This is a genomic window from uncultured Mesonia sp., assembly GCA_947499595.1.
In the GTDB taxonomy this organism is placed as follows: Bacteria; Bacteroidota; Bacteroidia; order Flavobacteriales; family Flavobacteriaceae; genus Mesonia; species Mesonia sediminis.
The window spans coordinates 288,357-403,699 of sequence record CANMOY010000001.1 but is presented as its reverse complement, the minus strand read 5'-3'; the positions used below and the strand labels follow the sequence as shown (position 1 = coordinate 403,699).

100 protein-coding genes (2 of these 100 cut by a window edge) are annotated in these 115,343 nt (G+C 34.8%); 54 read left to right on the top strand and 46 right to left on the bottom strand.

What is annotated here, in order from left to right; all coding sequences use genetic code 11:
* Window positions 1-160, bottom strand: the 5' end (the start) of a protein-coding gene (locus ACH2AZ_RS01740) for a hypothetical protein (RefSeq protein WP_394906364.1). It extends 326 nt beyond the left edge of the window; only the first 160 of its 486 coding nucleotides appear in the window; the start codon lies at window positions 158-160; its stop codon lies beyond the left edge, outside the window.
* A 127-nt stretch (window positions 161-287) separates the two neighbouring features.
* Between ACH2AZ_RS01740 and ychF the strand changes: the two genes are divergently transcribed.
* The 6 genes from ychF (at window position 288) to mscL (ending at window position 9,250) form a co-directional block, all read left to right on the top strand.
* The gene (gene ychF / locus ACH2AZ_RS01735; protein ID WP_394906363.1) at window positions 288-1,382 is read left to right on the top strand and encodes a redox-regulated ATPase YchF; all 1,095 of its coding nucleotides are present in this window, start codon (window positions 288-290) and stop codon (window positions 1,380-1,382) included.
* A 143-nt stretch (window positions 1,383-1,525) separates the two neighbouring features.
* On the top strand, window positions 1,526-3,712 hold the full coding sequence (locus ACH2AZ_RS01730) for an ATP-binding protein (protein WP_394906362.1): 2,187 nt from the start codon (window positions 1,526-1,528) through the stop codon (window positions 3,710-3,712).
* Window positions 3,713-3,797: 85 nt separating this feature from the next.
* On the top strand, window positions 3,798-5,657 hold the full coding sequence (locus tag ACH2AZ_RS01725) for a DNA topoisomerase IV subunit B (protein WP_394906443.1): 1,860 nt from the start codon (window positions 3,798-3,800) through the stop codon (window positions 5,655-5,657).
* 4 nt (window positions 5,658-5,661) lie between these two features.
* Window positions 5,662-6,141, top strand: coding sequence for a hypothetical protein (locus ACH2AZ_RS01720; protein ID WP_394906361.1), 480 nt, complete (start codon window positions 5,662-5,664; stop codon window positions 6,139-6,141).
* Window position 6,142: 1 nt separating this feature from the next.
* Window positions 6,143-8,779 (top strand): DNA gyrase/topoisomerase IV subunit A, encoded by a 2,637-nt coding sequence (locus ACH2AZ_RS01715; RefSeq protein WP_394906360.1) that lies wholly within the window; start codon window positions 6,143-6,145, stop codon window positions 8,777-8,779.
* A 3-nt stretch (window positions 8,780-8,782) separates the two neighbouring features.
* Window positions 8,783-9,250: a large conductance mechanosensitive channel protein MscL gene (mscL, locus tag ACH2AZ_RS01710; RefSeq protein WP_394906359.1), complete on the top strand. Its 468-nt coding sequence runs from the start codon at window positions 8,783-8,785 to the stop codon at window positions 9,248-9,250.
* Between the two features lie 29 nt (window positions 9,251-9,279).
* Here mscL and ACH2AZ_RS01705 read toward each other — a convergent pair whose 3' ends face one another.
* Both ACH2AZ_RS01705 and ACH2AZ_RS01700 read right to left on the bottom strand, forming a co-directional pair.
* On the bottom strand, window positions 9,280-9,651 hold the full coding sequence (locus ACH2AZ_RS01705) for a DNA topoisomerase IV (protein ID WP_394906358.1): 372 nt from the start codon (window positions 9,649-9,651) through the stop codon (window positions 9,280-9,282).
* Window positions 9,652-9,691: 40 nt separating this feature from the next.
* On the bottom strand, window positions 9,692-10,111 hold the full coding sequence (locus ACH2AZ_RS01700; RefSeq protein WP_394906357.1) for a helix-turn-helix domain-containing protein: 420 nt from the start codon (window positions 10,109-10,111) through the stop codon (window positions 9,692-9,694).
* A 297-nt stretch (window positions 10,112-10,408) separates the two neighbouring features.
* Here ACH2AZ_RS01700 and ACH2AZ_RS01695 point away from each other — a divergent pair, with 297 nt between their 5' ends.
* Both ACH2AZ_RS01695 and ACH2AZ_RS01690 read left to right on the top strand, forming a co-directional pair.
* A complete protein-coding gene (locus ACH2AZ_RS01695; protein ID WP_394906356.1) occupies window positions 10,409-11,521 on the top strand; it encodes a M14 family zinc carboxypeptidase in 1,113 nt (370 codons plus the stop codon).
* A gap of 94 nt (window positions 11,522-11,615) precedes the next feature.
* Window positions 11,616-12,098 (top strand): Lrp/AsnC family transcriptional regulator, encoded by a 483-nt coding sequence (locus ACH2AZ_RS01690; RefSeq protein WP_147862443.1) that lies wholly within the window; start codon window positions 11,616-11,618, stop codon window positions 12,096-12,098.
* Window positions 12,099-12,160: 62 nt separating this feature from the next.
* Here the strand turns inward: ACH2AZ_RS01690 and ACH2AZ_RS01685 are convergent, their stop codons facing one another.
* From ACH2AZ_RS01685 to gcvT, 4 genes are all read right to left on the bottom strand, one after another.
* The gene (locus ACH2AZ_RS01685) at window positions 12,161-12,883 is read right to left on the bottom strand and encodes a YebC/PmpR family DNA-binding transcriptional regulator (protein WP_394906355.1); all 723 of its coding nucleotides are present in this window, start codon (window positions 12,881-12,883) and stop codon (window positions 12,161-12,163) included.
* Window positions 12,884-12,953: 70 nt separating this feature from the next.
* Window positions 12,954-13,241 carry a 4a-hydroxytetrahydrobiopterin dehydratase gene (locus ACH2AZ_RS01680; protein ID WP_394906354.1) on the bottom strand — a complete coding sequence of 96 codons (288 nt, stop codon included), beginning with the start codon at window positions 13,239-13,241 and terminating at the stop codon, window positions 12,954-12,956.
* A gap of 147 nt (window positions 13,242-13,388) precedes the next feature.
* Complete coding sequence (locus ACH2AZ_RS01675; RefSeq protein WP_394906442.1) at window positions 13,389-14,195, bottom strand: sugar nucleotide-binding protein; 807 nt, start codon at window positions 14,193-14,195, stop codon at window positions 13,389-13,391.
* Between the two features lie 136 nt (window positions 14,196-14,331).
* The gene (gcvT, locus tag ACH2AZ_RS01670) at window positions 14,332-15,414 is read right to left on the bottom strand and encodes a glycine cleavage system aminomethyltransferase GcvT (RefSeq protein WP_394906353.1); all 1,083 of its coding nucleotides are present in this window, start codon (window positions 15,412-15,414) and stop codon (window positions 14,332-14,334) included.
* A gap of 146 nt (window positions 15,415-15,560) precedes the next feature.
* On the opposite strand from gcvT, the gene ACH2AZ_RS01665 reads away from it, so the two are divergent.
* From ACH2AZ_RS01665 to ACH2AZ_RS01655, 3 genes are read left to right on the top strand one after another with little or no spacing between them, the layout of a single operon-like run.
* A complete protein-coding gene (locus ACH2AZ_RS01665) occupies window positions 15,561-17,096 on the top strand; it encodes an NAD(P)H-hydrate dehydratase (RefSeq protein WP_394906352.1) in 1,536 nt (511 codons plus the stop codon).
* A gap of 42 nt (window positions 17,097-17,138) precedes the next feature.
* On the top strand, window positions 17,139-18,653 hold the full coding sequence (hutH, locus tag ACH2AZ_RS01660) for a histidine ammonia-lyase (protein ID WP_394906351.1): 1,515 nt from the start codon (window positions 17,139-17,141) through the stop codon (window positions 18,651-18,653).
* Between the two features lie 42 nt (window positions 18,654-18,695).
* Window positions 18,696-19,067 (top strand): hypothetical protein, encoded by a 372-nt coding sequence (locus ACH2AZ_RS01655; RefSeq protein ID WP_394906350.1) that lies wholly within the window; start codon window positions 18,696-18,698, stop codon window positions 19,065-19,067.
* Between the two features lie 78 nt (window positions 19,068-19,145).
* Here the strand turns inward: ACH2AZ_RS01655 and ACH2AZ_RS01650 are convergent, their stop codons facing one another.
* Complete coding sequence (locus ACH2AZ_RS01650; RefSeq protein WP_394906349.1) at window positions 19,146-21,716, bottom strand: ATP-dependent Clp protease ATP-binding subunit; 2,571 nt, start codon at window positions 21,714-21,716, stop codon at window positions 19,146-19,148.
* Between the two features lie 237 nt (window positions 21,717-21,953).
* Here ACH2AZ_RS01650 and gyrA point away from each other — a divergent pair, with 237 nt between their 5' ends.
* Together gyrA and ACH2AZ_RS01640 are read left to right on the top strand one after the other, a co-directional pair.
* A complete protein-coding gene (gyrA, locus tag ACH2AZ_RS01645; RefSeq protein ID WP_394906348.1) occupies window positions 21,954-24,527 on the top strand; it encodes a DNA gyrase subunit A in 2,574 nt (857 codons plus the stop codon).
* Window positions 24,528-24,548: 21 nt separating this feature from the next.
* A complete protein-coding gene (locus ACH2AZ_RS01640) occupies window positions 24,549-25,796 on the top strand; it encodes a tetratricopeptide repeat protein (RefSeq protein ID WP_394906347.1) in 1,248 nt (415 codons plus the stop codon).
* A gap of 52 nt (window positions 25,797-25,848) precedes the next feature.
* Here ACH2AZ_RS01640 and ACH2AZ_RS01635 read toward each other — a convergent pair whose 3' ends face one another.
* Both ACH2AZ_RS01635 and ACH2AZ_RS01630 read right to left on the bottom strand, forming a co-directional pair.
* Window positions 25,849-26,598, bottom strand: coding sequence for an NlpC/P60 family protein (locus ACH2AZ_RS01635; RefSeq protein WP_394906346.1), 750 nt, complete (start codon window positions 26,596-26,598; stop codon window positions 25,849-25,851).
* Window positions 26,599-26,608: 10 nt separating this feature from the next.
* A complete protein-coding gene (locus tag ACH2AZ_RS01630) occupies window positions 26,609-27,790 on the bottom strand; it encodes an acetyl-CoA C-acyltransferase (protein ID WP_394906345.1) in 1,182 nt (393 codons plus the stop codon).
* A gap of 112 nt (window positions 27,791-27,902) precedes the next feature.
* On the opposite strand from ACH2AZ_RS01630, the gene ACH2AZ_RS01625 reads away from it, so the two are divergent.
* Genes ACH2AZ_RS01625 through ACH2AZ_RS01610 form a run of 4 tightly spaced genes read left to right on the top strand, consistent with a single transcriptional unit; the run spans window position 27,903 to window position 31,645 of the window.
* Window positions 27,903-29,960, top strand: coding sequence for an HD family phosphohydrolase (locus tag ACH2AZ_RS01625; protein ID WP_394906344.1), 2,058 nt, complete (start codon window positions 27,903-27,905; stop codon window positions 29,958-29,960).
* Between the two features lie 5 nt (window positions 29,961-29,965).
* Complete coding sequence (locus ACH2AZ_RS01620; RefSeq protein ID WP_394906343.1) at window positions 29,966-30,829, top strand: DUF72 domain-containing protein; 864 nt, start codon at window positions 29,966-29,968, stop codon at window positions 30,827-30,829.
* A complete protein-coding gene (locus ACH2AZ_RS01615; protein WP_394906342.1) occupies window positions 30,826-31,269 on the top strand; it encodes an NUDIX domain-containing protein in 444 nt (147 codons plus the stop codon). Before ACH2AZ_RS01620 ends, ACH2AZ_RS01615 begins: the two co-directional genes overlap by 4 nt.
* Window positions 31,250-31,645: an acyl-CoA thioesterase gene (locus ACH2AZ_RS01610; protein ID WP_394906341.1), complete on the top strand. Its 396-nt coding sequence runs from the start codon at window positions 31,250-31,252 to the stop codon at window positions 31,643-31,645. Before ACH2AZ_RS01615 ends, ACH2AZ_RS01610 begins: the two co-directional genes overlap by 20 nt.
* Here the strand turns inward: ACH2AZ_RS01610 and ACH2AZ_RS01605 are convergent, their stop codons facing one another.
* Complete coding sequence (locus tag ACH2AZ_RS01605; protein ID WP_394906340.1) at window positions 31,646-31,936, bottom strand: DUF3817 domain-containing protein; 291 nt, start codon at window positions 31,934-31,936, stop codon at window positions 31,646-31,648.
* Between the two features lie 101 nt (window positions 31,937-32,037).
* On the opposite strand from ACH2AZ_RS01605, the gene galE reads away from it, so the two are divergent.
* Entirely contained in the window at window positions 32,038-33,072 is a 1,035-nt protein-coding gene (galE, locus tag ACH2AZ_RS01600) for a UDP-glucose 4-epimerase GalE (RefSeq protein WP_394906339.1), read from the top strand.
* 56 nt (window positions 33,073-33,128) lie between these two features.
* On the opposite strand, the gene ACH2AZ_RS01595 is transcribed toward galE, so the two are convergent.
* Window positions 33,129-33,527, bottom strand: coding sequence for a hypothetical protein (locus ACH2AZ_RS01595; protein ID WP_394906338.1), 399 nt, complete (start codon window positions 33,525-33,527; stop codon window positions 33,129-33,131).
* A 247-nt stretch (window positions 33,528-33,774) separates the two neighbouring features.
* On the opposite strand from ACH2AZ_RS01595, the gene ACH2AZ_RS01590 reads away from it, so the two are divergent.
* Complete coding sequence (locus tag ACH2AZ_RS01590) at window positions 33,775-35,298, top strand: DEAD/DEAH box helicase (RefSeq protein WP_394906441.1); 1,524 nt, start codon at window positions 33,775-33,777, stop codon at window positions 35,296-35,298.
* A 91-nt stretch (window positions 35,299-35,389) separates the two neighbouring features.
* Here ACH2AZ_RS01590 and ACH2AZ_RS01585 read toward each other — a convergent pair whose 3' ends face one another.
* Entirely contained in the window at window positions 35,390-36,010 is a 621-nt protein-coding gene (locus tag ACH2AZ_RS01585) for a YqaA family protein (RefSeq protein ID WP_394906337.1), read from the bottom strand.
* A 72-nt stretch (window positions 36,011-36,082) separates the two neighbouring features.
* Complete coding sequence (locus ACH2AZ_RS01580) at window positions 36,083-37,372, bottom strand: mechanosensitive ion channel family protein (protein ID WP_394906336.1); 1,290 nt, start codon at window positions 37,370-37,372, stop codon at window positions 36,083-36,085.
* A gap of 126 nt (window positions 37,373-37,498) precedes the next feature.
* Here ACH2AZ_RS01580 and ACH2AZ_RS01575 point away from each other — a divergent pair, with 126 nt between their 5' ends.
* Together ACH2AZ_RS01575 and ACH2AZ_RS01570 are read left to right on the top strand one after the other, a co-directional pair.
* Complete coding sequence (locus ACH2AZ_RS01575; RefSeq protein WP_394906335.1) at window positions 37,499-39,670, top strand: FUSC family protein; 2,172 nt, start codon at window positions 37,499-37,501, stop codon at window positions 39,668-39,670.
* 3 nt (window positions 39,671-39,673) lie between these two features.
* Window positions 39,674-40,561 (top strand): SdiA-regulated domain-containing protein, encoded by an 888-nt coding sequence (locus ACH2AZ_RS01570; RefSeq protein WP_394906334.1) that lies wholly within the window; start codon window positions 39,674-39,676, stop codon window positions 40,559-40,561.
* Between the two features lie 5 nt (window positions 40,562-40,566).
* Here the strand turns inward: ACH2AZ_RS01570 and ACH2AZ_RS01565 are convergent, their stop codons facing one another.
* On the bottom strand, window positions 40,567-42,858 hold the full coding sequence (locus tag ACH2AZ_RS01565; protein WP_394906333.1) for a transglycosylase domain-containing protein: 2,292 nt from the start codon (window positions 42,856-42,858) through the stop codon (window positions 40,567-40,569).
* 205 nt (window positions 42,859-43,063) lie between these two features.
* On the opposite strand from ACH2AZ_RS01565, the gene ACH2AZ_RS01560 reads away from it, so the two are divergent.
* The gene (locus ACH2AZ_RS01560; protein ID WP_394906332.1) at window positions 43,064-43,792 is read left to right on the top strand and encodes an SDR family oxidoreductase; all 729 of its coding nucleotides are present in this window, start codon (window positions 43,064-43,066) and stop codon (window positions 43,790-43,792) included.
* Between the two features lie 8 nt (window positions 43,793-43,800).
* Window positions 43,801-44,754 (top strand): aldo/keto reductase, encoded by a 954-nt coding sequence (locus tag ACH2AZ_RS01555; protein ID WP_394906331.1) that lies wholly within the window; start codon window positions 43,801-43,803, stop codon window positions 44,752-44,754.
* A 35-nt stretch (window positions 44,755-44,789) separates the two neighbouring features.
* Here ACH2AZ_RS01555 and ACH2AZ_RS01550 read toward each other — a convergent pair whose 3' ends face one another.
* The 3 genes from ACH2AZ_RS01550 to ACH2AZ_RS01540 all read right to left on the bottom strand — a co-directional run bounded on the left by ACH2AZ_RS01550 (window position 44,790) and on the right by ACH2AZ_RS01540 (window position 47,258).
* On the bottom strand, window positions 44,790-45,656 hold the full coding sequence (locus ACH2AZ_RS01550; RefSeq protein WP_147862469.1) for an RNA polymerase sigma factor RpoD/SigA: 867 nt from the start codon (window positions 45,654-45,656) through the stop codon (window positions 44,790-44,792).
* 152 nt (window positions 45,657-45,808) lie between these two features.
* Window positions 45,809-46,237, bottom strand: a complete 429-nt coding sequence (locus ACH2AZ_RS01545; RefSeq protein WP_147862470.1) for a peptidylprolyl isomerase — start codon at window positions 46,235-46,237, stop codon at window positions 45,809-45,811.
* Window positions 46,238-46,433: 196 nt separating this feature from the next.
* A complete protein-coding gene (locus tag ACH2AZ_RS01540; RefSeq protein WP_394906330.1) occupies window positions 46,434-47,258 on the bottom strand; it encodes a flagellar motor protein MotB in 825 nt (274 codons plus the stop codon).
* A gap of 154 nt (window positions 47,259-47,412) precedes the next feature.
* Here ACH2AZ_RS01540 and ACH2AZ_RS01535 point away from each other — a divergent pair, with 154 nt between their 5' ends.
* The 3 genes from ACH2AZ_RS01535 to ACH2AZ_RS01525 all read left to right on the top strand — a co-directional run bounded on the left by ACH2AZ_RS01535 (window position 47,413) and on the right by ACH2AZ_RS01525 (window position 48,916).
* The gene (locus tag ACH2AZ_RS01535; protein WP_394906329.1) at window positions 47,413-48,072 is read left to right on the top strand and encodes a hypothetical protein; all 660 of its coding nucleotides are present in this window, start codon (window positions 47,413-47,415) and stop codon (window positions 48,070-48,072) included.
* A gap of 28 nt (window positions 48,073-48,100) precedes the next feature.
* Complete coding sequence (locus ACH2AZ_RS01530; protein WP_394906328.1) at window positions 48,101-48,607, top strand: DUF4251 domain-containing protein; 507 nt, start codon at window positions 48,101-48,103, stop codon at window positions 48,605-48,607.
* Window positions 48,608-48,748: 141 nt separating this feature from the next.
* Complete coding sequence (locus ACH2AZ_RS01525; RefSeq protein WP_394906327.1) at window positions 48,749-48,916, top strand: Lacal_2735 family protein; 168 nt, start codon at window positions 48,749-48,751, stop codon at window positions 48,914-48,916.
* An 8-nt stretch (window positions 48,917-48,924) separates the two neighbouring features.
* Here the strand turns inward: ACH2AZ_RS01525 and ACH2AZ_RS01520 are convergent, their stop codons facing one another.
* From ACH2AZ_RS01520 to ACH2AZ_RS01500, 5 genes are all read right to left on the bottom strand, one after another.
* Window positions 48,925-49,743 carry a phospholipase A gene (locus ACH2AZ_RS01520; protein WP_394906326.1) on the bottom strand — a complete coding sequence of 273 codons (819 nt, stop codon included), beginning with the start codon at window positions 49,741-49,743 and terminating at the stop codon, window positions 48,925-48,927.
* Between the two features lie 17 nt (window positions 49,744-49,760).
* Entirely contained in the window at window positions 49,761-50,417 is a 657-nt protein-coding gene (gene upp, locus ACH2AZ_RS01515) for a uracil phosphoribosyltransferase (RefSeq protein WP_379044406.1), read from the bottom strand.
* A gap of 73 nt (window positions 50,418-50,490) precedes the next feature.
* A complete protein-coding gene (locus ACH2AZ_RS01510; RefSeq protein WP_394906325.1) occupies window positions 50,491-51,540 on the bottom strand; it encodes an NAD(P)-dependent alcohol dehydrogenase in 1,050 nt (349 codons plus the stop codon).
* Between the two features lie 3 nt (window positions 51,541-51,543).
* Window positions 51,544-52,791 (bottom strand): NAD(P)/FAD-dependent oxidoreductase, encoded by a 1,248-nt coding sequence (locus tag ACH2AZ_RS01505; RefSeq protein WP_394906324.1) that lies wholly within the window; start codon window positions 52,789-52,791, stop codon window positions 51,544-51,546.
* A gap of 5 nt (window positions 52,792-52,796) precedes the next feature.
* A complete protein-coding gene (locus ACH2AZ_RS01500; RefSeq protein WP_394906323.1) occupies window positions 52,797-53,912 on the bottom strand; it encodes an alkene reductase in 1,116 nt (371 codons plus the stop codon).
* Window positions 53,913-54,087: 175 nt separating this feature from the next.
* On the opposite strand from ACH2AZ_RS01500, the gene recQ reads away from it, so the two are divergent.
* Complete coding sequence (gene recQ, locus ACH2AZ_RS01495) at window positions 54,088-56,196, top strand: DNA helicase RecQ (RefSeq protein ID WP_394906322.1); 2,109 nt, start codon at window positions 54,088-54,090, stop codon at window positions 56,194-56,196.
* 5 nt (window positions 56,197-56,201) lie between these two features.
* Window positions 56,202-56,636: a thioredoxin family protein gene (locus ACH2AZ_RS01490; protein WP_394906321.1), complete on the top strand. Its 435-nt coding sequence runs from the start codon at window positions 56,202-56,204 to the stop codon at window positions 56,634-56,636.
* Window positions 56,637-56,645: 9 nt separating this feature from the next.
* Here ACH2AZ_RS01490 and ACH2AZ_RS01485 read toward each other — a convergent pair whose 3' ends face one another.
* Window positions 56,646-57,761, bottom strand: coding sequence for a DEAD/DEAH box helicase (locus tag ACH2AZ_RS01485; protein ID WP_394906320.1), 1,116 nt, complete (start codon window positions 57,759-57,761; stop codon window positions 56,646-56,648).
* 177 nt (window positions 57,762-57,938) lie between these two features.
* Between ACH2AZ_RS01485 and ACH2AZ_RS01480 the strand changes: the two genes are divergently transcribed.
* Window positions 57,939-58,367 carry an arsenate reductase family protein gene (locus ACH2AZ_RS01480; protein ID WP_394906319.1) on the top strand — a complete coding sequence of 143 codons (429 nt, stop codon included), beginning with the start codon at window positions 57,939-57,941 and terminating at the stop codon, window positions 58,365-58,367.
* A 95-nt stretch (window positions 58,368-58,462) separates the two neighbouring features.
* Window positions 58,463-58,768 carry a ribosome hibernation-promoting factor, HPF/YfiA family gene (hpf, locus tag ACH2AZ_RS01475; RefSeq protein WP_394906318.1) on the top strand — a complete coding sequence of 102 codons (306 nt, stop codon included), beginning with the start codon at window positions 58,463-58,465 and terminating at the stop codon, window positions 58,766-58,768.
* 66 nt (window positions 58,769-58,834) lie between these two features.
* Here the strand turns inward: hpf and ACH2AZ_RS01470 are convergent, their stop codons facing one another.
* From ACH2AZ_RS01470 to ACH2AZ_RS01460, 3 genes are all read right to left on the bottom strand, one after another.
* Window positions 58,835-59,530 (bottom strand): OmpA family protein, encoded by a 696-nt coding sequence (locus tag ACH2AZ_RS01470; protein WP_394906317.1) that lies wholly within the window; start codon window positions 59,528-59,530, stop codon window positions 58,835-58,837.
* 11 nt (window positions 59,531-59,541) lie between these two features.
* Window positions 59,542-60,027, bottom strand: a complete 486-nt coding sequence (locus ACH2AZ_RS01465; protein WP_394906316.1) for a lipocalin — start codon at window positions 60,025-60,027, stop codon at window positions 59,542-59,544.
* A gap of 94 nt (window positions 60,028-60,121) precedes the next feature.
* Entirely contained in the window at window positions 60,122-62,101 is a 1,980-nt protein-coding gene (locus ACH2AZ_RS01460) for a thiamine pyrophosphate-dependent enzyme (protein ID WP_394906315.1), read from the bottom strand.
* A 149-nt stretch (window positions 62,102-62,250) separates the two neighbouring features.
* Here ACH2AZ_RS01460 and ACH2AZ_RS01455 point away from each other — a divergent pair, with 149 nt between their 5' ends.
* The 5 genes from ACH2AZ_RS01455 (at window position 62,251) to ACH2AZ_RS01435 (ending at window position 67,400) form a co-directional block, all read left to right on the top strand.
* A complete protein-coding gene (locus ACH2AZ_RS01455; protein WP_394906314.1) occupies window positions 62,251-63,210 on the top strand; it encodes an isopenicillin N synthase family dioxygenase in 960 nt (319 codons plus the stop codon).
* A 2-nt stretch (window positions 63,211-63,212) separates the two neighbouring features.
* Window positions 63,213-63,545 (top strand): translation initiation factor, encoded by a 333-nt coding sequence (locus ACH2AZ_RS01450; RefSeq protein WP_394906313.1) that lies wholly within the window; start codon window positions 63,213-63,215, stop codon window positions 63,543-63,545.
* A 12-nt stretch (window positions 63,546-63,557) separates the two neighbouring features.
* Window positions 63,558-64,439 carry a nucleoside phosphorylase gene (locus ACH2AZ_RS01445; protein WP_394906312.1) on the top strand — a complete coding sequence of 294 codons (882 nt, stop codon included), beginning with the start codon at window positions 63,558-63,560 and terminating at the stop codon, window positions 64,437-64,439.
* Window positions 64,440-64,500: 61 nt separating this feature from the next.
* Window positions 64,501-66,555, top strand: a complete 2,055-nt coding sequence (gene ppk1 / locus ACH2AZ_RS01440; RefSeq protein ID WP_394906311.1) for a polyphosphate kinase 1 — start codon at window positions 64,501-64,503, stop codon at window positions 66,553-66,555.
* A complete protein-coding gene (locus ACH2AZ_RS01435; protein ID WP_379044452.1) occupies window positions 66,552-67,400 on the top strand; it encodes a substrate-binding domain-containing protein in 849 nt (282 codons plus the stop codon). Before ppk1 ends, ACH2AZ_RS01435 begins: the two co-directional genes overlap by 4 nt.
* Window positions 67,401-67,573: 173 nt before the next feature.
* On the opposite strand, the gene ACH2AZ_RS01430 is transcribed toward ACH2AZ_RS01435, so the two are convergent.
* The gene (locus ACH2AZ_RS01430) at window positions 67,574-68,239 is read right to left on the bottom strand and encodes a uracil-DNA glycosylase (RefSeq protein ID WP_394906310.1); all 666 of its coding nucleotides are present in this window, start codon (window positions 68,237-68,239) and stop codon (window positions 67,574-67,576) included.
* A gap of 45 nt (window positions 68,240-68,284) precedes the next feature.
* Here ACH2AZ_RS01430 and ACH2AZ_RS01425 point away from each other — a divergent pair, with 45 nt between their 5' ends.
* Both ACH2AZ_RS01425 and ACH2AZ_RS01420 read left to right on the top strand, forming a co-directional pair.
* On the top strand, window positions 68,285-70,468 hold the full coding sequence (locus ACH2AZ_RS01425) for a DNA mismatch repair protein MutS (protein ID WP_394906309.1): 2,184 nt from the start codon (window positions 68,285-68,287) through the stop codon (window positions 70,466-70,468).
* Entirely contained in the window at window positions 70,465-70,881 is a 417-nt protein-coding gene (locus ACH2AZ_RS01420) for a thiol-disulfide oxidoreductase DCC family protein (protein WP_394906308.1), read from the top strand. The genes ACH2AZ_RS01425 and ACH2AZ_RS01420 overlap by 4 nt, the downstream gene beginning before the upstream one ends.
* Window positions 70,882-70,944: 63 nt before the next feature.
* Here the strand turns inward: ACH2AZ_RS01420 and ACH2AZ_RS01415 are convergent, their stop codons facing one another.
* The 4 genes from ACH2AZ_RS01415 to aroC all read right to left on the bottom strand — a co-directional run bounded on the left by ACH2AZ_RS01415 (window position 70,945) and on the right by aroC (window position 75,432).
* The gene (locus ACH2AZ_RS01415; protein WP_394906307.1) at window positions 70,945-71,865 is read right to left on the bottom strand and encodes a hypothetical protein; all 921 of its coding nucleotides are present in this window, start codon (window positions 71,863-71,865) and stop codon (window positions 70,945-70,947) included.
* 1 nt (window position 71,866) lies between these two features.
* Window positions 71,867-72,982: a lamin tail domain-containing protein gene (locus tag ACH2AZ_RS01410; RefSeq protein WP_394906306.1), complete on the bottom strand. Its 1,116-nt coding sequence runs from the start codon at window positions 72,980-72,982 to the stop codon at window positions 71,867-71,869.
* A 70-nt stretch (window positions 72,983-73,052) separates the two neighbouring features.
* Window positions 73,053-74,357, bottom strand: coding sequence for a dicarboxylate/amino acid:cation symporter (locus tag ACH2AZ_RS01405; RefSeq protein WP_394906305.1), 1,305 nt, complete (start codon window positions 74,355-74,357; stop codon window positions 73,053-73,055).
* 13 nt (window positions 74,358-74,370) lie between these two features.
* Complete coding sequence (gene aroC, locus ACH2AZ_RS01400; protein WP_394906304.1) at window positions 74,371-75,432, bottom strand: chorismate synthase; 1,062 nt, start codon at window positions 75,430-75,432, stop codon at window positions 74,371-74,373.
* A 134-nt stretch (window positions 75,433-75,566) separates the two neighbouring features.
* On the opposite strand from aroC, the gene ACH2AZ_RS01395 reads away from it, so the two are divergent.
* Window positions 75,567-76,382 (top strand): hypothetical protein, encoded by an 816-nt coding sequence (locus tag ACH2AZ_RS01395; protein WP_394906303.1) that lies wholly within the window; start codon window positions 75,567-75,569, stop codon window positions 76,380-76,382.
* Between the two features lie 14 nt (window positions 76,383-76,396).
* Here the strand turns inward: ACH2AZ_RS01395 and ACH2AZ_RS01390 are convergent, their stop codons facing one another.
* Window positions 76,397-79,309: an FAD-binding and (Fe-S)-binding domain-containing protein gene (locus ACH2AZ_RS01390; protein WP_394906302.1), complete on the bottom strand. Its 2,913-nt coding sequence runs from the start codon at window positions 79,307-79,309 to the stop codon at window positions 76,397-76,399.
* A gap of 46 nt (window positions 79,310-79,355) precedes the next feature.
* On the opposite strand from ACH2AZ_RS01390, the gene ACH2AZ_RS01385 reads away from it, so the two are divergent.
* A complete protein-coding gene (locus ACH2AZ_RS01385; protein WP_379044481.1) occupies window positions 79,356-79,868 on the top strand; it encodes a hypothetical protein in 513 nt (170 codons plus the stop codon).
* Here ACH2AZ_RS01385 and bshA read toward each other — a convergent pair.
* The 7 genes from bshA to ACH2AZ_RS01350 are packed head-to-tail and all read right to left on the bottom strand — an operon-like array spanning window position 79,865 to window position 88,702.
* Window positions 79,865-80,995 carry an N-acetyl-alpha-D-glucosaminyl L-malate synthase BshA gene (gene bshA / locus ACH2AZ_RS01380; RefSeq protein WP_379044484.1) on the bottom strand — a complete coding sequence of 377 codons (1,131 nt, stop codon included), beginning with the start codon at window positions 80,993-80,995 and terminating at the stop codon, window positions 79,865-79,867. The genes ACH2AZ_RS01385 and bshA overlap by 4 nt on opposite strands.
* Window positions 80,996-81,006: 11 nt before the next feature.
* Window positions 81,007-83,925 (bottom strand): glycoside hydrolase family 3 N-terminal domain-containing protein, encoded by a 2,919-nt coding sequence (locus ACH2AZ_RS01375; protein WP_394906301.1) that lies wholly within the window; start codon window positions 83,923-83,925, stop codon window positions 81,007-81,009.
* Between the two features lie 21 nt (window positions 83,926-83,946).
* On the bottom strand, window positions 83,947-84,429 hold the full coding sequence (locus tag ACH2AZ_RS01370) for an ABC transporter ATPase (RefSeq protein ID WP_394906300.1): 483 nt from the start codon (window positions 84,427-84,429) through the stop codon (window positions 83,947-83,949).
* Window positions 84,430-84,438: 9 nt separating this feature from the next.
* Complete coding sequence (locus ACH2AZ_RS01365) at window positions 84,439-85,248, bottom strand: (Fe-S)-binding protein (RefSeq protein WP_394906299.1); 810 nt, start codon at window positions 85,246-85,248, stop codon at window positions 84,439-84,441.
* A 14-nt stretch (window positions 85,249-85,262) separates the two neighbouring features.
* A complete protein-coding gene (locus ACH2AZ_RS01360) occupies window positions 85,263-86,606 on the bottom strand; it encodes a 4Fe-4S dicluster domain-containing protein (protein ID WP_394906298.1) in 1,344 nt (447 codons plus the stop codon).
* Between the two features lie 9 nt (window positions 86,607-86,615).
* The gene (locus tag ACH2AZ_RS01355; protein WP_394906297.1) at window positions 86,616-87,563 is read right to left on the bottom strand and encodes an MlaD family protein; all 948 of its coding nucleotides are present in this window, start codon (window positions 87,561-87,563) and stop codon (window positions 86,616-86,618) included.
* Between the two features lie 53 nt (window positions 87,564-87,616).
* Window positions 87,617-88,702, bottom strand: a complete 1,086-nt coding sequence (locus ACH2AZ_RS01350; RefSeq protein ID WP_394906296.1) for an N-acetylmuramoyl-L-alanine amidase — start codon at window positions 88,700-88,702, stop codon at window positions 87,617-87,619.
* A gap of 134 nt (window positions 88,703-88,836) precedes the next feature.
* Here ACH2AZ_RS01350 and ACH2AZ_RS01345 point away from each other — a divergent pair, with 134 nt between their 5' ends.
* The 3 genes from ACH2AZ_RS01345 to ACH2AZ_RS01335 are packed head-to-tail and all read left to right on the top strand — an operon-like array spanning window position 88,837 to window position 93,663.
* Complete coding sequence (locus tag ACH2AZ_RS01345; protein ID WP_394906295.1) at window positions 88,837-91,533, top strand: putative LPS assembly protein LptD; 2,697 nt, start codon at window positions 88,837-88,839, stop codon at window positions 91,531-91,533.
* A 13-nt stretch (window positions 91,534-91,546) separates the two neighbouring features.
* A complete protein-coding gene (locus tag ACH2AZ_RS01340) occupies window positions 91,547-91,927 on the top strand; it encodes a Rid family detoxifying hydrolase (RefSeq protein ID WP_394906294.1) in 381 nt (126 codons plus the stop codon).
* A gap of 8 nt (window positions 91,928-91,935) precedes the next feature.
* A complete protein-coding gene (locus ACH2AZ_RS01335; protein ID WP_394906293.1) occupies window positions 91,936-93,663 on the top strand; it encodes a sodium:solute symporter family protein in 1,728 nt (575 codons plus the stop codon).
* A gap of 27 nt (window positions 93,664-93,690) precedes the next feature.
* Here the strand turns inward: ACH2AZ_RS01335 and ACH2AZ_RS01330 are convergent, their stop codons facing one another.
* Window positions 93,691-98,070: a translocation/assembly module TamB domain-containing protein gene (locus ACH2AZ_RS01330; RefSeq protein WP_394906292.1), complete on the bottom strand. Its 4,380-nt coding sequence runs from the start codon at window positions 98,068-98,070 to the stop codon at window positions 93,691-93,693.
* Between the two features lie 203 nt (window positions 98,071-98,273).
* Between ACH2AZ_RS01330 and tsaD the strand changes: the two genes are divergently transcribed.
* From tsaD to ACH2AZ_RS01290, 8 genes are all read left to right on the top strand, one after another.
* Window positions 98,274-99,296, top strand: coding sequence for a tRNA (adenosine(37)-N6)-threonylcarbamoyltransferase complex transferase subunit TsaD (tsaD, locus tag ACH2AZ_RS01325; protein WP_394906291.1), 1,023 nt, complete (start codon window positions 98,274-98,276; stop codon window positions 99,294-99,296).
* 1 nt (window position 99,297) lies between these two features.
* Window positions 99,298-100,002 (top strand): 16S rRNA (uracil(1498)-N(3))-methyltransferase, encoded by a 705-nt coding sequence (locus ACH2AZ_RS01320; RefSeq protein ID WP_394906290.1) that lies wholly within the window; start codon window positions 99,298-99,300, stop codon window positions 100,000-100,002.
* Between the two features lie 8 nt (window positions 100,003-100,010).
* Window positions 100,011-100,655, top strand: coding sequence for a DUF4159 domain-containing protein (locus ACH2AZ_RS01315; protein ID WP_394906289.1), 645 nt, complete (start codon window positions 100,011-100,013; stop codon window positions 100,653-100,655).
* Between the two features lie 2 nt (window positions 100,656-100,657).
* A complete protein-coding gene (locus tag ACH2AZ_RS01310) occupies window positions 100,658-101,173 on the top strand; it encodes a TrmH family RNA methyltransferase (protein ID WP_394906288.1) in 516 nt (171 codons plus the stop codon).
* Complete coding sequence (locus ACH2AZ_RS01305; protein WP_394906287.1) at window positions 101,170-102,258, top strand: AI-2E family transporter; 1,089 nt, start codon at window positions 101,170-101,172, stop codon at window positions 102,256-102,258. Before ACH2AZ_RS01310 ends, ACH2AZ_RS01305 begins: the two co-directional genes overlap by 4 nt.
* Window positions 102,258-103,445, top strand: a complete 1,188-nt coding sequence (locus ACH2AZ_RS01300; RefSeq protein ID WP_394906286.1) for a class I SAM-dependent methyltransferase — start codon at window positions 102,258-102,260, stop codon at window positions 103,443-103,445. The genes ACH2AZ_RS01305 and ACH2AZ_RS01300 overlap by 1 nt, the downstream gene beginning before the upstream one ends.
* A 536-nt stretch (window positions 103,446-103,981) precedes the next feature.
* Window positions 103,982-104,431, top strand: a complete 450-nt coding sequence (locus ACH2AZ_RS01295; protein ID WP_394906285.1) for a VOC family protein — start codon at window positions 103,982-103,984, stop codon at window positions 104,429-104,431.
* A gap of 125 nt (window positions 104,432-104,556) precedes the next feature.
* On the top strand, window positions 104,557-105,030 hold the full coding sequence (locus ACH2AZ_RS01290; RefSeq protein WP_394906284.1) for a hypothetical protein: 474 nt from the start codon (window positions 104,557-104,559) through the stop codon (window positions 105,028-105,030).
* A gap of 75 nt (window positions 105,031-105,105) precedes the next feature.
* Here ACH2AZ_RS01290 and ACH2AZ_RS01285 read toward each other — a convergent pair whose 3' ends face one another.
* Window positions 105,106-106,278, bottom strand: a complete 1,173-nt coding sequence (locus tag ACH2AZ_RS01285; protein WP_394906283.1) for a GlmU family protein — start codon at window positions 106,276-106,278, stop codon at window positions 105,106-105,108.
* Between the two features lie 146 nt (window positions 106,279-106,424).
* On the opposite strand from ACH2AZ_RS01285, the gene panB reads away from it, so the two are divergent.
* From panB to ACH2AZ_RS01265, 4 genes are all read left to right on the top strand, one after another.
* Complete coding sequence (panB, locus tag ACH2AZ_RS01280; protein WP_379044547.1) at window positions 106,425-107,243, top strand: 3-methyl-2-oxobutanoate hydroxymethyltransferase; 819 nt, start codon at window positions 106,425-106,427, stop codon at window positions 107,241-107,243.
* Between the two features lie 2 nt (window positions 107,244-107,245).
* Window positions 107,246-107,596 (top strand): SdpI family protein, encoded by a 351-nt coding sequence (locus ACH2AZ_RS01275; RefSeq protein ID WP_394906282.1) that lies wholly within the window; start codon window positions 107,246-107,248, stop codon window positions 107,594-107,596.
* On the top strand, window positions 107,593-108,294 hold the full coding sequence (locus ACH2AZ_RS01270; RefSeq protein WP_394906281.1) for an RluA family pseudouridine synthase: 702 nt from the start codon (window positions 107,593-107,595) through the stop codon (window positions 108,292-108,294). Before ACH2AZ_RS01275 ends, ACH2AZ_RS01270 begins: the two co-directional genes overlap by 4 nt.
* Before the next feature lie 65 nt (window positions 108,295-108,359).
* A complete protein-coding gene (locus ACH2AZ_RS01265) occupies window positions 108,360-109,745 on the top strand; it encodes an aldehyde dehydrogenase family protein (protein ID WP_394906280.1) in 1,386 nt (461 codons plus the stop codon).
* 626 nt (window positions 109,746-110,371) lie between these two features.
* Here the strand turns inward: ACH2AZ_RS01265 and ACH2AZ_RS01260 are convergent.
* From ACH2AZ_RS01260 to ACH2AZ_RS01245, 4 genes are all read right to left on the bottom strand, one after another.
* Window positions 110,372-111,526, bottom strand: a complete 1,155-nt coding sequence (locus ACH2AZ_RS01260; RefSeq protein ID WP_379044559.1) for a DUF2891 domain-containing protein — start codon at window positions 111,524-111,526, stop codon at window positions 110,372-110,374.
* Window positions 111,527-111,626: 100 nt separating this feature from the next.
* Window positions 111,627-113,165 carry a YifB family Mg chelatase-like AAA ATPase gene (locus tag ACH2AZ_RS01255; RefSeq protein WP_394906279.1) on the bottom strand — a complete coding sequence of 513 codons (1,539 nt, stop codon included), beginning with the start codon at window positions 113,163-113,165 and terminating at the stop codon, window positions 111,627-111,629.
* Window positions 113,166-113,464: 299 nt separating this feature from the next.
* The gene (locus ACH2AZ_RS01250; RefSeq protein ID WP_394906278.1) at window positions 113,465-114,337 is read right to left on the bottom strand and encodes a phosphatase PAP2 family protein; all 873 of its coding nucleotides are present in this window, start codon (window positions 114,335-114,337) and stop codon (window positions 113,465-113,467) included.
* 2 nt (window positions 114,338-114,339) lie between these two features.
* On the bottom strand, window positions 114,340-115,343 hold the end of the coding sequence (locus ACH2AZ_RS01245) for a BamA/TamA family outer membrane protein (RefSeq protein ID WP_394906277.1). Its footprint extends 1,279 nt past the window's final position; only the last 1,004 of its 2,283 coding nucleotides appear in the window; its start codon lies beyond the right edge, outside the window — the gene reads right to left on this strand; the stop codon is at window positions 114,340-114,342.

Sequence of the window (115,343 nt, the reverse complement as noted above, 5' to 3'; positions counted from 1 at the left end):
CTCTATTTTCACTTACCTTTTGCTTTTTAATAGCTACTTCTTCGCCTTTATTAGTTTTAACTTTTGTTTTAGTGGTAACCGTTTTTTCTAATCGGTCTTGTTGGGCCATCATTCCCAAAGAAAAACATAAACATAAAGCTGTAATTAAAATCTTTTTCATAACATTTTTATTTTGTTTAGTCAAAAATACAACTTAGAAATGTTAATAATTAATAAGTAAAGCCTAAGGTTATTTTAAAGCTTATGTTTAAATCATTTAATATATTTGCAACTCAAAATTTTAAAAGATGAAAGCAGGTATAGTAGGTTTACCCAATGTAGGTAAGTCGACATTGTTTAATTGTTTATCCAATGCCAAAGCCCAGAGTGCGAATTTTCCTTTTTGTACTATCGAGCCAAATATAGGAGTGGTAAATGTTCCCGACCACCGTTTAGAGAAATTAGAATCATTGGTTAATCCAGAACGTGTTTTGCCCGCTACAGTAGAAATAGTTGATATTGCGGGGTTAGTGAAAGGGGCTAGTAAAGGTGAAGGACTAGGAAATCAATTTTTGGGTAATATTAGAGAAACCGATGCTATTTTGCACGTACTACGTTGCTTTGATGATGAAAACGTAGTGCATGTAGACGGAAATGTAAATCCTATTAGAGATAAGGAAACCATTGATATCGAGTTGCAATTAAAAGATTTAGAAACGGTTGAGAAAAAATTAGAAAAAGTTAAGCGCGCCGCAAAAACAGGGAATAAAGAAGCCATAAAAGAACAAGATGCCTTATTGCAGCTTAAAAGTGGATTAGAGGAGGGCAAATCGGTAAGAGGCATACAAATAAATGAAGATGATCGTCAGGATTTTGTGACGCCTTTACAGTTGATTACTGATAAACCTGTTTTGTATGTATGTAATGTTGATGAATCTTCGGCTGTATCGGGTAATAAGTATGTAGATCAAGTAAAGGAGGCTGTGAAAGACGAAAATGCCGAAGTTTTGATCTTAGCTGTGGGAATTGAAGCAGATATTACCGAGTTGGATGATTATGAAGAGAGGCAAATGTTTTTAAGCGATATTGGTCTAGATGAAGCGGGTTCTGCCAAATTAATTCGAGCAGCCTATAAACTGTTAAATCAACAAACCTATTTTACTGCTGGAGTTAAAGAAGTCAGAGCCTGGACTATACCAGTAGGAGCTACAGCACCTCAAGCTGCAGGAGTTATACATACAGATTTTGAAAAAGGCTTTATTAGAGCAGAAGTTATTGCTTATGATGATTATGTAACCTATGGTAGCGAGGCTAAAATAAAAGAAGCCGGTAAATTAAAAGTAGAAGGCAAGGAGTATATTGTACAAGATGGTGACGTAATGCACTTCAGGTTTAATGTTTAAAGAGCGAAATAAATCTGTAAAAAAAGCTCAATTTTATTCTAATTTGAGCTTTTTTTGTACAATTTCTAAAAAGAACTGCGATTAAAGGTTTAAAACTACTATATTTACCAGGCTAAATTAAGGTTTCTGATTAAATTTTTTTGATGTTAAAAAAAATAACATTCACTCTTTTTACTACTCTTTTTTTGATATGTGCCGCAGTAGCTCAAAATGAAGTTGGTAATGCAGCATTACGGAAACAATTAGAGACTTGTTATGAGCACCTTGAAGAAAACCGTTATTTAGATGGGGTTAAGCAAGCAAATTTGCTTTTAGAGCGAGCGCGTGAAAAAGAATCTGAAGAATATATTGCGGAGGCTTATTATTTTCTAGGACTAATCGATGAGACCTCCCGTGACTATCAAGGTGCCGAAACAAAATACCTAAAAGCTCTTGAAATTACTACCCAAAATAAGGACACGCTTTTTATTATTGACCTATACAATGGTTTGGGTTCTATAGCGGCATTAAAAGATGGCAATTACCAAAAAGCTGAAAACTATTATACAGAGGCTTTAAGTTTTGCAGAACAGATTAACTCACCTTTCATAACAACTTTAACGATTAATCTTTGTTGGAATTTTCTAGATCAACAAAAAACAAATCAGGTAAAACCTTATCTTTCAAAACTAAATAACTATTTAAAGTCGCCTCCTCAAGATGGTGAAGAAACTTTAACTCAAGCCACTAGTGGTTATATATTGGGTCGATACTATTTAGAAACAAATAACTTTGAACGAGCCGAAATTTATTTTAATAAAAGTATTGGGTATGCCAAAAAGATTAAAAATTTAGAACATTTAAGAGATATTTACTGGCAAACTACTAAATTATACGAAGTTCAAGAAAATTACGAAAAGGCCCACGAACAGCTTAAAAAATATATCGCTTATAATAATTTATTCTTAGATAATAAAGCCATTCAAAGTTTACGGGCCGAAAAAGTGAAACTTCAAATAGGAGAATACGAACGCGCCTTAAACAATTCAGAAAGAGAACATTTACTGGTTAGCTCTTTGGCGGATAGTAGAAGAAAATTAATTGTGATTTATGCAGTTGCGTTTAGTGTATTATTGGTCTTTTCAGTAATTATTTACAGGCAAAATATAGCTAAAAAGAAATTGATTTCTGGTTTAGCTAAAAATAACCGGGCATTAAAAGAAGCTCGCGAAGCAGCCTTACAAGCAGCAAAGATAAAGACCCAGTTCATAAACAGTATAAGCCATGAAATAAGGACTCCTTTACACGGGGTAATAGGAATAACTTCATTGTTATTGGAAGATGAAAATACCTCAAACAGTAATAAAAAGCTTTTAAAATCCTTAAAATTTTCGGGTAACTACTTATTGGGTCTTATAAGTAATGTTTTGCTAATTAGTAAAATTGACAATAATAAAGTTGTGGTACGACCACGAGAAACCAAAATAAAAGGATTTTTAGAAAATGTAATTCAGTCGGTATCCTTTATAGGAGATAAAAAAGGTGTTGATGTAAAATGGAAATTAGAAAAAGGTGTTCCTAATTTGTTAAAATTAGATCAAGTTGTTCTATTTGAAATTTTAGTCAATCTTATAGAAAATGCAATTAAATTTAGTCAGCAAAAGCAAGAAGTTAGACTAGAAGTTTCTCTGCAAGAAAAGACAAGTGATAAGGCCAAAATACGTTTTAAAGTTATTGATCAAGGCCCAGGTATTCCAGAGGAAAAGCATCAAGAGATTTTTACAGAATTTACACAGGTATCTGCAGAGAAGAAAAACCTAGAGGGGATAGGCTTAGGCTTGTCTATTGTTAAAAATTTAGTGGAGCTTTTGGGCTCTAAGATAAATATCGATAGTGAAATAGGTAAGGGTGCTACTTTTTACTTCGATTTAGAAACGCCAATTGTTGTACAACCCGATTTGAGTGAGAATAAAGCTGAAAAAGTTTCGAGATTGGCTCAAAAACGAATTTTATTAATAGAAGATAACGAGATTAATAAAATGGTTGTTTCTAAATTTTTATCCAGTCAAGAAGTTAAACTAGATATCGCATCAGAAGGTAATCAAGGTCTAGCGCTTTATCATAAAAATAAATATGATTTACTCTTGGTAGATATTAACATTCCGGGAATGAACGGTTTTGATATCACCGGAGAAATAAGAAAAACTAATCAAGAAATACCAATTATTGCGGTAACTGCCTCAGAATTAAAAGAAATTCAAAGTCTAGCTGATACAGTTGGCATCACAGATATTCTAATCAAACCTTTTAACAAAGAAACCTTAATCGATTTACTACAGAAATACCTGTAAAAAAACTTCTATTTTAAGGCTTTAAAACTTCAATAAACGGTTTCATTTTTAGGGAAAGCTTACTATATTAGCATCAAGCAAGTAAATTATGGAGGAAACAAAGTATACCGAAGACAATATTAGATCTTTAGACTGGAAAGAACACATTCGTATGCGTCCTGGTATGTATATCGGTAAGCTTGGTGATGGCTCTAGCGCCGATGATGGGATTTATATTCTTTTAAAAGAAGTATTAGACAACTCTATTGATGAATATGTCATGGGTGCGGGTAAAACTATAGAAATTTCTATACAAGGAACCCGAGTAATTGTACGAGATTACGGTAGAGGTATACCTTTAGGAAAGGTGGTAGATGTAGTTTCTAAAATGAACACTGGAGGTAAATACGATACCAAAGCTTTTAAAAAGTCTGTAGGACTTAATGGTGTTGGTACTAAAGCAGTAAATGCGCTCTCCAGCTATTTTCGAGTAGAATCGACTCGAGAAGGGAAGTCTGCTTCTGCCGAATTTGAGAAAGGAGAATTACTTGAACAAGAATTTTTAGAAGAGACCTCAAGAAGAAAAGGTACGAAAGTTAGTTTTATACCTGATGAGCAAATCTTTAAAAATTATAAGTATCGACACGAATATGTGTCGAAAATGCTAAAAAACTATGTTTACTTAAATCCGGGTTTAACCATTGTTTTCAATGGTGAAAAGTACTTTTCTGAAAATGGATTAAAAGATTTATTAGCAGAGAATATAAATGAAGAAAATCGTTTGTTTCCTATTGCACACCTCAAAGGCAACGATATTGAGGTAGCGATTACTTACAACAAGACGCAGTATAGCGAAGAGTATCATTCTTTTGTTAACGGACAACATACCACGCAAGGAGGTACACATTTAGCGGCTTTTAGAGAAGCTATAGTCAAAACCATTCGTGAGTTTTATAATAAAAATTTTGACGCTAGTGATATTAGAAAAAGTATCGTTTCTGCCGTAAGCATTAAGGTGATGGAGCCTGTTTTTGAGAGCCAGACCAAGACTAAATTGGGTAGTACAGAAATGGGTGGTGACCTGCCAACGGTGAGAACCTACATTGTAGATTTCGTAAAACGAAAATTTGATAATTATCTGCATAAAAATCCGGAAACGGCAGAGAAATTACACAAGAAAATCTTGCAAGCCGAAAAGGAACGAAAGGATTTATCGGGTATTCGAAAATTAGCTCGTGAAAGAGCAAAAAAAGCTAGTTTGCATAATAAAAAATTGCGTGACTGTAGAATACACCTAGGCGATGTGAAAAAAGAACGTAACTTAGAAACAACTTTATTTATTACCGAGGGAGACTCAGCAAGTGGTAGTATTACCAAGTCTAGAGATGTAAATACACAAGCCGTTTTTAGTCTAAAAGGTAAACCTTTAAACAGTTACGGTTTAACTAAAAAAATTGTTTACGAAAATGAGGAATTTAATCTGCTTCAAGCCGCTTTGAACATAGAAGACTCTATGGAAGATTTGCGTTACAATAATATTGTAATTGCTACAGATGCCGATGTAGACGGTATGCATATTAGATTACTGTTAATTACCTTCTTTTTACAATTCTTTCCAGAATTGATTAAAGAAGGTCACTTGTATATTCTACAAACTCCTTTGTTTAGAGTACGCAATAAAAAAGAAACTATTTACTGCTATTCTGAAGAAGAGAAACAAGCTGCCATTGCTAAATTAAAAGGGAATCCAGAAATAACTAGGTTTAAAGGTTTAGGTGAAATTTCTCCCGATGAATTTAAAAATTTCATAGGAGAAGATATCCGTTTAGACCCCGTGATGCTTGATAAAGATATGGGTATAGAAGAAATGTTAAGTTTTTATATGGGTAAAAACACAGCCGATAGGCAAAACTTTATAATTGAAAATTTAAAAGTAGAGTTAGATCCCATTGAAGAATCCGCCTAAAAATATGCGCTTTAACAATCTAAAGCTAACCCAATACGTGCCAGTGATTTACTTTTTAATACTGGTGTCGTACATTGCGGTTTGCATACTCTATTTTAGTTTACATAATTTTCTCTTTACGGATTGGTTTACCAGTATAAATTTATTTTTCTTGTTGCTCTTTATGTATTGCTATTTTAATTTAAAATATTTTGAATATGATGGATTAGGAGCAACCTTAAGTTTTACCAATAGAGGGGGATTTTTGTCGGAGTATTGGAATTATAAAAACAAAAAAGCCGAATTCCCTAAACAGAAACTAGATAATTTTAAAATAAAGAACTATTTTTTTATTAAAATATTAGAATTACAAATTTGTTCAAAAACAACTAAACGCAGGCGAGCTATTCAATTTAATATTAGCTTTTTAAGCAAAAAGAAAATTGGATACTTGCAGAATGAGCTGCATAGAATTTTAGAGAACAAAACATTTGAAGCCAATTAATATGAGCGAAAAAGAGTCACCAGAAAATAATTTTGAGACCAATAATAATCAAGAAATAACCCGGGTTACGGGTATGTATAAAGACTGGTTTCTTGATTACGCCTCTTACGTAATTCTAGAAAGAGCAGTACCAGCGCTTGAAGATGGATTCAAACCTGTTCATAGACGTATTATGCAATCTATGAAAGACTTAGATGATGGCAGGTACAATAAAGTGGCTAATATTGTGGGACACACGATGCAATACCACCCTCACGGCGACGCTAGTATCGCAGATGCTTTAGTTCAAATAGGGCAAAAAGATTTGCTCATTGATACACAAGGTAACTGGGGTAACATTTTAACTGGCGATCGGGCGGCAGCACCAAGATATATTGAAGCCAGACTCTCAAAATTTGCATTAGAAGTAATTTATAATCCTAAAATTACCAACTGGCAAGCCTCTTATGACGGTAGAAGAAAAGAACCTATTGCTTTGCCAGTAATGTTTCCTTTGCTGTTGGCTCAAGGAGCAGAAGGAATTGCAGTTGGTTTAAGTACCAGAATATTGCCTCATAATTTTAATGAGTTGATAGATGCTAGCATTCAACACCTTAGAGGTAAACGCTTTAAATTATATCCTGATTTTCCTACGGCGGGAATTATGGATGTTAGCAATTACAACGACGGTCTAAGAGGAGGCAAGGTGCGTATACGCGCTAAAATAAATCAATTAGACAAGCATACTTTAGTAATAAATGAGATTCCTTATGGAACCACAACTGGCACGTTAATAGAATCTATCATTAAAGCCAATGAGAAAGGTAAAATTAAAGTAAAGCATATTGAAGACAATACTGCCGAGCAGGTTGAAATTTTAATTCACTTGCCTAACAGTATCTCTCCAGATAAAACCATCGATGCGCTTTATGCTTTTACCAATTGCGAAATTTCAATATCACCATTATCTTGTATTATCATTGACCATAAACCTCATTTTTTAGGTGTTTCTGAAATTCTAAGATTAAGTACTAACCATACGCTTGAGTTACTTAAAAAAGATTTAGAAATAAAACTTGATGAGCACGAAGAACAATGGCATTTTGCTTCGCTTGAGCGGATTTTTATCGAGAAAAGAATTTATCGCGATATAGAAAATCAAGACACCTGGGAAGGGGTTCTTCAGGCTATAGATGATGGTTTGAAGCCACATATACAACATTTAAAAAGAGCGGTGACTCGAGAGGATTTAATACGATTAACCGAAATAAAAATTAAACGTATATCTAAGTTTGATCTAGATAAAGCTCAACAAAAGATAGAAGCATTAGAAGATGAAATAGCAAAAATAAAACATAATTTAGCGAACCTTATAGATTATGCTGTTGATTATTTTAATCGTCTAAAAAAGAACTTTGGAAAAGACAAAGAGCGTAAAACAGAATTACGCCTCTTTGAAGATATTGAAGCTACAAAAGTTGTTATCAGAAACACAAAACTTTACGTCAATCGAAAAGAAGGATTTATAGGTACCTCACTAAAAAAGGATGAGTATGTAGGTGATTGCAGTGATATAGATGATATCATTTGCTTTACACAAGATGGAATTATGAAGGTTACAAGGGTAGATAGCAAAACCTTCATCGGTAAAAATATTATTCATGTAGCTGTTTTTAAGAAAAAAGACAAACGAACAATTTACAATTTAATTTACCGTAATGGTACAGGTGGCAACGCTTATGTAAAAAGATTTGCGGTAACATCTATAACTAGAGATAAAGAGTACAGTGTTGGTAAGGGTAAACCCGGAACAAAAATTCTTTACTTTTCGGCTAATCCTAATGGGGAGGCTGAAAAGGTAGCCATTTATCTTCGACAAATAGGGGCACTTAAAAAATTACGATTCGAATTAGATTTTGCCGACCAATTAATTAAAGGAAGAACGGCAAAAGGTAATTTAGTCAGTAAACACCCAATTAAAAAAGTTGAACTTAAAGAAGAGGGCGTATCTACTTTAAAACCACGAAAAATTTGGTTTGATGAAACTATTAAACGATTAAATGTTGAAGAAAGAGGTGAATTGTTAGGAGAATTTAAAGGAGAAGATCGTATTCTTTTAGTTACTCAAAAGGGAGTTGTTTCTACCATTAAACCCGAATTGATTACACGCTTTGATGATAATTATGTAGTTCTAGAAAAATGGAATCCAGAAATTCCATTGACTGCAGTTTATTGGGAAGGAGAAAAAGAAAGGTACTATGTTAAACGATTTTTTATTGAGAATGAAGAGAAAGAAGAATTAATAATTACAGACCATCCCAAATCACAATTAGAGTTAATATCTACCGATCTAATTCCTGTATTGGAAATTAAGTATAGGAAACAAAGGGGTAAAGAACAGAGACCCAATGATACCGTAAACCTAGAAGAATTCATTGCGGTTAAAGGTATAAAAGCCCAAGGAAACCAGTTAACCACAGAAAAAGTTACTCAATTGCAATTAATAGAACCTATTGTTCCTTCATCAAAAGCAGATCCTTCTTTAGAGGATGATCTACAAGAAGAAGAGTTAGATATTGGCACGTTAGAGAAACAAACTAAAGCACAAAAAGAGAAACAAGCCAGTTTGTTTGATGAGGAAGAAAATAGTAAAGAATAAAACATGCTCTTTAAAGGAAAAAATATTTTAGAGGAGTTTAAAGAGTTTGCCATAAAAGGCAATATGATTGACATTGCTGTTGGTGTGATAATAGGAAGCGCTTTTAATCAAGTAATTGATGTAATGGTAAAAAAGGTTATTATGCCACCCTTGTCATTACTTATCGACGGCATAAATTTTATAGACAAAAAAATAATATTACGTCATGCCCTTAAAAAGGGAGACAAAATAATTAAAGAAGAAGTCTATATTGGGTATGGTGAGCTGCTTACGGTTCTACTTAATTTCTTAATAATTTCATTTACGGTTTTTATAGTGATTAGAGTTTTTAATAAACTTCGTAAGAATGCAGAGGATACACGAAATAAGCAAGTATCAACCCCAAAGAATATAGAGCTGTTAAGTGATTTAAAATTACTTTTGCAAGAACAGAATGCTTTATTAAAAGATAAAAGTAACGATAATCGCTAGCGTTTTGTATAAAAAGAAAATAATCCCCTTTAATCTACTTTAATAACAGTTCCTTTTTGCTTTTTGGTTTCTCCTACAATCGAATATTCAAAGGTATAGGTATTGCCTTTGGTGGTAAGTATTTTCATATGTAATGGCTTTTCTTCAGCCATATTTTTCGGATTCAAATTTTTAAGTATGTACTCACAATCATTGATCCATCTTATACTACTACTATCTATTTCATTTTTAAAATAATCAATTTCAATACTGTCATTGCGCACAAATCGGGTTTTAACCAACTCTCCATTAAGATAGGTTTCAAACTCAAAACTACCCGTTTTAAAATCGGTGCAATTACGACTAGGGCTGTAGCAAGAAACCATAGCTAAAAATATCAGTAAAAGAAGTGTATTTTTCATTGAACTTTTTTAACCGCTAATTTAAGTAATATAACGCCAATTAATTAGTAAAACTTTCGAAAGTTCCATCTTTATAAAAGATAACAATCCGACTGATGGATTTGTTTTTTAGAAAGCTTTCAGAGGTATTCAATTCTGACCCTTTTGCTGCTTCTGAATTTTGTTTCGTTTGGAATAATTCAGGAATATTTTTTTGTTCTAAAGTTGGGGGAGTGGAAGGATCTGATTCTTTACTACTTGGAAAATTTCCTTTTCCGTTAAGCAGCCAATACAGATTCACTTCGGGAAACCGATTGATTACTTTTAATACAAATTCTAAACTAGGTTTGTTACGGCCAGATAAAATATGAGATATGGAAGAACGACCTACTTGAATTTCTTCGGCAAAGGCAGCGGCCGATAAGTCGTAATATTCTAAAATTTTATCGAGTCGTTTTGTAAACTTTTCCGCGTTCACCATTGTAAACAATATACTTAAAATTGATTGTTTACAAATGTAATAAATAAATACAATACTATCAAACCCTAAACGTAATAACTCAATATAAATTAAACTAAAACTTTAACCTAACACAATTAAAAAACTCAAAACCAAACAATTAATAAATAAAAAATATTCATTAGGATACTTTCCAATCAACTAAGAAACCAATAGCAGAATAGATTTACATTTGTAACATTTTTAAAATTTATCCCCGTTCACAAATGTAAATAAAAGAATGTTTACTTTTGTAAACAATAAAAAAGCAATTTCAAAATGAGCCTAAAACATTACAATAAAATAAAAGGGCGTTATTTATCCTATACCAATTTAAGTAGATACCTTCAAAACTTACCTACAGATTTTAAGGTATCGGTTATAGGGCATTCTGAAAAAAATGAGAAAATCTACCAAGTTGAACTTGGAAATGGTCCAACCAAGGTATTGATGTGGTCGCAAATGCATGGAAATGAAAGTACGACCACAAAAGCTGTTTTTGATCTATTTGAAAAATTAAGAAAAGTAACATTTTCAGCATCTTTTGAGAACTTGAATATTTTGATTATTCCTGTGTTAAATCCCGATGGTTTGAAAGCCTATACCCGGCAAAATGCAAATCAGGTAGATCTTAATAGAGATGCCCAGAACTTAACTCAAGTAGAAAGTCAAATTCTAAAGAATGTATACATCAATTATGCACCTGACTTTTGTTTTAATTTACATGACCAAAGAACTATTTTTGGTACAAAAGGATTTAATAAACCAGCTACTTTATCTTTTTTGGCACCTGCATTCAATGAAGCTAGAGAGATGAATTCTCAGCGTTTAAAGGCTATGCAAATTATAGCAGGCATATACAAAGAATTAAGTGAAGATTTACCTGGTGGTATTGGTCGCTACGATGACACCTTTAACCTAAATTGTATAGGAGATACTTTAATGAATAGGGGAATTTCTACTATATTATTTGAAGCAGGACATTTTCCTGATGATTATGAACGTGAACAAACGCGCCAATTTGTCTTTAAAGCTTTATGGAGAGGCTTAGATTTAATAAATAGCCATGCTTACAAGAAATTTACAGAGAAAAACTACCTTACTATTCCTGAAAATGAAAAACAATTTTATGATTTGATTATTGAAAACATAGAACAAGAATCAAAAATTTGTCAAATAGGTATTCAGTACGAGGAACGTTTAACGGAGGGGGAGATTCATTTTATACCTATTATAGCCGAAATAGGATCAAAATTAAGCAGAAAAGGTCTAAGGTATATTTGCGCTAAACAGCTCGACTTAAGTGTTTTGAATGGAAAGTTACTTAAAGTAGGTGATGAATTGAAATACTTAAGCGGTACAAGTGGTTTATTCTCACTCAATTTAACATAAACTTAATTTTTCTTTATGATTTATCAAAAATAAAGTATTATTTTTGCATATTCTTTAATGGAAGAAATTTAAGATATTACGTAAAAGAAAAATTATGGCAAAGTTTAAGTTAGACGATATTGATCACCAAATATTAGATATTTTGATCGATAATTCTAGAACAGCATTTACAGATATTGCAAAACGTTTAGATATATCTGCAGGTACGGTTCATGTACGAGTTAAAAAGATGGAAGAGGCAGGTATAATTACGGGTTCGTCCTTATCGCTAGATTATAAAAAATTAGGTTATTCTTTTATTGCTTATGTGGGGGTGTTTTTACAAAAAACATCACAAACAAAGTTTGTATTAGAACGCATAAACGAAATACCATTTGTAACGGTGGCACACGTTACCACAGGAAAATTTAACATTTTCTGTAAAATTAGAGCTAAAAATACAGAACATGCCAAAAAGATCATTTTTATGATTGATGATATTGAAGGGGTTTATCGCACAGAAACAATGATTTCAATGGAGGAGAGTCTAAATGATAAGAAGCGTTTAATGCACTCTATATTTAAAGAATTACAATAGTTTTAAATAGATTTAGTTATAAAAAAGGAGTCAATTTTTGACTCCTTTTTTATAATAACCAATTAATTTTCGGTGCTTTCTTCCATAGTGTGATATACATTTTGTACATCATCATCTTCTTCTATTTTTTCTATTAATTTCTCTACATCCGCTTGTTCATCTGAACTAAGGCTTTTGGTTGTAGTGGGAATTCGCTCAAAACCAGAAGACAAAATTTCAATACTGCGATCTTCTAATTCTTTTTGAATAGCACCAAAACTTTCAAAGGGAGCGTAGATCAAAATCCCGTCTTCATCTTCAAAAACTTCCTCAGCACCAAAGTCAATAAATTCAAGCTCCAATTCTTCGGGATCTAACCCGTCTCCTTTAATTCTAAAATTGCAAGTGTGATCAAACATGAACTCTACAGAACCAGAGGTGCCTAAATTCCCGTTACATTTGTTAAAGTATGATCGAATATTAGCTACCGTTCTTGTATTATTATCAGTTGCGGTTTCAACCAAAATGGCGATACCATGCGGTGCATAACCTTCAAACAATACTTCTTTATAATCATCTTGATTTTTATCACTGGCCCTTTTAATTGCTCGCTCAATATTATCTTTGGGCATATTAACAGATTTTGCATTCTGTATAACAGCCCGCAAGCGGGCATTTGAATCGGGGTCGGGTCCACCTTCTTTTACAGCCATAACAATATCTTTGCCTATACGTGTAAAGGCTTTAGACATTGCTGCCCATCTTTTCATTTTACGTGCTTTACGAAATTCAAATGCTCTTCCCATAATTTGTTTCCATTGTTCTAGTCGGCAAATTTAACAAAATCTAAAAATTCTAGGTAAATTTTATTTAAAATTACTCGGTGTCTATTATAGCTTCTATAATTTGTGCTAAATGAATATCCTTTTCTGTCACTCCGCCAGCATCGTGTGTAGAGAGCGAAATACTTAATTCGTTATAAACGTTGCTCCAATCAGGATGATGATTTAAAGCTTCGGCTTCAAAAGCTATTCGAGTCATTATAGAAAATGTTTCTTTGAAATTTTCAAATTCAAACTTGGTTTGTATCGCATTTTCTTGATGTTGCCAACCCTCTAAATCTTTTAATTTATCTTTTATTTCTTGCTCATTCAGTTTTCTCATCGCTTCAGGTTTTTTATTTGCCTTAAAATTAAGAAAGGCTGAGCATTATAAATAGGTAAATTGATTTTAATTTGTGTAAAAATAGTTTTACATAAATTTTATTTCTATCGCTTAAAGCGGAAATAATTAGCGTAGGTTAAATTTGTACTAAAACTTTATGCTATTGGTAGAATCTGTTATAACCTTATCTAAGTCATATCGAAATTGTTGCGGTAATTTGTTTTTAGTTAATAAGGCTAAAAACCTATCTTGATTTGAATTGTAGATTCTTCTTAGTAACGGATTGTCTAAATTTAATTTTTCGCATATTTCTAAAATTAAATCTTCATGGTGAACTAAATTTTTACTACCCAAATGGTAAACTCCACCATAATGCTGGTTTATCATAAAATGGATTTGAAGACTAAGCCTATTCACGCTGGCCGCATTTATTATAACCTTTGGGAAAACTTCAATGGCTTCCTTGTTTTTATAATTATTCCGTATTTCTTGAATTCTAGGCGAATTTAATCCGTAAAGCATAGGTACTCTGGCAATTATATACTTATAGGTAGGCAGTCTTAAAAGGGCATTTTCTATTTGTATTTGAAACTTGCCGTATATGCTGGTAGAAAAGGTTTTATCGTATTCGTAATTAGGATAATTTGTAAATGCATCAAATACATTTGCTGTAGAAAACTGAATGAATTTTGCCTCGTTTTTTCGGAGATAAAACAACAAAGTTTGATAGTTTTCGTGCAAAGCCTTAAAGTCACCTTTTAAACAATGTATTATTATTTTAGGTTGAATTTGCTTGAGCAAATCTTGTAGGTCATCATAATGAAAATTCCAATGTATGTATTGCTGATTTTCATTATAGATTCGTAGAGGAGTTCGATATGTACCGTAAACGTTAAAATAAGGGGATAGTTCTTTGTAAAGCGTTCTACCAATAAAGCCGCTAGCTCCTAAAATTAATATGTTCTTGTTGTTTTTAATACTAAAAAGTCTATTTAATGTAAAAGCTGTTTATCTCTGCTTTGCGTAATCTTTGAAGACTCAAAGGCATAAACAAAAAATAAACAGCTTTGATTGTAATATGAAATACCTACTATTTTTTGTGAAAAGGAGGTTTGGTTATTTCAGCAGCCACACTTTTCTTTCTTATTTGAATTTTTATGGGTGTACCTTCTTTGGCGTGTTCAAGTTTTACATATCCCATCCCTATTGCTTTACCTGTTGAAGGAGACATGGTACCACTAGTTACCACTCCAATTTCTTCACCTTGGTCATTAACTATACTATATCCCTTACGTGGTATACCTTTTTCAGATAATACAAAACCAATTAATTTACGACTTGGTTTTTCTTCTTTTTGCTTTTTAAGCACTTCATCTCCTTTAAACGATTTATTGAATTTTGTAATCCAACCTAAGCCAGCTTCAATAGGGGTTGTTTCTTCATCTATATCATTGCCGTATAAACAGAAGCCCATTTCTAATCTTAAAGTGTCTCGGGCAGCCAGACCTATTGGCTGAATGCCAAAATCTTTCCCTGCCTCTAAAACACGTTTCCATATTTCGGGAGCTTCTTCGTTTTTAAAATAAATTTCAAACCCACCGCTTCCGGTGTATCCAGTTGCCGAAATAATAACATTTTCTGCGCCGGCAAATTCACCTACTTCAAAATTATAAAACTTAATAGCGCTTAAATCAATAGGGGTAAGTGCTTGCATAGCTTCGATAGACTTAGGTCCCTGAATAGCCAATAAAGAATACTCATCAGAGATATCTTTAATATCTGCATCTACGGTGTTGTTCTCTGCTATCCAGCTCCAGTCTTTTTCGATATTAGAAGCGTTTACTACCAATAGATATTTTTCACTATTAAACCTATAAATAATCAAATCATCTATGATACCGCCCTCGTGGTTGGTCAGGCAAGAGTACTGAGCTTTACCATCTACCAGCTTAGAAGCATCATTGGTGGTAAGATTTTGTATTAAGGCTAAAGCGTTTGGTCCACTAATTAAAAATTCCCCCATATGGGATACATCAAAAACACCTAAGTTTTCGCGTACGTTTTGATGTTCTTCATTAACTCCAGCATAAGATACAGGCATCTCAAAACCAGCATAAGGAACCATTTTTGCTCCCAAACCTTTATGTATTGAATTTAAAGCTGTTTTTTTCATTGGTTTAAAAATTTTAGCAAAGGTAGTTGTTTGTAGCAGTATGACCAAGTATTTAGCTTTAAGAAAATCGGCATTTGCCCCTCCTATTAGCTTAGTATTAAATATGAATTCCTATAAAGAATAGTATATTTGTACAAAACCAGATTATGAAAATTTTTAGTGCAAAACAATTATATCAAGCCGAAGAAATCACCCAGAAAAACCAGAAAATTGATGGGATACAGTTAATGGAAAGAGCTGGCACTAGTGCTTTTGAGCAAATCCATGCCCGATTGGGGAAAGCAGCTGTACAAATCAAGGTTTTTTGTGGTGTTGGAAATAATGGCGGAGATGGCTTAGTCATAGCCAGAAAATTGATTGAAAAGGGTTATGCCGTACAGGTGTTTATCATAAATTATTCTGAACAAAGAACAGCAGGATTCTTATCTAATTATAATGCCATTAAAGAGTTATTGAATAAATGGCCTGTAATGGTGAACGAAGAATCTGAACTTCCCACAGTTCAAGCCAATGATGTGGTTATTGATGCTATTTTTGGAATTGGCTTAAACCGACCCTTAGCTTCTTGGGTAAATAAAGTTATAACTCATATAAATGATGCTGGTGCATACACCTTTGCTATAGATGTGCCATCGGGTATGCAGTTGGATAGTTATAACTCAAAACAACCTATTTTAAGAGCTAATTATACCCTTACATTTCAAGCAGCTAAATTACCTTTCTTTCTACCCGAAACTGCACCCTATGCCGGAAATATTCAAATTATAGATATTGGTTTAGATCAACAATTTTTACACAATCAAAAAGCGGTAGCAACCTTGATTACTAAAGAACAGGCGGCTGCTTTATATCAGCCTAGGTCTCGTTTTTCGCATAAAGGAGATTATGGACACGCTTATGTTATAGGTGGTAAATACGGCATGATTGGAAGCGTGATTTTAGCCACAAAAGCAGCCTTAAGAATGGGGGCTGGAAAAGTTTCTGCGGTAGTACCTACTTGTGCTTACATACCCTTGCAAACCGTTAATCCAGAGGTAATGGTGAAAACCGTAGCGCACGATGAATATCTTGTAGAGGATAATTTTGAGTTTTCAAGTAAGGATAGGATTTGTTTTGGTGTAGGAGCAGGGCAAGAAGAGAAATCTATCGAAATGTTTACAACCTTGCTGCATCAAGTAAAAACCCCTATAGTAATAGATGCAGATGGTATCAATATGCTCGGTAAAGCCCCTGAATTATTAAAATTGATTCCAGAAAAATCTATATTAACCCCGCACCCTAAGGAGCTGTTAAATTTAATTGGAGACTGGGATGATGACTTTGATAAAATCCGTAAAGTAAAAACTTTTTCAAAAAAATACAGAGTAAGTGTGATTGTTAAAGGAACTTATACTTTAACGGTAAGTGGTGACCACGTTTATATTAATACGAACGGTAACCCTGGCATGGCAACGGCAGGAAGTGGCGATGTGTTGTCGGGTATTTTAATCGGTTTATTAGCCCAAGGTTATGACCCCGCCATTAGTTGTGTTTTTGGTGTCTATATCCATGCTTTAGCAGGAGATTTAGCCATACAAAATACCATACCCGATGCGCTTTTGGCCTCAGACATAATTGCTCATCAAGGTAAAGCCCTACGTTATCTGTTTGAAAAACCCCAAGAAGCAAAGAATTCAAAATAATTTATCTTACAACCCAATAATGGGTTAATTTTAAAATTTATAATGAAACAAATACATTACATTAGTAAAGATATTTTAGACCTACCTAAAATACAACAAATTATAACCCAGTCTTATAAATTAGATCTTAGTGAAGAAGCGAAAAGTGCTATAAATAAGGCTAGAAAATACTTAGATGATAAACTAGCTGAGAGCGAAAGACCGTTTTACGGAATTAATACCGGATTTGGTTCTCTTTGCAACGTGAAAATTTCAAAAGAAAAATTGGCTCAGTTGCAGGAGAATTTAGTGGTTTCTCATGCGTGTGGGACCGGTGCTGTTATTGATTCTGAAATAGTGAAAATTATGCTTTTGCTGAAGATTCAATCTTTAAGCTATGGGCATTCAGGTGTGTCTATGTCTACCGTAGAGCGATTGATGTTTTTCTTTAATAATGATATCTTACCCGTTGTATATGAACAAGGATCTTTAGGGGCATCTGGAGATTTATCACCTTTAGCGCATTTATGCCTACCTCTTTTAGGTAAAGGAGAAGCTTGGTATAAGGGCGAACGATTAACAGGTGAAGAAATTTTAAAAAAACATAATCTTGAACCACTGGTTTTACAGTCAAAAGAAGGACTAGCATTGCTAAACGGAACTCAGTTTATGAGTGCACATGCTGTGTATGCTTTAATAAAAACCTATAAGTTAAGTTATATGGCAGATGCCATAAGTGCTGCCTCTCTAGACGGCTTTGATTGTAATTTATCACCATTTAATGAATTGGTTCATTATGTGAGACCGCATCGAGGGCAGATTAAAACAGCCGAACGTATGCTTGATTTCCTTAGCGGAAGTGAAATTGCACAACAAGCCAAAGAAAGTGTACAAGATCCTTACTCTTTTCGATGTATCCCACAAGTTCACGGAGCTAGTAAAGATACCTTGCGTTTTGTATACAAAACGGTAAAAACAGAGATAAATAGCGTTACCGATAATCCGAATATTTTTGTTGAAGAAGATGAAATTATTTCAGGAGGTAACTTTCACGGCCAGCCATTAGCATTAGGAATGGATTATTTAGCGATTGCTTGCGCGGAATTAGCCAATATTTCTGAAAGAAGAATTTATCAATTGGTATCAGGTTTAAGACAGCTTCCTATGTTTTTGGTGAATGACCCAGGATTGAATAACGGTTTTATGATTCCGCAGTATACTGCAGCTAGTATTGTGAGTCAAAATAAACAACTTTGTACACCTGCAAGTATAGATTCTATTGTTTCTTCAAATGGTCAAGAAGATCACGTAAGTATGGGGGCTAACTCAGCTACAAAGTTAATTAAAGTGGTTGATAATCTAGCTACAGTGCTGGCAATTGAGCTATTTAACGCCTCTCAGGCCTTGTATTTTAGAGAGCCTTTAAAATCTTCACCGTTTGTTGAGCAATTAATCACGGCGTTTAGAACTGAGGTTCCCGTGGTTAAACAAGATAAGGTAATGGCAAATGAGATCCATAAAGCGGTAGACTTTATAAATCAGTTTACAATCGATGAAGAATTGTTGTTTTGCAGTTAAAAATATTCATTAACTTAGAGCTTAGTTGTAAAATTATATATTTTGAAAAATAAAATTATTTTAATGTTAGGTTTTTCGTTTGTGAGTTACAATTTATTCTCTCAAATAGACTCAACCAAGACATCTTTTCTATTGGATAAATCGGTAGAAAATGCGGTTTTAATAGATAACTCTAGTTTAGGAAATATGATATTCGTAGAGAAGAACAGAAAAAATGTTAATTCTAAAATCCTAATTTATCATAATAATAAATTTTATCAATTTGATAATTATATAGACAGTTTAAGGTTAAAAGAAAATATTAAATTTAAGATTTTACGAGGTGAGGAGCTGAAGGAATTTTTATATAATAAAATTAATACAGTTATTCTTACAGAATCCGATTATACAACCCATAAAAAACAAACCAATTAAGTTTGGTTATGTAAGGTTTAAATTTAAAAAGCCTCAACTTTAAAAGTTGAGGCTTTTTAAATTTAATTATACCTTAAACTAAGAGTCTTCTTGTTGTTCTGGTGTTTCTTTTTTAGTGATTTGTACAACAAGTTGTTTGTTGTCTTCATTTAGATCCATAACAACAAGGTCTCCCTCTTCTAATTTGGTATTTATAATTTCTTCCGCTAAGGCATCTTCAACGTATTTTTGAATTGCCCTTTTCAACGGTCTGGCACCATATTGCTGATCAAAACCTTTATCGGCAATATAATCTTTGGCTTTCTCTGTGAGCTCTAAATTGTAACCTAAATCTTTAACGCGAGTAAATAGTTTAGCAAGCTCAATATCTATAATCTTATGAATATCTTTTCGCTCTAGCGCATTAAAAATAACTACATCATCAATTCTATTTAAAAATTCTGGAGCAAAGGCTTTCTTTAGTGCGTTTTCTATTACACTTTTTGTGTTGGCATCGGCTTGCTCTTTTCTAGCTTTAGTACCAAACCCAACTCCTTGACCAAAATCTTTTAATTTACGTGCTCCGATATTTGACGTCATGATGATAATGGTATTTCTAAAATCTATTTTTCGTCCAAGACTATCGGTTAAATAGCCATCATCCAAAACTTGAAGCAACATATTAAATACATCTGGATGTGCTTTTTCAACTTCATCTAATAAGATAACGGCATAAGGTTTTCTACGTACTTTTTCGGTCAGTTGGCCGCCTTCTTCGTAGCCAACATATCCTGGAGGAGCACCAACTAGCCGTGATATAGCAAATTTCTCCATATATTCACTCATATCAATTCGAATAAGGGTGTCCTCATTATCAAAAAGTTCTTTTGCTAAGACTTTCGCTAACTGCGTTTTTCCTACGCCTGTTTGTCCTAAAAAGATAAATGATCCAATAGGTTTGTTAGGGTCTTTTAAGCCTGCACGGTTACGTTGTATGGCTTTAACTACTTTAGATACTGCTTGATCTTGGCCAATAACCTTTCCTTTGATTCGGTCTGGTAATTTGGCTAATTTATTGCTTTCAGTTTGAGCTATACGATTTACAGGTATTCCCGTCATCATTGAGACTACATCAGCTACATTTTCTTCATTTACAAGCTCTCTGTGTTTTTTACTTTCTTCTTCCCATTTTTCTTGTGCAACCTGTAATTCTTGTTCTAAGTTTTTTTCGTCATCACGGAGCTTGGCAGCCTCCTCATATTTCTGTTTTTTAACCACAGAGGTTTTAGTTTCTCGCACCTTTTCAAGTTGGCGTTCGAGATCTAAAATGCGTTTAGGTACCTCAATATTGGTGATATGTACTCGCGATCCTGCTTCGTCTAATGCATCTATGGCTTTATCGGGTAAGAACCTGTCAGTCATATAACGATTTGTTAATTTGACACAAGCCTCAATAGCTTCGGGAGTATAGGTCACATTATGATGTGACTCATACTTTGGTTTTATATTATTTAGAATTTCTATGGTTTCATCTACCGTAGTAGGTTCTATGATTACCTTTTGGAATCTACGTTCTAATGCACCATCTTTTTCTATGTGTTGTCGGTATTCGTCTAAAGTTGTGGCCCCTATGCATTGTAATTCACCACGTGCTAATGCAGGTTTAAACATATTACTAGCGTCTAAACTGCCTGTTGCTCCACCGGCTCCTACAATGGTATGAATTTCATCAATGAAAAGAATTATATCATCATTTTTTTCTAATTCATTCATCACTGCTTTCATACGTTCTTCAAATTGACCACGGTACTTTGTACCCGCCACTAAGCTTGCTAAATCTAGGGTTACCACCCGTTTATCAAACAAAATTCTCGAAACTTTACGTTGTACAATCCGTAAAGCTAAACCTTCTGCAATGGCACTTTTACCCACTCCTGGTTCACCTATGAGTAGCGGATTATTCTTTTTTCGTCTACTTAATATTTGCGAAACTCTTTCTATTTCTTTTTCACGACCTACTACGGGGTCTAATTTTCCTTCATCTGCCATAGCAGTTAAATCGCGACCAAAATTATCGAGAACTGGTGTTTTCGATTTTTTATTTACTTTACCTGTTTTTGATCCACTATTTGTGTCAAACGGGTTTTTACGCATACTATCGCCTTCACTGGCACCCTCATTCGGGAAATTTGCGGTGGGGGTGGGGTCTATATAATCGTTATCTTGTGTTATCATAGCTTTAAATTCTCCCTTCACATTATCATAGTCAATTTTCAATTTGTTCAATAATTTGGTGGTCGGGTCGTTTTCATTTCTTAAAATACACAGCAATAAATGCGCGGTGTTAATTGTTGAGCTTTGAAAAAGTTTGGCTTCTAAAAAAGTTGTTTTCAAAGCGCGTTCTGCTTGCCTTGTAAGATGAAGGTTTTTTTTCTCGTTGCTAATAAATGCGTTATCGGGATTTGCCGGACTCAAAATCTCAACCTTACGCCGAAGTAAATCCAAATCAATTTCTAAGGCTTCTAAAATATCTATAGCTTTTCCGTTTCCATCACGAATTAAGCCTAGGACCAGGTGCTCTGTTCCTATGAAATCGTGGCCTAAGCGTAGAGCTTCCTCTTTACTGTATGTAATTACATCTTTTACTCGGGGTGAAAAATTATCGTCCATAATTCAAAATATTCCTTTTCTCAAAAATTCAATTTACCTATTTCAAAAAGCATTCCTTTTTTTAGGCTACATGCTAATAGACAAAATAAATGGCAGAAATCAAAAAAATACGATATAAAATTACATTCGAAAGCCCATAAAACTTTGTTAATAATTTTGATGTAAAAGGCTTTAAAAACAAGCCAAATTTGCTTACATTGGCACGTTAGAAAAATTAAACTATAATATACTAGATTTATGGCTGAAGGAGAAAAGTTAATTCCTATTAATATTGAGGAAGAAATGAAATCGGCTTACATAGATTATTCTATGTCGGTTATTGTTTCCCGTGCTTTACCCGATGTGCGTGACGGATTAAAGCCCGTACACCGTAGAGTTTTGTTTGGAATGTATGAATTAGGTGTACTCTCAAACCGAGCCTATAAAAAATCAGCAAGAATTGTGGGAGAGGTGTTAGGTAAATATCACCCTCACGGAGATACTTCAGTTTACGATACTATGGTGCGTATGGCGCAAGAGTGGAGTTTACGTTATATGTTGGTAGATGGTCAGGGTAACTTTGGTTCTGTAGATGGAGATAGTCCCGCTGCGATGCGTTATACAGAGGCAAGAATGCGAAAGATTAGTGAAGAAATGTTGGCCGATATTGATAAAGATACGGTTGATCATTCTTTAAACTTTGACGATACCTTAAAAGAGCCTACTGTATTACCTACTCGAATTCCGAATTTATTGGTGAATGGGGCAAGTGGTATTGCCGTGGGTATGGCTACAAATATGCCACCGCATAACCTAACCGAAGTTGTGGATGGGACCGTGGCCTACATTGATAATCCTGAAATAGAAGTAGACGAGCTTATTGAACATGTAAAGGCTCCTGATTTTCCTACAGGTGGTATTATCTATGGGTATGATGGAGTTCGTGAAGCGTTTAAAACTGGAAGAGGGCGCGTAGTGATGCGAGCTAAAGCTACGTTTGAAGAGGTTAAAGGACGTGAGTGTATAGTGGTTACCGAAATTCCTTACCAAGTCAATAAAGCAGATATGATTAAGAAAACTGCAGACATGGTTAACGACAAAAAAATAGAAGGTATTTCGTTAATTCGAGATGAGTCTGATAGAAATGGGATGCGTATTGTATATATACTTAAACGTGATGCAATCCCTAATATAGTCCTTAATTTACTATATAAACATACGGCCCTACAGTCTACTTTTAGTGTGAATAATATCGCATTAGTGAAGGGAAGACCGCAAATGCTGAATTTAAAAGATATGATTCAGTATTTCGTAGAACACCGCCACGAAGTAGTGGTAAGAAGAACCGAGTTCGAATTAAAGAAGGCCGAAGATAGAGCTCATATTTTAGAAGGCTTAATCATAGCATCAGATAATATTGATGAAGTTATTGCTTTAATAAGAAGCTCATCAAATGCCGAGGAAGCGAGACAAAAGTTAATTGATCGTTTTGAGTTAAGTGAACTCCAAGCAAAGGCTATTGTTGAAATGCGATTAAGACAATTAACTGGTCTAGAGCAAGATAAACTAAGGGCAGAATATGAAGATTTAATGAAAACCATTGAGGAATTGAAAGCTATATTAGCTAGCAAGGAAAAGAGAATGGAGATTATTAAAGAAGAGTTGCTTGAAGTAAAAGAAAAATATGGAGACGAACGTAGATCTGAGATTAATTTCGCGGGAGGCGATTTAAGTATTGAAGATATGATCCCCGACGAACAAGTGGTGATATCCATCTCTCATGCAGGCTACATTAAACGTACTTCTTTATCTGAGTATAAAACCCAAAAAAGAGGTGGTGTAGGATCAAAAGCTAGTACTACGCGTAATGAGGACTTCTTAGAAGATCTATTTGTAGGGACCAACCATCAATATATGTTGTTTTTTACCCAAAAAGGAAAATGTTATTGGATGCGTGTTTACGAAATACCAGAAGGTAGCAAATCTTCCAAAGGTAGAGCGATACAAAACTTAATTAATATTGATCCAGAGGATAAAATAAAAGCCTTTATTTGTACTCAAGACCTTAAAGACGAAGACTACATAAACGGTCATTATGTCATAATGGCAACTAAAAAAGGTCAGGTTAAGAAAACATCATTAGAGCAATATTCAAGACCTCGAGCCAATGGTATTAATGCCATAACCATTAAGGAAGGTGATGAGTTGCTTTCTGCAAAATTAACTAATGGAGACAGTCATGTAATGCTTGCTCTTAAAAGCGGTAAATGTATCCGATTCGAAGAAAGTAAAACCAGACCTATGGGCCGAAATGCCTCTGGTGTACGAGGAATTACCCTAGGTCACGATAAAGATGAAGTGGTTGGCATGATTACCATTGAAAATCCTGACGAAGAAACTGTTTTAGTGGTTTCAGAGAACGGATATGGTAAACGAACATTTATTCAGGATCCTGAGAATGGTGAAGATATTTATCGCGTTACCAATAGAGGTGGAAAAGGAGTTAAAACCATTTCTATAACCGAGAAAACAGGCGAGCTGGTTACCATAAAAAGCGTGACCGATAATGACGATTTAATGATTATTAATAAATCTGGATTAGCAATTCGTATTGAGGTTAAAAATTTAAGAACTATGGGTAGAGCCACGCAAGGGGTTCGTTTAATTAACCTAAAAGGCGATGATTCTATTGCTGCCGTGGCTAAGGTGGCAAATGAAGAGGAAGAAGAAACTTTAGAAGAAATCAACCCAAATGAATCTGGGATTAACAATGAAGTTCAAGATAGTGCCAATGAAAATGGCACAACTATTGAATCGGATGATGAAAAATAATTTATTAGCAATTTATTAATTATGAAAAAGAGTATAATTACTATAGGTTTAGCCTTTTTAACCGTGGGCGCTTTTGCTCAGAAAAAAGAGATAAAGAATGCGCTTAAAGCTACCGAAGCAGGAAAGTATAGTGAAGCAAAAAACTTACTACAATCTGTAGAAAGCATGGTAGAAACAGAAAAAGATAAAGTTAAAGCAGATTTTTACTTAGCAAAAGGAAATGCTTTTATGGGAGATCCTAAGGCCACTACAGATAATACATCAGAATTGGTTATGGCTGCCAAGGCGTATAAAAAAGCAATTGACTTAGGTGAAAAAGATGCAGAACAGAAATTAGCTTTACTTAAAGCTAAAATGATTAATTCTGCTGTTGAAGACCAGAAAGCTTCAAAATTTAGTGAAGGTTCTAAAAAATTAATTGCTTTATATGAGTTAGACAAAAGTGATACATTGAGCTTGTATAACGCGGCCAGTCTAGCTGTGGCAGGAAAAGATTATGATAAGGCATTAGAGTATTACCTACAGCTTGACGAAATGGGCTACGAAGGTACTAGTACTATTTATACAGCCGTAAATAAAGAAACGAATGAAGTAGAATCTTTTGCTAACAAAAATCAACGTGATATTTATTTAAAATCAGGATCTCATATCAAACCTGAAACAAAGCAATCTGAATCGAGACGACCAGAGATTATTAAAAACATCGCCCTTATTTATGTTGAGCAAGGTAATCAAGAAAAAGCTATGACTGCTATTGCAAAGGCAAAAGAAGAAAGCCCGAATGATACTGCATTATTACTATCTGAAGCCGATATTTATCATAAAATGGATAAGATGGATAAATATTCAGAAACGGTAGAAAGAGTTCTTGAAATTGAACCAAACAATCCGGTATTGTATTATAATCTTGGTGTAAGCTCAATGAGTATGGGCGCTACACAAAAAGCCATTAATTACTATAAGCAAGCTATTAAGTTAGATCCAGACTTTACTAATGCCTATGTAAATCTTGCTTCAGCGATACTTGATCAAGAGAAGCCAATTGTTGAGGAAATGAATAAATTAGGAATGTCTGATGCCGACACTAGAAAATACAATAAATTACAGGAACAACGCCTTGAGTTATATAAAAAGGCAGTTCCTTATCTAGAAAAGGTGTTAGAAAAGGAAGAGAAGGGGACTGGGTTACGTCAACAGGCTACTCAAACCTTAAAACAGATATATAGTTTATTAGGGGAAACCCAAAAAGCTAAAGCTTTACAAGACTAATAAATTTGTGAAGTAATCATATAAAAAAATCGGGTTGTGTAACCCGATTTTTTTATATAATCTTTTTTATAACTCTTAGATTATGGGAATACCTATTGGTATTTACATTAAATATTCCGGTGTGATCAATTCTGTCAATTCGTACTTTTCCATGGGCGTGAATAATATAATTATCGGGCATTATAATTCCCACGTGTATAATATTACCCTCTTGATTATCAAAAAAAGCAAGGTCTCCAGGTTCACTTTCTTCCACAAAACTTAATGCTTCACCTTGCTTAGCTTGTTGAGAGGCATCTCTTTTTAAAGTATACCCATTTAATTTGTATACCATTTGTGTAAAACCACTGCAATCAATCCCGAAAGGTGTTTTACCGCCCCATAAATAAGGAGCATTTAAATATAACAGGGCTGTGGAAAGCAGATTTTTCTTTGGTTGAACTCCTGCTATTCTTCGGCCTTCATATTCACTCTTAAACCAGTGTAAGTTTTTAATGCTAGCCCCCAATGTTATAGGAGTCAGTTGCTTAAAAGAATCTTGAATATAATCAATCAGGTCGGCAGCAAATTCAGGACTTTGTTTTTCAATTTCTTCAAATTGCACTTGGCTTATTTCATTGAAATGAAGTATGTCTAGCCATCCCTCATATCCGTCAAAGGCAATTCTTATTTTTACCCACTTTTTTTTAATTTCAATAAGCTTAAAATGGTCACCAAACAAAAGTTGGGTGACCATTTCACTGGTTTCGCTAGGTTCTAGCCTAACAGCGACACTATTTAAAGTACAAATTCCGTAACGCATTTACTAATTCTTAAGCGTTTCTTTCAATTACCATAGCAGAGGCGCCACCACCACCATTACAAATCGCAGCTGCACCAAGTTTGGCGTTATTTTGTTCTAAAACGTTAATTAAAGTGATAAGGATTCTTACACCGCTGCAGCCTAAAGGATGTCCTAGGGAAACTGCACCTCCATTTACATTAACCTTCTCGTTTTGTAAACCTAAAATTTTCATATTGGCCAAACCAACAACAGAAAAAGCTTCATTAAACTCAAAATAATCAATTTCATCTTGACTTACACCTGCTTTCGCTAAAGCCTTTGGTAGCGCCTTAGCGGGTGCTGTTGTAAACCATTTAGGTTCTTGTGCGGCATCTGCATAGCCTTTTATGATGGCCAAAGGTTTTAAACCTAATGCTTCGGCTTTTTCTCTACTCATTAAAATTACTGCTCCTGCGCCGTCATTTATAGTTGAAGCATTAGCGGCAGTTACCGTTCCTTCTTTGGTGAAAGCAGGTCTTAGCGCAGCTATTTTATCCATTCTAACATTTTTGTACTCCTCATCTTCTTTAACAACAACGGGGTCGCCTTTGCGCTGTGGTACCTCAACAGGTACAATTTCATTGTCAAACTTTCCGCTTTCCCAAGCTTTTTTAGATCTCTCATAAGATTCTATAGCGAACTGGTCTTGATCCTCTCGAGAAAATTCATATTCGTTAGCGCATAAATCGGCACAAACTCCCATTGCATTTTGATCGTACGCATCAACCAAACCGTCTTTTTGCATTCCATCAATCATTTGTGCAGGACCAAATTTAGTTCCTTTTCTTAAATGCAAGTAATGTGGTATCTGGCTCATGTTTTCCATACCTCCAGCTACAATTACTTCGGCATCACCTAAGGCGATACTTTGTGCAGCTTGCATAACAGTTTTCATCCCACTAGCGCAAACCTTATTCACTGTGGTACAAGGTACATTTTCTGAGATGCCGGCCGCCAACGCAGCTTGTCTAGCTGGTGCTTGACCGTTACCAGCTTGAACAACATTTCCCATTAAAACTTCTTGCACCTCCTTTGGGTCTAAATTTATTTTTTCTAAAGCTCCTTTAATGGCAATCGCTCCTAATTGCGTGGCCGGAATGCTTGACAAGCTTCCTAAAAAACTACCTATAGGGGTTCTTACCGCACTTACAATAACAACTTCTTTACTCATATTCCTGTATTTTATTTTCAAGTCACGAATTTAACGATTTTCTGTTCAACAACACAATGCTTTTTAAGCATACAAGCTTATTTTTATTACTTTTGAAAGATAAGTATTGAAAATGAAAAAAGTAGTTGACACAATATATAAGAAGCAGGCACTGATTTATAAATTGTTTTTGTACCTCTTTGCGGTTTCTCTTATTGTATATCTGTTTCCTAAGGGTAATAAATTTAAATATGAATTAATCAAGGGTAAGCCTTGGCAGTATGAAAATCTTTACGCTCCTTTTGATTTTGCAATTTTAAAAACCGATGATGAGATTGCTACTGAGAGAGAAGAAATTAGAAATAATCATATTCCTTATTACGATTATGATTCAATAGCTACACAAAGCGTTTATAACAGTTTCCCACAACAATTCGATAAGGTTTTTCCAGATACAATTGGTAATGTAAAGAAAAAGTTTCTGCAACAGTCTGGTAATCAAATTTTAAATAAAATCTATCGATACGGTATACTTGTTCAAAATGTCCGATTTAATAGCAATAGTCTTATTTATTTAAAAAAAGGTAATGAAGCGCAAGAAGTGGCATATAAAAAGATTTTAAAACAAGAGAATTTAGGAGATTTTCTTGATGTGCAATTAGAAAAATCTAAACTAGAAGCTTACCGCCCTTATTATAAAGAGTTATTTTTTAATATACTTAAACCCAATGTTCGATTAAATGAAAGTTTAACCCAACATGATTTACAATCTAAATTAGAGGCTTTATCGTTTACTAGGGGGAGTATCTCAAAAGGAAGTAAGATTATCGAAAAGGGGGAAGTAATTGATCAGGATAAATTTAGGATACTGGTTTCATTACGTCAAGAATATGAATCTAATTTTTGGGGCGCTACCAGTTATTATATCGTATTGATCGGCCATACCTTATTAGTGGCCTTAGCTTTATTGATGTTATTTTTATTCATTAAAAAATATAGAGAAGAAATATTTGAGAGCAATACCAAGGTCACCTTTATTTTTATAAATATTTTAATTAGTGTTTTTCTAACGGTGACTGTCTTGCGTTTAAATGTAGACTATATTTATGTGGTGCCTCTTTGTATACTTCCATTAACCTTAAAGGCTTTTTTTGATGCCAGGTTGGGTTTATTTACTCACGTGATAACTGTTTTAATCCTTGGTTTTATTGTGCCCAATAGTTACGAGTATATGTTTTTGCAAATTATCGCTGGTATTGTAACTATTCTAACCATTTCTGAATTATACAAGAGAGCTAACTTATTTATTTCTGTAGGGCAAATTACCGCGGTATATATTTTTGCTTATTCGGCATTTACCATTATTCAAGAAGGTGATTTAAGTAAAATAGATTACCAAACTTTATTGGTATTCCTATTAAGTGGATTAGCTACTTTATTCGTTCAGCCTCTCATTTACGCTTACGAGAAATTTTTTGGATTGGTTTCAGATATGTCACTTTTAGAATTATCAGACACCAACAGTAATTTACTAAAAGAACTTTCAAATAAGGCTCCCGGTACTTTTCACCATAGTTTAAATGTGGCCAATTTAGCCGAGGCAGCGGCAAATGAAGTTGGAGCAAATGCGTTATTGGTTAGGGTAGGAGCACTTTATCACGATATAGGAAAAATGACCAATCCTACTATGTTTACCGAAAATCAAACTACTTCGGTAAACCCACACGATGAACTATCGCCAAATGAAAGTGCAGAAATTATTATAAACCACGTTGTTTACGGAATAGAGATTGCTAAAAAACATAATTTACCTGATCGAATAATTGATTTTATCAGAACGCATCACGGTACTACATTGGTTTATTATTTTTATCAACAAGCAAAAAAAGAAGCTGAGAACAATTTAAAAGACATAGATGCAGAACAATTTAAATATCCTGGTCCTAAACCCTTTAGTAAAGAAACGGCTATATTAATGATGAGTGACAGCGTTGAAGCTGCCAGCAAGAGTTTAAAAGAACCCACCGCTCAACTTATTGATGATTTTGTAGAAAAAATCATTAATAAACAAATGGATCAAGGGCAATTTTTAAATGCCGACATCACTTTTAAAGAAATACAAAACATTAAGAAGATTTTAAAACGAAAGCTCAAGAATATTTACCATCTTAGGATTGAATATCCAGAATAAGTGAGATGAAATTTGGTAAAATAAAATTATCGGAAATTGAAAAATTATATCTTCCTAAAGATCATAAGCAAACCCAAAATGTTTTGCATAAGCACAAACCGAAGTTTTTTGAAGAAATTCGAATCGGAGATTCAACTTGGACTAACTTAAAGCCGAATGGTAAAAAAACAAAGCTATCAGAATATCAAGAAAAATTAAATGCTGTAGAGCTAAATGCCTCTTTTTATAGAAATTGGTCGCCCAATCAATATCAAAAATGGCAAGAACAAGTTGACGATAATTTTAAATTTTGTCCTAAAGTACCTCGGCAAATTTCGCATTATAAAAGACTTGATAATTGTGAATTAGAACTGAATTACTTCATCGATGGTATAGCCAATTTAAGCGCTAATTTAGGAGTAACGTTTTTGCAAATGCCAGAGAATTTTCAAGCAAATGAAGCCAATTTACTGCGACTAGCACATTTTATTAAACTTTGGCCATTAGAACTACCATTAGCATTAGAATTGAGACATCGCTCATGGTTTAGAGAAAAAGATTATGCTGACCAATTGAATAATTTATTGTTGGCCTATAATATAAGTAGCGTTATAACCGATACACCAGGCGAAAGATCTGTTTTACATATGCGATTAACCACAAACACTGCGTTTATTCGTTTTAATGCTATGAATGATGCCATTGATTATGAGAGAATAAATGAGTGGTTAGATAAAATAGAAAACTGGTATAGTAAAGGGCTTAAAAAATTATATTTTTTTATACATCAAGGTGACAATGATAATAAGGAGCTATTACTGTCTTATTTTATTAAAAAATTAAACAAGAAATACCATATTAAAATTAAAAATCCAATTGAATTAATATGAGAGAGGAGATTTTAGTTACAACCGATGCTGTGATTTTTTACAAATCTAATTCAGGCATATCTGTCTTGTTAATTAAGAGAAAAAATCAGCCATTTAAAGACAGCTGGGCATTACCTGGGGGCTTCTTAGAACCTGAAGAAACCCTAAAAAAGGCTTGCGAACGAGAACTAAAAGAAGAAACAGGATTAAAGATCAAAAATTGGACGCAAATTGGGGTTTATGATAAAGTGGATCGTGACCCGAGAAAAAGAATTATCAGTGTCGCTTTTGCTAGTCTATTAACAAAAAGACCCATCGCAAAAGCAGCCGATGATGCTAAAGAAGTAAGCTGGGAGAGCTTACCCATAAAGCAAGATTTTTCTTTAGCCTTTGATCACCAGCAAATTATAGAAGACGCAATTTTAAAATTAAATATAAAAAATGAGATTTCATACACGTAAATGGGTTAAACCAGAAGACCTAAACCCTAATGCCACCCTTTTTGGCGGAAGACTTTTAAGTTGGATAGACGAAGAGGCTGCGCTCTATACAGTAGTACAATTAGAAAACCCTAAAACAGTTACCGCTTATATGAGCGAGATTAGTTTTAAAAGTTCTGCCAAACAAGGAGACATCATTGAAATAGGTATTGAAGTCGTGAAGTTTGGGAAAACTTCTATAACCCTAAGAAGCGAAGCCAGAAACATGATGACAAGAGAAACTATTCTGGTTGTAGATCAGATAATCATGGTTAATTTAGGCGAAGATGGAAAGCCAATCCCTCACGGTAAAAGCAAAGTTGAGTTTGTGCGAGATCGGCTTAAAACAGAAAAATAATTATTTAGTATTGGGTAAATATTTTTTATCGGCATAAAATGGGCCAAAGGGTAAAATAGAGCAAATTATCACAATAGCTAATGTTTTTAATGACCAGTTTAGTTTTTCATACATCCAGTATGCACCCATTACGTATAAAACAAAGAGTACGCCGTGAGCCATACCTACAGTGCTAACCATTTCTGGACTATTAAACATATATTTTAAAGGCATTGCAATCAAAAGTAATACTAAGAAAGATATAGCCTCTAAAATGCTTATCCACCTGAAAACCCGAATAAATTTATCCATAATTTTTTTAATGTAAAGATACAACAATCAAAATGCACAAATCGTAAAACAAACTAAATAATTACTTACATAATTTAGTATGTTTGTTTAAAATAAAAAACATGAAAATTTTAGTAACAGGAGGTCTTGGTTACATTGGATCACATACGGTTGTTCAATTGCTTCAAAACAACTATGAAGTCATAATAATTGATAATTTATCAAATTCTAGCTTTACAACCTTAGAAGGAATTTGTAGTATTACCAATAAATCTCCGAAATTTTCAAGATTAGATTTAAGAAATCCTTTAAAGGTACAGCAGTTTTTTGATGAGCATCCAGACATTCAGGGTGTAATTCATTTTGCAGCATCGAAGGCTGTGGGCGAAAGTGTTGAAAAGCCTTTATTGTATTATGAAAACAACCTCAATACGCTTGTTTTTCTTTTGCAGGAGATGCGAAGAAGAAACCTTAATAATTTTATATTCAGTTCTTCTTGTACCGTTTACGGTCAAGCCGATTTATTACCCATAGGCGAAAATGCTCCTGTGAAAACCGCAGAGTCGCCTTACGGGAATACCAAACAGATAGGAGAAGAAATTATAAAAGACTTTAGTAAAAGTGAAAACCAATTTAAAGCTATCGCTTTGCGTTACTTTAATCCAATAGGGGCACATCCTTCTGCGCGCATTGGAGAGTTACCTATGGGAGTGCCACAAAATTTAGTACCCTTTATAACACAAACAGCTATAGGAAAACGAGAGAAATTATCTGTATTTGGAGACGATTACGATACCGCAGATGGCACAGCCATTCGAGATTATATTCACGTAATGGATTTAGCCGAAGCGCATATGGTAGCTTTAGAACGATTAATTAAAGGGAAACAAGCTAAAAACTACGAGGTTTTTAATATAGGTACAGGTAAAGGAAGCTCGGTTATGGAGGTCATAAGGGTTTTTGAAAAAGTAACGGGACAAGCCTTAAATTATGTTTTAACAAGTAGAAGACCAGGAGATGTAGAGGCAGCATTTGCAGATACTAAAAAAGCAAACCAAGAACTAGGATGGAAGGCTAAACACAGTCTTGAAGAAGCCTTAACCAGCGCATGGGCTTGGGAAAAAAGATTAGCCGAGGCCGAAAAAAATGAAATATAATTACAAGATAAAGCCCGTTAAACTAACGGGCTTTATCTTGTAAATTTAAAAAATTACTAGAATTCGTAATTCTGTAAAGCTTCATTATACTCTCTAATTTCTTCTATATTCAATTTGTTGTCGCTATCTTTAATAAGATTAATGAAATAAATCATGCTTTGATCAGCATCAAATTCACTCTCCGTTTCATTAGCTTCCGTGGTTTCTTCTTCTAGCTCACCTTCTTCCAAAACCTCTATAGGCTCTTCTTCTGGAATAGGAATATCAAAAGTAAAAGTTTCTTCAATATGCTCATAAGCTAAACGCAAAGCTTTGGCTACAACCGGTCTTTTTTCTTCAACCGCAAATGGACGTAGCTCTTTCAAGTCGGCTACTAGAGTATTGGCAATGATTCCTACTTGATTAAGCTCATCTAAAATTTTGGCTATAAGTTTTTGTGCTTTTGGATTATTCAATGTAGCTAGTTTTTAATGTTATTAGAAATGCAAAAGTAAGAGTTTATGTCTAAAAAAGTTCAAGCTAGACTTAAAATTATCATCTAATTTTTTTTCGGTATAGATTAATGTTTTGATTTACAAACCGATAAATTTAAAACTAGAATTTCTTTTAAAATAGGCTACAAATTCCTTTAAAACTGCTTAATTTTGCAGGATTAAATTTTTAACAGGATTAACATTTAAGACTTCTTTAATGACCGATATTATGGTGGAGAATACGAAAGACAAAATTGAGAAAAGCAATACCGAAAAAGAATTGTATGGCTACCAACAAGAAGATTTGAATAAAATATTTTCTTACCTAGATGAAGCACCAGACAACTTTAATTTGCTATATCAATTACCAACAGGTGGAGGAAAAACCGTTATATTCTCAGAAATTGTTCGGCGTTATATAAATCAAACAGACAAAAAGGTTGTTATTTTAACGCACAGGATTGAGCTATGTAAGCAGACCTCAAAAATGTTGAAAGGATTTGGGGTAAAAAACAAGATAATTAATTCAAAAGTAAAAGAGCTTCCCGATCAAGACGATTATCAATGTTTTGTTGCAATGGTTGAAACTTTGAATAACCGCTTGAATGATGATAAATTAGAAGTAGCCGATGTTGGCTTAGTGATTATAGATGAAGCTCATTATAATTCATTCACAAAATTATTTAAGTATTTTGAAGACTCATTTATTTTAGGTGTTACAGCAACCCCTTTAAGTTCTAACATTAAGTTGCCGATGAAAGACAACTACCAAGAACTAATAGTTGGTAACTCAATTCCATCATTAATTCAGCAAGGATTCTTAGCGCGAGCAAAAACTTATAGCTATGATGTAGGTTTAACCTCGTTACAGGTAGGTATTAACGGAGATTACACGGTAAAATCATCTGAAGATCTTTATACAAATATGTCTATGCAAAATAAGCTTGTTCAGGCTTATGAGGAGCATTGTAAAGGTAAAAAGACCTTAATTTTTAATAACGGGATAAATACTTCGTGGTACGTCTATCAAACTTTTAAAGATGCTGGGTATGAAATCAAACACTTAGACAATACCCATTCTAAAAAAGAAAGAAAAGAAATTCTTAAGTGGTTTAAAAATAAACCCGATGCTATCCTAACCTCGGTGAGTATTTTAACTACCGGTTTTGACGAGCCTACTGTTGAAAATATTATTTTAAATCGAGCTACCAAATCGTTAACGCTCTATTACCAAATGATTGGTCGTGGTTCTCGTAAATTACCAGGGAAAGACACATTTAATGTTATTGATTTGGGAAATAATGCCGCACGATTTGGGCTTTGGGATGCACCAGTAGATTGGCAGCTTATATTTAAAAATCCAGACTACTTCTTAGAGAATATTACCGGTGATGAGGAGATAGAAAGAGAGTTTAAGTACAAGATGCCCGCTGAAATAAGGGAAATGTTCAAAAACTCAGAAGATATTGAGTTTGATATTAAAGCAGAATATGAGAAGGCGGTGAATAATGGCGAGAAATCAAAAAAGGTTTTAGAAGCTTCAATAGAGCAGCATGCCAAAATGTGTATAGAGAATAGTGAAGATGTGTTTGACGCTAGAATTTTGGCAAGAGAATTAGCCGATGATATTAGAGACCGAGTGAAGCGCTATTCTTACTGCATTATTAATAATACTAAAAATTACCGTGACTGGTTGTACGAGGATTACAATCGAAAATTGCGTTCTAGAATCAATGAATTATTTATCGATTAACAAATAATATCATTTAGAAAAAAAAACTAGCGAATTAACCGCTAGTTTTTTTTTTAATTTTGTTTTTAAAGGTTTTGTATGTGATTAGTATTTAGTTTAGGGCGCCAAAAATCATTACACCATAAATGAAAAAGCGTAAAAATCGCAATAGACCAAAAAGCAAATAACTTCCAAAAGGGAATTTAATTATACCGGCTGCAATACTTGAAATAGCAAACGGAACAGGTAGTAAAGCTCCTACCACAATTAAAAACCCTCCCCATTTTCGCATATTTTTAATATGCTTAGCCATTTTCACTTCAAGGTAGACAAAAACCGAAGGAATACTTGCAATTCCGCGTCCAGCGAAATAAGATACTATTCCGCCTAAATAAGATAATAAGGCTAAGGTAAATAAATACCAATTAGGATGTAGTGATTTTCCTGCCCAAGCAATAAAGATTTCAGGCGGGATGAGTCCTAATATAGATTCAGACAAAAAGAAAACGCTCAACACTCCAATGGGTGGAAAATTAGCGGTGATATAAGCCAATACATCGTTGATATCAATTACAAAAAAATGTACTGCAATAAGTCCGACCACAAATACAGCAATGGGAATAGCCGCCTTAAGTAATGATTTTCCTACAAACGAGTAAAACCCAGTATATGAATAATACTGGTGCAGTAATTTCCAACGGGGCTTTTTCTTAAAATTCTTGTTATTTGACATTTATTTGAGGCAAATATTAAAAGTTGCAAAGGTAAGTTCAAATATGCGCTTCTACAAGTTAAAATAAAATTTTTAAGATTGATTTTGGGGCGGAACAAAATTGTTTTTCTCGTTCTTTTTCATAATTGAACTACTGGGTAATTCGTAAACTTCTAATTTAAAATATGGTAATGCTGCTAATATATGGTCAAAAAGATCTGAGACAATACCTTCATAGTTCAACCAAACCTTATCTGCCGAAAATGCATATACTTCTAAGGGTGTTCCTTGTGCCGTAGGGGGGAGCTGTCTTACCATTGCTATCATTTCATGATTTATTTTAGGATGGTTGGCAAGGTATAATTCTATATATCTCCTAAAAACACCAATATTGGTAAGGTTTCGTCCATTAACTATCTGCGATTTATTAATGTTGTGTTGTATGTTGTATTGCTCAATTTCCTTAGATTTTTCATCCAAATAGGGAGCTATTAATTGAATATTTTTTAAATCTGCTATATCTTCAGAACTCAAAAATCGAATAGAATTTGTTTTGATATTTACGGCACGCTTAATTCGACGACCACCCGAAACACTCATTCCTCGCCAGTTTTTAAATGAATCAGAAATCAAGTAATATGTAGGTATACTGGTAATGGTTTTATCAAAATTTCTTATTTTAACAGATGATAAATTTATTTCTATGACATCTCCATCTGCACCATACTTTTCCATAGTGATCCAATCACCAATTCGAACAGTATCATTTACAGCTACCTGAATGCTAGCTACAAATCCTAGAATGGTATCCTTGAAAATCAGTAAAATTATGGCGGATAATGCTCCTAAGGCGGTTAAAAATTGCCAAACTGATTTTCCTGTTAGCAAGCTAAAAATTATTATGCCTCCAAAAAGCCAAATAAAAATCATAACCACTTGTATGTAGCTTTCTATAGGCTTATCTTTAAAACTATTTAGTGTTCGTAGAAAATCTCTTAAACTTCTTAAAACACTGCGTATGAACCAAATGCTAATGATAATACTAGCAAGATCTAATAAAATAATTGATTCATCTCTCAATGCAGGGAAATCGATTAAAAGATAAGGCAACATTGAGCGATAAAACAACAACGTAATCAAATGAGTGAGGTGGGTAAGCGCATTGTTTTTAAAAAGAAAATCGTCAAAAACGGTTTTGGTTTTTTTTACCAGTTTACCAAAACTTGTAATTAGAATTTTACGGATTAAGAAATTAAAAAGATAACCTAAAATTAAAAGAAAAATAAGATTGAACGTAAAATTACCATATTGCGCCATGGTGTCCGTCCAGTTGTAATCCTTTAACCAATAGTACGCCCAACGCGCTGTTTCTTTATGCTGCATTAAATTTTAAATTTATGTAAAAATACTAGTACTTTAAACGCTAAACAAGTACATAACCAATATTTTATAATAAGTTTGCGACATCAATTAAACCCAATGAAAAAATGATTCTTTGGATTAGGAACAATGTTTAAAAGATTTAAAAATATTATCAATGATACCGACTTTATAAAAGCCTGGCTGTTACTATTTTCCTTATTTGTACCGGTTTTTTTCTTTTATTTGGTTGATGCAATGCCATATGGAATAGCCATGGCATTAGGAGTGTTTTTAATTGCTCCAAGTGATGTGCAAGGGAATTTGAAACATCGGTTTTACGGTATGGTTTCAGCGGCAATTTTGGCTGTTTTAGGTTCACTTTTAGGAGAGATAACCCAGTTCAATTTAACGATAAATTTAATTTGTCTTTTTCTCTATGTTTTCTTTACGGCGAGTGTCGCGGTATATGGTTTTAGAGCATCTTTGGTTAGTTTTTCTGGGCTTTTAGCTATCGTTTTAAGTTATGCCAATTTTAGTAAAGAAACAGGCCTTGGTTTGCATCTTCTATTTTTAGGTTTAGGGTGTTGCTGGTATATTTTAGTTAGTACACTTTATATTCTCATTAGGCCCCATAGCTATATAAAAAGGCAGCTAGGCAACCTGGCAAATACAACCGCTCAATTTTTGGTTCTACGACAGAAAATAATTGAAAAGCCAAAAAATCTAACTAAGTATTTAGAAAAGCAAAATCAACTTCATATAGAAATAAATGAACTGCACGAGAGTTTACGCGAGAGCTTAATTAGCAATAGAAAAATTTATGGACTGTCAAACACCAATAGGCGTAATTTATTAATTTTTACAGAGCTTATTGATATTTTTGAAGTAGCATTAGCCAACCCAATTGATTATAATTGGCTTACGGATTTTAAAAAGACTACTCCTCAAATTATAAAATTGTTTTCAGAATTGCAATCGGATTTAGCTAAACGACTATTACATTTTTCTTCCTATTTCTTATCTGAAGTAAAGCTTGATAAAAAAGATGGTATTCGTTTAAAAATCAGTAAACTGAGAGATGTTTTGCAAAGTGATTCATCCTTAAAAAGTGATATAGAATCAAAAGCGACACTTAAGACATGGTTTAATCAGGAAATTAGCATATATGAAAAGCTTAGCTATATTGAACGTATAGTACTGAACCTTAAAAGCAAAGACAAGTTAGCTAAATTAACTTCTAAAAGCATAAATCGTTTTCTTACACCAGTAGACTATAGTTTTAAAGTTTATAAAAATCAACTGAGTTTTAAAAATATTATATTAAGACATGCTTTACGTTTGGCTGTTTTGATGGTATTGGGTGTCATAGTTGGCAAATGGTTTGCTCTACAGAATGCTTATTGGATTGTTTTAACTACCCTGGTTATTTTAAGACCTAATTTCGGCCTGACAAAAGAACGATCTATAAAACGCATTTTGGGCACGCTGCTTGGCGGTGCTATTGCTTTTTTAATTGTGTATCTTTTTCATGATCCAATATTGTTCTTGGTACTTAGTATGCTTTGTTTAGTGATAGCATTCACTTTAATTCAAAAAAATTATATAGGGGCCGCCGCTTTTATAACGCTTAATGTTGTTTTTCTTTATGCTCTTTTGCAGCCTAATGTTTTAAATGTAATTCAATATAGGTTATTAGATACTGTAATTGGTGCTTCTTTAGCTTTTTGTGGGAATTTCATTTTGTGGCCCACTTGGGAACACGCTAATTATCAAAAGGAGGTTAAGGAAGCTATAAAAGGTAGTTTGGCTTATTTTAATCAAATTAGAAAATTATATTCAACCAAAAATAAAGTTGACGATGAATATAAACTAGCAAGAAAATTTGCTTTTATTACGCAAGGAAATCTTAGCGCAGCCTTACAGCGTATGGCGCAAGAACCTAAGTCTAAACAAGACGCTTATCAAAAATTATACAAATACACTGCCTTAAACCAAACCTTTATTTCTTCGTTAGCAAGCTTAGGTAATTTTATAAATACCCATAAGACAACTCAAATGTCAGAATCTTTTGATTTCATCGCTTCCTCGGTAGCAGATAATTTAACCACCACTCTCGAAAATTTAGAAGGAAAATCAACTGTATTAACTAGTGTAAAGGAAACCGAATCGTTAAAAAATGCTTATAACGATTTAAGTTACTCTTTAAATAAATTAACTTTGACACAAGACGAAACAGAAAAAATTCAAGAAGCCATTTTAATTTATGAACAAATAAAATGGCTTTACGAGATTTCTGAAAAACTAAAAAAAATTAGCTAGTGTATGGGATCTTATTTTAAAAGTCCACCGTTTTTTATTACCATCGGTATCTTAGCTTTTGTAGGAATTATTTATTTCAATTTTAAAGATCATTATAAAATTGACTACGATAACCCTTCTGAGGTAATTATTAAAAACACTTGGAAATTACCAAGAGAGTTAGAAGAAGTATCGGGAATTGTTTATCTCAACGAAAAACAATTAGCTTGTGTACAAGATGAAATGGGGCTTATTTATTTGTACAATATAGTAACCGGTAAGGTTGAACAAACCATTGAATTTGGTCCGCAAGATGATTATGAAGGCATAGCTATTAATGGTAATGATCTTTATACCGTAACTAGTGCTGGTAAAATATTTGAAATTAAAAGCTATTTATCAGATTCTATTAATATTAATACTTACCAAACTAAATTATCTCCAAAACACGATATTGAAGGGTTTACCTATGATCCTGCTAAAAATCAGTTATGGCTGGCAGCAAAACAAAATGGGCACAAGGATGAAAAATATAAAGGTGTTTATGCTTTTGATCTAACTTCGAAAAGGTTTATAGAAGAACCGATATTTAAATTGAAGTTTGATAATCCCATTTTTAAAGAACTTAAAAATGTGGGTAGTAAGAAAACTTTTAGAACATCAGAAATTGCCATTCATCCTCAAACAAAAGATATTTATATGTTAGATGCTAAAATTCCAAAGCTCTTGATTTTAAATCGTAACTGGGAAGCAGAAAAACTGATTGTTTTAGATCCTGATCAGCATCCGCAACCAGAGGGCATAACCTTTAGTCCCGATGGTAAAATATTTTTATCTAATGAGGGGGAGTGGAAGCCAGCCACCATTCATCAGGTTGAAATAAAGAACAAAAAGGCTACCAAAAAGAAATAAAAACTTTATTTCTTTTTAAACCAAGAGAAAATTCCCTTTTTCTTTTTCTGTTTATCTTCGTGGAAGGTTTTTTCATCCTTGTTTTTTCCAAATATTCGTTTAAAAAGTCCATCTTTTTTTTCATCATCACATTCAATGGCCTTTTTAACTTCTTTTGATATTGGTTCAAATTGCGCCTGTGTTATCGCATCAAATTCTTTATTTTTCGACAAAGCCGAGTAAAACTCAGCAAACATTGGTAGAGCAGCATTTGCCCCCTGACCGATAACGGTAGAACTAAAGTTAATTTTTGCATTATCATTTCCTACCCAAGTTAAGCAAACTAGTTTTGGTGTAATTGCAGCGAACCAAGCGTCCTTATTATTTTGAGTGGTTCCTGTTTTTCCGGCAATGGCATTATTTAATCTGTAGGTTGTTCGCAATCGTCTAGCAGTTCCTTTGTTTACGGTTGATTGCATAAACGAAAGCATAACTTGTCTAGTAAAGTTTGAAAATGCAGCCTCCTTTTTATTGGTTTTGTTTTGTTGCTCTTGGCTCCAAATAATTTCCCCTCTTTTATTTTTAATTGTTTTTATAAATACTGGTTCTGGTGCCATTCCATCATTTACAAAAGTTGAATAAACCCGAGCCATATCTAAAAGTTTCACATCGGTAACCCCTAATGCAATTGAGGGTACTTTTGGCAACTCCTGTTGAATCCCCATTTTTTTTGCCTGTTCAATTGTTTTGTCAATTCCCACTTCTTGCAATACTTTTACGGCAATAGTATTTATAGACTCGCTTAAAGCTCTTTCTAAAGAATAATTAATATGTTCGGACTCATTATTTTTTTTAGAGGCATTTTTTGGGGTCCAATTCTTCATGTCGGTATAAGTTACCGCACTAGGGTTGTAGTAGGAGCAGGGGGCTAATCCGTTCTCAATAGCAGCTGTATAAACAATCGGTTTAAATAAAGATCCTACTTGTCTTTTGCTTTGACTTACATGATCGTATTTAAAATAAGTGTAATCGACACCTCCAAGATAAGATTTAATTTCTCCAGTATTTGGTTCTATGGCGACAAAACCCATATTTAAAAATTTAGAAAAATGCTCAATACTATCTAAAATGCTAAGGTTTTTGACGGTCGGTTTCTTCCAATCAAAAACCTTAACTTTTTGTTTCCTGTTTAAGGAATCTTTAATCTCAGTCAAACTTAAATTTTGACTTTTTAGTTTTTTATAATAAGGTAATTGTTGCAGTGCCCAGTTGAAGGCTACCTTATTCCTAAGCCAAGGTGCATTATTACCATAGCCTTTTTCAAATTGACTTTGTAAACGCGACATATGTTTTTTCATAGCCCGTTCGGCAACTAATTGCATAGGTTTGTTCAAAGTAGTTTCTATTCGCAAACCATCGGTTAAAATATTATACAGTTCGCCATTGGCTTGTTTAAGCTTATGTTTTTGTATTATTTGTTCAGTTTGTTGTCTAACCTTTGCTCTAAAATAACCCGCTACACCTTGGTTGGGGGAAAAGTATTGGTAATCTAACTTGATTTTTTGGGCAATTAATTGATTTGTCTCTGTAGTACTTAAATAATTGTATTTATTCATTTGTTTCAAGACCACATCACGCCTTAACTGCGAACGTTCTGGAAATAATCTTGGATTATAGCTATGATTTGCCTTTAAACTTCCTATGAGCGTGGCGGCTTGCGCCACTGTTAGATTTTTTGTCTGGGTATTAAAGAATTTAAAGGCAGCACTTTCAACACCGTAAGTGTTATCTGGGAAAGGAACTGTGTTTAAATACAGTTCAATAATTTCTTCTTTTGAATATAAATCTTCAATACGTTGGGCAACAATACTTTCTTTAAGTTTATTGATTACAATGCTAAAAACCGGGTATGCCTCTCTTCCGTAAAGGTTTTTAGCCAATTGCAAGGTTAATGTGCTACCGCCACCAGAAGATTTATCGGATAATAAAATAGTTTTAAAAAATACCCTTAATAAGCTTTTAGCATCAATACCATCGTGCTCATAAAATCGCGTATCTTCTGTAGCAATTAAAGCATTTACAAGATGAGGAGGAAATTCTGAAAAAGACACAGCCTGCCGGTCATAAATATATACCTTGCCTAATAAAGAGCCTTGATCGTCAACTATTTCGGTTGCGACACTCTGTTTTAAATTTTTTAATTCCTCTTTCGAGGGTATTTTTCCAAATGCACCCCAATATATGCTTAAATAAAAGGCCAGGAAAACCATGCCTAAGCCAGCAAAGAGCCATAATATTTTTTTCAACCAAACTTTCATGCTTGTCTTTTAGTGCAAATTACTGGATTAGCTTTTAAATATACATATATTTTCTGCAGAGTTTAACACAGGAATATATTCAACAGATATTTTATCCTTACCTATAGCCATTACGGATTTTGAATTCGTTAAAAAAAAACTAAACCAACTATTGGTTGTGGCTTTTCAAACTAGTCAACTTATATTTAAAATAAAATTCTAAAAAATGATGAAAATAAAAGGTAAAACAGCTTTAATCACAGGAGGATCAAAAGGAATTGGTTTAGGAATAGCCGAAGCTTTACTTAAGGAAGGCGTAAACGTAGCTATAACCAGTAGGTCGCTTAGCCAAGCTGAAGAAACTGCAGCCAAATTAAATGCTAAATTCGATCAAGCAAAAGCAATAGGCCTAAAGGCAGATGCACGTAACTTTAAAGAACAACTGGAGGCTGTGCAACAAACCTTAAAACAGTTTAGCCAATTAGATTATGTAATAGCTAACGCAGGTTTAGGCCATTTTGCGCCTATTTCCGAATTGACAGAAGAACAGTGGAAAGAAACTATTGATACCAACTTAAGCGGAGTATTTTATTCGGCTAAAGCAAGTATTGATGCTTTGAGTGAAACAAAAGGATATTTTATAAGTATTTCTAGTTTAGCCGGATGTAATTTTTTTGCAGGAGGGGCGGCTTACAATGCTAGTAAATTTGGAGTTACAGGTTTTACACAAGCCATGATGCTTGATGTACGCGATAAAGGCATTAAGGTATCAACCATTATGCCTGGTTCTGTTTCTACCCATTTTAACGGGAATAATCCCAATGTTAATGAAGAACAAGAAGCTTGGAAAATACAAATAGAAGATTTAGGTGAGATAGTAGTTAATTTATTTAAAATGCACCCAAGAACTCTACCAAGTAAAATTGAAGTAAGACCAGCACAAACTAAAAAGTAGAAGGCAAAATGGAGTTGAAAAACTTAGGAACCACTAGTATAAAAATACCGCCAATAGTGTTTGGCGGTAATGTATTTGGTTGGACAGCAGATAAATCCCAAAGCTTTAAATTACTAGATGAATTAGTAAGCTTGGGTTTTAATGCCATAGATACTGCAGATGTTTATTCAAGGTGGGCTACGGGAAACCAAGGTGGTGAGTCAGAAATTATCATAGGAGAGTGGATACAGCGTAATAATAACAGAGATAAAATCAGCCTTTTTACTAAAGTAGGCAGCAATATGAGGCCTGGCGGTGAAAAAAATATCTCAAAAAAATATATTTTAAAAGCGGTAGAAGATTCACTTAGCCGCCTTAAAACCGATTATATCGACCTTTATTTCACCCATTATGATGATTATAAAACTCCAGTTTCAGAAACTTTAAGTGCTTATGAGCAGTTGATAAGGGAAGGGAAAGTAAGGCATATTGGAGCTTCAAATCTTTCACCCGAACGCTTAATAGAAAATTTAGAGGTAAGTCAGACAGAAAATTTACCTAAATACGAAGTTTTTCAACCGTTATATAACTTGCTTGATCGTGAAGAATTTGAAAAATCAATAAAAGCGATTTGCAAGGAACATAAATTAGGAGTTGTTAGTTATTTTTCGCTTGCCAGCGGATTTTTAACAGGAAAGTATAATACCGAAATGGATTTTGAAGGTGCTGAAAGAAAACGGTTTGCCCAAAAATATTTAAATCATAAAAATTTAAGTATTCTAAATCAAATGGAAAATATTGCGAATGAACATCAAGTGAGTTTAGCAGCGGTAGCTTTGCGCTGGATTATGCAAAGACCAGTCATTTCAGCTCCAATCGCGAGTGCTACCAATACAAGCCAATTGTCGGCGTTTAGAGAAGCTATTTCATTTAAATTGAGTGAGGAACAAATGAGTATTTTGAATAATTGGAGCAAAGCATAAAAAAAGCTGTGCTTATAAGCACAGCTTTTTTTATATTATCCTAAATATTTTTTCAAAATTTTATTTTTAGATTGATGTTTTAATCGTCTAATTCCTTTTTCTCTAATTTGTCTAACCCGTTCACGGCTTAAATCAAAGGTATCTCCAATTTCTTGTAAGGTCATCGCTGGTTGATTACCAATTCCATAGTTAAGACGAATTACATCAGCTTCTCGAGTTGATAAAGTGTCTAAAGCTCGATTAATTTCAATGCTTAAAGAATCCTGCATTAAAGTATCATCTGGATTAGGAGATTCTCCAGAGCTTAAAACATCATATAAATTAGAGTCATTTTCACCATCTTTAAAGGGAGCATCCATCGAAAGATGGCGTCCTGAGTTTTTTAAGGCGGTCTTTACCTGGCTAACCGACATATCTAACTCTTTCGCTATTTCTTCCGCACTAGGTGGTCGTTGTAAGCTTTGTTCTAAATGCGAAAATGCCTTATTTATTTTATTAATTACTCCAATTTTATTCAGCGGTAAGCGTACTACTCGTGATTGTTCGGCTAAAGCTTGAAGAATAGATTGACGAATCCACCAAACCGCATAAGAAATGAATTTAAAACCACGTGTTTCATCAAAACGCTTAGCGGCTTTGACTAAACCAACATTTCCTTCATTAATTAAATCGGGGAGTTTTAAACCTTGATTTTGATATTGTTTGGCTACTGAAACAACAAATCGTAAATTGGCATTAGTTAGTTTTTCGAGCGCGCGTTGATCACCTTCACGAATACGCTGTGCTAATTCTACTTCTTCTTCGGCCGTAATTAAATCTACTTTACTAATGTCCTGCAAGTATTTATCTAAAGATTTTGACTCCCTATTTGTAACCTGCTTGGTAATTTTAAGCTGTCTCATATGATGCTAAACGAATTAAATGATTTATTAAACAGGACATTATACAATTTTTTTTTGATATTTCCAAATTTTTTTGTAAGAATATCCAGGGAATAAAAAACGCAGCCTTTGGGCTGCGTTTTTTTATTTAGAAATGTTGATTATGGGAGTAATTACTTAATTTCCATTACTTCCACGTCAAACACTAAATTTTTACCAGCTAATGGATGATTTGCGTCTACAATGATAGACTCATCTTTTACTTCGGCCACTCTTAATTGGCGCTCAGTTCCATCAGGATTTTTCGATACTAATCCCATACCTACTTGAGGCTCTATTTCTTGCGGTAACTGGTTTTTAGGTACTTCTTGAAAAAGCTCTTCGCGAACCTCTCCATAAGCCTCTGTATGTGCAATATTAATGGTTTTCTTTTCGTTTACTTTCATGTCAATTAACCCGTTTTCAAAACCAGGTATAATTTGACCTTGTCCTAAGGTGAACTCAATTGGCTCACGCTCTAACGAACTGTCAAAAATTTGACCGTCTTCTAATTTCCCTGTGTAATGTACTTTAACCGTGTCATTTTGTTTAACTTGACTCATAAAATAATTTTTCTTGTTTTACTAATGGTGAGCATTTTACCCACTCGCCCAAATTAGTTCAAAAGTGATGCCAAGCATAAAATAGTAGAAATATATATATGAATATGACAATAATTCAGGTTGTTATGACAGATATTTTAAACAAAAAAAGCTCTTTAAGAGCTTTTTTTGTTTAAAATTTAATTTAACTATACTGTTATTCTTCAAGCATAGCTAAAAACTTATCTAAATTTGGTAGAATTATAATTCTTGTTCTTCTATTTTTCTCTCTACCATCACGCGTTGAATTATCTGCTAATGGTAAATAACTACTACGTCCTGCAGCAATTAGTTTTTTACCATCCACATTAAATTTGTCTTGAAGTAAACGCACAATAGAAGTAGATCTTCTTACGCTTAAATCCCAATTGTCTTGTAAATAAGATTCTTTTTTTATGGTTTGAGAATCAGTGTGGCCTTCAACCATAACTTCCATAGCTTCCTCAGAATTTACAACTTTTGCAATGCGTTTTAGTAGGGGGTAGGCCTTAGGGTTTACCCAGTAACTTCCGCTTTTAAATAATAGCTTATCTGAAATACTTATTTGTACAATCGTTTGATCTACATTAATATCAATATCGTCTTCCTCTCCGCCTAAATTCTTTTTAAGGTTGTGAGATATAGCTAAATTGATAGAATCTTCTAGCGTTTTTGCTTGCGCTAATTCTTTTTGATCAACTTGTTTTAAAGTAGAACGCATATTTTGTTTTGACTTTTCAGACATTACCGTTAAATCTTCAACAAAATCAAGTTTTTCTTCATTTTCTGCTTGCAAGCTATTAATCTTGGCGTAATACCCATTTACCTTAGCTTCAATTTTGGCAAATTTGTTTTCACAGTCCTCTTTATCTACCCGAGTCTGCATTAAAGTACTTTTGGTATCATTTAATTCGGTTTCGAGTGCTGTATATTTTTTTTTTGAAACACAAGAACTCAAGATTAGAATTGAACCTAAATACGTAAAACTTAATAATTTTTTCATTGCTTTTATTTTTGGTTTTATAACTTAAATAACCCACAAGTTTAAAGAAACGTATTTTTAAATTGCTATAATTATGTTAAAACAAGAAAGCCAACATAAAATTAATATTGGACTAATTTTTGATTATCTTTAGAATAATTTAAATTATAGTCTTATGAAGGTTTTTTTTGTATTGTGGTTTTTAAGTCTAACTTCGGTTTACGGCCAGTTTGATAACGAAAATACAGTGCGTTCTGGCGAATCACTTAATACTTCTTCAAAAAGCTTGAATACACGTGGTTTTAGTCGAAGTTCTCCTAGTTTAACTAATCCTAATATTACTTTATATAAAAATACCCGAAAGAAATGGTTGCAGGATGAGACACCGCAATTTAGCATGGAGAAACAAGAGCAATTTATAGATCAAACCCAAAATTTTGATCCAAAATATCTGGCAAAACAGGAGGGAAGTAAAACTCCAGAGAAGTTTAAGAAAAATCAAAATTTTGGAGAATTCAAAAGTTCTGGGAAATTTGTAAAAATTGTTTGTAGAGACCATATGGCGGTTGATGGCGATCAAGTACAAATAATTGTAAATGGAGAAATTCAAGTTCCTCGAATTACATTACAAAGTAGTTTTACAGAAGTACACGTAAGTTTAAAGCCAGGTTTTAATAAGATAGATATTTTAGCTTTAAATCAAGGATTATCTGGTCCCAACACCGCAGAATTTAGACTGTATAACGATCAAGGTGTTGTATTGTCAAAGAATATATGGAATTTAGCCACGGGTTTTAAGGCAACAATGATGGTAGTTAAAGAAGATGAGCAATAGAGATAAAATAAAGATATTTTTAGTATTTATGCCTTTTTTAGGAATAATTCTTTGGAGCTGTAATTCTTTAGATACTATTCCCAGTGAAATTCCTAATCCTGTAAAAATTAACAATTTTACGGCACATATTAAAACCGTTAGACCAACGGCTAGTCAAGACTTATTGCAGGTTATGTCTAAAACTAATATGATGATGCAAGGGCATACAGCTAATCGAATTGATGTGAGTCAAGATCAGTATAAACTTAGTTTTAAGGATTCTATTTTTGAAAGTAATTTACCATATTTTGGAGAATCTCAACGAGGATTACATATAGGGCAAAGCGGAATTCTGTTTTCAGGTAAACCGAAAGATTTAGTAAAACGCTATTTAGCGGATAAAAAACTAACACGCTACGAATTCATGATAGAAGATAAAGAAAATAACGAAAACTGGAATGCCAAACTAGAAGTGGTTAATAATGGCGCTGTTCGTTTATATTTATTTTCTAATTTAAGAGATCCTATAGGATATGAGGGAAGACTTAAGCAATAAAATTGTGGCTTAAATATATTCTATTTTACATAATATAAATTATAAAGTTTTTTTAGCTTGAACAATTAGCAATTCCATCATAAATTTTAAGTATGAAATCTTTCAGTATGAGGAAAATCTACTAGATTTATAGAAAAAAATATGTTCGGATTATTTAAGAAAAAATCAGAAAAAGAAAAGCTACAGTCGCAATATGAAAAACTTATGAGCGAAGCACATAAGTTGGCTTCTACCAATAGGAAGTTAAGCGACGAAAAAACCTTTCAAGCTAATGAAGTTATGAAAAAATTAGAACAATTAGAACAATAACGTATGAATTAAAACCAATTGAATTCATTGCCCTTTATTACAAAGCCTATGCGTATCATGCTTTGAGAGCGTCTATAGTCTAATAAACTTTCGGCTTGACCTAAATACCATTCTACCATTAAAAATTGATTAGCAATATTTCGTTTGAACGGATTGAAATAAATTCTTGTTCTCAAAGATCCGTATTCAAAGTCAAGTCCTTTTCTAGCGCGCAGAGCTAAAGAAAGTTTGTTTGAAATTAATTTATGCTCGAGGTTTATTTCACCCAATCCTACATAATCTAATAGATCTGGATTTCCTTCTTTACTAGCAAATGGCAGCCAAATTTTTAAACTTATGTTAGTTTGAGGTGACAATTGTGTTCTATAAGCTGCGCTTAGCCTATTCCAACTACGGCTATATATACTATCGCGACCATTTGACTCGTGCTCTAATGAAATACTTGCAACCCCTCGTAATTGTTCATTTTTATCAAATACAAATTTTCCTAGGCTTATAGAAGGGTGAAAATTCAAATCCCGAAAAGGAAAAGAATCTTCAAAAATATTCCAAAACGCTTTTTGTGTATAAGTCAATAAAACATACGTATCAAACGGTAAAGGCTCTTTGGTTAATATTTGTTTAAAGCTAACTTGATATTTTGCGTTTGATGTTTGGCTGTTTATGTTTCTATTTGTGGGTCCTCCGACAATAAAGTAATTGTCTAAATGATTAGAAAAATAAGATATTTCTCTAATAGAATCATTTATTTGATCTCTTGTAAGTTTTTGTGCTTGTAACCAATTGAATCCGCTAAGGAGAATAAATAAAGCAAATGTTTTTTTCAAAAGTTTTAGAGTATAGATTAATGTTGCATTTTTTCCCCATAGCATAAATCGCCTGCATCGCCAAGACCTGGGACTATGTATCCTTGATCATTCAATTTCTCATCGATTGTAGCAATCCATAAATGGGTATTGTTGGGGAACTCTTTTTGGAGTAGCTCTACTCCTGCTTTTGCGCCTATTACTGCTACTAAATGAATCTCTTTGGGATTACCCATTTGTTTTATGGCATTATAAACATTAACAAATGATCGACCGGTAGCTAACATAGGATCGGCAATAATTAAAGTCTTTTGATCAATTGCAGGTGAAGCCATATATTCTACCCGTATTTCAAAATCAGTTTGATTTAAGTGGTGTCTGTAAGCAGATATAAAGGAGTTTTCGGCCTTATCAAAATAATTTAATAAACCTTGATGAAGCGGAAGTCCAGCTCTTAAAATTGAACATACCACCAATTTATCTTTTAAAGCATTTACTTGTTTAGAACCTAAAGGAGTTTGAATTTCTTGATGAGTATAATTTAGTTTCTTACTGAGTTCATAGCCTAGAATTTCACCTACTCGCTCAATATTTCTTCTAAAGCGCAAACTATCCTTTTGTATGTTTACGTCACGTAGCTCTGAAATAAAGGTGTTGAGTACGGAGTTTTTATCAAGTAAATGATGAATATGCATAGTTTTACATTTTCTGCAAAATTACAAAATAAATTGGCAGTGTGTTTTTACAAATTTGAGTCAATGTATCTCTTTAATTTCTTAAGCTCTCGAGATCAATAACAAATCTATATTTTACATCGGCATTAATAACCCGCTCATAGGCTTCATTTATGTAGGGCATATCGATTAGTTCAATATCACTAACCACGTTATGTTTTCCGCAAAAATCAAGCATTTCTTGTGTTTCTTTAATTCCGCCAATAAGTGAGCCAGCTACACGTTTTCTACCCATTATTAAATTTCCTCCGTGAACGGGTTCTAGTGGTTCAATTGCACCCACCATTACCATAGTAGCGTCTATTTTTAGTAATTTGAGATACGGATTGATGTCGTGTTTTACTGGAATAGTGTTTAGTAGTAAATCAAAACTATTGGTCATTGTTTCCATGGCTTGCTTATCTTTTGAGATTAAGACTTCATCGGCTCCAAGCCTTTTAGCATCCTGTGATTTGTTTGGTGAAGTGGTAATCATTACCACGTGTGCACCCATAGCTTTTGCTAATTTTATACCCATATGTCCTAAGCCCCCTAAACCAATAACGCCTACTCGATCACCTTTTTTTACGTTCCAATGTTTAAGTGGTGAATAGGTAGTAATGCCTGCACATAATAAAGGTGCCACAGCTTTTAATTCTAAATTCTCAGGAATGCTTAAAACAAAATCTTCTTTGACCACAATCTTTTCTGAATAACCGCCAAAAGTATGACCGCCAAGTATTTGATCTTTACCATTATAAGTACCCACCATTCCATTTTGGCAGAATTGTTCTAAATCTTTATTGCAGGCTTCGCAATTCTGACATGAATCTACCATGCAACCTACTCCTACTTTATCACCTTTCTTAAACTTTTTTACATCTTCACCAATAGCAATCACTTCTCCTACAATTTCATGTCCTGGAACCACAGGGTATTTAGAACCTTTCCAGTCATTACGTACGGTATGAATATCGCTATGGCAAACACCGCAATATAAAATCTTTATTTTAACATCGTCTCGTTTTAAATCTCTTCTTTCAATTTCTAATAACTCTAATGCTGCGGTTTCTGACTGTGCACCATAAGCTTTTACTTTACTCATAATTTAATGATTTAAATTTTCTAATTCGATTATTCCCATTGCTGCCCGTTCTCCACTTAGCATCGCCGCGTTTACAGAAGCATTAAGCATTTGATCCCCTGCCAAGAAAATACCATCTTTTAATAGAGTTTCACTTGGCATTATATCATATTCTACTGGTTGTAAAATGGGTAATGCTTTTGAAATATAAAAATGGGTGAGAAATTCTAGTTCTTGAATTCCTACATAACTCTTTAATTCTTTTTTAATTCTTTTAATTAATTCTTCTTGGTTAAAATCATGTTTTTTTACAATCGTAACCGATAGCAAGTAGCGGCCTTCTTGCCTAGCTTTACGTTTGTCTATGAATACAATATTATTGATAAGCGCGTCTTTTTGTGGTAACAGGCCAATAAAATTAGCACCTACTTTCTTTTCTGAAGTAAGAAAATATAAATTATCACAAGAATGCCAGCTGGTTTTTTGGTTTTTCAGGTTCGGGATCAAATCACTGGCCTCGGTAGCAATAATTGTATAATCAGTTTTAATCGTTTTATTATTTTCAAGAAGAATAGTGTCGCTTTTTACTTCCTTAACACTAGTGTTTAATATAATTTCTGTATTTTTTAATTGACCTGCTAAATGTTTAGGTAGCGTTGATATTCCATTTTTAGGTATGCTTACTTTTCCTTCAGAAAACATTTTATAGATAAACTCAAACATCCTACTGCTTGTTTTTAATTCATCTTCTAAAAATATTCCGCCAAAAAAAGGCATAAAAAAACTATCTATTATAGTTTCAGAAAAACCATAATTTCTTAAGTAATCTATGGTTTTGGAATCGGGTGAATTAAATATCTCTTCAATGTTTTTCTTCTTTAAGGATTGACTGAGACTAAAAACTTTTAACTTGTCTTTAAAATTACCTACAGATGAAGAAAGCGTTCTAAAAAAAAGTTTTGGACTTCGTGTAAAATCACCTAAAACTTCCCATTTAGAATTCAAATAAATACTTGCTCCGGGCTCAAATGATTTTAATTGCAACTGATCTAATTTCGCGTATTCTTGTAATTTTGGATAAGCTTCTAGTAACACTTGAAAACCAACATCCACCTGGTAACCTTTCACTTTCTTCGTTTGTAAACGCCCCCCGATGTGATTATCTCTTTCAATAATTATAGGGTGGTAGCCAAATCTTTCTAAGACTATAGCTGCCACTAACCCGCTAAGACCCGCTCCTATAATATGAATTTTCTTTTCCGATTTTTCCAAAATGGTTAGATTTTATTAAGAAAATGACTTTTTGACACAATTGGATAGTCGGTATATCCTAGTGAGCCTTGGGTATAAAAAGTTTCTTTATCCCAATCGGTTGATGGAAGATTTTCTTTAAATCGCTCTACCAAGTCCGGGTTAGAAATAAAAGGTTTACCATAACAAATTAAATCGGCTAATTTTTTTTCTAAAAATTCATTACCTTTTTGCTGATCAAAACCTCCGTTAATCATTAAATTACCTTGATATAAAGGGCGAAAATGTTCGGCGATATTGGAAACCGCATAAGGTACTTCAGAAACATCTGTAAAAGGCTCAGATAAATGAACGTAGGCTAGGTTATAATTGTTTAATCGTTTAATGATGTATTCAAAGGTAGGAATTGTTTCTTCATCTATTTCAATTCCAAAAATGTTATGTGCGCTTGGGTTAAACCTTACCCCTACTTGATTTTCGGGCACTTCTCGAATGACAGCATCTAAAACTTCAAAGAAAAATCGTGCGCGATTCTCAATACTTCCCCCATATTGATCGTCACGAACATTTGAACATTTATTAAAGAATTGCTGAAAAAGGTAACCATTAGAAGAATGAATTTCTATTCCATCGCAATTAGCACGAAATGCATTTTTGGCCGCTTGAACAAAGTCGTTTTTTGTGCGTTCTATATCTTCTAGCGTCATAGCTTTTGGCGTAACGGTATCCTTCATTCCTTCTGGTGTGAATGATTGGGTATTAGGGTTAATTGCTGAAGGTGCTAAAGGCTTTTCACCGTTTAAAAAATCGGGATGAGAAATACGCCCTACGTGCCATAATTGCATGAAAAATACACCTTTAGCTTCGTGAATTTGATGGGTGACTTTTTGCCAGGCTTCTACTTGAGATTCATTGTAAATACCAGGTACATAAATATAGCCAGCCCCCTGGGGCGAGACATTAACCCCTTCAGAAATAATAAGACCTGCGCTAGCCCTCTGTTCGTAATATTTACCATGCAAGTCAGTTGTAGGAATTAAATTGTCATTATTAGCTCGACTTCTGGTCATTGGTGCCATTACCACTCGATTAGCCAATTGCAAGCCATTTAAATCAAAAGGTTCTAGTATAGGTTGTTTCATATTCTTAAAATTTAGGCTAAAGGTACGAGGGCTTTCTGAGAACAGGCGATTAAAAAACACTAAAATTAGCTTAAAATATGTACCCGTAAATACAAGTAGTTCTCTTATACAAAAGCCCAAGCTTTCTTTATATTTTATATTTATTCTATTATATTGCTAGTTAAAATAATTATAGATGCATACTGCAAGTGTTTTGGAAGAAAGAGCTAATACTGCTTTAAAAAAGTATTTTGGTTATGATCAATTTCGTAAAAACCAGCAAGAGATAATTCAACATTTTTTAAGTGGCCAAGGCGGACTTGTAATTATGCCTACCGGAGGGGGAAAATCAATTTGTTTTCAATTACCTGCATTATTATTTGAGGGCTTAGTGCTGGTAATCTCGCCTCTAATTGCTTTGATGAAAGATCAAGTTGATGCTTTAAATGTGAATGGTATAGAGGCAACTTATTTTAACAGCAGTCAATCTGCAGCAGACCAACAAGAGGTTTTAAACCAAGTAGCACAAAAAAAATTAAAATTGTTGTATGTAGCGCCAGAAAGTTTGCCGGGCCTACAACCAATACTTAAATCCAATTATATTTCGGGAATAGCGATTGACGAAGCACACTGTATTTCTTCTTGGGGGCATGATTTTAGACCTAGTTACCAACAATTAGGTTTTCTTAAAAATCAACTTCCAGAAGTTCCTATTTTAGCATTAACCGCTACAGCCGATAAAGCTACGCGAACCGATATTCTCAATCAACTAAATATACCACAAGCTCGTTTATTTTTAAATTCATTCGACAGACCTAATATTTTTTTGACGGCGAGACCTGCAGTTAACCGGGTGCAGCAAATTTTTGATTTTATAGAGAATAAATCCGGCGAAAGCGGAATAATTTATTGTTTAAGTCGCAAAGGAACAGAGGGTTTAGCTGCTAAATTAGAGCAAAAAGGCTATGAAGCCGAGGCCTATCATGCTGGGTTAAATTTTGAAGAGCGCAACCGTATTCAAGAAAATTTTGTCCGAGATAAAACCAAGATTATATGTGCTACCCTAGCTTTTGGGATGGGCATAGATAAAAGTAATGTACGCTATGTTATTCATTATAATATGCCTAAAAATATAGAAGGCTATTATCAAGAAATAGGGCGTGCAGGAAGAGACGGTTTGGCATCAACCGCGTTGTTGTTTCATACTTACGCCGATATTATTCAATTGCGTAAATTTACCGAAGGAGCTGGAAATAAAGAGTTGCAAAATGCCAAATTAGATAGAATGAAAGAATTTGCAGAAGCTACGCATTGCAGGCGTCGTATTCTATTAAGTTATTTTGGTGAATACATAGAGAAAGATTGCGGTCATTGTGATAATTGTAAAAACCCACCCGTTTTTTTTGATGGACGAATACTGGCTCAAAAAATGCTGTCTTGTATTGCTAGACTTAAACAACAAGAACCCGCTTCGACGGTGATTAATGTACTAAGAGGATCTCAAAATCAATCTATCCGAGAGAAAGGCTATTATAAAATAAAAACCTACGGAACAGGAAAAGACATAGCATGGCAAGAATGGCAGTACTATTTAACTCAATTGATAAATCAAGGATTTTGTGAAATTGCTTTCCATCAAAACAATCATTTAAAGTTAACTCAACTTTCTAAAAAAGTGTTGTTTGATGCTTACCCCGTACAATTAAGTAAACCGCAAGAAGACAAAAAGCAGTTGAGTAAGGTCATTTCAAAAACAACAAGCAAACCCAAAGATTTGTTTGCTTTACTTAAAGCATTGCGATTACGCATAGCTCAAGAAGAAAACGTACCGGCATATGTTATTTTTAATGATGCAACGCTAAAAGAAATGGATCGGGAACGACCGCAGACAGAAGAAGAATTATTGAGTATTAGCGGTGTGGGTCAGCGCAAATTAGAAGTCTATGGACCTGAATTTATAGAGGTAATTAAAACTTTCCTAGATCAAAAAAAAGGAAAGAAAAAGATAAGTACCTATAAAAAAACCTTAGCCCTTTACAAAAAAGGCAAAACAGTTGAAGAAATTGCAAATACTCGTGGTTTAAACCAGACCACTGTATTTTCGCATTTAGCAAAACTATTTGAAGAAGGAGAAGCCATAGATTTAAAACAATGGGTTGATTTAACTACGATTAAACAAATAAAAATTGCTAAGCAGGCTTTAAATAATCCAGAGCAGCTAAGACCCTATTTCGATTTTTTTGAGGGAAAAATTCCCTATGCTCAAATTAGGTTAGCACTCACCTATCTTAAAATTAATCCTTAGTTTAAATGAATAATTTAGTTATGAATAAAGTATTGATTCTTATATTCTTCCTTTACGGATTTAAGGCAGATGATTCTAATTTAAAAAAGGGAATCGATTTTTTTAAAGGAGATATAGAAGAAGCAATTGAGGTAGCGAAAATAGAAGATAAATTAATTTTTGTTGAATTTTATGCCTCTTGGTGTGGAGTTTGCAAAAAACTGAAAAAAGAAACTTTTAAGGACAAAGAGGTGGGTGATTTTTACAATCAACATTTTGTAAATTTAAAATACAATGCAGAAAAAGGAGAAGGTCGCTATTTGGCACAACAATTTAATGTTAGAGCCTATCCCACGCTTATTTACCTAAATGAGAATGGAAAAATTTTAGGTAAATTTACCGGCTTCAAAGCTCCCTACCCTTTTATACAGCAGGCAAAGATTTTTACCTCTGCCCGCTAATCATAGGTTTTACTTTAATTTTTTAAAGCTAAAATTTAACTTTTGTGAAATTTCCTTCATTTCAGGCATTTCGTGTGGTAATATCAAAGCTATGGAAAAACCAGTTTTTCCAGCTCTCGCTGTTCTTCCACTACGATGGGTATAGTACACCACTTGATCGGGTAATTGATAATGTAATACAAAATCTAAGTCTTTTACATCTATACCGCGTGCGGCAACATCTGTAGAAATTAAAAATTGAAGACTATCGTTTTTAAAAGCACGCATTACCTTCTCTCTTTCTTTTTGTTGCATATTGCCTTCTAGTGCAGCAATTGAAAAGCCCTCGTTTTGCAATAATTCATTGATTTGTTGCGCCTGTTTTTTCGTTCTGGTAAAAACAATACCTTTCTTATCTTTTTTGTAATCTAATAACTGAATAAGGACATCGTTCTTATTTTCGCGGGTAACGGGTACATATTGATGGGTAATGTTTTCATTAACCACAGATTTTTTAATTGTGCTTATTTGGGGTGCTTTAGGATTAAGATATTGCTTTACAATTTGCTGTATAGCTCCAGGCATTGTAGCCGAGAACAACCATTTTTGCCCTTGATTTTGAGTAGTTTTTAAAACAAAATCTAATTCATCTTTAAACCCGAGACTTAACATCTCATCCGCTTCATCTAAAACCAGAAGGTTTACGTTTTTCAAAGCTATTTTTTTGCGTTTTATTAAATCTACTAATCGACCTGGGGTGGCTACAACAATATGAGTTGGTCGACTTAGATTTTTGATTTGTATTTCGATTTTTTCACCGCCGTAAACCGCTTCAACAAATATTTTGGGCTCAGCGTATTTCGTGAATTTAAAGAGTTGTTTTTTTATTTGCAAAACCAATTCTCTGGTAGGAGATAAAATTACAGCCTGTATCTGTTGAGTATGTGGATCAATTTGTTGCAATAGAGGTATTCCGTAAGCAGCCGTTTTTCCGGTACCCGTTGGAGCCAAGCCAACAAAGTCTGTAGGGCCACCAAGTAAAACCGGGATACTGGCTTCTTGAATTGCTGAAGGCTCTTTGATATTAATTTCCGATAAAGCTTGTACTAAATTTTTGTTTACTCCTAATTGCTTAAAATTTCCCATCTGTAATTTTTTGCAAAGGTATTTTAATTATTTGACAATGAGATATTAATTTCTTGATATCAAGATATATTTAATGCGTTAAAATATCTATCATTTTTCTTAAAGCTATTATAAAGCATTAGGTAAATAAGTTTAAAAATAGTTACTTTCTATTCTATTAACTTTAAAAATAAAACTATGGCATTACTAGCAAGAGATGACAGGCAAATGGTCTTGCTTTATCATCCAGATATTGAATTAGGAAAACAGTGTTTTGCTACAGCACAAGCGGCAGAAATAAAAGTGTTAAGCATAAACCTAAAAAAAAATAATATCTCGGATACAGAATGGGTTGAAGTGAGTAAACTTTTAAATAAGTCATTGGCAGAAATGATAAATCAAGAGCATCCTGTTTTTAAGGAAATCTATGGCGATTCTCAACCTAATTTAGATCAGCACGATGCAATTAAAATTTTGAATAAGCATCCTGAAACTTTAGTGTATCCCATAGCTATTCGTGGTAACCAAGCGCTACAGGCTACAAAAACAGCAGATATAACCAAACTCTTTAGTTCTGATTCAAAGGGATTTGAGAAAAAAGCTATAAAATCGAATGAAAACCGATAGCAAATGCTGATAAAAATCAGTATTAATAGTAGTTAAAAAATAGGAAATTTCTGAGGTAAAACGTATCTTAGAATAAATTTAAAATAAATAGCAATATGGATATCAATTTCAATTATGTTCACGTTAAAGCGAGCGACAGATTAGAACAAGTTATAAAAGACAAATTAGATAAACTAAAAACAAGATTTGACTTTATTGTTGGAGCCGAAGTATATTTTAAAACTGAAAATTCAACAACAAATGAAAAAGGTAGAATTTGCGAGATTAAGGTCAGCTTACCTGGACCATTAATTTTTGCATCGGCAAATGAAGAAAATTTTGAAATGGCCATTAGCGAATGTGTGAATGATGTAAAGAGACAATTGCAAAAGAAGAAAGAAAAAATGGCAACTCATCATTAGATATATATTGACAAAAAAAAAGTCTTCGCAAATTGCGAAGACTTTTTTTTTGTCAATATCTCAAGATTATTCTGCTTGTTTTTTAGCTTCTTCTTTTAACTCCTCATTGGCAACAATTGCTATTTCTACCCGTCTGTTTTTAGCTCTCCCTTCTACAGTAGAATTATCATATTTTGGTTGCTCCTCGCCGTACCATTTTGTAGTAAAACGCGAAGATGATAAGCCTTTAGAAGTTAAATAGTTGGTAACAGACATAGCTCTTTCCTTAGATAGACCCATATTGTATTCTGCTCTTCCAGTATTATCGGTATGTCCTTCAACCAAAATATTAGTGTTGGGATATTCTTTAAATATTTCGGTTAGCTTAGCTAGTGTTTCTCTAGACTTCTCATTAATGTTACTTTTATTGGTAGCAAAATAAACACCGCTATTTTCATCAAAAGTTACACTTATTCCCTCTCCTACACGGGTAACCTCTGCTCCTGGAACTTGCTGCTCAATTTCTTGAGCTTGCTTATCCATTCTATTTCCGATATATGCACCGGCTGCGCCACCTACAACACCACCAATTATGGCCCCTAGTGCGGTATTATTTCCATCTCCTACGTTATTTCCGATTATCCCACCTATTACAGCTCCACCTGCAGCACCAGCGGCACCTCCTTTTTGTGTGTTATTTGCGTTTTGAATTGCGTCACATCCAGTAAAAATAAATGTAGTTGACAATAAAATAGCAAGCGATTGATTTCTATATTTTTTCATAATACGTTTTTTTAATAATTGTTTTTTATAAAATCCATGCGAATTACAAAAGGTTTGCCTTCAAAAGAAACCGTTTGCTCCCAAGTCATATTACTTTCAGATAATTGCGTTAGACGAAGCTTAAATCCGGTTTTAACAAACCTTGCTTTTTGTCCGTCTTTTAAAACCTTTAGTGTAAAATAGTATAGTCCTGTATTTTTATCGGTTTCTTCAACCGTCCAAACAATTTCTCTTATATCTTGTTCACAATTAGTTCCTGATAAACTATATTGTCCTTGATTGTTGTTTGAAACAAAAGACCAACTTGAGCCTCTAAAGCAATTGGCTTTAGCGTCTTGAAAAAGGTTGACATCTACGAATCCTGAACTTCCTGGATAACTGATATCGGTTAATGTCCAATCTCCTTTAAAGGTTCGTTCTGCTTGACGTTCTACCTTGGTTGTACCACAGGCTTGAAGAAGCAAAACAGAAAAAAGCAAAATTACAATTCTGTTCATATTAATATTTATTTGGTTCAATCCAAATATACCCTAAGCTGCTAATGGCTTCTAATAAATTAATATTTTTTAACTATAATTTGTTAAAATGCTATTAATAAGCAATTAGTTTTTCAAGGCTTTCTACTAATCTTTTTTTAGCTAAGAAATTCTCTTCTAATTCGCTCGCAAACGGGACAGGAGTGTCTAAACCTGCAACTCTAGCAATAGGTGCGTCTAAATATTCAAAGCAATTTTCTGTTATAGTTGCCGAAATATCTGATGCTATACCTCCAAACTTAGTGTCTTCTTGTAAAATTAGAACTTTTCCTGTTTTCTTGACAGATTCAAAAATGGTATTCCAATCTAATGGTTGCAAACAACGTAAATCAATTAAATCCGCCGAAAGGTTCTTCATTTTATCTAGGCATTCAATAGCCCAGTGAACACCAGCACCAAAGGTTATGATACTTACATCATCCCCATTTGTTAAAACAGAGGCTTCTCCTATGGGTAAGCTATAATAATCTGTCGGAACTTCTTGACGAATACTGCGATACAACGCCTTGTGTTCAAAAAACATTACCGGGTTAGGGTCTTCGATAGCCGCCGCCAGAAGGCCTTTGGCATCGTAAGGGAAGGCCGGATAAATAACTTTTAAACCTGGAGTTTTGGTGAACCAAGCTTCGTTGGTTTGACTATGAAAAGGTCCGGCACCTACACCTGCGCCGCAAGGCATACGTATAACAACATCTGCATTTTGTTGCCACCTATAATTAACCTTAGCCAAATAATTTACAATGGGATTAAATCCTGAACTTACAAAATCTGCAAATTGCATTTCAACTATACTCTTATAACCATTTATAGATAATCCCATTGCCGTACTTACAATTCCTGATTCACAAATAGGCGTATTGCGTACCCGATCTTTACCAAATAATTGTAAAAAGCCTTCGGTTATTTTAAAAACACCTCCATAATCGGCAATATCTTGCCCCATGATAATGCTGTTTTCATATTTTTGCATACTTTGTTTCAAACCTAATGAAATGGCATCTACAAAGCGCATTTCTTCTTTAATATTGGTCTTGGGTGCTGTAATATTGGAATCGTGGGCTGCAAAGACATCTGCTAACTCATTATCAATTGTTGATTGAATTGGCGCTTCTGCATTTGCAATTTCAAGATGCTGATTAATTTCGGCTTTAATAAGATCTTCTTGATGTTCAATTTCTTGTTGGTTTAAAACACCGGTTTTAAGTAAATAGGTTTTAAAGTTCTCGATGGGATCTTTCTTAGACCACGCATCCATTAAAGATTTCGGTACGTATTTGGTGCCACTAGCTTCTTCGTGACCGCGCATTCTAAAAGTCTTAAATTCTAATAATACTGGTCTGGGGTTTTTACGGATGCTTTCAGCTAAAGCTGAAACTTGCGTATAAACTTCAATAATATTGTTTCCATCAATAATATGAGATTCCATTCCGTAACCTATTCCGCGGTCAGCTAAATCTTTACAATTATATTGTTCTGCAACAGGCGTAGATAGTCCGTAGCCATTATTTTCTATACAAAACAAAACGGGCAAACTCCAAACTGAGGCAATGTTTAATGCTTCGTGAAAATCACCCTCACTGGTGGCTCCTTCTCCAGTAAATACGGCTGTAACCTTCTGCTCTTTTCTTATTTTATGTGCTAGTGCAATACCATCGGCTACGCCTAATTGCGGCCCTAAATGAGAAATCATTCCAATAATTTTATACTCTTGCGTGCCAAAATGAAAACTGCGATCTCTCCCTTTGGTAAACCCACTAGCCTTACCTTGCCATTGTGCAAATAATCGTTTTAAGGGCACTTCTTTAGAAGTAAAGACGCCAAGATTTCTATGCATAGGTAAAATATATTCATCTTGCTTTAAACTTAGCGTAACGCCAACAGAGATAGCTTCTTGACCAATACCGCTAAACCATTTTGATATTTTGCCTTGCCTTAATAAAATAAGCATTTTTTCCTCTATCAGCCTTGGCTTTAGCATTTTAACATAAAGCTTTTTAAGCTCATCAGGAGTGAGATTATGATTTGAAAAATCCATATATTATTTCGTAAAATTCTTTTTAAAAAATCAATATCAAATTTATAAAGATATTTGAAAGTTGCTAGGTTTCTTCCAAATTAATTATCTCGCCTTTTTATCCTTATAATTTTAATATATTTGTGTATTCATTTTTAAATAGAATAATCATGGCATACACGAATATACCTAGCGTTAATTTGGCAGATTTCATCAGTGATGATCCTAAAAGGAAAGAAAAATTTGTTCAGGAAATAGGTAAAGCTTATGAAGAAATAGGCTTTGTTTCTTTAAGTAATCATTTTCTTAGCGATGATTTAGTAAAAGAACTTTACAAAGAAGTTAAAGCATTTTTTGATCTGCCTTTAGCGGTAAAACAGAAATATGAGATTGAAGGTTTAGGCGGCCAACGCGGGTATATATCTTTTGGAAAGGAGCATGCTAAAGGTAAAAAAGAAGGCGATTTAAAAGAGTTTTGGCATTTTGGGCAAGAGCCAACAGATCCTGACCAGTTAGAAGAAGAGTATCCTGAAAATGTAGAAGTGAAAGAATTACAAGATTTTAATAAAACCGGAATGGAAGCTTATAGAATGCTTGAAAAAACTGGTATTTATGTACTTAGAGCCTTGGCTTTATACATCGGGTTAGACGAGCATTATTTTGACCAATGGGTACAGGATGGAAATAGTATTTTAAGACCTATTCACTATCCGCCTATTACAAGTGAACCAAAGGGTGCAGTAAGAGCAGGTGCCCATGGTGATATTAACTTAATTACGCTGTTAATGGGTGCTTCTACAGGTGGCTTACAAGTTTTAAGAAAAGATGGACAATGGATAGACGCAATACCTAAAGAGGATGAATTAGTGATAAATGTTGGTGATATGCTAGAACGCCATACCAATAACAAGTTGCGCTCAACTATTCACCGAGTTATTAATCCGCCTAAAGAAGAATGGGACAAACCAAGATACTCAATTCCCTTTTTTATGCATCCTAAAAGTAGCATGAAGCTAAATTGCCTGGAGGAATGTGTGAATGAAGATAATCCTAAGCAGTACGAAGATATTACCGCTGGTGAGTTTTTACACCAACGCTTAGTTGAAATTGGTCTTATTGATAAAAAATAAATATGGATTTAGAAGATCAATTAAAAAAATTATTCCCCGATCATCAACCCGAGAAAAATGATGATGAGCCTAAAGAAGAGCCTGATGGTTTGTGGCTTCAAGAAGAGCCATTATTGTGTAAATATGAAAAAAGAAAAGGCAAACCTGTTACCATTATCTCGGGGTATACTGGAGCACAAGAAGACTTTAAGCAATTAGCAAAAGAGCTAAAAACTCAACTGGGTGTAGGCGGCTCTTTTAAAAATGAAGAAATTATTATACAAGGTGATTACCGACCTCAAATCATGGAATCACTTAAACAAAGGGGGTTTAATGTAAAGCGCGTAGGCGGATAATAAAGAATTAAAATGGAAGCAATTAAAGAAAGTGAATTAATTTTAAATCCCGATGGTAGCGTTTATCACCTCAATTTACTACCCCATCAAATAGCCGATACCATAATAACGGTAGGTGATCCTAATCGGGTTAACCGAGTAGCAAAGCATTTTGATAACCTAGAGTACTGCGTTGATAAACGAGAATTTCACACCAAAACAGGCACATACAAAGGAAAACGATTTACCGTTATATCTACTGGTATAGGTACAGATAATATAGATATAGTGCTCAATGAGCTCGATGCACTTGCCAATATTAATCTAGAAACGCGTACTCCTAAATCAGAACATAAACAATTGACTTTTGTGCGTATTGGTACTTCTGGATCTATACAAAAGAGTATACCAGTTGATTCTTTTGTTGTTTCTGAAAAAGGATTGGGTTTTGATGGTTTGATTTTTTATTATGAAAGCGACAAGGCAATTAATCCTAGCTTTACGGAAGCCATCCAAAATCACTTAAAAATTCACCCGGGTAAACCTAAACCGTATATTATTGATGGCGATGAGCAGGTTGTAAAGCTTTTAGCTGAAGGCCAAGGTATTAAATTGGGAATCACAGGGTCAAATGTAGGGTTTTACGGTCCGCAGGGACGTGTGCTTCGCGCAAAATTGCAGGATCCTAGTTTTATAGATCAATTGGTCGAATTCAAGTGCGATAATGAAATAATCACCAATCTTGAAATGGAAACCAGTGCCATTTTTGGGCTAAGTAAAATATTAGGCCACAGAGCCGCAGCAATCAATGCAATAATAGCCAATAGGGCAACGGGTAATTTTAGTGAACAACCCAAAGAAAGTGTAGATAAGCTTATTTTATACACGCTTAACCAATTGGTAAAACTAAACTGATTTAACATACTATTAAAAATATCCCCTCCTTTTTATTAGTAGTTTTGAGCAAATTCAAAAAATGAAAGAAAGCCACGACGAAAATTATAAACACAGGGACTTAGATTGGCTAAATTTTAATAAGCGCGTTTTGCAAGAAGCCCAAGACCGTGTGAATCCGTTATATGAACGCATTAAGTTTTTGGCGATTTTTTCCTCTAATTTAGATGAGTATTTTAGAGTTCGGGTTTCTCAGTTGCGCCAAATTAAAAAAGTTGAGAAAAGTTTACGAAAAAAATTGGTCTTTAAACCCAACAAAAAGGTAAAGCAAATTTTAACCAAGGTTAAAACCATGCAAGCCGATTTTGGTGAAGTTTTTCACGATGAAATAATACCCGATTTGGCTCAAAATGGAATATTTCTATTAAATGAGAAAGATTATAATCCAAAACAAACTAATGAAGCAAAGCTACTGTTTCAAAACGTACTTAAACCTAAATTAGTTGCTCAAATTATTTCCTTTAACGAAGAAAAGCCTGTTTTCTTAGAAAACGACACCATATATTTCTTTGTAAATTTTAAGGGAGATAATAACGCAGGTCTTGTCAATATACCCTTTCCAGATTTCGGTAGGTTTTATGTTTTTAATGATAAAAGTAAAGGCTATTATATAACGTTTATCGATGATATTATAAGATTGAAGATGAATGAGGTATTCCCTGGAGAACAAATTGAAGGGATTTACGAAATAAAAATGTCGCGTGATGCTGAATTATACATTGAAGACAAATATGATGGTGAATTAGCCGAAAAAATATATGATTCTTTAGCTCAACGCACCAATGGGCAACCTACTCGCCTACTCTACGATGCCACCATTCCTCAAAAGCCCTTAAAAGCCTTGCGTAAGCATCTTCAATTAGGTAAAGTAGACCTAATGCCTGGTGGCCGTTACCATAACTTTAGTGATTTCTTTGATTTTCCTATTCCTGAAAATAAGCTAAATTTAAAAAAAGAGAAATTAAAGCCTTTGAAGCACAAAGCTTTTCTTAATCAGGAAGATTACTTTAAAGTGGTGCAAAACAAAGATGTTTTGGTTCATTTTCCTTATATGGATTTTACTGTAGTTGAAGAATTCTTAGAACAAGCCGCCCAAGACCAATCGGTTACCGATATTAAAATATCTCTTTACCGTGTTGCCGATGAATCTAAACTAACCAGCTCTTTGATTAAAGCAATTAAAAATGGCATAACGGTTACGGTTTTTATTGAAGCTAAAGCACGTTTTGACGAAGAAAACAATATCATTTGGGGGCGAAAATTTGAAAAATTAGGAGCCAAGGTGATTTATAGTTATCCTAAAATTAAAGTACATTCTAAGGTTTTTCTAATCAACCGAATTGAAAATGGTGAGAAATGCCGCTATGCCTACATAGGTACCGGTAATTTTAATAGCGAAACCAGTAAAATCTATTGTGATCATGGTATTTTTACCGCTCAAGAAAAAGCCACAAAAGAATTGGATAGATTATTTAAAGTTCTTGAAGGAGAATTGATTATACCCCGGGCGAATCACCTACTCATTTCTCCGTTCAACACGCGCAGAACCTTTACGCAATTAATATTGCAAGAAATTGATAACGCACGGGCGGGTAATGAAGCCAAAATAGAAGCTAAACTAAATTCACTTGAAGATCAAGAAATTATTAATTTACTTTATAGAGCGAGCCAAAGCGGTGTAAAGGTAAGGTTGCTGGTACGCGGATTTACTTGTCTGCGTGCAGGAGTAAAAGGACTTAGCGAAAATATTTATATAACCAGTATTCTTGATAATTATTTAGAACACGGTAGAATTTATGTTTTTCATAATAATGGGAATCCTAAAATGTATATGGGTAGTGCAGATTGGATGGAGCGTAACTTAGATAGGCGTATCGAAGTACTTTTACCAATAATTGATGCATCTATTTTTAAGGAGCTACGTGAAATATTAAATTTACAATTTCAAGATAATCAAAAAGCACGTATTCAAGATTACTTGGAAGATAATAGGTATGTTACCAGAGATAGAGGAGAAAAACCAATACGTTCACAGGTTGAAATTTATGCCTATTTAAAAGAAAAACACAAAGCATGAAAGAAATAAAAATAGGTGGTGTGCCCGAGCATTTCAACTTTCCTTGGCATAAAGCAATGGAGCAGGGAAAATTTAAATCTAAAGACATTAAGGTGGTGTGGGAAGACTTCTATGGTGGTTCGGGCCAATTAATTGAATCACTAGCCAATGATGACATAAATATTGCCATTATGCTTACCGAAAGTGCTATACAGGCTATAGAACAAAACTACCCCTTTCAAATTTTACAAAAATTTGTTGATACGCCACTAATGTGGGGAATTCACGTGGCTGAGAATTCTACTTTTACCAATGTAGACCAGTTGAGGGGTAAGAAAGCTGCCATAAGCCGACGTGGTTCGGGTAGTCATCTCATGGCTTTTGTGCATGCCAAACAACAAAATTGGGATTTAGAAAAGTTAACGTTCGAAAACGTAAAGAACTTAAACGGAGCCTTAAAAGCCCTACCCCAAGATCAAGCCCAGTATTTTTTATGGGAACATTTTACAACTAAGCCTTTTGTAGATCAAAAAATTTTTAGACGCCTGGGAGACATCCCAACGCCTTGGCCATGTTTTGTATTGGTAGCAAAAGAAGCATTCATACAAAATAATAAAGACTTACTTGAAAGTCTTCTAAATGTGATTAATCAACTATCAGCCGATTTGAAAGAACAAACCGATTTAGTCGATGAAATTGCCGAAAAATATAAACTCGATAAAACGGATGTTGAAAAATGGCTTAATCAAACGGAGTGGAGTCAAAATAAATTAAGTGAGGCTGAATTAGAGGAAATTCAAAAAGAGTTATTAGCCTTAGGTTTAATAAATTCAAGTTCCAAACATCAAGATATTTGTGTAGTTTAAAAATTAACGCAACCTTTGCGCCTTTTTTGCATCTAGTGAGTAAAGGCCAGAGATTATGATCGTTTTTTTAATTGTTTTAGCAGTATTGTTGTTTTTAAATTTGATTTTATTTCTTTTCAGCAGAAATAAATTGGAGAAGCAGCCAGACGCCGAAAAGTATGGTGTTGAATAATCTACCATTGTATAGGATTTTCTCCTTTACGGATTAAAATTTCGTTAGCTTTACTAAAATGCTTGTTTCCAAACCAATAGCCTCTATTGGCACTTAAAGGAGAAGGATGTCCGCTGATGAGTATATGGTGTTTTTCAACATCTATTAATTTTTTCTTTTTCTGTGCAAATCCGCCCCAGAGCATAAAAATTACACCACTTTTTTCTTTAGAAATAGCTTGTATACAAGCATCTGTAAATTGCTCCCACCCCATTTTTAAGTGGCTACCGGGTTTTTTCTCTTCTACGCTTAAACTTGCGTTTAACAAAAGTACACCTTGCTGCGCCCACGCACTTAAATCGGTTGTGATATGAGGTTTTGCTTGTATATCCTCCTCGATTTCTTTAATTATGTTGCGCAAACTAGGAGGTGCCTTTATACCATTGGGTACAGAAAAAGCCAATCCATCGGCTTGGCCAGGCCCGTGATAAGGGTCTTGCCCTAAGATAACTACCCTAGTTTCATTAAAATCGCACAAATCAAATGCTCTAAAAATAGATTCTTGAGCAGGGTAACAAGTTTTGTTGTGATAAACATCATTTAAAAATGAAGTTAAATCCGTAAAGTAATCTTTTGTAAATTCTTTTTCCAATACCTTTGTCCATCGCTCACTTAAGGTAAATTCCATCAATAATTTATTTAAATTTGTACCGACTACGAATGTAGAAAAACTATGATTAAGATTTCAGAAAAAACACTAACAGATTTAGAGTTTAATCAAATTGGCGAACAACTTGCCGAGGCTTGTATTACCAGTAATGGTAAAGATTTAGCTTTAAATTTAAAACCCTATCCTAGCGTTGAAGCTAGTAAGCAGTCGCTATTTCAAACCCAAGAATACAAATCTTCGGCTTTTGAAGAGAAACCCGTTCCTAATCACGGCTTTGATGCGGTAGACAAAGAAATTAAGCTATTGAAGCTAGAAAATAGTGTTTTGGAATTGCTGGGTTTTCGAAAGATTTTTTCTTTGGCACAAACCACAAATATTCAGCTTAGGTATTTCCACAAATATCAAGAACTTTACCCTAATTTGTACCAGCGCAGTCAGGAGGTTTATTATACTACTCAAATAGAGCAAGACATATCGGCTATTGTTGATGAATACGGAGAAGTACGCAGTGAGGCTTCTGCCCTGCTACAACAAGTTAGACGCTCTATTCAAGCCGTTCAAGGCCAATTAAACAGTAGTTTTAATTCTGCACTAGGACATTATAATTCTTTGGGCTTTTTAGCCGATATTAAAGAAAGTGTAGTCGATAACATTCGGGTTTTAGCGGTAACGGCTATGCATAGAAAAAAAGTGAAAGGCGCTGTGCTAGGGAGCTCTAAAACGGGAAGTATCATATATATTCAGCCCGAACGCACTTTGAATCTTGAACGGGAATTAGGCAATTTAGTGTTTGAAGAAAAAGAAGAAATCAGACGCATCTTAAAAACATTGACCAATACCATAAGGCCGCATGTAAAGCTGTTAAAAGCCTATCAGGATTTTTTAAGTTTTATAGATTTAACTGCGGCAAAGGTAAAATATGCCAAGCGCATGAACGGCGTTTTACCTATTCTTTCTGAAGATCAAGAATTAGATTTAAAGGAGGCGTATCATCCGTTACTATTACTTAGCAATCAGGCTAAGGGAGCCAAAACCTATCCGCAAAGTATTCAATTAAATGAACAAAATCATATCGTAGTTATCTCGGGACCCAATGCGGGCGGTAAAAGTATTACCTTAAAAACCGTTGGCCTTTTACAGTTGATGTTACAGGCTGGTATGTTGGTTCCTGTTCACGAATATTCACGAATGTGCTTTTTTAATAAAGTTTTAACCGATATTGGCGACAATCAAAGTATTGAAAACCACTTGAGTACTTACTCATATCGACTAAAAAATATGCGATATTTTTTAAAGCAATGCGATGCGCATACTTTGTTTTTAATCGATGAATTTGGAACGGGAAGTGATCCTGAATTGGGTGGTGCATTAGCCGAAACCTTTTTAGAGGTTTTTTATGAGAAAAAGTCTTATGGTATTATAACTACCCATTATGCCAATTTAAAACGAATGGCCCAAGAAACGCCAGGGATTAGCAATGCCAATATGCTTTTTGATGCAAAAACTTTAGAACCTCGGTTTAAATTGCATTTGGGTGAAGCAGGAAGTTCTTTTACTTTTGAAGTAGCACAAAAAAATGGTATCCCTTTTAGTTTAATCAACCGCTCTAAAAAGAAGGTTGAACGTGGTAAATTGCGTTTTGATAAAAGCATCGCTAAATTGCAACAAGAACGCTCAAAATTGGTTAAAACTACCACCTCACTTAAAGAAAAAGAACTTGTAGCGCAAAAGGAAAAACAAAAACTGGATGAAACTAACAAACGCATTCAGGAAAAGTTAGAGGGTTTTCAAGAGCTATATGATGGTAACCAAAAGTTAATTTATTTAGGTCAAAAATTTGAAGATTTAGCCAAAGGATTCTTTGAAAACAAGAAGAAAAAAGAAATGGTAGCAGAATTTCTTAAACTAGTGGCTATAGAAAATTCTAAGCGCAAAAAAGCCAATAAAAAGGAAAAGCAAAAACAGGCTGCAGCTAAAAAGAAATTGGCACAAGAAGCGCAGCAAAAAATAGAGAAAATAAGACAGAAGAAAAAAGAAGAAAAAAAGAAAGAAGAGAAAAAAGCAAAAGAGAATACGGTAAAGCAATTGGCATCTTTTGGTATTAATGATCGGGTGCGTTTAGAAGGCAGTCGTTCTATTGGTACTATAGACCGTATCGAAAAAGGAAAAGCATTGGTAAATTACGGAATGTTTACCACCGAAACTCCTCTAAAACAATTAGAGTTAGTTCAAAAAGCAAAAAAATGAGAAAGGAATTACCAGTAAATAAAAAAATTATTTTGTTTGATGGCGTTTGTAATCTTTGCAACACTAGTGTAGATTTTATTATAAAGCGGGATACCAAAGACGTTTTTCGGTTTGCTTCTCTACAAAGCGATTTGGGAATGCAATTGCTCGCTGAGCGCGGAATAGATACGCAAAAAATTGATTCTATCGTATATATTGATCCAGGAAATACTTATGAAATAAAATCTGATGCCGCCTTAGCAATAGCAGCCGAATTAAAGGGTTGGCCGAAAGTAATAAGTTATTTTAAATTTCTGCCTTCAGGTTTTAGAAATATGATTTATGATATTGTAGCTAAAAACCGATACCGTTGGTTCGGAAAAAAAAATACTTGCAGATTGCCTACTGAACAGGAAACCGCTAAATTTTTATAAATAGTTTAAATAAGTTCAAAAAAAATCTGCTTGCATTCGCAAGCAGATTTTGTCTAAAGAAAGTTAATTTCCACAAGTAACGCTCACGTTATCTATAGAAATATATTCTGTATCCTCATTGTTTTGTACCCGTACCCTTATAATTAAACTACTCCCTACTAAATTACTCACGCTAAGGGTTGTTGGGGGTATATCACCTATAAAAGTATGATTGGCGTTACCTTGACCGTTATAATTAGGTACTTCGATATAGGTTAGACCACCGTCAAGAGAATATTCTACATCAACATAATCATTGCCTCCGGTACAGTTAAAATCACCGGTATGGTTGGCATCATCGTATTCTAGGCTGTTGGTTGAGCTAATGTCTAAACTAAAACCTACATTAGCGTAGCCCACAATATCAATCGCTGGTTGGGTGGTATAGCGTAATGGCCCCCCAGTATCTCTAAAAGATAAATATTTATCGTTAGAAATACCTGCAACCTTAGCATAATCATCGGCATCAACTAGCGTTCCAGGATGGCTCGCTGTACTAGTACCAACAGTAAAACTAGTTAATATAAAATTGGTAGTAGGGTAATCACCACTGGCAGAGTTTGTACCAGTAATTCCAGTACCTAAAGCATAAGCTTCAAAATCATCTGTAAACAAAGCTGCGCCAACACAAGTTTTGGTAAAGCATTGAATGTTATGCCACTCTCCTATTTTGGCATCATAAATTTGCCAGCAGTAGGTGTTGCTAATTTCATCGTGAACATACACCATTAAACCATCGTCGCGCATAGTTTCAGCATCGACTTTTATATTATTTCTTTGATTTAGGGTGACTACTGGTAACTTTAAACCGCCAAATACCCCAGCACTATATTCTGCTTCAATATGCAGGGTACTAGCCGTAGAAGGATTATCGGTATTAAAACCTACTTGAGCCGCTGCCATATTGCCCAATAATAATATAAAAATGTAATATAATTTTTTCATATTAATAAGTGTGTGAACCTATACCTGATGCGTCGTCTTCAGCAAAGCTATCAAAGTCATTATCGTCATAAGTCGTACTTGGACCAAAACCAAGTTTTCTTCGTAAAGTAACGTTCTGAGCAAAAATTGGGTTATCATTACCAGGGTTTATTAATGAATCTGGACCTATAATATCAATTAAGGTTTCTGTTCCTCCTAAGGGTTCATAATACAATAAAACCGAATCATCACCATTGAAATTAAGACTGCCTGTTTGGGTGTCAACCTCTCCAGTGGCTAAAACATTCGCATTATTAGCCATAACAAAAACATCACCGTCTATTATCGTGTTAGATGTTAGAGAAATTGGACCTGTGAGGTTACCTTTCTGTCTAAATATTCTAAGGTGATATTCACTTAAATTTACATCTTGCCCAGTGAAATTGGCAATTTCTATAATTTTATTGTTACTACTTCCTTCTACATACTCAGATATAAACAAATCGCTGGCTACGCCGCCTGCAGCTTTTATAGGGCCACGTAATGGTGAATCTACTGGGCTACCAATAAATTCTCCTGCTGAGGCAACAGGGGTTACGCGTACAAAGATAAATTTACTTACATCTGCCGTTTGCAGGGTGTAGGTAGCAGTGGTTGTTACCCCTAAAGAAGTTGTATTGGTTCCTTGAGCGTCATCGGCAATAAACCATTCAAAAGTAGTGGCTCCCTCTGCATCATTTTCAATATCACTATAGGTGTAATTTGCCGTTAAAGTTTGCGTGTCTTCAATTATACCTGAGATAAACACATTGCTCGCGGTGGGAGCATAGTTGGTTGGCATACAATATACGTCTGCCCAACTGCCGTTTATTCCATCATAGATTTGTAAACAACGCGTGTTGCCTTCTACATAATAAATAAGCATGCCTCCGTCGGCAGTGGTGGCTTTGTCCGAGATCTTATCGCGCTCGGTAGCGTCTACTGTAGGAATCAACAAGCCGCCATAATTTTTATTATTGTAACTGCTTTTTATTTCAAGTGCAGCCGCCGGGCTTGGACTATCGGTATTAATTCCTATTTGCGCAAAACTTGCCAAAGCCAGCAGATTGCATAAAATAAAGGGTAGTATTTTTTTCATAAATCCTGAATTACAGCTGTAAAGATATAAATTTTATTAATTAATAAAGAAAATGCTTCTTGCTAAGCGGTTATTTCTTATAATTATCATCCCAATTTTTTACAACGGGGTGGTCTTTTAATTTTCCTACTGCTTTGGCTACTAGCATAGAAACCGAAGCATCTCCAGTCACATTTACCGTTGTTCTGCACATGTCTAAGGGTCTATCTACCGCAAAAATAAGCGCTAAGCCAGCTTCTGGAATACCCGCTTGAGCCAAAACAATCACCAGCATAACCATACCAGCACCCGGCACCGCAGCCGAGCCAATTGATGCCAAAGTAGCGGTAGCAATTATGCCTAATTGGGCACCCAAACTTAAATCCATACCAAAAGCTTGTGCAATAAAAACAGCCGCAACGGCTTGGTATAAGCTTGTACCATCCATATTAATGGTAGCTCCTATAGGCAAAACAAAACTACTCACCTCTTTTTCAACTCCTAAGTGCTCTTCTACCCTCTCCATAGTTACCGGTAAGGTTGCCGCGCTAGAACTGGTTGAAAATGCCAATAATTGTGCAGGTGAGATGCCATCTACAAAAAACTTAGGCGAGCGTTTGGTGAATAACCATACAATGAGGATATAAAAACAGATCATGAGCAGCAAGCCTAAGATTACTGTGAGCGTATACATACCCAAAGCGGCAAATAAATCGGTGCTAGGTGACTCGACTACCAAGGCTGCTAATAGCGCAAAAACTCCATAGGGAGCAAAAAGCATAATGATATCTATCATTTTAAGAATCACCTCATTAAATCCGTCAAAGAAATCTTTCACGGGTTGCGCTTGTTTTTCAGGAATTAAAATGAGTCCGATACCAAAAAAGATGGCAAAGAAAATAACCTGCAGCATATTTTCATTCTTCCCGGCCGCACCTACGATGTTAGAGGGTACAATATCTTCAAGAGCTTGCAACGGACCCGCTTCTTTTTGTTTTTGTGCGTCTTTACGTTTTAATTCGGCATCGCCATCATAATTGGCAATCAATTCTTCTCGAGTTTCTTCGGTGATGCTATGTCCGGGCTTAATTAAATTCACTGCACCCAAACCTATACTTACCGCTATAACCGTGGTTAACACATAGGTTAAAATAGTACGCAAGCCCATTTGGGAGAGTTTTGATATATCTTTCAAATCTGATACTCCTTTAATCAGAGAAGCTAATATTAAGGGTACCGCAATTAGTTTCAAAGCATTGATAAAAATGTTTCCAAAAGGTTTTATCCAATCCTGTATAAAAGTGGGTCCCCAACCAAAATTACTAAGTACTAAGGCAAAAAGCACACCGGCCACCATACCGATAATAATTTGCCAATGCAGTGCAAGTTTTTTCATTAAATATAAATTATTATTTAGTAAATCTTTTTTGTAACAAATCAAAATCGGCAACGACCAATGCTGCCATCGCTTCAATTATAGGAACGGCCCGCGGAACCACACAAGGGTCGTGTCTACCCTTGCCTTGCATAACCACCGCTTTTTGGTTGGTATCTACCGTGTTTTGTTTTTGCATAAGTGTGGCAACAGGTTTAAAAGCAACCCTAAAGTGAATGGGCATACCGTTGCTAATACCACCTTGTACGCCGCCACTATAATTGGTTTGGGTACTTAAATCGGTATTAAAAAGATCGTTATGCTCTGAACCGCGCATGGTAGCCGCTGCAAAACCACTTCCTATTTCAAAGCCTTTTACCGCGTTGATTGATAGCATTGCTTTTCCCAGTTGAGCGTGCAGTTTATCAAAAACCGGCTCGCCTAATCCGGCAGGAAGTCCCTTTATTTCACAAGCCACAATACCCCCAATAGTATCTCCCTCTTTACGTATTTTTTTAATTAGACGCTCCATCTCCATTGCTTTTTGAGCGTGAGGCACCCTTACCGGATTTTTTTCACGTTCCTCCCTATTTAGGCCTTCGTTTGCATCCAATTGAATGGATCCTACCTGAGTGGTATAGGCAAAAAATGAGATGTTTTTTAAATACAACTTGGCGATAGCACCCCCTACCACACGACAAGCCGTTTCTCTGGCACTTGAGCGGCCTCCACCGCGATAATCGCGAATGCCATATTTTTTATCGTAGGTAAAATCAGCGTGACTGGGACGATAAACCGACTTTATATGATCGTAATCTTTTGACTTCTGGTTGGTGTTGTAAATGACAAAACCGATAGGCGTACCAGTGGTTTTGCCCTCAAAAATACCCGAATAAAAATGTACTTTATCTTGTTCTTTGCGCTGGGTGGTTATGGCAGATTGACCAGGTTTGCGTCGGGCAAGTTCGTCTGCAATAAAATTTTCATCTATACTAACACCAGTAGGGCAACCCTCTAGAATACCTCCAAGCGCCTCTCCGTGAGATTCGCCAAAAGTGGTCAATTTAAACAAGTTGCCAAAAGTATTTCCTGCCATAGTCAATTTTTACAAATGTAATTTTTTAATGCTTAAATTCAAACCTAAAAACAATCTCATTCATTAAGAAGTGATTACTACTAGATGTTTATCGGTAAATTTTAATTAAATTTGTACTTATAAAATATGAAACGATGCGATTAAAATTTGTTTTGCTTGGTTTTTTAGGCCTAGCTTTAGCCAGTTGTTCTTCAGACGAGGATAACGTAAACGATGTAAATTCTGGAAACTATTTTCCTTTGTCCAATAATTATGTTTGGGAGTATGAAAATAAGGATACCGACGAAATTGCAGGCCTTGCCGAGAATAAAATTATAGAAGAATTAACCGCTAATGCCTTAGGAGATAACCGTTTTGGTTTTACTTCTAGTTTAGAAGGCGATATCAATCAAGGTGTAGCCACTGGTATTTTAAGTCGAGGTACCTTAACAAAATCAAACGGGCAATTGATTTATAATGGTAATTTTTCTTTTAACCCTGACGGATTAGACGCCGGTACTGATTTAAACATACCCATACAAAACCTAATTATTTACGATAAAAACAAGTCTACAGGAGGCGTTTTATCAAGCGTTAAACAACAACTTGACCAAACTATTGTACTTGAAGGCTCTTCTGTACCGGTTACAATTGATGTAGAATTAAAAACCATTCAAAATGCTTTTATCGACCAATTTAATGCCGGCGATATTACGTATGAGGATATCTTAAAGACATCTTTGGTGTTAGAATTGAAAATTGATGCCAATTTATTTATTCCCGTAAATATCTTACCCCAACAAGAGGTATTTACCCAAGTGAATTTCTTTGCAGAAGACATTGGTCTTATTTTTAGCGAAAGCGATTTAAATTATAATTTTAGTGATTCTTTAGGACAAATAGCGCCTAATTTTCCTACTAACGGATCACAAAGTTCTTCTCAAACTATAGTGAACTATTACTTTAAGTAAAAGCAAGTAGATTATTATAAAAGAGCATTATAAAGCACCTCTATGGGGTGCTTTGCTTTTATAGGGCTGCAATGTTTAATCTGTTCTCGGCAACTTGTACCATTAGCCACAATTAGGGTTTCTTTATCTAAATTTTTTAATTTTCCCATTAGGTTTTGCTCGGCCATTTTTAAACTTATGGCATAATTTTCTTTTTCATAGCCAAATGAACCCGCCATGCCACAACATCCTGTTGCCATTAACTTTACGGAATAGTTTTTTGGTAAATTTAGTATTTTAAAGGTGTCTTGAGACTGTCCTAAAGCTTTTTGATGGCAATGCGTGTGAATCTTAATCGTCTTTTTTTCTTTAGAAAATGCAGTAGTCTTTATATGTCCTCTATCGATTTCTTTTGCCAGAAATTCCTCTAATAAAAAAGTTTTTAAAGCAAGTTTCTTAGCTTTTTTTGGATTAGGATGCAGTTTAATATACTCATCTCTAAAAGTTAAAATAGCACTTGGTTCTATACCCACTAATACTGCATTGTGAGGCATTATCTCTGTAAAGTGATTTACATTAAAAACGGCCAGTTTTTTGGCTTGCTTAAGAAAGCCCTTAGATAAAAATGCGCGTCCACTAGCTTTATGGGCAGTTACAACCACATCATAGCCTAATCTTTCCAATAATTTCAAAGCTGTAAAACCTATTGTAGGATCAAGCAAATCTGTAAATTCATCAATAAATAAATAAACAGGCGTTGGTTGTTGATTTGAAATTTGTTGCTTATGCCTATTTTTAAGCATTGCCCTTAGCGATTTCTTCGCAGTCAAAGGCAATTCCCGTTCAGGAGCGATTGCTAAACCTTTTTTTAAAAATTTTTGAAACCAACTAACTTGGATAAACCAATTGAACGACTTGGAAGCTTTAAGCAATTTATGCTGATAAGCAAAAACATAATCTGATAAAGGTCTAGCATTGCTATTATAATAATGAAACAAGGCCTCGCTTTTAAAGGTAGCCAAATCTACATTTGATGGACACTCTTTTTTACAGGCTTTACAACTAACGCATAAACTTAATACTTCTTTTACTGCCTTATTGCTTAGCGGATTTTTTTTGTCTGGATAGGTCAATAACTCACGTAACAAATTGGCCCTTGCCCGGGTGGTATCTCGCTCGTTTTTGGTAGCCCGATAACTCGGGCACATTACTCCACCTGCTCCTATTCCCTTTCGGCAGTCACCACTACCATTACATTGCTCAACCTCTTTCAAAAATTCACGACCAAAATTGAACATTGTATGCAATTGAGCAGGTTTTGCCTGGGCAATATCATACCTTAAATTTTGCGTCATTGCTTTTGGCTGAATGATTTTATGCGGATTAAAGATATTATCTGGATCGAACCATACTTTAACCTGTTGCAATAAATTCATTACTTGGGGTCCTAAAATTTCGGGTAAAAAAGGAGAACGCACTCTGCCGTCTCCGTGTTCACCACTAAAGGAACCACGGTATCGCTTTACCAATAAGGCTACTTCACGGGTTATTTTTTCAAACAACACAATATCTTCTTTTTGCTTTAGATCTAATATTGGCCTTAAATGTAACTCCCCCGCTCCGGCATGAGCATAATAAACAGCTTGTTGCTGATATTTATTCATAATGGCAGTGAAGTCCTTAATATAGGAAGCTAGATCGGTTAAGCGTACTGCTGTATCTTCAATACAAGCCACTGCCTTCTTATTTGATTTTAGATTAGCCAATAAACCTAAGCCCGCTTTTCGCAATTCAATTGCTTTAAGAATATCTTCGTTATATAAAACAGGCGAGGCATAAGCTCTTGTTTGTTGGTTAAGTTTTTCTTGTAAAACATTCAATTGCTTTTGAAGGCTTTCTGGTGAATCACTTCGCAGCTCACATAGCAATATGGCTCCAGGGTCACCTTGTATAAAAAATCTACTCGCTTGATAAGTAAGATGACCTTTTGTACAATCTAAAATAGTTTTATCCATCAACTCACACATGTACAAATTCGACTGCATGGTCGTTTCTACAGCCTCAAGCGCATCGGTCACATTATAGAAATGTACTGCCAGCAGAGCCTCATTAGCGGGAGGTAAATTATCTAAAGCCAATTCAGCCTCCAAAATAAAAGCTAAAGTACCCTCGCTACCACAAATTAATTTAGCTAAATTAAATGATTCACCCTTTTCATTAAAAGGCTTTTGATTCAATAGGATATCGAGAGCATATCCCATATTGCGTCTATGAATTTCAGGATGGGGATAAACTTCCCGAATATTCTTTTGATTATTTGTATTTTGTAATAAACTTAATATTTGTCGATATAAATTACCCTCCCAAGTCTGGTCCTGTTGCAGGTGTTGGAGCTCGGTTACATTTTTTGATGTTAAGCGGATCACTTGCCCGGTATGTAAAACTACCTTTAATGCAATCAGTTTATCGCGTGTGGTACCATATTGAATAGAGGTGGTACCACTACTATTATTACCAATCATTCCGGCTATTGTACAGCGGTTGGAGGTACTTGTATTTGGACCAAAAAAAAGTTGATACGGTTTTAAAAGCTGATTCAATTCATCTCGCACTACCCCACCCTGCACCACGGCTTTTTTTTGTTCAGCGTTGATTTCTATAACGCGATTAAGGTATCGGGAACAGTCAATTACTATGCCTTTTCCTGTTGTTTGACCTGCTAAGGATGTACCTGCAGCACGAGGTATTACCGCAATTTTATTTTTTTGCGCAAATTTAATCAGTAAAACTACATCGGCATCGCTTTTAGGAAAAGCCACAGCCAAAGGAATTTCTCTATATACAGAGGCATCGGTAGCATATATTTTTTTGTATAAATCACCAGTATAAATTTCACCTTCTAAGGAATCTTGCAAAACTAACAATTGTGATTTTTTTAAACTTTTCATATGTCCCAAGTATTAGCCAAATATATATATTTGAATAAAAAAAAGTATGATACGATTCGTTTTCTCTGGAATTCTTTTAATGATTCTTTCATTTACAGGTCTTAATGCCCAGAATAGCGGTTTAATCGCTGAAAATGCTCTAGGTCTTCGTTTAGGTGGCGGCGACGGGTTTGGTGCTGAAATAAGTTATCAAAGACAAATTGGTTCACCAAATAACAGGCTTGAAGCCGACTTGGGTTGGAGAAATGATAGCTATTTTGATGCTTTTAAACTAACCGGTTTATACCAATGGGTTTGGAATATTGAAGGCGGGTTCAACTGGTATGCTGGTGTAGGTGGTGGCTTAGGCAGCGTAGAAGATAATCGCTATTTCAAAAATGGTTACCGCCCAAACGATGGCATGTTTCTATTTGTAGCTGGTGATATAGGCATTGAATACAACTTTGATATCCCTTTAATGCTTTCGCTAGATTTTAGACCTGAGATAGGTTTTAATGACTACGATGTATTGAACAATTTTATTCCGGATATCGCTTTAGGCGTACGTTACCAATTTTAAGCCTTTTTACGGTTTATTGCCTTGTGATATACACTTTCATATTGAGGGATAATTTTCTCAAGATCAAACGCTAAGGCCTGCTGATAGGCATTATTTTTAAAGGTCAGCAGGTTTTCTTCTTTTAAGATGTGAATTGCTTTTTGTGCCATATCTTCAACATCGCCTACATCACTAAGATAACCTGAGAAACCATTCTTATTCACCTCAGGAATCCCACCTGTATTCGATGAAATTACGGGTACTTTATTTATCATAGCTTCTAATGCCGCCAAACCAAAGCTTTCATTTTTTGAGGGTAGCAAAAATAAATCCGATAGGCATAGGATCTTTTCGACTTCATTACTAGCTCCCATAAATAAAATTTTATCTCTTATACCTAAGGAATAAGCTAATTCTTTAGCGGGTTGCACTTCGGGGCCTTCTCCAACCATAATGAGTTTAGCCTTGATTTCTTTTTGTATGTGGTAAAATATTTTAACCACATCATCTATTCTTTTCACTTTTCTAAAATTACTAACATGAGTAATTATTCGTTCATCATCTTGAGCCATTAAAGAACGTTGACATTCACTAATTGGATTCAGGTACTTTTGTGAATCTATAAAATTAGGGATTACTTGAATAGGACTTGTCACGTCAAATAATCTAAGGGTGTCTAACTTCAAACTTTCAGACACTGTGGTTACATAATCGCTGTTGTTTATGCTGAATGTAACTGCTGGCTTGTAATAAGGGTGATTTCCTACCAAAGTAATATCTGTTCCGTGAAGTGTGGTTACCATTGGTAACTCAATACCTTCTTGTGCTAACATCTGCTTTGCCATATAACCCGCGTAAGCGTGCGGAATAGCATAATGCACATGCAACAAGTCTATTTTATGCAATTTTACCATATCTACCAGCTTGCTCGAAAGTGCTAATTCATAGGGTTGGTAATGAAACAGCGGATACTCGGGCACATTCACCTCGTGAAAATGAATATTACTAGACAATTGTTCAAGCCTAACTGGTTGTTTATAGGTGATAAAATGAACAATATGTCCTTTTTTTGCTAAAGCCATTCCTAACTCGGTTGCAACAACACCACTTCCACCAAAGGTTGGATAACATACTATACCTATATTCACTTGTTCAATTTCTAGTTAATAATTGCTTTATATATAATTGCTTGAATTTTTGTGCGTACATCTTCTGTAATCAACAAACGATTTCCTGCATCAGGAAAAGTTCTATTCGATAAAAATACGTAAACTATTTGTTCTTCTGGGTCTGCCCAAGCATAAGTTCCGGTAAAACCACTATGACCAAAACTGTTCATAGATAAACAGCCGCAGGTTGGACCAATCGTTCCTAACTGAGGTTTATCAAACCCCACTCCTCTACGCACGTCTTCATCGCAATAATAGCAAGTATTAAAACTGCTTATAGTAGATGGTTTGAAAAAACGTTTACCGCCATAGGTACCCCCATTTAAATAAACCTGCATAAGTTTAGCTACATCATTAGCGTTACTAAATAATCCTGCGTGCCCTCCAACGCCACCTTGCATAGCAGCACCTTGATCATGAACATAACCTTGCACCCGCTGTTCTCGCCAATAATTATCATCTTCTGATGGAGTAATTTGTTGCTTTTTAAACCGAATGAGCGGTAAATAACCTGTAAAATTAGCTCCTAAAGGCTCATAAAAATGCTTTTGAGTTAAATCGGCTAAAGACTGTTCATAATATTCTTCGAGATAATGTTTTAGAATATAATAAGGTAAATCACTGTATTTGTAATTTTTCTTAGTCCGTAGCGGACTTTCCTTAATGATATTAAAAAGCGTATCGGCATAATCGGTTCGCATAAACATTTTATCGGCTACTTGAATATTATGTAAAAGATCTCTTTCTTTACGAAAGTATTTTTTTGAAGCTTTATTCGTAAGGCTGTCTAGTGTTCCTATATAGAATGGAATCCAGGCTTTCAATTGGGCATAATGACTCAACATGCTCTTTACGTCTATATTTGCCTTATTAGAATCTTTAAAATCTTCAATAAGCTCTGCCAAGGTGGTATCAAGGTTCAAGATTCCTTTTTCATATTGCTCCATTACCAAAGGTAAGGTGGCCAGAATTTTCGTCAACGATGCCAAATCGTAGATGCTTTGGCTAGTTACAGGCTTTTTTTTTTCGTAAGTATGAAAACCTACATTTTTATCATAAACCACCCTTCCTTTTCGCGCAATGAGTACTTGCGCTCCGGGGGCCATTTTTTTTTTGACCATATCGTTTAGTATGCTATCAATTTCCTTAAAATTGATACTACGCATACCTACACTTTCTGGCATACCATAAGAAAGTCTGTGCACCTTAGATAATATAAAACCTGTACCTTCTGGGAATTCTTTACCTAAACTTACCGGCAATTTTCCTTGAACACTTAGACCGCCAAATATAGCCTGAGCTACTTTTTCTTGTGCCAGTTTACTGTTTTGATATCCTAAAATAATAGCATTTATATTGATGGTGGTTTTCAAGTCGATAATAGAATATGGGCGCGCAAAAGAAGCTAGAATTACTTCATTTTTTCTGGCAATCTCATACAACCAAATCTTCTCGTTCAAAGTGTATTTATAAGATTTCCAAGGATTAGCATTATCTGTATGATGCCCAACGATCACCAAGTTATAAGCTTTAAGTTTTTCTAGCAATTCACTAAGGCTATCTGCCTTAACTTCATCTACTTGCGTATATTTATTCAATGTTTTCAAAAATGCTTCCCCAGGATCCTTACCTAATTTTACATAGGCAATTTTCTTTTTTTCTAAATCCTGTACCGGTAAAATAGCTTTATCATTCTTGACTAAAGTGATAGCTTTTTCTATCAATTCTTCATAAATCACATCATTTTCGTGAGCATTCAAATCTTCGTGTAAACCTTCTAATTTGATAGGTTTATATTCATGCAGACCGGCTTTATATTTAGCCATTAAAATCTTTTTTACTGAATGTGCCAAACGCTCTTCAGTAATCTCTTTTTCAACATAAGCTGCTTTTAATCGTTGATGAGCTGCGGGAATATTTTCTGAGATTAATAATATATCATTTCCTGCTTTGAATGCAGCAAGGTCTATTTCACCCGGTTCATCAAAATCAGCTACTCCGCGCATATTTAAAGCATCGGTAAAAATCAAGCCTTTATATTGGTATCTAGTTTTTAAAAGATCGGTAATAACCGCCTTACTTAAAGAGGTGGGAATATTGTCTTCTTGCAAAGCAGGTACATTTAAATGGCCAACCATTATACTTGAAACACCATTCTTAATTAATTCCCTAAAGGGGAATAATTCAACACTATCTAATCGCTGTCTAGTAAAATCTAGAAAAGGCAAACTTTTATGAGAATCGGTATGGGTATCGCCGTGCCCGGGAAAATGTTTGGCGCTGCTCAAAACATTTTCACTATGCATCCCTTGCATAAAGGCGATAGCTTGTTGAGTGATTTTTTGCACATTTTCACCAAAAGAACGATTACCAATAATTGGGTTTGCTGGGTTTATGTTTACATCTACTACTGGTGCAAAATTAAAATGTACTCCTAAGCGTTTGTTATGCTTAGCGATTTGTTTTCCGGCTTCATAAATTAAATCTGGATCTTGAATAGCACCCAAGGTCATATTCCAAGGAAAAGAATAGGTGGAGTCTAAGCGCATAGCCAGACCCCATTCGGCATCCATACCGATTAATAAAGGTACTTTAGCTTTTTCTTGTAACCGATTGTGCATTTTTGCCTGCCGTCCTGGTCCACCTTTAGAAAAAATTACACCACCAATATGATAGTTTTTTATCAGTGCAGCAAGATTATTTTCGGCTGGTTTTCCTTTACTTGAAAAAATATCGGCCATAAACAATTGTCCAATTTTTTCATCAAGCGTTAAATTTTGGTATACAGAATCTACCCAGGCTTTTTGTAAAATTGGGTTTTTGGCTTCAAGCGGATTTTTTTGCTGCGCATTTAAAGAAAACTGCATACCAACAAGGGTTGCGAAAGCAATTAAAAAAAATCTGGGCATAGTAGAAACTTCTTTAAATGGTTATAAAAATCGATTGTGCCAACTTTCTTCTAAAGGAATCTCCCAATCTGTCTCCAATTCTTTTTTAGTATTCACCAGGTTATTGAATACTATAGTTTTACCCGAAACAGATTTATTTTTAACTAATTTCTTAAAATCAATTAAAGGCTTATAAGCCAAATATTCCCCTTGTTTAAAAGTAACATTCATTTTATCGAGTAAATCAACAGAATATTTTTTCTCAAGTTCTTGAATAAAACGAACAGAGGTATCAATGCTGCAGCCACTAGCCTGTGCACCCGTAGCGTCTAAACCCAATATGATAAAACGTTTGTGTTTTATCAAAAAACTAGCTTTTAATCCAGTGCCGTGCGCGGCCCAGTTATTTACAAAGTCTTTTATCGACACTTCTAATTCTTGTAGTTCTACATCCGTAAAAGACCGATTTGCCTGATAAATCCATATTTTTGATTCATCGGCTAACGCATTAAATTCTACCCACATATTTTTGATTTACAGATCTTGTGCTTGTGCTATCATTTCGGCCACATCAAGCACTTCTACTTCATTTTCTTTATTTTTGTTTTTTACGCCGTCTGTCATCATCGTATTGCAAAAAGGACAACCGGCTGCAATGGCTTCAGGTTTAGTTTCTAAAGCTTGTTCTGTTCTTAATACATTCACATCTTTATTCCCTTTTTCTGGTTCTTTAAACATTTGGCCACCACCTGCACCACAACATAGCCCTTGGCTTTTGCATTTACGCATTTCAAGCAACTCTACTTCTAGCTTTCTAAGCAAATCACGTGGCGCTTCATATTCGTCGTTGGCACGGCCTAAGTAACAAGGGTCGTGAAAAGTTATTCGTTTCCCTTTAAATTTACCGCCTTCTACGCGTAGACGACCTTCTTCCATCAAACCTTTCAAAAATTGAGTATGATGTACAACTTCATAATTTCCGCCTAATTCTGGGTATTCATTTTTTATGGTATTAAAGCAATGCGGACAAGCGGTAACAATTTTTTTAACTTCATAGCCATTTAGCACCTCAATATTCATCGCTGCTTGCATTTGGAATAAAAACTCATTCCCCGACCTTTTAGCCGGATCTCCTGTACAACTTTCTTCGGTTCCTAATACGGCATAGTCGACTTTTGCTTTGGTTAAAAGTTTTATAAATGCTTTGGTTATTTTTTTTGCACGATCATCAAAACTACCCGCACAACCGACCCAAAAAAGAACTTCTGGTTTTTTTCCTTGCGCCATATATTCGGCCATGGTAGGTACTTTAATTTTCTCTGTATTTGTATTATCTGTATTCATTGCTATATTCTATTTTAATTTTCGTCTGCCCAGTTTAATCGATCCATTTGATTATAAGGCCAAGGTGCTCCATTATTCTCTATATTACCCATTGCAACATTTAATTCATTAGGCGCTGCACTTTGTTCCATAACTAAATACCTTCGCATATCTAAAATAATAGATAAAGGGTCTATGCCAATAGGGCAAGCTTGTACACAAGCGTTACAAGTTGTACATGCCCAAAGCTCTTCTCGGGTTATATAATCATCTAATAATTGTTTACCATCTTCTTTAGGGTCTTTTTTAGCATCTATCTGTTTACTCACTTCCTGCAAACGATCACGAGTATCCATCATAATTTTACGCGGAGATAGTTTCTTACCCGTTTGGTTGGCCGGACATTCTGATGTACACCTACCGCATTCTGTACAAGTGTAGGCATTAAGCAATTGCACCTGATTCAAATCAAACACGTCACTTGCTCCAAATTTTTCTGGCTCTGCTGTTTCATCGTCTCCACTTGGGGCAGCAAACGGATCAGCGTTAGGGTCCATCATCAAGGCTACCTCTTGTTTAACCGATTCTAAGTTATCCATCTCTCCTTTGGGTTGTAACTTAGCCAAATAGGTATTAGGAAAGGCAAGCAAAATATGTAAATGCTTTGAGTAGTATAAATAATTTAGGAAAAACAAAATACCTAAAATATGTAACCACCAAGCCGAACGCTCAACTAAAATTAAGCTAGATTCTGATAATCCCGCTAGAAGCGGACTTATATATTGACTCACAGGAAAAGCGCCTACTATAGATCCGTCTTGTTGCGCATAATGCGCAGCACCAGAAAGTTGCAATTCATAATCTGCGGCATTCATTAATAAAAACAAGCCCATAAGTACCATCTCAAAATATAGAATATAGTTGGCATCATCTTTTGGCCAACCTTTCATTTCGTTGGCCCAGAAACGTTTTATTTTTAAGGCATTTCTTCTTAGCCAAAATACCACTACCCCTACAAACACCAATAAGGCTAATATCTCAAAAGTGCCGATTAAAAAATTATAGAAACAACCCATAAAAGACAAAACACGGTGCGTACCAAAAAGACCATCGATTATAATCTCTATAACTTCAATATTTATAATAATAAAGCCAACGTATACTATTATATGTAAGACACCGGCAATTGGCCGCACCACCATTTTAGATTGCCCTAAAGCGACTTTAGCCATTTGCTTAAAACGTTCGCTTTTTCGGTCGTTACAGTCAACTGCTTTACCTAGTTTAATATTGCGAATTAACTTCTTGATATTTAGGGTAAAAAAGCCAACGCCCAATACAAGGGCGATGAAAAATAGTATTTGTCCTAAAATTGCCATATTTCAAATTTATTTAAGAGAGTCTTTTGGTTTTTCGTAAGCTTTATTTTTTTTCCCGAATAACGAAAAATGTACGTAACGTTTAGGATTTAATTTTAAATCCTGTAGCAATTGTTCTAATTGTCGGGTTGCACGATCCATATTATCATAAATAGCAGGGTCTTTTAAAAGTTTACCAGCTGTACCTTTTCCTTGGTTCAGTTCACTGGCAATACTTTTAAAATCGTGAATTGCGGTTTCTAAATCACGTGTAATTTGTGCAATATCAACTTGCGAAAGACTATCGCTTAGCTTGCTTAAATTAGCCGTGGTTTTATCAATATTACTAAGAGTTCTACTCAGCTTATCTTCATTGTTCTTAAGCATATTATCTGTTCTCCCTGTAATATTTTTGAAATGTTCTGATATAGAATTAAAGTTTGCAAGACTTTGCTTAAGGTTTTTTCGTGACTCTGGGTTTAATATATCATTAAACGCAAAAAGAACTGAATCAGTACTACTGATGGCTTTTTCCACCTTATTTTGTAATGGCGTAAGTCTATCGTTTACTAGCTCTAACAAACCTTCATCTATTTCTCCGGGTAAAGTGTCTCCAGATTTAGCCATAGGTCCGTCGTATTCAGGAATAATTGCCAAACTTTTTCCACCTATAATACCGCCACCATAGATTTGAGCTTTACTTGTTTTTGAAAATTGAAACTCATTTTGGACATTCATACTCACCAAAATGGCTCCTGTTTTATTTAAGAATCGAATACCCGAAACCGTACCCACTTGCAATCCGTTAATGGTAACTGGGGATGAAGGAGCTAGCCCTTCAACATCGTCGTATACCGCGTAAAAGGTTCTATTATTGTCTAGTAAATTATTTCCTTTTAAAAAATTATAACCAAATATCAATAGGGCTATAGCCAATAAGGCGAGTAATGCAGTTTTAACTTCTTTCGATATTTTCAATTGTAGCGGATTTAAGAATTAACAAATTTAAGGATTAAAAATAGAAAATGCTTTTATTTCCGCTTAGTTTTTAACGCGTCGTTAACGCTTATTTTAACTCCCTCTTTAAAAGCAACAAGAAAGCTTTTTGAAAATCCAGCGCTTTTGGCTTGTTGTAGCAATCGTTGAATCTCGTCATAATTACTCGTGTTTCCATAATAATACTTATAAAGTTTGCCTTCGAGCTTACGCGAAACATCTTTCAAACCTTTAAAGTTATACGGAGCTAATTCAAGCGGCTTGCTACCTGCCGCAATCTGCACCTTAAAAGTAATTAGTGGGTATTCCTTTTCACTTTTTTTAAAATCATTTTTGTACTTTACTTCTGTGGCACTTAGGTTTATACTGTTTTTATAGTCAACTACTCCTTTAGCTATAGAGGTCGCCATTTTAGCCTGCCCAGCCGGCGAGTTTAAATAACGTCCTTCTTGTTTATTGGTTAAAAATCCCGTTTCAACTAAAACACTAGGCATAAACGTCTTGCGAAGAACTAAAAAACCAGCTTGTTTCACCCCTCGATTTACCCGTTTAAGGGTGTTAGTGAATTGCTTTTGCACATAATCAGCTAATAAAATACTTTGATCTAAATATTCTTCTTGCATTAAAGTCATTCCAATATAAGAGGCGGGAGAACTCGGGTCGAAACCATCATAAACCACTTCATAATCATCTTCTAAGTAAATTACCGAGTTTTCTTTCATCGCAATCTTTAGGTTGTCTTCATTACGGTGTAAACCTAAAACAAATGTTTCTGTACCTTGTGCGTTACTACTATGAGCATTGCAATGAACAGAAACAAATAAATCAGCATCAGCGTCATTGGCAATTTTAGCTCTATCGTCTAAAGTTACAAATTTATCTGTCGTTCTGGTGTAAAGTACTTTTATGTCTTTATCTTTTTTTAAGATCTTTCCTACTTCAAGAACCACCTTTAGGGCAATATCTTTTTCCTTATAACCGTTTCCTCGATTTCCTGGATCTTTTCCTCCGTGACCCGCATCTAAAACCACTACAAAGGTTTTATTTTGCGACCAAGCTAGTTCTTGGTTTAGCAATAAAATTCCGCAAAGGAGAAAGAAATAAAGTGAAAACTTTTTCATATTGAATAGCTTAAGCTAATTTTTACTTGCTGATTTGTTTATTTTTAAAAATTCTGAACAACCCTTAAAAAAATATATGTAATTTTGGCTTTTCAAAAAGCAAGCCAAACAATACAAAAATAGCACTATAAGCATTGCAAACAAACTTATACCATATACTTTTATCTTGTTTTTTTCTTTTCTTGTTTTTTAATTCGACGCAAGCTCAAGAAATTGATAGCACCCGTACCTTGCGTATTCCGGCAGAACGAGAAGCTATTTTTCCTTTAAGCGATAGCCTTTTAAAAAGTACTCCTATTGTAAATCCTAACAATGATATAATTCAAGAAGACAGTACTAAAACTAATTCTTTTTTAACCGATAATGTGATTAGTACGGCTAAGGATTATATGATGCTTGATGCTAAAAACAAGAAAGCCTATTTGTATAATGAAGCCAAAATTGTTTATGGCGACATCACGCTTGAAGCTGGAAAAATAATATTGAATAATGCTACCAATGAGGTGTATGCTTTTGGCATTAAAGATTCCTTAGGTAATTATACTCAGCGACCGGTTTTTTCTCAAGGACAGAATATTGTTGAGCCCGATAGTATCCGATTCAATTTTGACACTCAAAAGGCCTTGGTTTACAATTCTCGCACGCAGCAAGGCGAATTTAATGTCAAAGGAGCTATAACCAAAAAAGAAAACGATTCGGTTTACTTTATGCAAAATGTAAAGTTTACCACCGCAAAAGATATAGACAACCCCGAATATTATTTTAACGCAAGACAGGTTAAATTAGTTCCCGAAAAAAAGGTGATTACGGGTTTAGTAACCATGTACATCGCCGATGTGCCTACCCCGTTAATGTTGCCTTTTGGCTACTTTCCCTTAACCGATGAACGTTCTTCGGGTATTATCTTACCCTCTTTTGGAGATAACCAAAACAGAGGTTACTTTTTACAAAATGGTGGTTATTATTTTAATATTAATGAATATGTTGATTTAGCCGTTTTAGGTGATTATTACACCAACGGTAGTTTTGGCTTTAGAGCCGAATCAAATTATGCGCTGCGTTATAAATTTAGGGGTAATTTTAGCTTTAGGTATGAAAAACTTCTCAATAGTGAACCCGGTTTTCCCGATTATTCAGAAAGCTCTATTTATAACATTCGCTGGTCGCATTCACAAGACGCAAAAGCTAATCCGTCTAGCAGATTTCAAGCCTCTGTTAACCTTGGAAGTTCGCAATATTACCAAGAAAGTATCAATCAAACCAACACCGCTAATTTTCTGAATAACAACCTGAGTTCATCGGTATCTTACAGTAAAACCTTTAGTGGTTTCCCAGAGGTTAATTTAAACATTGCTGCCACCCACAATCAAAATACTAATACACAGGAAATCAATATGACCTTGCCTAGCTTAAACGCAAGTATGTCTAGAATTTATCCTTTTGCTCCTAAAAATGGGACCAAGAAAGGTATTTTTGAAAATATTAATTTCCAGTATAGTTTACGAGGTGAAAATAGAATAAAAACGACCGATTCTCTTTTCTTTAAACCACAAATGTTTAGAGATATGCAAAGCGGAATTAAGCATAGCATACCCATTGCTACAAATTTTAAACTGTTTAAACATTTTAGTGTTAGTGCGGGAACAAATTTTGAAGAAAATTGGGTTTTTAAAACCATTGAGCAGCGCTATGATCAAGATACGCAAGCTGTTGTGCGCGATACCCTTAACGGATTTGATTCTTTTAGAACCTATAATTTTAGTTCTAGTATTGGAACAACTGTATACGGCCAAAAAAACTTTGGAAAAGATAAAAAAATTCAGGCTATAAGGCATGTAATTAGACCATCTTTAAGTTATACACTCACCCCCTCTTTCGATCAATTTTACGACACTTATTTGGTGCCAGCAACTTCTACTCTAGAAGCTAGAAATGTAAGTTATTCTAGATTTGAAGGCTCTTTATTTGGAGCGCCAGGAAACCGATATGCAAGCAGTATTGGGTTTAATGTAACCAATGATTTTGAAGCAAAAATAACCTCACGCGATACCACCGCAACAGAACCAATTAAAAGAAAGTTGCTTTCAAATTTTAGTTTAGGAACTTCCTACAATATGGCAGCCGATTCTTTAAAGCTACAACCAGTTGTAGTTCGAGGTTCACTGCCTGTGGTTCAAGATAAACTTACCATAAATTTTAATGGTGCTTTAGATCCATACGCTTTAAACAATAGTAATGAGAGAATCGACAAGTGGAATATCAATAATGGTGGTAGTCTATTTAGATTAACAAGGGCACAGGCGAGTTTTAGTTATAGTTTCTCCAATAAAGATTTTGAGCGTAACTCAGATGAACAAACAGATGAACTTGAAAATGAATCTTTTAGAAATGGCGGTAGACCAGATGATTTATTTGGAAGATCGGCTGATTTTGATGGAAAACTCTATGAAGATGAGGAAGAAGAAGTGGTAGAAAATGAAACTAAGCGTTATAATTATAGTATTCCTTGGAATTTACGCATCGCTTATAGTATGACCTATGATAACCTAAGAAGGAATAACGAGATTTCGGGGCATTCTATTATGTTTAGTGGAGATGTAGAGTTGTCTCCTCGTTGGAAGGTTGGTGCCTCCTCGGGTTTTGATTTTGTTAATCCAGGCTTTACCTTTACCCAATTGCGTTTTCAGCGTGACCTAGAAAGTTGGCGATTATCGTTTAATTGGACGCCATTTGGTGACCGCGAATCTTGGTACTTTTTTATAGGTATTAAAGCTAATGTGCTACAGGATTTAAAATACGATAAAAACAGAGAAAGAGATAGACGCTTATAAAATAAGAATCATTATGAGAGAAATAATTAATACCCCAGATGCCCCACAACCTATAGGACCTTATAATCAAGCTATTTTGGTTAAAGACATGCTTTATATAAGTGGTCAAATTGCTATAAATCCGGAAACGGGAGAACTAGAAACTAAAGATTTACGCGATGAGACGCATCGGGTAATGAATAACTTAATGGCTGTTTTAAAAGCCGCTGGAATGTCACTACAAAACGTAGTAAAAACTTCTATTTTTATAAGTGATATGCATAACTTCAGTATAATAAATGAGGTGTATGCGACTTATTTTGATGAATCGACTGCACCTGCCCGTGAAACAGTTGAAGTTGCTAATTTACCCAAATTTGTAAATGTAGAAATTAGCGCTATAGCTATTAAATAATCCCATTTATGCAACTATCGGGTCTAGATTGTTTATTGATCATCGGATTTTTTGTAATAAGCCTTGGCGTTGGTGTTTTAGTTTATTTCAAAGGTCAAAAGGACGTGGATAGTTATTTCTTATCTGGTAAAAATATGCCGTGGTGGCTTTTAGGAGTTTCTATGGTGGCCACCACTTTTGCAGCAGACACACCAGGTCTAGTTGCGGGAATTGTAAGGAATGATGGGGTGTTTGGTAATTGGGTTTGGTGGAGTTTTTTACTTACCGGAATGCTAACTGTTTTCTTTTACGCTAAATTATGGCGAAAGAGTGATATCACAACCGATTTAGAATTTTACGAACTACGCTATAGCGGAAAAAGTGCCGCTTTTCTACGTGGTTTTCGTGCCCTTTATCTAGGCGTATTTTTCAATATAGTTATTATGGCTGGCGTATGTTTAGCCGCCATTAAAATAGGCCACGTAATGTTTGGCTTTTCTGCTTTACAAACCCTATTGGTGTCTTCTATAATCACAGTGGTTTACTCGCTTCTTGGCGGATTAAAGGGAGTATTAATTACAGATTTTATTCAGTTTTTTATCGCGATGCTCGGTAGCATTTGGGCTAGCATTTACATCATTAATTTACCTGAAATTGGCGGCTTAGATGCCCTGATTAACAACCAGAAGGTACAACCAAAAATGCCTTTTTTTCCAGATTTTACCAATCCAGAAGTTTATGTGCCGCTTTTACTGGTACCTTTAGCCGTTCAATGGTGGAGCGTATGGTACCCTGGAGCAGAACCAGGCGGTGGTGGTTATATTGCCCAGCGTATGCTGGCCGCCAAAAATAAAAAACACGCAGTAGGAGCTACCTTATTTTTTACCATAGCTCATTATGCATTAAGGCCTTGGCCTTGGATTATCATTGGCTTAGCTTCTATTGTAATTTATCCTAGTACTGCTAGTTTGCAAGAGGCTTTTCCTAGTCTCGATAAGCATTTTATTAAAGATGATTTGGCCTATCCTGCAATGTTGAGTTTTTTACCTTCTGGACTTTTAGGCATTGTAGTTACTTCTCTAATCGCAGCATTTATGAGTACTATTTCCACCCATCTTAATTGGGGAAGTAGTTATGTGGTTAATGATTTTTATGCACGCTTTGTAAATCCTAAAGCCAGTGAAAAACAAAAAGTACGTTTAGGAAGAATTTCGACTGTGATTATGATGCTTTTTGCCGCCTTATTGAGTTTGTTTTTAGAAGAAGCTAAAGAAGCATTTGATTTGCTTTTACAAATAGGTGCCGGCACCGGGCTATTGTTTATTTTACGTTGGTTTTGGTACAGGATAAACCCGTATTCTGAAATTACAGCCATGCTTGTTTCATTCTTGATTGCGGTAGTATTTTTTATCAACGCAAAACTAGAAGCGCCGTGGTTTGAATTGGCCAGCCATTATCAATTGGTTGTTGGGGTGGTTATTACAACCACTTGTTGGGTATTGGTAAGTTTGTTTACCCGACCAACCGACGCTAATACCCTACAAAAATTTGAAGAAAAAGTATTTGAAACTGGTAAAAAATTTGACTTCCTAAAGCAAAAAATACTGGCTTTTTTTAGTGGCGTTGTTGGCGTTTATGCCATTTTGTTTGGTACAGGTTACTTGATTTATCAAAAACCCACCTACAGTATCTTCTGTTTTTTGATTGCTTTAATTTGCGGATTAATTATTTTAAAATTATGGAAAAAGCTAACTTAGATAAAAAACGAATTTACTAAATATAATCTATCGGCCTGGAAATTCAATATAGCTAGGTAGCTCGATCTTGTTTTCTTGTTTGTTTTTTCGCTTTCTAAGCTTTTTGGTTTCAGTTTGCTCTAATTCTTTGTTTAGAATCTTTCTTATAAGCTCTTTAAAGGTATCAAAATCCACCGAATAAGATAAACCTACCCCTTGAGTGTAGCCTAATTCTTCCCCAATGTATTGAATATCGTTTTCACGATTGAATAACTTAGCGCGCAAACTTCCGTCTTCATTTAGCAAGAAATCAATTTCAACATCTCCTACCACTACAGATTCAGTTACCCCGCCTATAGGCACTCCTACTCTACCGTTAATTAAAACCCGTTCGCTAATTTGGGTAGACAGTGTAACCCCAAACCGATCGGCTGTTTCTTGATCTGGAGTTCTTCCTCCTTGAACATAATCTATTCCTACTTTAAATTTTCCATCTTCATCGGTAAAAATATCATCAAATAATCCTGAGGCCCTTTCAATTAGTAAATTACCTGGTGCGTTTTGACCTGATCCGCCTTGAGCGAAAAAACTACCTTGCGAAATTAAACTTAAGGCTTGTATCTCTGTATTTTGCCTATCGCTGATGCGGTATTCTAATTCAGATTTCACCACACTACTCAAGTTAGGATAATCAATTTCAAAACTTAAATCGGTCGATGTAAGTTCACCGTTTAAATTGATATATACTTCTACAGGTATGCTTCTGTTTATGGTAGGGTTTTCTAGTAAAATAGCAGGATTTGCACTGGTTTTGTATAGTGCCTTTACATTCAAATTTGCTCGAGTGGGGCTACCGTCCCAAGTGATATTACCACCGGGCACTACTTCAAATTCTTTTTGAATAAGGCCAGCATATTTAAAATTATAAATCCCTTCGTAGGCAACAAAATCTCCCCACATATTAAATTTACCATTGGTATTTATTTCAATCAACAAAGTTCCTGCGCCACGTCCTCTTAAAGTACTGCCACTCTCTTGATCAACAACTACTTCAACTTCGGCATCTTTGGTAACGTCTAGTTCAAATGCCATTTCAAGGCCTTTTACGGGTTTAATAATAACGGGAGTGCCTTCTTCTTTAGCCTTTTTTTGTTCTGGAGTTAAAAAATAAATAAAAGAATGATCACCAATACTTTCAGAATCGCTAAGCGGTATTTTAAAAATAGTGCCTTTCTCTGTTTTTGCATTTACTGCGATATACAATTCTTCTACAGGTCCGGTGATACTAGCATTACCACTAATAAAACCTGTACCAAAATATAAAGATTCTTCGGTTTGTTTGGTATCTAAAACCAGCAAACGGTTGGGTGCGTTTAGTTGTAAATTTAACGCCCAATCTTGAAAGTTTTTATGACTAATACTTCCATTTAAAACACCTTGAGTATTGTATTTGGTATCAGTAAGGGCTATGTCATTAAATATAAACTGCTGTTTGCGCAGATTTATTTGTGCCTGCGGCTGAAAATCGAGGTCAACATTAAGGTAAGGTATTTTAAGTCCGGCTTGCGATAAGGTTAGGCTACCGTTAATATCTGGATTGGCGTAATCGCCAAAAATATGCGCATCTCCTGTTGCGGTGCCGCGAAAATCGGTAAGCACCTCTCCGCCTATAGGACTAAAAGCTTCTAGATCAAAATCGTTTACATCAACAAGAAGATCAATATACGCATTTTGCTGACTAACATTGATACCTCCATTAGCCTTTAAATACATTTTTTCTTTGGTTTTCAATTCTGCTAAAATACTGTAGTCAGTAAGCGATTCATTACCTGAGATGTCTAGAATTAGATTTCCATAATTTACATCGTTTAAGGCTACATTCTCTATTTTAATTTTACTCTTAGGATAGTACACTCCCTTTTTTTGCAGAAAATTCAAGTTTCCGTTTACGGTTCCTCTCATTTGAAGACTATCGATATCTGGAGTAATTTTTTGTAAATCGACATCTTTAAATTTCAATTCAAAATTTTTGTAAGTGCTATCGGTAAGCTCACCGCTTATGCGAATCTCTTCATTTAAATGGGTAATGCTTAAGGTGTCTAAACTGAAGCCTTTAAAGTCATGGTCAAATATTAATTTTTTATCTTTTAAATTTTCTTTATTTAACAGCCATTTTGCCTTTTTAAACTGGAAATCAGATTTTCTAAAGCCTACAACCGATTGATTTTCTTGATTAATAGTGTGGTATAAACTAAAATCAAATTTATCATCATTTCTATTTCCACCGGTGAAAGCGGTCTTGAAAAACAAAGTGTCTTTTAAGGTAACATTGATTAAATTAAAATCTCTGGCGGTGTATAAACCTGTTTGAATACTATCTACTCTTAAATAAGTATTAAACAGTGGGTTGTCGTTATCTACCTGCAAATCTATTTGGTAAAAGTTATTGTTTTCGATATTGATTTGAGGCGATTTAAAACTTAGCTTGAAGGCCGACTCTTCTGAAGTTAAATTTCCTCTTATAAAAGTGTTTGCAGAAATTTGTGTTCCTGGCACCACCACTTCTACTATTTTATTAAAAATGTCAAACTCAAATGATACCTCTTGATTGGGGGTAACTTTTTCGGGTTCATAATTGGTATAAATACTACCAATGGCATTTTTAAAAAGTTTAGGTATTTCTTCAATCAAAAAGTTACCACGCACTTCGCCGTTGACTACATCTGGTGAAGTAATTTTGATAATTCGCTCTTTTTCATTGGTTTTTGCTTGTAATTGAAGCTGGTTAAAAGCATAGTTGTCCTGATTATTTTGGTAACGCACATCAGACAATAGAACTACTCCTTCGGCATCATTTATATTTTTCCCTTTGAGATCTAGGTTTAAATTGCCACTAAAAATAGCAGTCGTGTCTTTTACAAAATTAAGCGCACTTAAATCCGCGTAAGCGATTTGTGCATCAAAATCAATAATATTTGTGGTAGAAGAAGCGTCTATAAGTCCTTCAAAATTCAATTTTAAATTAGGATCATTACTGATTAATTTACCATTAAAATACGGGTTTTTTAAGGTGCCCGAAAGTTGAATGTTCTTATAACGGTAACCATTAAAGTAAAAAGAAGAAATATTACCCTTTACCTTAGAATTTAATTGATTGGCTGAAAATCCGCTACCATCTACATCTACCTCAATACTCACTTTACCCAATTGTTTGTTATTAAGTAAAGCGCCTAAGTTAAAATCGGTAAAAACGAGATTTCCTTGGTAGGAGGCATTGTTTATATTTTCGAGTTCATTAATACGTAAGGCAAACTGCCCGCCTCCCAACTGGCTATTTAACGTAGCATCGGTAACCACTTGCTGCGGACCAGCTTCTAAATATCCTACAAGTTTTACCTGCCCTAATTTTTGCAGACGCTTAGGAATTCTATCTTTTAGAAGATTTGGTAACAAATTTACCACATCATAATAATTGGTGTTTAAATAGTCATAGTTACCCATAACACGAATACTATTTGCATCACCAGATAATATATTCTTTAGGGTTAAATCGCCTGATAAATCGGTTCGATTCATTCCGCTCATTTTCCAATTATTAAGGTGTAAATTATTTAAAACCCCAGACACATTTCCGGAGAATTTTAATTCGTTACCTTTGCTAAATTCGTTGTATAACTTATTTAAATCTTGGGTATGAACAACAGATTTTTCAAATTGAGCATCGATATTTACCTTATTTTCAAAATCAGATAAATCTTCAACTTGCTCATAATTCAAATAAATTCTAGGTGCCTCGATTGAAGTTTTATCGGTGTTAAGAACCAAGTTGTCTAAACGCATTTGCTGTTGGGTGTAGGCAAAATCGGTTTGTAAAAAATCTACTTTTATTCCGTTTGATTCTGTTCCGCGCAAGCTGGCGATTTGAACATACACATCGCTGTTATCTATAAGTAAATTACTGGCTTGAACATTTAGCTTTTCTAAAGCGATAACAGGTTCCTGTTGGAGATTATAATCGGTGTAAGAAAAATAACTATCGGTAAGGTTTATCTCATCGATGGTTAAAGAAAAATCTTCGCTAGTCTTTTTACCACTATCAAACTTTTGAATAAATACACTAAAATTATCTTCTTCTTCATTTTTATACCGCTTGAGGTATAATTTTAATTGGCTAGCGTGGGTATTTTCGAAATCTAAATCGTTACCGCTGACTAGACCTTGAATATTGAGTAATGAGGTGCTTATTTCTTTGGCCACTACCAATGTATCCTGGTGATGATCTTCAATGAAAACTTGGTTCAATACCACTCTACCGTCATACGAAAGGCGTAATTTAGCCACTTGAATTTTAGCATTGTATTTCTCCTGAAGAAAATCGGTTAAATACTGCGCCGTTTTAGTTTGTACGCTGGCTATTGAAAAAAACATAACCAACAACAAAAAAAACAAGAGCAAGCCGAGTAATATCTTGACTAATATTTTTATTTTTCGTTTTATAAGGCGGTAGTTTTTAGAATATTTTAAAAGATTTCTCTAGCTTTGTTTAAGGCTCTTATTTGTAATCATAAAAGCATTACAAAAATAGGATACCTTATTTAAATTGTACCAATTTTTATGCCTAATATATAATAATGTCATTAGAAAACACCTACATTTTATCAATTGAATCTTCTTGTGATGATACGGCAGCGGCTGTATTAGAAAATTCACGTATTTTAAGCAATGTAGTGGCTACCCAAAAAATACACGAAGAATATGGCGGAGTAGTTCCTGAATTAGCCTCTAGAGCCCATCAGCAAAATATTGTACCCGTGGTAGACCAGGCTTTAAAGAAGGCTAAAATAGACCAATCACAGTTAAGCGCGATAGCTTTTACTCGCGGTCCTGGGTTAATGGGTAGTTTATTGGTGGGTACCTCTTTTGCAAAATCTTTGGCTTTGGCATTAGATATTCCTCTCATTGAGGTTAACCATATGCAAGCGCATTTATTGGCTCATTTTATAGATGATGCAAGTCACCGCAAACCAAATTTTCCCTTTTTAGGAATCACTTTAAGTGGTGGGCATACACAGATTGTAAAAGTTGATGATTATTTCTCTATGGAGGTAATCGGAGAAACCTTAGATGATGCCGTGGGTGAGGCTTATGATAAGTGCGGTAAAATGCTCGGGCTAGATTATCCTGCTGGACCTATAGTTGATCAACTTGCTCAAAAAGGAAACCCGAAAGCTTTTGAATTTCCTGTACCTAATGTAAAAGATTTAAACTTTAGCTTTAGCGGATTAAAAACTGCGGTAATGTACTTTTTAGAAAAAAAGCAAAAGGAAAATCAAGACTTTATAAAGGAAAATTTGAATGATTTATGTGCTTCTTTTCAGTTTACGGTAGTAAAGATAATTCAGAAAAAACTAGAAAAAGCAGTAAAACAAACGCAAATAAGAGAGGTAGCTATAGGAGGCGGTGTCTCGGCTAACTCGGCTATTCGTACTATGCTTCAAAAGCAGGAGCAAAATAAAAAGTGGATTTGCCATATACCTAAATTTGAATACACCACAGATAATGCGGCAATGATTGGCATTGTGGGTTATTATAAATTTCTAAATGGCCAATTTACCGACGTAAAAACAAGTGCTAAAGCACGCTACCACATTTAACATGCAACTATTCTATCTAGATCACATACAACCCCAAGACAGTCATTTCTATTTTAATGAAGAAGAGCATAAGCATTTAGTACGCGTTTTACGTAAGAACGAGGGTGATCTAGTTCATGTGACCAACGGAAAAGGCTATATGTTTAAAGCAGAGTTGATTGAAATTGCAAGTAAAAAAACAAAAGCCAAAGTTTTAAGCGTAACCCAAGCACCGCCCAGAAGATACAATTTGCACCTAGCCATAGCTCCTACTAAAATGAATGACCGCATCGAGTGGTTTTTAGAAAAAGCTACCGAAATAGGAATAGATAGAATTAGTTTTATTTTGTGTGATCATAGCGAGCGCAAAAAAATTAAATTAGAACGTTACCAAAGAGTTTTAGTAAGTGCTTTGAAGCAATCTTTACATTATAAACTACCAGAAGTAAGCGAGCTTGTTCCATTTAGTAAATTCATTCAATCGGCTAAAGCCACCCATCAATTTATAGCGCATTGTTATGACGAAGAAAAAATCTTGTTGAGTCAATCTATAAAATTACAAGAAGATTATCTACTGCTAATAGGTCCCGAAGGTGATTTTTCAACGGCAGAAGTGCAACAAGCCGTCAATCAAGGTTTTAAGCCGGTGAGTTTAGGAAACAGCAGGTTGCGCACAGAAACTGCGGGTATAGTAGGTGTACACACCTTTGCACTTTTACACGAATAATTAAAGTTATGAGAAAATTTGTATTTCTTTGTTTAGGGTTTATATGCTGTAGCTTTACCTACGCACAGAAAGTAGCGGTTTTGGAATATGATGGTGGCGGTGACTGGTACGGTAATCCAACGGCTTTACCTAATCTAGTTCAATTTTGCAATCAAAATATACGAACCAAAATAGATACTGAAATTGGGCAAGTAAAACCAACAGATCCTGCTCTTTTTTCCTATGCTTTTATACATATGACGGGGCACGGCAATGTTTATTTTAGCGAAAAGGGAATCGAAAATTTAAGACGTTACCTTTTAGGCGGTGGGTTTTTACATATAGATGACAATTACGGTATGTATAAATACCTGATACCACAATTAAAACGATTATTTCCCGAAAAAGAACTTCAAGAATTACCCGGCAGTCATAAACTCTTCCAGCAACCTTTTAATTTTCCTAAAGGGCTGCCCAAAATACATGAACACGATGGTAAACGCCCACAGGCCTTGGGTTTATTCCATCAAAACAGATTAATTTTACTATTTACTTTTGAATCTGATTTAGGCGATGGATGGGAAAGTCCTGCTGTGCACGGCGATCCAGCAGAGGTTCGCGAAAAAGCACTAAAGATGGGTGCCAACATTATTCATTATGCTTTTAAAAATTAATTATGCCGCAGCAATTAACGCACGAGGAAACCAGTTTTGAAACCAAAAAATTTCCAATTGTTTTGGTGGCTCATCAACTCACGAGTCCGGCTAACTTAGGAAGTATTTTTAGAGCAGCCGAAGCTTTTAATATTGAAGAGATTTTACTCTCAAAATGCGATGATTTAATGAAGAGTAACCGTTTTAAGCGAACCGCACGGGCTACCCATCAGCATTTAGAACACCAGGTTAGTGAATTGAACCCTGAACTTATTCAAAAATACCGAGACAAAGGTTTTAAGATAATAGGACTAGAAATCACTAAAGACAGTCAGTCTTTACAAGATTTTAAACTCAATTCAAGTCAAAAACTATTAATTCTCCTTGGAGCTGAGCGTTATGGTCTTGCTGAGGAGTGGATTAGGCTTTGTGATAACTGTGTGCATATTCCTATGTTTGGCTTAAACTCTAGTATGAATGTGTCACAAGCGCTGAGTATAACATTGTATGAATTTACAAAACAAATGAATCAACTATGAATTCAAAAACAATCACTTACGGAATTTTAAGAGCGGTTGCTGTTTTGGTGGGTATAATACTACTACTTTGGTTTTTATACCAAATTCAATCGGTAATTGCTTTTATTGCCATCGCTGCTGTTATTTCATTAATAGGCCGACCCATGGTCTTTTTTTTAAAAAAGAAGCTGAAATTTCCAAACCGCTTAGCCGTTGTAGTGGTGCTATGTGCGGTTTTAAGTATTATTATAGGAGTTGTAAGTCTTTTTATTCCTATAATCATCCAACAAAGCGAAAATATTGGTCGTATTGATTTTAATGCCTTCAAAGCAGATCTAAACGATTTAAATCTACAAATTAAAGCCTATCTTGGAGTTGACGAAATTGATATTCTCACGGGTTTAAAACAAACCGATTTCATTAAGAATTTTGATTTTCAATTCATTCCAAACTCCGTAAATTATATTTTTAGTGGTTTAGGTAATGGTATTATAGGGGTATTTTCTATCATTTTTATTTCCTTTTTCTTATTAAGTGATAGTAAGTTGTTATTAAACAGCATTTTGGTGTTTTCAAACAAAGGAGAAGAATCCAGGTTTAAGTTAATGTTTGAAAAAATAAAAATATTGCTCTCAAGGTATTTTATCGGTTTAACCTTACAAATCTTAGTATTGTTTATTATTTATACGGTTTTATTGGTCACTTTTGAAGTTGATAACGCCGTTGCCATTGCCTTAATTTGTGCATTCTTAAACATTGTACCCTATTTAGGCCCTATGGTAGCTGGTATATTGATGGCACTTTTTGTTATTTCGAGTAATTTAGGAGCAGATTTTTCGGCGGTAATTTTGCCTAAACTTAGTTTTGTAATGGCAGGATATGCAATTGCTCAACTTATAGACAACTTTATCAATCAGCCGCTTATATTCGGAAAAAGTGTGCGATCACACCCCTTAGAGATTTTTTTAATTATACTTATCGCAGGATTATTATTTGGCATTTTAGGCATGGTAATTGCCATTCCCGTTTACACAGCAATTAAGGTAATAGCTAAAGAGACCTTAAGTGAATATAAGATTGTGAAAAAACTAACCAAAGACCTATAATGAATCCAGCTATTTTTGAGGAAGAGGTTCAACGTTTTATAAAAAAACACGAACAAGACGCTTTGCCTGAATTAATCCTTAAAGGCAGTCCTTTTAAGCAAGTAAGTATACAAGAAATAGCACAGCAAATCGCCGCACGTAAAAAAGCTAAAGTCAAATTACCTACCTGGTATGCTACCCCAGGTATATATTTTCCTCCTCAACTAAATTTAGCCCAAACATCATCAGAGGTTACCTCTGCCTACAAAGCTCAATGCGTCAGCGGTGAAAGCTTAGCCGATTTAACAGGCGGATTTGGCGTCGACAGCTTTTATTTTAGCCAGTATTTTAAAAAGGTAACGCATTTTGAAACGCAGGAAGAGTTAGCCAAAATAGCGCAAGCCAATTTTCAGAAACTAAGTGCCCCCAATATAAGTAGCTTGACTACCGATAGTTTAACTTATTTAAACCAAACGCAAAACACTTGGGATTGTCTGTATTTAGACCCTGCTCGCCGAGACCGCGCAGGGCAAAAAGTATTTAGCCTAGCACAATGCACTCCCAATGTGCTAGAACACCTCGATTTGTTGTTCTCTAAAACCAAGTGTGTTTTACTCAAAACATCCCCATTGTTAGATATCAAGTTAGGCTTAAAAGAACTAAAAGGAGTTCAACATATACACTGCGTGGCCGTAAACAATGAGCTTAAAGAATTGCTTTGGGTACTTAAAAAAGAACACATAGCAAAACCAACCGTACCTCAAGTACATTGTGTAAATTTCTTTTCAACCCACACCGCATTTTATAAGGCCAATCTAAACGAAGAAAGCAGTAGCAAAGCAAGACTAGGTCCCGTTTTAAAATATTTATACGAGCCAAATGTTAGTCTATTAAAAGCTGGTTTTTTTAACAACATAAGTCAAGGTTTAGAACTACAAAAGTTAGCACAACATACCCATCTTTACACGAGTCAATCTTTAATCGATTTTCCAGGAAGAGTATTTAAAGTAATTCAACGCGAGGCTTTTAATAAAAAAGCCTTTAAAAAACTAAATATCAAAAAGGCCAATATTAGTGCACGTAACTTTCCGCTCAGCGTTGCCCAAATCCGTAAAAAATATGGCATTAAAGAAGGTGGAGAAATATACATTTTTTGTATAACCAACCATGAGAATCAGAAAGTCATATTAGTAACTCAGAAGGTATAATTAGAATTGTTTTTGGGCGTTCCCCTGCGGGTCGGGCTTTACGTTACAATCTTTTAGGCTTGGCGCCAAAAAGTATTTTCACTGCAATCCCTAACGCGATTACTTTTAAATTTTATTAACCTACTTAGTTTTTAATTAATTGACTTACCAACTGATATAAAAATTCATTAGACATATTTAAATCAAATTATATTTTAAAATCAAATAAAAAGGCGGTCCGTAACCAAGTAAAATGAAATTCTACAAAAGCTGCTGTGCTTGTGAAGACAAGCTGCTGTGTTCGTAATCACAAACTGCTGTGCTTGTAAAGACAAACTGCTGTGTTTGTAATCACAAACTGCTGTGCTTATTATCCTAATCTCAGCAGTTTATTCTATACCTTCAAAATCTCCCTTTTTTTAAAGAATGCTTAGGCATATTTTTTTTCTTCTTAACGGATACTTTTGAGTATTTATGAGCAGCTAAACCATTTGAGAAAGTAAACTTTTAGGTTATTTATAGCAGTTAAAAAAAGTATATTTGTATAAAAGTATAAAATGAACCAAAATAAAAAATCAGATTCAAGTGAACTTGAACCTAAGGTAACCGGTATAGGGGGTATTTTTTTCTTCTCAGATAACCCAGAGAAAACCAAAGAATGGTATGCTCAACACCTTGGGTTAAAGGTTAACCAATGGGGTTCTAGTTTTGAATTTAGGAATGCAAATAGACCAGACGAAATCAATTATTTACAGTGGAGTCCTTTTCAAAAAGGAAGTGAATACTTTGACCCTTCAAAAAAAGGGTTTATGATCAATTACCGGGTTCAAAATATTGAGGCTTTGATAAAAAAGCTTAAAGCCGATGGCGTTCAAGTTTTAGATGAAATTGCCAGTTATGACTATGGCAAATTTGCACATATTATGGATGCCGAAGGTAATAAAATTGAATTATGGGAGCCCGTAGATCACGTGTTTACAGCAATGGGTGGCGAGACTACAAAATAATAGATGTACCAACAACAATCTTAAATAGTACTGTCATCGCGTATCTTACTTAGCCGCTTTATTTTATTTGTGGTTTTAAATTGTGAGATTTATTACAAGATATAGGCTATTTTTATAGGTCTTTGATGAAAATTTTTCCCGAAATCTACCGGCAATTCCGTTTAATAGATACAAAAGCGCGAAGTGTAAACCGCTTAATCCGACGAACAGAATATTCTAAGCGGTTATATTCTCAATACACCGATAAATCATTTCGCGGTGAGGTAAGTAGCACGCATTTTAAACTTATATCTTCCAGCATAGGCAGGGGGGCATTTTGTGTTTTAACAGGTAAATTAAAAGAGAGAGAAGGATCGGTTAAGGTAAAAATACATCCGTTTTTTAAATATGCTTTATATTTCTTTTACGCTTTACCCATTGTCGGATTTTTCGTAGAGTTTATACTTGTTCCAGAGAATAATTGGCCCATATTAATTTTGGTTGCTATAGGGCAGATGCTATTCATTCGCTATCTGTTTATAGGTTTAGCCTTTCGGATATTGGCTAGAGAAAGTCTACATCGACTGCGGGATGTTCTAGATATTGAGTTTACTGTATGAGCCTTCAAATTCCAACCATTTTAAATCAAATAACTTGAAATAAAAGCATTGCCCTTTAGTTTTGATCAATTTGCTTTAGTCGCGTCTGTATTTTTTGGTTTGCTCAAACACAGCTTCAAGAATAGCTTGATCTTCTTCCGTAAAGGTTATATTACGCCTTTTCATAACAATCTCACAAACCTCAAAAGATTTTTTGGTTTGGTAGGTAGTGGTACCTTGGTTGCCTCCCCAAGTAAAACTAGGAACAAAGTTTCTAGGAAAACCAGCACCAAAAATATTACTGCTTACCCCAACAACTGTTCCTGTATTAAACATGGTATTTATCGCACATTTAGAATGGTCACCCATCATTAAACCGCAAAACTGCAATCCGGTTTTTGCAAAACGCTCGGTTTCATAATCCCATAGGCGCACCTCGGCATAATTGTTCTTAAGGTTAGAGTTGTTGGTATCTGCCCCCAAATTGCACCATTCACCCAATACGGAGTTACCTAAAAAGCCATCGTGGCCTTTATTAGAATATCCCATCATTACCGAATTGTTTACCTCCCCTCCTACTTTACAATACGGACCGATAGTGGTGGCCCCATAGATTTTACTGCCCATTTTAACAGTGGCATTCTCGCATAAAGCAAAAGGTCCCCTTATGGCAGAATTCTCCATTATTTCGGCATTCTTACCGATGTAAATAGGACCATCTTTAGTATTTAAACTAGCATTGTTCAATTGAGCTCCCTCTTCAACAAAAACCAAATCTGGATTTTCGCAGTAAACACTGTGCGGTATCTTTTCTGAGGTACGGCCCTGTGTTAACAAATTAAAATCTTCGGTAATAGCTTTTGCATTCTTTTTAAATATATCCCAAGTATGAGCAATAAATAAAGGCTCTTCTTTGACATGCACAGGGTTAAGATTTTCTAGAATTACTTCTTCATCTTCTCTGGTCCAAAAAGCGATGTATTCTTCTTCGTGAACCAAAACTTCATTTGGCTTTAATTGTTTTACCTGCTCTACTAAACTGGGCGAAGGACAAAAGGCAGCATTAATCAATATATTTTCTTCAAGCTCAACCATAGGCCATTTATCGCTTAAATATTCTTGCGTAATAGTCGTGGTTGTAGTTTGTAAATATCGCTCCCATTTTTCGCGTATGCTTAAAATGCCAATGCGCAAATCGGCTACGGGCTTGGTAAAAGTAAAAGGTAAAAGCTGATCTCTAAAAGCGCCATCAAATAATATGTAGTTCATAACCCAGGTGTTTAAAAAACGAAAATAAGAAAAAATGCTCTTTATTGATTTATTCTAGAAAATAAAAGCTCTATTTCTTTAGGGAGGCAATTATTGGACATGGGAAACTAATTGCTTATTTTTACACAGAATTTTAAACCTAATTTATGTCAACTGCCAAAAAACAATACAAACGAGTAACGGTAAAATCGTTGGTCGATATGAAACAACGTAAAGAAAAAATATCGATGTTAACCGCCTACGATTATACCATGGCAAAAATAGTAGATGGCGCAGGAATAGATGTTATTTTAGTTGGCGACTCTGCTTCAAATGTAATGGCTGGGCACGAAACAACTCTTCCCATAACGCTTGACCAAATGATCTACCATGCGTCATCTGTAATTCGCGGTATAGATAGGTCTCTAGTTGTGGTAGATCTTCCCTTTGGTAGCTACCAAAGCGACCCTAAAGAAGCTTTGCGATCGGCTATTCGTATTATGAAAGAAAGTGGCGGACACGCGGTAAAATTAGAAGGTGGTAAAGAAGTTAAAGACTCAATTAAACGAATTTTGAATGCTGGTATTCCGGTTATGGGACACCTGGGTCTTACGCCCCAGTCTATCTATAAATTTGGCACCTACACGGTACGAGCCAAAGAAGAAGCAGAAGCAGAAAAACTAAAGAGCGATGCAAAAATGCTTGAAAAACTAGGTTGCTTTGCTGTCGTTTTAGAAAAAGTACCCGCTCAATTGGCAAAAGAAGTAGCCGAAAGCATTTCAATACCCGTGATTGGTATTGGCGCCGGTGCGGGAGTTGATGGTCAAGTTTTAGTAGTTCATGACATGATTGGAATGACCCACGAGTTTAATCCTAGGTTTTTAAGACGCTATCTCGATTTATACTCCGAAATGACACAGGCTTTCAAGCAATACAACGATGATGTAAAATCTGGTGACTTTCCCAACGCAGAGGAACAATATTAAAAATGAGTATATTTTTAAGTCTAGATGCGCTGCTAGGCATAATATTCTTGGTGGTTGGCTTACTGCTTAAATATAAGCCACCTAAAGAAATAAATATGCTTTACGGCTATAGAACAAATCGATCTATGAAAAGCCAAGAAGCTTGGGATTTTGCTCAGAAAAGTGCGGCACAACGGAGCATAGAAATAGGTTTATTTTTATTGATAATTGGTATTTTAGGGCATTTTTGGCTAAGACAACAACAGGTTTTAGCCACAGCTTTGAGCCTATTCGCTTTATTGGCAGCTATTCTTTATTTGATTATCCATGTTGAAAACGCTTTGAAAAAAAAGTTTAAAAAGCAAAAGCCATGAAAAATCATTCGACAATAGATAACCTTGAGGTTATTTATGAGGACAATCACCTTATTGTGATTAATAAAAAAGCAGGCGATTTAGTACAAGGCGATAAAACCCAAGATATTCCGCTAAGCGAAATTGTAAAAACTTACCTCAAAAAAAAATACAACAAACCCGGAAACGTTTATTTAGGTGTGGTGCATCGTTTAGATCGGCCCACTTCTGGAGTGGTACTGTTTGCCAAAACCTCCAAAGCTTTACCACGGCTTAATAAACAATTTGCCGAAAAAGAAAATAAAAAAACTTATTGGGCTATCGTAAAACCAGGCGAACTTAATACAGCAGGCAAATTGGTGCATTATATGCTTAGAAACCCTAAACAAAATAAATCTTATGCGCACAAAAATGAAGTACCCAATAGCAAAAAGGCAATATTAAGGTACCGGCTTTTACAGAAATTAAATCACTATAATTTATTGGAAATCGATTTGGAAACCGGTAGGCATCACCAAATAAGGAGCCAGCTTTCAGCTATGGGTTGCCCGATAAAAGGAGATTTAAAATATGGCTTCAATCGAAGTAATAAAGATGCCAGCATTCATTTACACGCTAAAACGCTAAGTATTATGCACCCTGTCAAAAAAGAGAGAATTAGTTTTGACGCCCCACTACCCGAAGATCCACTGTGGGACGCCGTTCGGCATTTAAGTTAAATTGCTAGAAAAATATAGCTGCTACTTTTTAATTTGTTATTTTAAAACAAATCAAAATAACATTTATGAACCAGCAGGATTTAGAAGCAGTATTTAAATGTCAATCCGATCTTATTGCTAGAAACGAATCAATTTCCGTAAAGGAACGCGTAAAGCTTTTAAAAAATTTAAAAAAGGAGATTCAGAAGAAGGAATCTAGTATTATAACTGCGCTTAAAAAAGATTTTCATAAACCATACTTTGAGACGATGATTACCGAAGTTTTAGTGGTTTATAAAGAACTAAACCTTTTTATAAAAAATCTTGAAAATTGGGCGAAACCTAAGAAGGTAAAATCAAGTTGGTTGAATTTTCCTTCTCGTGCTCAGCTTGTTCCTAAAGCCTATGGGCAAGTATTAATTATCTCTCCTTGGAATTACCCTTTCCAATTGGCTATGAATCCGCTTATTGGAGCAATTGCTGCAGGAAACAGGGTAATATTAAAACCTTCTGAGCATAGTACACATACTTCAAAAATATTAGCGTTAATTGTAACCAAAGTGTTTAAGAATTCACAAGTTCAAGTAGTGCTTGGTGGCCAAGAGGTAGCCCAAGAGCTTTTACAATTTAAGTGGGATTTTATTTTTTTTACTGGAAGTACTTCTGTAGGGAAAATTATACAACAAAGGGCATCCAAAAGTCTTATTCCTACGGTTTTAGAGTTAGGAGGGAAAAATCCGTGTATCGTAGATGAGACGGCAAATATAGAATTAAGCGCCAAGCGTATCGTTTGGGGGAAGTTTATTAACGCTGGCCAAACGTGTATAGCCCCCGATTATATTTTGGTACAGCAAAAAGTGAAAGGTAAACTTATTGAAGCGATTACCAAACACCTTAATCAGTTTTATCCAGATTTAAATCCACTATCAAGTGATTATGCACACATTATAAATGACAAACATTTTAACCGGCTTACAAATTATTTAGTAGACTTAAAAGTGCTTTATGGCGGAAAGCATGATAAAACCTATCGGTTTATTGCGCCAACATTGGTAGACGAACCGCCAAATAATCACCCTATTTTGAATAAAGAAATCTTTGGGCCTATTCTTCCTATTTTAGGTTTTGAAGAAATAGCTTCTCTTAAAAAGGTGATTCAAAAGAATAAAAATCCTCTAGCTAGTTACATTTTTTCTCGAAACAAGGATAACATTCGGTTAATCGGAGAAAGTTTTTTATCGGGCGGTTTAGTGATAAACGATGTGTTGATTCATTTTGTTAACGACCGCTTACCCTTTGGGGGTGTAGGAGATAGTGGTTTAGGTCATTATCACGGCAAACATAGTTTTGAATGTTTTAGTCATTTACAGTCAAAAGTTATTCGTAAAAATTATTGGGACCCGCCTTTTCGTTATCCTCCTTATTTCGAAAAAGAAAAATGGCTACAAAAAATTAAAAAGTTATTTTTTTAAAGTTTTAAATTAGGTTTATCAAGTTAACCTGGATTTTGAATTTTTTTTTTAAAGGTATAAATAAAATTGTTCTCCATTTTGTACAACCTGGATAAGCACTTATCGAAAATTTGATAGCTAATAAGATATACTATTTATTAATTATCTGAACTAAATTATAATCAAAAAAACGATATAGATAAAATCTATATACTATACCTAATATTCTGTATTTGAGAGTATTAGATATATTAATTGAAGTATTTGTTTAAATACGGTAAAAAATTAAACTCAGAGAATAAAAAGTTCAATAAGCGCTAATTTTTGACAAAATTTTTAGCGATAAAAGAAAAGACATGGTTATAACCTGATATTTAAATTCTCTTTATTTTAAAAATTTTTCTAAAAAGGTTAAATTGAGAAGTGAAAAAATAAAAACCATTGAAGATAAATTATATTTTAAAATATAATTTTTGGAAACCTATATAAGTATCATTTAACTAAAAATCGTTCAAAAGATTGTTTAAATAAGTGAGTTTCCTTTAAAAATCAAGTAACTAAATTGCTAGTAATAATTATAAACTAAAACAGACCACCCTACTCTGATTAATTTTTTTAAGACCGCCATAGTAGCGTATTTATACTATCTATTGCTCTCTTTGATTAATGGCATATAAAGCAAAGGTCGCCAGCCAATGTCCGCCCTCATAAGAGTCTCCTGCTATATTATCGAAAGAAGCAGATAAATGCTTTTCTGCAATTGGTTTTAGGTACTCAAATTCTTCGTAGGCATTTGCCAATTCAAAGAGAACACTAGCCCTGCTAAAATTTAGTCCGTCTAAATGAACCAATTTCCCATCGGTTCGATCGGTTACGCTCACTGGTTCTAAACTAAATGATTTATCTAATAACTCTGGCATAAATTCTTTCAGCCACAGCTTAAAAGTTTCCTTTTCGAGAACCTTTTGCATAAGGTTGACTTCCATTAAGCACGGAGAAAAAAAATCGTGTCCACTTGGCTCGTAGGCTAACGGACATGTATTATCATTTAAATAAAAGGCCTTAGCTTTAGTTTCAATTAATTTTTGAAGCGCTTCATCTTTCAAGGTTAGGGCATAATCGTAGGCCAAACTTAAACCAAAAGCCGTGTTTTGATGTTCTCCAACTCGAATAGGATAACTTAAATTGGGTAAGTAATCCTTATAATTCTGTACGATTTTTTGAGTTAATGGCTCTAAATTTTGATGTAAAACAGGAGCGATAGAATCTTCCCAAGTATATAATTCTTCGCTTAATTTTAATAGCCAAGCCCAACCGTAGGTTCGTTCATAAGTCTTATTAATGGGTTTATTAAAATAAGCTACTTCTTCTTTTATATTTTGTTTGGTTAAATTGGTCTTTAACCAAGCTCGAGCGGTCGATGAATTTTTAATTTGTGGATATTGCTTAAGTAAACTAACCATACTCCAATGCCCGTGTACCGAGGAATGCCAATCAAAACAACCGTAAAAACTAGGATGTAAGGCTTTTGGAGTTTTAAGATCACTTTCACTTCCTAAGGTTTGACTTAATTTATTCGGGTATTCTTGATCTACACATTTTAGTGGCATTTTTAAAAGTTCATTAGCCTGTTTTTCATTTAAAATCACTACTTCATCAGGTAATAAATTCTCACTAATTTCATCTACCAAACTACTGTCTTCTATCGATTCGGCTTTAGCCTTAGAAGTAGTTAATTCAGATTCTTTTTGTTTACAACCTACAAAGCACAGTAAACATAGAACTATTATTAAATTTCTCATAGTACACGATTAAAATGGCGTCTAAATATATTAATTAAATCGCTTTTAAATAATTAAGGAGTATTCAATTTTAGTGTAAAAATATGTTAATCTTATCTTTTTATCCCAACCAGCCATCACGATCGAGACTACGGTATTGTATAGCTTCGCTTATATGGTGACTTTGAATGGCTTCACTTTGCTCTAAATCGGCAATCGTGCGTGAAACTTTTAATATACGATCATAAGCTCTGGCTGATAAGTTTAACCTTTCCATAGCGGTTTTTAGCAATTCCTTACTATCTGGTTTTAACTTACAAAATGCTCTAATTTGCTTTACGCCCATCTGAGCATTGTAGTGAATGTTAGGAATTTCTTCAAAACGTTGAGTCTGTATTTCACGCGCAGCGGTCACCCGTTTCCGTATTGCAGTACTGGGCTCTCCACGTCGTTCATCGCTGAGTTTTTCAAAAGGAACAGGCGTCACCTCTATATGTATGTCTATGCGATCTAATAAAGGACCGCTAATTTTACTCAAATACCGACTCATCTCGGCCGGTGAAGTAGCTACAGGAGCATCGGGATCATTGAAATACCCACCAGGGCTCGGATTCATACTAGCCACTAGCATAAAACTAGAGGGATAAGTTACCGTAAACCGAGCTCTTGAAATGGTAACTTCACGGTCTTCTAAAGGTTGTCTCATTACTTCAAGCACCGTGCGTTTAAATTCCGGTAATTCATCTAAAAACAATACCCCGTTATGAGAAAGTGAAATCTCTCCAGGCTGCGGATAACTTCCGCCTCCAACAAGGGCTACATCTGAAATGGTATGATGCGGACTTCTAAACGGGCGTTGAGCCATTAATCCGCTACTGTTTTTGGTTTTACCTACTACCGAATGAATTTTAGTAGTTTCTAAAGCCTCATGTAAAGTCATAGGCGGAAGTATACTAGGTAATCGTTTGGCTAACATGGTTTTTCCAGAACCTGGCGGACCAATTAAAATAATATTATGTCCGCCAGCAGCAGCAATTTCCATACAACGCTTTATAGATTCTTGACCTTTAACATCAGCAAAATCAAATTCAGGATGCTCTAAACTCTCATAAAACTGCTTTTTGGTATCTACAATAGTCTGCTCTAAAGGAATGGCTTGATCAAAATATTCAATTACCTGCGTAATATTTTCAACACCGTACACTTCTAACCCATCTACAATAGCTGCTTCAGCTGCATTTTGTTTAGGCAAAATAAAACCCTTAAAACCTTCTTCCTTTGCCTTTATTGCAATGGGTAGCGCACCTTTAATGGGCTGTAAACTTCCATCTAAAGAAAGTTCTCCCATGATTAAATATTCGTCAATTGCATCGGCTTTGATTTGTTCACTGGCGGCTAATATACCCAAGGCCAAAGTTAAGTCATAAGCACTACCCTCCTTTCTCAAATCGGCTGGAGCCATATTTATGGTAATTTTTTTACCAGGAAGCTTATAAGCGTTATTCTGTAAAGCGGCGGCAATTCTAAAACTGCTTTCGCGGATTGCGTTATCGGGTAAACCTACTAGGTGATAACCAATACCACTTACCACATTTACCTCTACCACCACCGTGGTGGCCTCAACGCCAAAAACAGCGCTGCCAAATACCTTAACCAACATATAATTTAGTTTTAGTGAGTAAAATTTTACTGTTGTTTGTTAATAGAAAGGTAAAATTTAATCAATTTATTTAAAACAAAGATATAATATTAAGGTTTTGTCATTTTACTGAAGAAAATTAGTAGTAAAAAAGCAGAAATTAGGATACTAACCAAAAGTGTCTACATTGAATTAATTAGAGAAACAAATAGTTTTAGAAGGGCTATTGAATTTAACTCAAAAGCTTTAAGCGGATATTTTCAACGATACCGAAATGGGGGCTTGTACCAATTACAGAGAATTAATAGTGAAAAAAGCATCTAAAATGTACCCCTTAAACCAATTGAGCTGGGCCCCATTTGCAAGCGCCACGAAATACGATTTCTTTTGGCTTGCTTTAATTCAGTGTCACTTTTCATTTGCTTATCCAAGTAATTGTCTACGCTATCTACAACCACAACAGTAAGAGCGACACTAAGCGCTACATCGGTAAGCCAGTGTGCACCCGCCCAGAGTCGTGAAACGGGAGAAATCATACCGGCTGTTATGAGTCCGCCTTTAATCCAGGGATTATCAAATTGCTTTGATAAGGAATAAAAGGTAGTAAAAGATAAAATAGTATGTCCTGAAGGGAAAGAGTGATAGCCGCCTCCTGGTTTAAAAGGTTTAAAAGTAAATTTACCCCCATCTGACGGTCTGGCTCTACCGGTTACCTTTTTTGCTACCGTTTGCACCAATCCAGCTGCACTGGCCGAAGTAATCATTAAGATTCCTGTTCTTCTTATTTTCTCATTTTTGGTGAATAAGCCTACTAGGTATATACCTCCATTTACACCATAATTATTCTGCGGACTACCAAAATACCAACCAAAATCGCGGACAATAGAAGGAATATCTTTTTCTTGGTCTTTGAAATATCGTTTGGCGTCATCGTCTAAAATATGTAAACCTGCGGTGCCTATTCCAATCGCTGCAGCAGTAGCCCAATCGTCCTGATTCCATTTAAAGGGACTCGCAAAAACGTTTTTGAATCCGCCCCAAGCGAGAGAAGCATCATATTTAGCTAAATCCCAAGTAGTTATTTTTACAGGTTCTTGTAAACTATCTATGCTATTAAATGCATACTTGTTTTGAGCCAATATAACTCCAGAAAGTAATACAAAAACAAGAGAAAGTAAGTATTTTTTTTTCATAATTAAAAAGGATAACCAATAGCAAAGTTAAATACGGGTTTGGAATAGTTAAATTTCCAGTTTTGGGCCGGTTTCTTTAAAGGCGCTGCGAGATCAAATCTTAATACAAATCCTTGTATATCTACTCGTACCCCTACTCCAGAGCCTACTCCAAATTCATTTATAAAATCGTTGGTAAATTTACCACCGGGTAATTTTTCATTTTCATTCATAAGCCACACATTACCAGCGTCGACAAAAATAGCACCATTTACATAGTTAAACAAAGGAAATCTGTATTCTAGATTGGCTTCTAAGCGTATATCTCCCGACTGGTCAAAAAATCCTCCTTCATCGTTACTTTCATAAGTTCCAGGACCCAGCGAACGAATATTAAATGCACGTACGCTGTACGGACCACCAGAAAAAAATTGTTTTACAAAAGGTAAAGTATTCGAATTACCGTATGGAATACCTAAACCGGCAAAAACCCGCCCTACTAAAAATTGATTTTTATTTAAATTTAGATGATAACTTACATCAATATCGGTTTTGGCGTATTGTGCATAGGCTAGCCCCAGGAACTTCTTTACCTCCTCTCCTTTTTCTTGTTTACCAAAAATACCCAAACTATTACCAGCGGTATCAAAATTAAGATTAAAGTAAATGCCACTGTTTTTATTTTCGCTAAGTAATTCATTATAGGTAAAAGAATACGTTAGACCTAAGATAAACTGTTGCTCAAAACTTTCTCTTAAAAATGGATTTTCATCGAGAATGGCTTCAAATTCAGAAGTAGTTTTTCCTAATCTAACGTAATCTAATTTCAGTAAGTTCAAGCTGTGAGTTACGTATTTATTTGCTTGCCAAGAATACCCGAATGAAGCGGAAATAGAGTTTAAACTATAAAGATTGCTTCTATTTAAATAATCATAACCTACTCTTATATTGGTTTTTGGGGTACTATATTTAAACCTATGGTTGATATCAAAAGGGAATAACAAACGTGGAAAGCTAACTTGGCTTT

Coding starts and splice junctions, on each gene's coding strand:
- ACH2AZ_RS01575 (WP_394906335.1), top strand. CDS start 37,499: ATGTTTAAAAGATTTAAAAATATTATCAATGATACCGACTTTATAAAA.
- ACH2AZ_RS01385 (WP_379044481.1), top strand. CDS start 79,356: ATGATACGATTCGTTTTCTCTGGAATTCTTTTAATGATTCTTTCATTT.
- mscL (WP_394906359.1), top strand. CDS start 8,783: ATGCTCTTTAAAGGAAAAAATATTTTAGAGGAGTTTAAAGAGTTTGCC.
- ACH2AZ_RS01415 (WP_394906307.1), bottom strand. CDS start 71,865: ATGAAAAAATTATATTACATTTTTATATTATTATTGGGCAATATGGCA.
- ACH2AZ_RS01290 (WP_394906284.1), top strand. CDS start 104,557: ATGAAAATTTTTCCCGAAATCTACCGGCAATTCCGTTTAATAGATACA.
- ACH2AZ_RS01650 (WP_394906349.1), bottom strand. CDS start 21,716: ATGGACGATAATTTTTCACCCCGAGTAAAAGATGTAATTACATACAGT.
- ACH2AZ_RS01270 (WP_394906281.1), top strand. CDS start 107,593: ATGAAAAATCATTCGACAATAGATAACCTTGAGGTTATTTATGAGGAC.
- ACH2AZ_RS01635 (WP_394906346.1), bottom strand. CDS start 26,598: ATGCGTTACGGAATTTGTACTTTAAATAGTGTCGCTGTTAGGCTAGAA.
- ACH2AZ_RS01555 (WP_394906331.1), top strand. CDS start 43,801: ATGGAGTTGAAAAACTTAGGAACCACTAGTATAAAAATACCGCCAATA.
- ACH2AZ_RS01265 (WP_394906280.1), top strand. CDS start 108,360: ATGAACCAGCAGGATTTAGAAGCAGTATTTAAATGTCAATCCGATCTT.
- ACH2AZ_RS01630 (WP_394906345.1), bottom strand. CDS start 27,790: ATGAGTAAAGAAGTTGTTATTGTAAGTGCGGTAAGAACCCCTATAGGT.
- ACH2AZ_RS01540 (WP_394906330.1), bottom strand. CDS start 47,258: ATGAAAAAATTATTAAGTTTTACGTATTTAGGTTCAATTCTAATCTTG.
- aroC (WP_394906304.1), bottom strand. CDS start 75,432: ATGGCAGGAAATACTTTTGGCAACTTGTTTAAATTGACCACTTTTGGC.
- ACH2AZ_RS01370 (WP_394906300.1), bottom strand. CDS start 84,429: ATGTGGGTAGAATTTAATGCGTTAGCCGATGAATCAAAAATATGGATT.
- ACH2AZ_RS01580 (WP_394906336.1), bottom strand. CDS start 37,372: ATGCAGCATAAAGAAACAGCGCGTTGGGCGTACTATTGGTTAAAGGAT.
- ACH2AZ_RS01410 (WP_394906306.1), bottom strand. CDS start 72,982: ATGAAAAAAATACTACCCTTTATTTTATGCAATCTGCTGGCTTTGGCA.
- hpf (WP_394906318.1), top strand. CDS start 58,463: ATGGATATCAATTTCAATTATGTTCACGTTAAAGCGAGCGACAGATTA.
- ACH2AZ_RS01450 (WP_394906313.1), top strand. CDS start 63,213: ATGGATTTAGAAGATCAATTAAAAAAATTATTCCCCGATCATCAACCC.
- ACH2AZ_RS01680 (WP_394906354.1), bottom strand. CDS start 13,241: ATGAGAAAACTGAATGAGCAAGAAATAAAAGATAAATTAAAAGATTTA.
- ACH2AZ_RS01465 (WP_394906316.1), bottom strand. CDS start 60,027: ATGAACAGAATTGTAATTTTGCTTTTTTCTGTTTTGCTTCTTCAAGCC.
- ACH2AZ_RS01420 (WP_394906308.1), top strand. CDS start 70,465: ATGAGAAAGGAATTACCAGTAAATAAAAAAATTATTTTGTTTGATGGC.
- gyrA (WP_394906348.1), top strand. CDS start 21,954: ATGGCTGAAGGAGAAAAGTTAATTCCTATTAATATTGAGGAAGAAATG.
- ACH2AZ_RS01435 (WP_379044452.1), top strand. CDS start 66,552: ATGAAAGAAATAAAAATAGGTGGTGTGCCCGAGCATTTCAACTTTCCT.
- ACH2AZ_RS01445 (WP_394906312.1), top strand. CDS start 63,558: ATGGAAGCAATTAAAGAAAGTGAATTAATTTTAAATCCCGATGGTAGC.
- ACH2AZ_RS01490 (WP_394906321.1), top strand. CDS start 56,202: ATGAATAATTTAGTTATGAATAAAGTATTGATTCTTATATTCTTCCTT.
- ACH2AZ_RS01560 (WP_394906332.1), top strand. CDS start 43,064: ATGATGAAAATAAAAGGTAAAACAGCTTTAATCACAGGAGGATCAAAA.
- ACH2AZ_RS01250 (WP_394906278.1), bottom strand. CDS start 114,337: ATGAAAAAAAAATACTTACTTTCTCTTGTTTTTGTATTACTTTCTGGA.
- ACH2AZ_RS01390 (WP_394906302.1), bottom strand. CDS start 79,309: ATGAAAAGTTTAAAAAAATCACAATTGTTAGTTTTGCAAGATTCCTTA.
- ACH2AZ_RS01550 (WP_147862469.1), bottom strand. CDS start 45,656: ATGAGACAGCTTAAAATTACCAAGCAGGTTACAAATAGGGAGTCAAAA.
- recQ (WP_394906322.1), top strand. CDS start 54,088: ATGCATACTGCAAGTGTTTTGGAAGAAAGAGCTAATACTGCTTTAAAA.
- ACH2AZ_RS01330 (WP_394906292.1), bottom strand. CDS start 98,070: ATGTTTTTTTCAATAGCCAGCGTACAAACTAAAACGGCGCAGTATTTA.
- ACH2AZ_RS01700 (WP_394906357.1), bottom strand. CDS start 10,111: ATGGTGAACGCGGAAAAGTTTACAAAACGACTCGATAAAATTTTAGAA.
- ACH2AZ_RS01665 (WP_394906352.1), top strand. CDS start 15,561: ATGAAAATTTTTAGTGCAAAACAATTATATCAAGCCGAAGAAATCACC.
- ACH2AZ_RS01295 (WP_394906285.1), top strand. CDS start 103,982: ATGAACCAAAATAAAAAATCAGATTCAAGTGAACTTGAACCTAAGGTA.
- ACH2AZ_RS01615 (WP_394906342.1), top strand. CDS start 30,826: ATGAGAGAGGAGATTTTAGTTACAACCGATGCTGTGATTTTTTACAAA.
- ppk1 (WP_394906311.1), top strand. CDS start 64,501: ATGAAAGAAAGCCACGACGAAAATTATAAACACAGGGACTTAGATTGG.
- ACH2AZ_RS01705 (WP_394906358.1), bottom strand. CDS start 9,651: ATGAAAAATACACTTCTTTTACTGATATTTTTAGCTATGGTTTCTTGC.
- ACH2AZ_RS01565 (WP_394906333.1), bottom strand. CDS start 42,858: ATGAAAGTTTGGTTGAAAAAAATATTATGGCTCTTTGCTGGCTTAGGC.
- ACH2AZ_RS01695 (WP_394906356.1), top strand. CDS start 10,409: ATGAGCCTAAAACATTACAATAAAATAAAAGGGCGTTATTTATCCTAT.
- ACH2AZ_RS01510 (WP_394906325.1), bottom strand. CDS start 51,540: ATGAGTAAAGTAAAAGCTTATGGTGCACAGTCAGAAACCGCAGCATTA.
- ACH2AZ_RS01350 (WP_394906296.1), bottom strand. CDS start 88,702: ATGAAAAAGTTTTCACTTTATTTCTTTCTCCTTTGCGGAATTTTATTG.
- ACH2AZ_RS01685 (WP_394906355.1), bottom strand. CDS start 12,883: ATGGGAAGAGCATTTGAATTTCGTAAAGCACGTAAAATGAAAAGATGG.
- ACH2AZ_RS01535 (WP_394906329.1), top strand. CDS start 47,413: ATGAAGGTTTTTTTTGTATTGTGGTTTTTAAGTCTAACTTCGGTTTAC.
- ACH2AZ_RS01305 (WP_394906287.1), top strand. CDS start 101,170: ATGAATTCAAAAACAATCACTTACGGAATTTTAAGAGCGGTTGCTGTT.
- ACH2AZ_RS01620 (WP_394906343.1), top strand. CDS start 29,966: ATGAAATTTGGTAAAATAAAATTATCGGAAATTGAAAAATTATATCTT.
- ACH2AZ_RS01640 (WP_394906347.1), top strand. CDS start 24,549: ATGAAAAAGAGTATAATTACTATAGGTTTAGCCTTTTTAACCGTGGGC.
- gcvT (WP_394906353.1), bottom strand. CDS start 15,414: ATGAAAAAAACAGCTTTAAATTCAATACATAAAGGTTTGGGAGCAAAA.
- upp (WP_379044406.1), bottom strand. CDS start 50,417: ATGCATATTCATCATTTACTTGATAAAAACTCCGTACTCAACACCTTT.
- ACH2AZ_RS01720 (WP_394906361.1), top strand. CDS start 5,662: ATGCGCTTTAACAATCTAAAGCTAACCCAATACGTGCCAGTGATTTAC.
- ACH2AZ_RS01500 (WP_394906323.1), bottom strand. CDS start 53,912: ATGAAACAACCTATACTAGAACCTTTTGATTTAAATGGCTTGCAATTG.
- ACH2AZ_RS01285 (WP_394906283.1), bottom strand. CDS start 106,278: ATGAACTACATATTATTTGATGGCGCTTTTAGAGATCAGCTTTTACCT.
- ACH2AZ_RS01605 (WP_394906340.1), bottom strand. CDS start 31,936: ATGGATAAATTTATTCGGGTTTTCAGGTGGATAAGCATTTTAGAGGCT.
- ACH2AZ_RS01275 (WP_394906282.1), top strand. CDS start 107,246: ATGAGTATATTTTTAAGTCTAGATGCGCTGCTAGGCATAATATTCTTG.
- ACH2AZ_RS01260 (WP_379044559.1), bottom strand. CDS start 111,526: ATGAGAAATTTAATAATAGTTCTATGTTTACTGTGCTTTGTAGGTTGT.
- ACH2AZ_RS01480 (WP_394906319.1), top strand. CDS start 57,939: ATGGCATTACTAGCAAGAGATGACAGGCAAATGGTCTTGCTTTATCAT.
- ACH2AZ_RS01530 (WP_394906328.1), top strand. CDS start 48,101: ATGCCTTTTTTAGGAATAATTCTTTGGAGCTGTAATTCTTTAGATACT.
- ACH2AZ_RS01310 (WP_394906288.1), top strand. CDS start 100,658: ATGCCGCAGCAATTAACGCACGAGGAAACCAGTTTTGAAACCAAAAAA.
- ACH2AZ_RS01405 (WP_394906305.1), bottom strand. CDS start 74,357: ATGAAAAAACTTGCACTGCATTGGCAAATTATTATCGGTATGGTGGCC.
- hutH (WP_394906351.1), top strand. CDS start 17,139: ATGAAACAAATACATTACATTAGTAAAGATATTTTAGACCTACCTAAA.
- galE (WP_394906339.1), top strand. CDS start 32,038: ATGAAAATTTTAGTAACAGGAGGTCTTGGTTACATTGGATCACATACG.
- ACH2AZ_RS01590 (WP_394906441.1), top strand. CDS start 33,775: ATGGTGGAGAATACGAAAGACAAAATTGAGAAAAGCAATACCGAAAAA.
- ACH2AZ_RS01375 (WP_394906301.1), bottom strand. CDS start 83,925: ATGCCCAGATTTTTTTTAATTGCTTTCGCAACCCTTGTTGGTATGCAG.
- ACH2AZ_RS01300 (WP_394906286.1), top strand. CDS start 102,258: ATGAATCCAGCTATTTTTGAGGAAGAGGTTCAACGTTTTATAAAAAAA.
- ACH2AZ_RS01545 (WP_147862470.1), bottom strand. CDS start 46,237: ATGAGTCAAGTTAAACAAAATGACACGGTTAAAGTACATTACACAGGG.
- ACH2AZ_RS01340 (WP_394906294.1), top strand. CDS start 91,547: ATGAGAGAAATAATTAATACCCCAGATGCCCCACAACCTATAGGACCT.
- ACH2AZ_RS01335 (WP_394906293.1), top strand. CDS start 91,936: ATGCAACTATCGGGTCTAGATTGTTTATTGATCATCGGATTTTTTGTA.
- ACH2AZ_RS01525 (WP_394906327.1), top strand. CDS start 48,749: ATGTTCGGATTATTTAAGAAAAAATCAGAAAAAGAAAAGCTACAGTCG.
- ACH2AZ_RS01455 (WP_394906314.1), top strand. CDS start 62,251: ATGGCATACACGAATATACCTAGCGTTAATTTGGCAGATTTCATCAGT.
- ACH2AZ_RS01625 (WP_394906344.1), top strand. CDS start 27,903: ATGAAAAAAGTAGTTGACACAATATATAAGAAGCAGGCACTGATTTAT.
- ACH2AZ_RS01690 (WP_147862443.1), top strand. CDS start 11,616: ATGGCAAAGTTTAAGTTAGACGATATTGATCACCAAATATTAGATATT.
- ACH2AZ_RS01730 (WP_394906362.1), top strand. CDS start 1,526: ATGTTAAAAAAAATAACATTCACTCTTTTTACTACTCTTTTTTTGATA.
- tsaD (WP_394906291.1), top strand. CDS start 98,274: ATGTCATTAGAAAACACCTACATTTTATCAATTGAATCTTCTTGTGAT.
- ACH2AZ_RS01430 (WP_394906310.1), bottom strand. CDS start 68,239: ATGGAATTTACCTTAAGTGAGCGATGGACAAAGGTATTGGAAAAAGAA.
- ACH2AZ_RS01485 (WP_394906320.1), bottom strand. CDS start 57,761: ATGGGAAATTTTAAGCAATTAGGAGTAAACAAAAATTTAGTACAAGCT.
- ACH2AZ_RS01365 (WP_394906299.1), bottom strand. CDS start 85,248: ATGAATACAGATAATACAAATACAGAGAAAATTAAAGTACCTACCATG.
- ACH2AZ_RS01360 (WP_394906298.1), bottom strand. CDS start 86,606: ATGGCAATTTTAGGACAAATACTATTTTTCATCGCCCTTGTATTGGGC.
- ACH2AZ_RS01610 (WP_394906341.1), top strand. CDS start 31,250: ATGAGATTTCATACACGTAAATGGGTTAAACCAGAAGACCTAAACCCT.
- ACH2AZ_RS01460 (WP_394906315.1), bottom strand. CDS start 62,101: ATGGATTTTTCAAATCATAATCTCACTCCTGATGAGCTTAAAAAGCTT.
- panB (WP_379044547.1), top strand. CDS start 106,425: ATGTCAACTGCCAAAAAACAATACAAACGAGTAACGGTAAAATCGTTG.
- ACH2AZ_RS01320 (WP_394906290.1), top strand. CDS start 99,298: ATGCAACTATTCTATCTAGATCACATACAACCCCAAGACAGTCATTTC.
- ACH2AZ_RS01315 (WP_394906289.1), top strand. CDS start 100,011: ATGAGAAAATTTGTATTTCTTTGTTTAGGGTTTATATGCTGTAGCTTT.
- ACH2AZ_RS01715 (WP_394906360.1), top strand. CDS start 6,143: ATGAGCGAAAAAGAGTCACCAGAAAATAATTTTGAGACCAATAATAAT.
- ACH2AZ_RS01255 (WP_394906279.1), bottom strand. CDS start 113,165: ATGTTGGTTAAGGTATTTGGCAGCGCTGTTTTTGGCGTTGAGGCCACC.
- ACH2AZ_RS01470 (WP_394906317.1), bottom strand. CDS start 59,530: ATGAAAAAATATAGAAATCAATCGCTTGCTATTTTATTGTCAACTACA.
- ychF (WP_394906363.1), top strand. CDS start 288: ATGAAAGCAGGTATAGTAGGTTTACCCAATGTAGGTAAGTCGACATTG.
- ACH2AZ_RS01395 (WP_394906303.1), top strand. CDS start 75,567: ATGCGATTAAAATTTGTTTTGCTTGGTTTTTTAGGCCTAGCTTTAGCC.
- ACH2AZ_RS01570 (WP_394906334.1), top strand. CDS start 39,674: ATGGGATCTTATTTTAAAAGTCCACCGTTTTTTATTACCATCGGTATC.
- ACH2AZ_RS01585 (WP_394906337.1), bottom strand. CDS start 36,010: ATGTCAAATAACAAGAATTTTAAGAAAAAGCCCCGTTGGAAATTACTG.
- ACH2AZ_RS01425 (WP_394906309.1), top strand. CDS start 68,285: ATGATTAAGATTTCAGAAAAAACACTAACAGATTTAGAGTTTAATCAA.